Source organism: Absicoccus porci (genome assembly GCF_003725415.1).
Classification (GTDB): domain Bacteria; phylum Bacillota_I; class Bacilli_A; order Erysipelotrichales; family Erysipelotrichaceae; genus Absicoccus; species Absicoccus porci.
The window spans coordinates 172,278-287,620 of record NZ_RJQC01000003.1; the positions used below are offsets into that span (position 1 = coordinate 172,278).

A 115,343-nucleotide genomic window follows, 5' to 3' on the forward strand; every position below is an offset into this window, starting at 1 on the left:
AATATTGAACTGGCAGCTAAGATAAGAGATCTGGAGCTAGAAAACGATATATTAAGACAGACAATAGAAATATTAAAAAAAGATCAGGGCATCGATCTGTTAAGACTGAAAAACGCAGAGAAGACAATGATAATCGATGCCCTAAGGAATAAATATGCATTGTCCCTGCTTCTTGCAAAACTTCAGATATCCAAGAGCAGTTACTTTTATCAGCACAAGATACAACAATCACCTTATAAATATGAGGCAATAAAGGTAAAAATTATTAAATTATTCAAAGAAAACAAGGAAAGATACGGTTATAGAAGGATCCATTCACTACTGAGAAAAGATAATATCATTGTATCTGAAAAAATAGTAAGACAAATCATGAAAGATAATAATCTAGTAGTAAAAGTCAGAAAACACAAGAAGTATAGCTCCTATCAAGGAGAAATAGGTGAAGCGGCAGAGAATATTATCAATAGAGATTTTCATTCAGAAAAACCCAGTGAAAAGGTGCTGACAGATATCACAGAATTCTCAATACCTGCAGGAAAAGTATATCTTTCACCAATAGTAGACTGTTTTGATGGAATGATACCAAGTTGGACAGTAAGTACCAACCCTAATGCAGATTTGGTCAATAGCATGTTGGATGATTATCATTCTAAGCTAAAAGAAGATGAGAAACCAATAGTTCATAGCGATCGGGGGGGTGTCATTACCGATGGCCTGGATGGATTAATAGAATGAATAAGTATGGATATACCAGAAGCATGTCTAAGAAAGGTTGCTCACCGGATAATTCGGCATGTGAAGGATTCTTTGGCAGGATGAAGAATGAGATGTTTTATGGCCGAAATTTTGTTGGTGTAACAATTGAAACGTTTGTAGAGATTATCAATGATTATATCATATGGTACAATACCAAAAGAATAAAGGCATCGTTGGGCTATTTGAGCCCTATGGAGTACAGGCAAAGTCTGGGACTAATTTGAAATAACAAGGTCCAAGAATTTGTCCGCACCCCCAACCCGTTTTAGGAAAAAAAAGATTCTAATTGAATGAAAGAAGGCATTCTGAATCATTGTCAGAATGCTTTTTTTGACAACTGTTTTATGCAGTATTATAATGAATCCATCAATGATGAAAAGGACATGAATAGAAGTCATGCAATTCAGAGAGAAGAATGGTTGGTGTGAATTCTTTGCGCAGATTTTTATTTACTCCCTTGGAGTTGCCCTCGAAAGAGTGTGCCGTAAGTTGGCGTTAACAACACACAAGGTGTACAGATTTTTCTGTAAATTAAGGTGGTACCGCGTTCACAACGTCCTTATTCAGGGCGTTTTTTTATTTAGGAGGAAACAAAATGGAACTTGTGAACTTTACTGAAGATGAACATTTAAAAACATTGAATCATTCTTGTGCGCATTTGATGGCGCAAGCTGTTCGTCATATTTGGCCAGATGCCAAATTCTGGGTTGGACCAGTTGTTGAAGAAGGATTCTATTACGATATGGATCTTGGTGATCATAACATTACCGACGAAGATTTAGATAAGATCACAAAAGAGATGAAGAAATGTGCGAAATCCGATAAGCGCATCGTTCGTCAGGAAATTACTCGAGAAGAAGCTTTAGAACGTTTTAAAGATGATCCATATAAAATTGATTTGATTACTCGTATGCCTGAAGGTACGAACATTTCCATGTATACGCAAGGTGATTTTACCGATTTATGTCGTGGACCTCATGTAGAGAGTACAAAGAAGTGTCGTTATTTTAAGTTGATGAAACATTCTGGTGCTTACTGGAAAGGTGATGTCAACAATAAAATGTTACAACGTATTTATGGTGTATGTTTCGATACAAAAGAAGATCTAGACAAATACCTGGAAGCTTTAGAGGAAGCAAAGAAACGTGATCACAAGAAAATTGGTCGTGAAATGGGCTTATTTATGATGTCTGAATTTGCACCTGGTATGCCATTCTTCCTTCCAGATGGAATGATCCTTCAAAGACAATTGGAAGAATATTGGCATGAAGAACATGTCAAAGAAGGATATCAATTTGTTCGTACTCCAATCATGATGTCAAAAGAATTGTGGGAGACATCCGGTCACTGGGGTCACTACAAACAGAATATGTATACTTCAAAAGTCGAAAATCGTGAATATGCGATCAAACCAATGAACTGTCCAGGTGCTGTCTTGGTTTACAACAACTCTTTGCATTCCTATAAAGATTTACCACTTCGATTAGCTGAAGAAGGACTTGTACATCGAAATGAAGCTTCTGGTGCCTTAAATGGATTGTTCCGTGTTCGTGAATTTACGCAAGATGATTCGCATATCTTTGTGACCGTTGATCAAATTGAAGATGAAGTAGGTCGTATCATTGCGTTGATTGATCGTATTTATAGTGTATTGGGATTAACTTACAATATTGAATTGTCCACTCGTCCAGAAAGCTATATTGGTGAATTAGATGTATGGGAAAAGAGTGAAAAAGCGTTGGCTGAAGCATGTCGTAAAGCAGGAAAAGACTTTGTCGTAAATCCTGGTGATGGTGCTTTCTATGGTCCAAAATTGGATTTCCATATCAAAGATAGTTTGGGACGTATCTGGCAATGTGGTACGGTTCAATTGGATATGAACTTACCTGGACGTTTTGGTGCTGTGTATGTGGATAAAGATGGTTCTCGTAAGACACCTATCATGTTGCATCGTGTTGTCTTTGGTTCATTCGAACGTTTTATTGGAATCTTGACTGAACATTTTGCTGGTCATTTCCCATTGTGGATGGCACCTCATCAATTGGTCGTCATTCCCGTTCATCAGGAAAAACATTTAGCGTATGCGAAGAAAGTACAAGAAGCTTTGAAAACCAAAGGATTACGTGTTGATTTAGATGATCGTAATGAAAAATTAGGTTATCGTGTCCGTGAAGCACAAATCAAACATATCAATTATCAATTGGTTGTTGGTGATGGTGAAATGGAAGCCAATACGGTAACGATTCGAAAGAGTGGTTCTCGTAAATCAGAAACGTTATCTTTGGAAGATGCAATTCAACGATTTGTTGCAGAAGTTGATAATAAAGAATTATTTAAAGCTGAATAGTGAATGATCAGATCCATTTTTATGGATCTGATTTTTTAAGCACTTTAGTGTTGACAGTGCTAAATGTTGTGATATACTACAGTTAGCAATTGAAATAGACAAGTGCTAAAAAGGAGGATGCTAGTATGATTAAACCTTTACATGATTTTGTTTTATTGAAAAAAGAAAAAGAAGAAAAGACTACCGCAAGTGGTATCATCTTGACGAGTGGCAAAGAAAAATCAAAATTTGCTGTCGTTGAAGAAATTGGATCTGGCGTTGAAAAACCAGATTATGCCAAGGGCGATAAAGTCTTATTTAAAGAATATGCCGGAACCAATATCAAAATTGATGACGAAGAATATGTCGTTATTAAAGATGAAGATATTATTGCAGTGAATCGATAGTATATAGGAGGAATAATTATGGCGAAAGAAGTACGTTTTTCAAAAGATGCTCGTGAAGCAATGCTTAATGGCGTAAATACATTAGCGAATGCAGTGCGTGTTACTTTAGGTCCTAAAGGACGTAATGTTGTATTGGAAAGAGAATATGGCAGTCCATTGATTACCAATGATGGTGTAAGTATTGCCAAAGAAATTGAATTGGAAGATCCATTTGAAAATATGGGTGCTAAATTGGTTTATGAAGTAGCCAATAAAACCAATGATACCGCTGGTGATGGTACAACAACAGCAACGATCCTAGCACAAAGCATGATTGAAAATGGTTTGCGTGCTGTAGAACGCGGTGCAAATCCTGTCTTGATGCGTGAAGGTATTGAGAAAGCATCAAAAGCAATTAGTGAATATATTTTGGAACATTCAAAGAAAGTTGAATCTTCAAAAGATATTGAAAGTGTTGCTACGATTTCAAGTGGTAATGAAGAAATTGGTAAGATCATTGCCCAAGCTATGGAAAAAGTAGGCCGTGATGGTGTTATCTCAACCGATGATTCGAATAGTTTTGAAACGACTCTAGAAATCAGTGAAGGTATGGAATATGACAAAGGATATGTTTCTCCATATATGGTTTCGGATCGTGAAAAAATGGAATGTGTCATGGAAAATCCATATGTTTTAGTTACCGATCAAAAGATCAATAATGTGCAAGAAATCTTACCTTTGTTGGAGCAAATCGTTCAATCCAACCGTAGTTTATTGATCATTGCGGATGATTTGGAAAATGAAGTTGTATCTACATTGGCATTGAATAAATTGCGTGGAACATTTAACGTAGTTGCAACGAAGGCGCCTGGATTTGGTGATAATCAAAAAGCACAATTGGAAGATATCGCTATTTTGACGGGTGCAACATTCTATTCAAAAGATTTGGATATGGATTTGAAAGATATGAAATTATCCGATCTTGGTACAGTAAAACGTTTGATCGTTAAGAAAGATAGCACAACGATGATTGGTGGTGCTGGCGATAAAGCAAAAGTTGCAGATCGTGTAAAGGAAATCGAAGCACAAATTGAAAATACCAAGAGTGAATACGATAAGAAACGTATGTCTGAACGTTTAGGTAAGTTATCTAATGGTGTTGCCGTCATCAAAGTTGGTGCTGCTACCGAAACAGAATTAAAAGAAAAGAAATTGCGTATTGAAGATGCATTGAACTCAACGCGTGCCGCTGTCAGTGAAGGTATCGTTGTTGGTGGTGGTGCTTGCCTTGTTAATGCATATGTTGCATTAAAGGATAAAGTACATTCAGATGTTGTAGATGTTCAAAAAGGTGTTAAATTAGTCTTCGATGCTTTGTTAGCTCCATTGGCACAAATTGCTGATAATGCTGGATTTAATAGTGAAGATATTGTTGAAAAACAAAAGACACAAGATACTGGTATTGGTTTTGATGCCAAAGCTGGTCAATGGGTAAACATGTTCGATGCTGGTATCATTGATCCTGCCAAAGTTACTCGTAATGCTTTGATCAATTCTACTAGTATTTCAGCATTGTTCATCACAACGGAAGTCGGCGTCGCAAAGATTCCTGAACCAGAACAACCTGCACCACAAGCTCCAGGAATGTATTAATCGATTCAAGAAGGACTCATTGAAATGAGTTCTTCTTTTTTTTATAATGTTTTCTGGTGATATATATATGAAAACAATTTGGATAGCAACTTCCAATCCACATAAAGTGGAAGAATTTCAAACCATGTTGGGACCCAATGTTGAAGTAAAAAGTATGAAAGATCTTGGACAAGAGGTTTCCATTGTGGAAGATGGAAAGACATTTGAAGAAAATGCATTAATTAAAGCACGAGCATTGTATAAGGTGATTCATCAGCCGGTCATCAGTGATGATTCGGGTTTAGAAGTTGATGCTCTGGATAAAAAACCAGGGGTACATTCAGCTCGTTGGATGGGTGAAGACACGCCGTATACGATTAAAAATCAAGCTATTATTGATGCTTTAAAGGATAAAAAAGATCGTTCGGCACGATTTGTTTGTGTGATTGCTTATATTGATGAAGATGGCAAAGAATATACGTATCGAGGAACGATTGAAGGACAAATCAATGATAAGATCGTTGGTGCAAATGGTTTTGGCTATGATCCTATTTTCTATTATCCTCCTTTTCATACAACAACGGCCAATGTGAGTGAAGAATTAAAGAATAGTGTTTCCCATCGAGGAAATGCCTTAAAGGCTTTCTTAGCTGATTGGGGTGATAAATTATGATTCATGTTGTATTGTATGAACCGGAAATACCAGGTAATACGGGAAATATTATTCGTACTTGTATGGCAACGAATAGTATCCTTCATTTGATTGAGCCTTTGGGATTTTCGTTAGATGAAAAACATCTACGTCGTGCTGGTATGGATTATGCGAAAGATTGTGATATTCGTATTCATAAGAATTGGGATGCTTTTGTGAAAGCCAATCCTGCGGATCATTATTATTATATGACACGTTATGGTAAAAAGGCGCCGAGTGAATTTGACTTTACAAAAGAAACAGGGGATATCTATCTAATATTAGGAAAAGAGAGTACGGGTATTGATCGTCGTATCTTAAAACATCATCAGGATACGTGTATGCGCTTGCCAATGGTGGCTCAAGCTCGTTCTTTAAATTTGTCAAATTGTGCAGCCATCATCGTTTATGAAGTGTTGCGACAATTAAATTATCCGGGATTATCAACGACCGAAGTTCTCAAGGGAGAGGATTTTTTGGACACGATTCCGGAATAATAGGTAGACAAAAGTTAAGAAATGACTAAATGTATATCATTTGTAAACGTTTGTCTATTTTGGGATTTTACTTTAAATATGGATTAAAATCACACATTTTTACATAATTTTTTGAAATCCCCTTTAAATAAAGGGGATATTTCAAAAAATGATTCCCAAAATTGTGTGAAACCTTTCCGGAATGATTCGGTGAAATTTGCGACAACCGGAAACTTATGATAACCTTGGAGATGTTTAAGAGGTGATTTAGATGAAATTTATCGAAAAACATAACAAACTACTTGCTGTAGCGTTATGTGCTGCCAGCATGGGTTCAGTTGCTCAAACCATCAAAGCATTTGAACTAAAACCAGGATGGCATGGCGAAGGTAAAAATCGTTACTATATTCAAGCTTCTGATCGTAAAGAGGCCACTGGATTGACCCAAGTTAACAACGACCTTTACTATTTCGATGAAAAAGGTGATATGCAATTTGGTTGGCAAACCGTTGCTAATAAAACATATTACTTCAAATCGAATGGTACAGCCGCTACAGGAAAGACCGTAGTCTCTGGCGAAACGTACAATTTTGAAAAAACAGGTACTTTACGTCAAGGTTGGTCTAAAGACAAAAAATCTTATTATGATGATAATGGTTTCAAGAAAACCAATGCTCTAGTTACAGATGGAGATTCAACATATTACTTTGATCAAGATGGTCAAGTAAAAACTGGTTGGGTTGAAATCGATGGACAAAAATACTATTTTGATGAAAATGGTAAACGTGTTACAAACACGGAAATGGATATTGATGGAACAACATATGCCTTCAATGAAGATGGTACATTGAAGACAGGTTGGTCGAATGATGGTAATGCTTATTTCCAAGATGGAACAAAGGTTACTGGATATCAACAAATTGATGGTAATGCTTATTTCTTCGGTGATGACGGTAATAAAGTTGTCAACGGTGAAAAAGTTGCCGATGAGTATTACACAGATGAAAATGGTGTAATTGTTGATACACAAACAGCTATTGATGAACGTGCTGCTGCTGAAGCTGCTCAAAAGGCTGCTGAAGAAGCTGCTGCTAAACAAGCTGCCGAAGAAGCTGCTGCACAACAACAAGCTGCCCAAGAACAAGCAGCACAAGAACAAGCTGCTGCACAACAACAGGCCGCTGCACAACAACAAGCTGCAGCGCAGCAACAAGCCACACAACAAGCTTCTACAACAACGAATACAGTATCAAATGCTGATACATCCAATACAGCATCGAATACAACAGTTGTTGATAACACAACAGCAAATACAAGTACAACTACAAATACAAGTACTGCAACGAACACAGCAACCAATACAAGTACTGCAACGAATACAAATACGGCTGCTAATACAAGTTCTACAACAACAAATACATCAACAAGTACAAATTCTTCAAAATCAGCTGCTATTGCTGCAGCCGCACTTTCACAAATCGGTGTTAGTCAAGACTGTACGATGTTAGTTACGAACTCTCTAGCTGCTGCTGGAATTAGTTTCCATGGATGGCCTGAAGATTATTTATCATTAGGTACCGTAACAAGTAACCCAGTGCCAGGTGATATCATTGTTTACCAAGGTCACGTTGCTGTTTATGTTGGTAATGGACAAGCTGTACATGGTGGATGGAATGGATCAACGACTGTTCTTACTTCAGTCAATTGTTCTCAACCATTTATCGCTTACGTTCATATTAACTAGTCGATACAAAGAGGACTTCGGTCCTCTTTTTTTTATCAGAGGAAAAAGTAAATGAAATATATTGAAACAGATAAATTTAATCATGTGAGTGTATCCATTCGCTCTATTTTTGACTTGGATATTCATACGATAACGACCATGAATCTATTATGTATTATGATGAAAAAACAAACGGAGAAATATCCAGATCCATCTTTATTTACGTGTGCTTTAGCCGATACCTACGGTATTCGTATTGGGGTGGGCCTTTCCGCGTATGGCAAACAATTGGTCATGGACATTCGAATGAATGCGATTGAAACACGATGGATACCGGATAAAAGCTATCAAAAGCAAGCACAAGATTTATTGGATCAGGTAATTTACCATCCCTGCTTTACAATGGCTTCGCTTTCTCAGGCAAAAATGCAGTTAAAAAATCGCTTACGTACACAAATGGATGACCCTAACACTATTGCTTTATTAGATGCATTCTCCATGTTGGCACCACATTCCATTTCTATCCCTGTTCAAGGACAAATCAATGATATAGATGCGGTGACACTATCGGACATTCATCAAGCTTATGAGATGTATCAAAAAGCAAAAAAACATGTGTATATTGTTGGAAAACCGGATCAAGAATTATATGACTATCTCGATCAATTGGATTCCCATAGGGCGATTCAATCCAATTTTGAATTATTAACAGATACGCCATTACAGACAAAAAGCCAAACACGAGATATTTCACAAACAAGTCTAACGCAAGTGTATACCAATCACGTTTGTGTCGATGATCCACTTTATTATCCATTGCTGGTCACGAATTCCATTTTAGGACAATCACCAAGTAGTCTTTTATTTACAAACATTCGTGAAAAGCATAGCTACTGTTATTCTATATACAGTACGATCATTCGCTTTGATGGGGCATTGATTATTTCAACAGGTTTTCGCAATCAATATTATGAACAAGTTGTATCGTTGATTAACGAACAGATAGAAATTCTACAAAAGGGACTATTTGATGAAGCATTACTTTCCAGTGCAAAGAAAGATTTGATCGATGGTTTAATCAGTGGCCAAGATAGTTCATTTAGTATCATTGAACAAGCCTACTTGGATGATTTGATGCATCGAAATATGGAATTAAAAGATCGTGTTGCATCCATAAATACGATCACAAAAGAAGGAATCATGGCGGTCAGTACCAATCTGCATTTGGTTGCGCAATCTATTGTGAAGGAGGATAAACATGAAACAGTTTAATATGATTGTAAAAGAAGAAACACTGGACAATGGATTGCATGTCATTTTGGTTAAAAAGCCAGGATACTATCGCTCTTTATTTATGCTTGCTGTCAATGCGGGAGGATTTGATATTGAACAACAGTATAATGACTTACACTTACATCACCGGTCAGGGTGTGCTCATTTTCTCGAACATCAAATGTTTCGACTAGATGGTCAAGATGTCACCAATCAATTTGCGCAAATGCAAGCCAGTACGAATGCATTTACTACCAATAATAAAACAGCTTATTATTTTCAAACTACGGCAGATATCGAAGCACCATTAAACTTATTGTGTGATTTTGTAGAAGAATTAGATATTGATACAAAATCTGTCAACAAGGAAAAAGGGATTATTCTTAGTGAATACGATATGTATCAACAACAACCGGAACAACGATTGTTTAAAGAAACATGGAAAAGTTTATATGTGAATCATCCTCTTCGCTACGATGTATTAGGTACACCGGAAGATATTTCTAATATGCGTGTTGAAGACTTATCCACTTTCTATCATTATAATTATGATCCTTCAAAATTAACTTTGGTCGGAATTACCGGCCAGGATATTGACAAGATCATGGACATTATTAAAGAAAATCAAACACGTCATCCATCCTTATTAAATGGTGAAGTGAAACGAATCATTCATTCGGAACCAGATTCTTGTGCACGTTCCGAATTTTCCTGTGCAATGGACATTTCTACACCTTTTGTATGTGTTGGCTATAAAGAAAAGACAGAAACAGATATCCATTTGGCCATAAAAAAAGATCAATGTATCCAAATGGCTTTAGATGCAGCCATGACCTCATTAAATCCTACCTATCAAACTTGGTTAGATAATGAAATCATGACAAATATCAATGGAGCCGAATGTGATTTCAATGTTGATCACAGTGCTATCCTATATTATGCGCAAACGCATCATCCAGACGCTTATATAAAAATGATCGATGCAATGAGTAAAGAATTTTCCAAAGGAATGGATCCATCCATTTTTAAAGCATTAAAAGCACGTGCTATTGCACAAATGATTCGAGGATTTGATTCCTTTGAAAATTTAGCCGTAGAATTATTAGAGGCCCATATTTCTGGCTATGATTATTGGAAGCAATATGAGATGATCACAAACTTAGAAGTGGAACAAATCAATGCTTATCTTCAAACTTTGGATCTTGAACATCCCACAATAACAACGATTCAACCAAAAAATATGTAAATAAATAAAAAAATTGCAGTTTACAGTATATAAACTGCATTTTTTTATTGTTTTTACGTAATTTATCTTCGTTTGCTTAAAAATTCATTTCTATTTACTATATGGACGAAGGCAGGTGATATGAAATGGTACATTACCATTACCGGATACGTTAGGAGGTAAATTTTATGAATCTTTTTTGTATTGTTGGATGTATTGAAGAATTACCATCATTAAAAGAAACAGCTACAGGTGTTAAAACATGCAGTGTCATGATGAAAGTAGATCGTCCATTCGCTAATTCAGAAGGCATATACGAACAAGATTTGATTCAAGTGGAAGTTTGGCGAGGCTTGGCCGAAACCTTGTGTGCACGTACACATGTTGGTGATTGTCTTGCCATCAAAGGTCGAATTGCTTCACGTCGTTATGATAAAGAAGATAAAACCTACTATAACTACGCGTTCGTGGCAGAAAAAATCGACTTCTTATCCAAAAAATTGGGAACAAACGAAAGGTAGGTAGTTGAACTACCTGCTTTTTTTACGTTATACTTTTCTTGGAGGATTAAGCAATGAGACAGAATCTACATACACACAGTACATATTGTGATGGCAAAGATCAACCAGAAGAAATGATTCAAACAGCCATTGCCGAAAAATTTGATATTTTAGGTTTTTCTGGTCATGGACATTGTATTTATGATGATGCATCCATGTCGCAACAAGGACAAACAAAGTACATCGATGAGATTCGTAGACTCCAAAAACAATATGCCGATGAAATTCAAATTTATTTAGGCATTGAACAAGATATATTAGGAAGAGTGCCCAATCCTAGGGATTTTGATTATATTATTGGTAGTGCTCATTTTGTTGAACATGAAGGTCAGTTTATGAGTGTGGATTATAGTGAAGAAATGATGTGTAAAATCCTGCATGAATGGTTTCATGATGATTTTTTGGAGTATGCCAAAACATACTATCAAAATGTCAGAATGATGAAAGACTGGGATGAAGTAGATATTATTGGACATTTGGATTTATTGACAAAATATAATGAAGGAAACAAATATTTTGATTTTGAAAATCCAAAATATGTTTCCATTGCGTGTGATACAATTGATGCTCTTGCCAATAAGATCTTTGAGGTAAATACCGGAGCGATTGCACGTGGTTATCGAACAAGTCCCTATCCTTATAAAAACTTATTGGCTTATATGCAGGAAAAGAATATTCGTATCTGTTTAAATAGTGATTGTCATGATCGAACAAAATTGGCTTGTAACTTTCAAGAATCTTTAGAAATGATTCGTTCGGTTGGTTATGGTTCGATGGTTATATTGACTTCGGATGGTTTTAAAGATTTATCACTCGAAGCGTTCCAATAAAAAAAGAACGAATTGCTTCGTTCTAATGACGTCCAAATTGTTCATTTAATCCTTCGACAATATCTTTTGGTAATCGCACATTTTCAGTAAATGGGTTCACTACAATGGCGTGGACCTTTTTATTTTGAGCTACTTCATGTAGACATTCAACAAAAGGAAGTTGTTGCCAATCTACATTCACATACTCATCCAATGCTTCTTCTTTGTTAGAAAAGACGGGATAGAATTTATTGCTATCCATATCTGCTAAGATATCGGGTTGTCCATCTTCAAATACAGGAATCCAAACAGAACTAGAAATTAATGTTTCTAGCATGGAGACTAGATTATCTTCGGATTGGTCTTGGCCATAAGCCTGTAGCTTTTCTTTAATTGCATCCATATAAATCTTCTTTCTAAAATAAAAAGAGGCAATGCCTCTTTTTACTAACGGTTGTAGTACTCAACGACTAACAATTCATTAATTGGTTGTGATGTGAATAATTCACTACGTTCTGGATAACGTACGTATGTACCTTTTTTCTTATCTGCGTCTACATTAACAAAATCAACAGTTGATGTAGCAGCTTCTAAAGCTTCGTTGATCGTAGATAAGTTTTTTGAACGTTCACGAACTTCGATTTCTTGTCCTGGTTTTACTTGGAAACTAGGAATATCGACTTTCTTTCCATCAACCAAGATATGTCCATGGTTGACAAGTTGGCGAGCTGCACGACGTGTACGCGCAAATCCCATACGATAAACGATGTTATCTAAACGGCTTTCCAACATAACTAATAAGTTTTCACCAGATGCACCTGGTTTTTTACTTGCTTTCGCGTACGTATTAGCGAATTGTTTTTCACTTAATTGATACGTATGACGAATACGTTGTTTTTCCTGTAACTGAATACCGTAGTTTGTTAATTTGCCACGACGTCCTTGGCCGTGTTGACCTGGAACATAATTACGACGAGTAAGTTCTTCTCCTGTTTCCAAGATTGAGAAACCTAGACGACGAGACTTTTTCCAAGTACTTCCTGTGTTTCTAGACATAAGTTTCCTCCTATTGTTTTTTCACAAAACAATAACAGTACAAATCACTACTAGGCGTGTTATAAAAGATGCTTTCTACTATTCAGCTGTTAGTTACTCGCATCGCTTACGCTTATAACGCGTATCTTGTAGCTTTGTATGCTGCTATCAATTTATGCTCAAATATCATATCAAAGTGCTAGTTCAAAATCAAGAAAATTTAGATTATTCATGGAAAGACATACTAAGTTTTGCTATAATGACAGTAGTTTTTTAAGGAGGAATTTGGATGCAATCTGTAACCGACTTTTTATCATTTATTCAATCACGTATCACGTTGGCTACGTTGATATATATATGTATCATCGTTTTGGTGATTATCTTATTAGTCATTCTTTCCAATCATTTACGCCGTCGTAAAGCGAACGCCCGATTTGAGGAATTAGAGAAAGATGTGAATGCGGTAAGAAATAATTCATTAGATTATAAATTTAATAAAGCTAAAGCATTCGCAAAAGTAAATGCCGATATCATGGAACGTGTCAATGAATTGACACCAAAATATAATGTATGCATTGAAGGTATGGATGAATGTGACACACTTTGTGAAAAAGCACACGATGCTTTAGAAGGACATCATACCAAAAGAGCTATGCGCCGAATGGATGAATTGGAAACATCTTTGAAAGATGCACGGGAACGCATTCGTATCGTTACGAAAGCATTGGATAATATTCTGCAAAAAGAAACAGAAGTTCGTGATTTTGCGAATGCCTTAAAGGAACGTTATCAAAATGTGCGTCAAGTCTATACGACCAATCGTAATTCTTTTTATAAAGCAACGACTTACTTTGATTCTCGCTTCCAAGAAATTGAAAATGATTTCTCTAATTTCGAAGAATGGATGTATGCTTGTGAATTCAATAAAGCCAAAGACGAAGGAAACAAGATTGCTGCCTCCATCGATTCACTTTCAAGCGAAATTGCTTTATGTCCAGATTTGTATGAAAGAACCAAATCGATTATTCCGGCTGCAATGATGGAAATTAATCAAAATGCGACAGAATTATCACAATCGGATATCAATTTGGGATATTTAGAAATCAACAAGAATTTAAATGAAGCAGCTAGCCAATTAAAAGAAGCTGAACATCGCATCGATGTGGGTAATCTCAAAGAAGCACAAATGATGATTAGTCAAATTGGTGATGGTGTTTTAAAACTACAAGATGCGATATCACAAGAAAAGGCAGCCTATGATGAAATTCATGGTGGCTTAGAACAGAACTTAATCACTGTATCCGAGATTCAAGTGGAATTGAACGACATCAAAAAGATGTATTCGAATATTCGAGATCGTTTTGGTTTGGAAGATTGGACACATCGTTTTGCATTAGCCGATGAACAAATGGGCAATGTCCAGGAAGCATCAACGTTGTTGCAAAGAGAAATTAAAGCAGATCAAACACCACTGATTGAAGTTGTACGCTATTATCGTGAATTTGTTGCCGATATCAATGAATTTAAGACACAAATTGATGAAATGAAATCAAAATTGATCAGCGCAAGCAGTGATGAATCACGTGCGCAGAAACAATTGATCAAGTTACAATTGATCTTAAATGAAGTACGCTTAAATGCGGCCACACGTCATTTGCCAAGTATTTCTTCTCAATTTGAAAAAGATATTCAACAAGCAGAAGATTTAATTAGTCGTGTGCAAATTGTATTGTCGCATTCACCACTGGATGTGCCAACTTTGAATGCGGATCTACAAGATGCGATTGATTTTGTTTATAAACTTTACAACAATGCCAATAATTTGATTGGTGTAGCTGTAATGGTTGAAAATGCGATCGTTTTTGGAAATCGTTTCCGTTCTGCACATCCTTCGATGAATACCGATCTGACACGTGCTGAATTGTGTTTCCAAAATGGAGAATATACTCGTGCTTTAAAAATTGCAATCCAAGCTATTGAAAATCTACATCCTGGTACCTATGAAAAATTGATTGCGAAAAAAGATCCCGCTGTCATGAATCAGGTGTAGACCATGATTTATTTTGATAATTCTTCAACGACCTCCCTTGCACCGGAGGTCCTTGCCGTTTATAAGCAGTTGCTCGCCACAACCTATGGAAATCCAGATAGTCTTCATCAAGTGGGACGAAAAGCCAATGGCTTGATGGAAACAGCACGCCAAAAAATTGCACATATGTTAGGGGTCAAGGGCAGTGAAATATTATTTACTGCCAGTGCAAGTGAAGCCAATACTATGGCTATTATTGGATATGCCTTGGCAAATACTTCACGTGGCAAACATGTTTTGATTAGTAATGTCGAACATCCATCGGTTGATCATGCAGCAGATGTTCTTTCTCAGCTAGGATTTGATGTGGAAAAGATGCCAATCAATGAACAGGGAATCATCACTCCAGAATGTGTTCAATCCTATATGCGGAAAGATACAATTCTAGTTTCAACCATGCATGTCAATAATGAAATGGGAGCCATCAATCCCATTCGAGAGATTGAAAAAGTAGTTCATCAAAATCCAACATGCGTTTATCATGTGGACTGTGTACAAAGCTTTTCAAAAATCGATGTGCCATTTGAAATTTTAGATATGGCTACGATTTCAGCTCATAAGATCCATGGATTAAAAGGATCTGGGTTATTGATGAAAAAAGAAAAAGTACAAATGAAGCCGATCATTCAAGGTGGTCAACAAGAACACGGTTTGCGAGGTGGAACCCAAAATGCACCCACAAATATTGTACTCGCAAAAACTATTCGATTGGCTTTATCGGCTCAACAAGAAAGTTACGAAAAAATTAAGAAAATAAATACCTATCTACGACAGGAACTATCTCAAATACCAGGTGCACATATTCATTCACCTGAAAATGCCTTGCCATATATCTTAAATATTGGCTTTGATCAATTGACCAGTGAAGTATTATTAAATGCATTGGATGCCCATGATATTTGTGTATCCGCAAAGAGTACGTGTTCCAGTCATGGAGCTAATGAATCCCATACACTCTTAGCGATGGGAAAATCCAAAAAGGAAGCAACACATATGATTCGGTTATCCTTTTCTGGTTTAAACACAATGGATGAAGCAAAACAATTTATACAAATATGTAAGGAGATCATTAAAGATTATGGACTATCGTTATGATCATATTTTGATTCGATATGGTGAATTATCACTCAAAGGAAAGAATCGAAATTCATTTATCAAACAGTTATATCACAACGTGAAAAAGGCCCTGGCCAATTTTCCAACATTGGAATACGAAAGACAACATGATCGTATGTACATCTATTTACATGATGAAGATCCAGAAAAAGTCAGTGATGTCTTAGCTACTGTATTTGGGATTTCGTCTTTTTCATTGGCAATCCAAGTGCCATCGGATATGGATGTGATCATCCAAGCCGCTAAGAATAGTGTTGATCTTTCAACGAAAAAAACATTTAAAGTAGCAGCTCGACGCTCGGATAAAAACTTTCCATATATTTCCGATACGATCAATCGTCAAGTAGCAGGAGAAATTCTTCGAAATAGTGATTGGAAAGTCGATGTGCATCATCCTGATGTCAAAATCGTAATTGAAGTACATAAAGAATTTACATATATCATGACCAATCGCCGTGCTGGTGCTGGTGGATATCCGGTTGGTGTTGGTGGTAAAGCCATCATGTTATTGAGTGGCGGTATTGACTCACCAGTTGCGAGTTATTTGTTGATGAAACGTGGTGTCCATATTGAAGCCATTCATTTTGCGGCTCCTCCTTATACTTCTCAAAATGCACAAGAGAAAGTGCTTACTTTAGCAAAGATGTTAAGTGGCTATCAAGGTGAAATTTTGGTTCATATAGTGCCATTTACACAACTGCAATTGGCTATCTATCAACATGCAGATGAAAGTTATGCGATTACTTTGATGCGACGTATGATGATGCGTATTGCAGAAGGTATGGCTAAAAAAAGACATGCACAAGCAATTGGAACAGGAGAATCTGTTGGTCAAGTGGCCTCACAAACATTAGAAAGCATGCAAACCATCAATGCCGTTACCAATATGCCTGTGATTCGTCCGGTTGTGTGTATGGATAAAGTAGAAATTATTGATTTAGCACGAAAAATCGGTACGTATGAAACATCGATTCTTCCATATGAAGATTGCTGTACGATCTTTGATCCCAAAGCCCCTGCCACAAAACCACGAATTGATCGTTGTGAGAAATATGAAGCACGTTGGGATTGGGCGTCGATGGTTCAAGATTGTATTGATCAATGTGAAGATATTGTGGTTCGACCAGAAGCTACACAAGAAGATATATTTTAGGTGGTTTATCCACCTTTTTTTAAAAAGGAGCATCTATGTTAATTTGTCCAATTTGTCACACGCCTTTAGAAAGAAAAGAACATACATGGGAGTGTATCCATCATCATAGTTTTGATGTTGCAAAACAAGGGTATGTCAATTTGTCTATGAAACAAAAGAAACAACAAGGGGATAATAAAGAAATGGTCAAAGCACGTACCGCTTTTTTAGAACAGGGTTATTATGATTTCTTGAAAGCACAAGTCGTCATGATCATTCAATCCTATCATCTAAAAACAATTGTGGATACGGGTTGTGGACAAGGATACTATACCTCAGCTGTTTCAAAGGTTTGTGATGTGTGGGGTATTGATTTAAGCAAAGATGCGATTCAATATGCAGCCAAAAAAGATAAATTGGGTCAATATATTGTGGCGAGCATTTTTTCCATGCCGTTACAATCCAATGGCTGCGATGGTGTTCTATCCATTTTTGTTCCCTATGCCACCAATGAAATCCGACGAATTATAAAGACGAATGGTATTTGGATCACGGTTGGTCCGGGGCCGCATCATTGTTGGGAATTGAAAGAAATGCTCTATGAACATGTGAAAGAAAATCCAATGCCCAATCCAAAACAAAAAGGCTTTTCACATGAAGAACAGAAAATTATCACTTCAAAACAATGGGTGGATGATGTATGGGACTTATTGGAAATGACACCGTATCGATATAAAAGTCCAATCGATGGTCTGCAACGTGTAAAAGCTTGTACAGGAAAGGAAATCACATTTGAATTTGTGATCGATGTTTGGAGAAAATTATGAAAACAACAATAAAAAAATGGGGAATCAATGGCGAAGGAATTGCGTATTATCACCGAAAACCCGTCTTTATTCCCTATGCGTTACCGCAAGAAGAAATTGAATATCACATTGTCAAAGAAACAAGAAAATATTGTATCGGTGAGATGGATCGTTTGATCACTCAATCTGCACGACGTCGTTATCCATTATGTTCCAAATGGCAAACTTGCGGTGGTTGTGCTTTGATGCATACGCAATATAAAGAACAATGTAAAATGAAAAGCCAAATGGTCAAAGAAGCATTGCGCAAGTATACGAAATACCAAGGACCAATATTGCCAATTATTAAGAATCCAGATCCATTGGGATATCGGAACATGTGTAAACTTCCACTACAAAAAATCAATGGACATTGGCAAACTGGTATGTATGAGGCCAATACGCATGATTTTGTTGCGATTGATCGATGTTTTATTCATGAGAAACAAATTGAACTGGTTCGAAAAGCCGCTTTGGAAGTATTTGATCAATACCAATTGAAAGATTTAGAAACCTTGGTTTTAAAAGTGTTTGATCAAAAGGTGCAAATGATTTTGGTGACCAAAGAAATTACCGTATCTGATGCATGTATTACAGCTTTATCTGCCATCGATTCAGTTGTTTCTATTTGGCAATCGATCAAAAAAGAGGAAAGCATGGATACCTTTGGTGATACAATGATTCATTTATCAGGAACGGAAACCATGGAACTGACTTTGGGAGCTATTCATTGTCAATTATTGCCAAGATCTTTCTTTCAATTAAATACGAAACAAGCTTTGCGTTTATATCAACTCGTACAAGAATGGACACCAAATTGTCATACCATTATGGAAGCGTATTGTGGCATTGGCGCTATGAGCTTATTTGTTGCCAATAAAGCAGAATCTGTATGGGGCATTGAATACAATAGAGATGCAATCGAAAATGCGAAAATCAATGCGCAATGGAACCATTGTGACAATGTATCTTTTCTTTGTGGAGATGCCAATGAAAAACTGATGGGAACCAACGAATCCATTGATTGTTTGATTGTGGATCCACCACGTAAAGGATTAGAATCCATGGTCAATACAATTTTACAGAAACAAATCCCAACGATTCTTTATGTTTCTTGTAATCCAAGTACGTTAGCCAAAGATCTTGCGGTCTTGACAAAACAATATACCATTCAAAAAGTACAGCCATTGGATATGTTTTCCCAAACACCATTGGTAGAAACAATTGTTTATTTGGAAAGGAAATCAAAATGATTCGACTGTTTGTGAGTGATTTAGATGGAACCCTTTTAAATGAAAACCATCAATTGGATGATCGAATCTTGCAAAGTATAGATTTTGTGTTAGACAATCAATGCGATTTTGCGATTGCGACCGGAAGAGATATGCATCCACTACATAAAAAGACGTTGGATTTTGGGGCTCGACATATCTATACGATATGTATGAATGGGGCCATGGTCTTTGATTGGTATCGAAACATTATTTTTGAACAACCCATTGAATCTTCTTTTGTGTACGAATTGGCACAAACATTTCCGGATTTATCTTTTGATTATAACGGTAAATTAGAAAAATATACGTTAGCTTCTTATCAAGATATTTATGCTCGTTATCATGCACAAAATTTTTTTGGTGGGTTCATGAATATTGAACAAATGGAAAATTGGTTATCGGATTATCGATATGATCAAAGTCCAGAAGACATTGCTTCACAAACGATATACAAGATCAATGGGGAAGTCGATGATCCCAAGCGTAAAGCCGAAGTGCATGATTTTCTTTTACAACATGATCATCAAATTGAAAATGCACCCTTTCGACCGGATTTCTTTGAAATCACGGCCAAAGGTGTCAATAAAGGAATGGCCATCCATCAATTGGCACAATATTTACATGTCAGTGATGATGCAGTTGCCGTGTATGGAGATGGTGGCAATGATATGGATATGATGAAAGCTTTTGATCATGCGTATGCCCCTGCCAATGCTTCACAAACGATTCAAGCGTATGCAAGTGAAATATTAGGTCCAAATAATACATATAGTGTGCCTAAACATATGGAACGAACAATAATAAACAATAAAAATAAATAATAAATAATTGCATAATAGGAAATATATTATATAATATGTCTGAAGAGGTAGAAAGATATGAGAGCAGAACAAATACAACGGATTCAAAATTTAAAAGAAAAAATGTTATCTCAACCACGTTATGTAAGTATTGAACAAGCTTTGATCATCACCAAAACCTATCAAGAAAATGAACAAGATTCCAAACAAGTCAAACGAGCAAAAGCTTTATATAATGCTTTGACCCAAATTGAAATTGGTGTAGAACCCGATGAGTTGATTGTTGGCAATCGTACAAAAGGCGTTCGTTATGGTGTTGTTTTTCCAGAAAGTGGTATTTCTTGGGTGGATCGTGAATTTGAGACCATTCCAACGCGTCCTCAAGATAAATTTTTAGTACACCAAGAAGATATCAAAACTTTCCGTGAACAAATTGTCCCCTATTGGAAAGGCAAAAGTTTAGAAGATATTGTACGAGATCGAGCAGGAGATGAAGTTTCAGCCATTTCATCGGTAGTAAAAATTAATCAAACGGACCATGCACAAGGTCATATTTGTCCCAATGTCAAAGAATGGTTAGAAACGGGACCACAAGGATATATCGATCAGGCAAAGAGCAAACTTGGTAGTTGTACACCTCAACAAAAAGAATTTTATGAATGTGTCATCTTAGTTATGCAAGGTGTACAAAAGTTTATGAGACGATATGAAGATTTGTTGAAAGAAACCGCAAAAGCATATCCAGATCATGCACAAGATTTGATGCAAGTAGCTAGTATTTGTCATAACTTACAAACCCAGCCTACACACATTTTCCATGAAGCTTTACAGTCTTTATGGTTTTTAATGGTTGTACTCCATATGGAATCGAATGCTTCGAGTTTTTCACCTGGACGATTGGATCAAATTTTATATCCATATTATCAAAAGGATATCGATGATTTAACGTTGACCAAAGAAGATGCATTGGAATTGATTGAATGTTTATGGCTAAAATTCAATGAAATTGTATATTTACGCAATAAAAACAGTGCCAAGTATTTTGCTGGATTCCCAATTGGTTTTAATGTAGCCATTGGTGGACAAGATCAAGAGGGAAAAGATTATTGTAACGATTTATCTCATTTGTTTTTAGATGCCCAAGAAGACATTGGCTTGCCACAACCGAATTTATCGGTTCGTTTACATGAACATACCAATGATGCTTTGTTGCGTCATGCTGTTCGTTGTGTTTCAAAAGGAAGTGGTATGCCACAATTCTTTAATGACAAGGCAATCATCCATTCATTAGAAAAATTGGGTATTTCTCATGAAGATGCGATGAACTATGCCATTGTTGGTTGCGTTGAACTCACAACACAAGGAAATAATTTGGGTTGGAGCGATGCGGCCATGTTTAACTTGAATAAAGTATTAGAACTCACCTTAAATCATGGTGTTTGCTTATTAACTGGCAAACAATTAGGACCGGATTATGGTTCTTTGTCAACATATAAAACATTTGAAGAATTAGAAGCCGCTTATAAAAAGATGATTCTATATTTTATGGATAAGATGTTGGTATGTTGCGAAGCGGTGGAAAAAGCGCATATCGATGTATTGCCAACTCCATTCTTGTCGGCTGTGATCGATGATTGTATGGAAAAAGGAATGGATGTTACAGCTGGTGGGGCCCACTATAATTTATCAGGTATCCAAATGATCCAAGTCGCGAATTTAGCCGATTCTTTGGCGGCTATCAAACAAATGGTTTATGATGAAAAACGCATTGCACCAGCTGATTTGGTACATGCTCTACAAACGAATTTTGATGGTGAGGAAGTTATGCGTCAAACTCTCTTACATCGTGTGCCGAAATATGGCAATGATGTGGAATGGGTCGATGAATTAGGAGCAAAATGGGCTCGCTTTTTCCGTCAAGAATTAGGAAAACATACCAATTATCGAAATGGACCCTATCATACAGGCATGTATACGGTCAGCGCACATGTGCCAATGGGCAAGAATGTAGGTGCCAGTGCGGATGGTCGTTTATCACAAGATCCATTAGCTGATGGCGGCTTATCACCGGTCTATGGAAGAGATTTACAAGGTCCAACAGCCGTATTGAAATCGGTATCCAAAATGGATGATGATTGTACGACCAATGGTGGCTTATTAAATATGAAATTCTTACCAGACTTCTTTAAGACGGAAACAGGCATCACAAAATTCTGTCATTTCTTACGAACGTTTGTGGATTTGGAAATTCCGCATATTCAATTTAATGTTGTGAGTCGACAAAATTTGTTGGATGCTCAAAAACATCCAGAACAATATCGTTCTTTAACAGTTCGAGTTGCGGGATATACGGCGTATTTTACGGAATTAGCTGGAGACCTACAAAATGAAATCATTGCCAGAACAACCTATGACAACATCTAAAGGATATATCTTTGATTTCAAACGATTTGCGACGCACGATGGACAAGGTATTCGAACAACTGTTTTTTTAAAAGGTTGTCCGTTACATTGTGTTTGGTGTCAAAATCCAGAAGGATTGTCTCCCAAACCAGAAATCATGTATATGCCAAATAATTGTATTCATTGTCTATGTTGTGTACATGCATCCAAGCATAAAGGAGTAACGTTTACGGGACATCGTATTTGTGTCGATCGAAGTCAGCCAGAAGATTGGCATGCGATCGTGGATGCTTGTCCAACTACTGCGATGCGTTTTGATGCCAAACAATATACAGTGGATCAAGCCATGAAAGAAGTGCGTAAAGATAAAGCGTTCTTCAAATATGGCGGCGGGTTAACAATTAGTGGTGGTGAGCCTTTTTTCCAATTTGATTTTTTGTTGGCTTTACTGCAAGCCGCAAAAAGAGAAGGTATTCATACCGCTATTGAAACGACTTTGTTTACATCATTAGAACATATTCAAAAGGCATTACCTTATCTTGATCAAGTGTATTGTGATTATAAATGTTGGAATGATGATCAACATCGAAGTTATACAGGTGTATCCAATCAAACAATCTTGAAGAATATTCGTTATGTATTGAATCATCACAACCATGTGATCGTACGAACACCACTGATTCCGCAAATGACAGCAACGGATGAAAATATTCGAAAGATTAGTGAATTTTTAGTTTCATGCAATCCGGAAGTGCATTATGAAATCTTAAATTATAATCCTATGGCACAGGCAAAATATGCGTATTTAGATATGGAATATTGTTTTGAAGAGAATCCAAAACTATATTCTGCAGACCAAATGGAACATTTTTATGACATTGCTCGAAAATCGGGTATCAAACATTTGGTGATTGAGTAGTATAATAATATCAAGAGGAAGCGATCTCTTATTGGGATCGCTTTTTACGCAAACTTTACGATAGAGAGAAATAGGGAGGTTTATAATATATAACATGAGAACATATGCGATTATTGATATTGGATCCAATACTGTTCGAATGAATCTTTACCAAGTAAAGGATGAAAATTTTTCTTTATTGGTATCGAAGAAATCAGCAGTTGGTTTGGCTTCGTATGTAAAGAAGAAAGTAATGTCACAAGAAGGAATTGATGCATTGATTGAATGTTTGTTGGATTTTAGACGGACAGCTCAATTGTTGAATATTGATGTGATCGATGCTTTTGCGACCGCTTCGTTAAGAAATATAAAAAATACCGAAGACGTACTCAATCAAGTATCTGCTCATTGTCATATTCAGATTGAAATCTTATCTGGTGCCCAAGAAGGTTTGATTTCATTTGATGGTGCTTTACTAGGTATTCATTATGACGATGGTATGTATATGGATACTGGTGGTGGAAGTAGCGAAATCGTACTTTATGACCAAAAACGAATTGGATTTGTATGTTCTCTTCCGGTTGGTTCGTTAAATCTTTTTAATGAATATGTGGATCGTATCATCCCCACAAAGAGTGAAATTACGGCCATTCAAGATCGAGTGAAACAAGAATTGAAAAGTGCTGAACCAAGTAAAGGTATGTTTCGCGTAAATAATTTAGTGGTAACGGGTGGTAGTATGCGTGCTATTCGTGAATTGATGGTTCATTTAAAGATGGTTGATCCCAATAACTTTGTGATCAAACCAGACGATTTATCCGAACTGATCAAAGTATTATCCAAAGATGAAAAAGAGACCATTCGTTTGTTTTTGAAAGTAAAAGCCGATCGAGTGCATACGATGTTTCCAGGTTTATTACTTATTCAAAGTGTGGCTCAGTATAGTCGTGCCAAAAATATTCAAGTATCAACGAATGGTGTACGGGAAGGCTATATGATAGATAAGGTGTTGAAACATGCGTGAGTATCCATTTACACAGGATCGTGAATTATCATGGTTAAAATTCAATGAACGTGTACTAGAAGAAGCAGCGGATCCAGATGTACCCTTGTTAGAGCGTTTGAAGTTTTTAGCTATTTTTGGCAGTAACTTAGATGAGTTCTATATGGTTCGTTGTGGTAGTTTATATGATATGTCTTTGGTAGACAAAGATCATCATGATAAGCGGAGTGGATTGACACCAACGGAACAATTACATGCGATTTTTCACACAACACATACGTTGTATAAGAAAAAAGATGCAGTGACGAAAGAAATTGAGCATACGATGCGAGATATCCACTTATGTCGTGTCCATAAAAAAGATCTAACCAAAAAGCAATCTAAATTTTTATATGCTTATTTTGAAGAACATGTTTTACCCGTGTTGTCTCCACAAATCATTGATCTACAACATCCATTTCCGCATTTATTGAATAAGCAACAATATATTTTTGTGCGGATGAAAGAAAATGATCAAGTTATTTATGGCATTGTTCCAGTACCAACTGTCATTGATCGAATCATTTATTTTGAAGATGGTTCGGGAAATTATGCATTATTGGAACAATTGATTTACTACATGGTTAAATCGATTTTCCCTAAGAATGAAATCTTATATAAGACGATCATTCGCGTAACACGAAATGCGGATATAAACTTAAACATGAAAGAAATTGATGTGGATGAAGATTATCGTCACTACATGAAAAAAATTTTGAAGAAAAGGGATCGTTTGTCTCCCATTCGTTTGGAACTCTATAAGGAAGCGGATGAAGATTCTATTCAATTTTTGTGTAAAAATCTGCATTTGGAGACGGAACAAGCTTTCCTTTCAAAATCTACATTAGACATGGATTATTTATTTGCGTTAACTGATCATGCAGAAAAAGTACATTTAGGTTATTTATCTTATCCACCATTTAAGGCACAAGAAAGTATTTATGTAGATCGTGATCGTAAAATCATACCGCAAATATTGAATCATGATGTTTTGTTATTGTATCCATATCAAAATATTGATATTTTCCTTGATTTGTTAAAAGAAGCAGCGAATGATCCAGATGTTATTTCAATAAAAATGACGATTTATCGTTTAGCCAAGAATAGTCGTATCATTCATTATCTGATTGAAGCGTTGGAAAATGGCAAAGAAGTCAGTGTTTTAATGGAATTGCGTGCACGATTTGATGAGAAACGAAATATTGAAGCGGCAGAAGTAATCGAAAATGCAGGTGGTCGTGTGCAATATGGTTTTGAGGAATATAAGGTACATTCAAAGGTTTGTATGATTTCGCGTAAGTCGAAGCATGGTATTCAACATATTACGCAAATTGGTACTGGAAACTATAACGAAAAAACAAGTCATCAGTATACAGATTATTCATTTATCACCGCACGTCCGGATATTGGTGAAGATGCTATGCATTTCTTCAATAATATGGCTTTGGGTAACACCAAAGGATCCTATAATCGTTTATTGGTTTCGCCAGTAAGTCTAAAATCCCATGTTTTGGAAATGATGGATAAGGAAATTACTAAAGCGGAAAATAATGAGCCGGCTCAAATTCTATTAAAGATGAATTCCGTCACGGATGTGGATTTGATTAAAAAGATTAGTGATGCATCACAAGCAGGCGTACCTGTAAAGATGGTTGTTCGTGGTATTTGTTGTATTGTTCCAGGATTACCTAATTATACTGAAAAAGTAGAAGTACATAGTATTGTGGGTCGATATTTGGAACATGCTCGTATTTATGCATTTGGTGTTGGTAATGAGCAGAAGGTATATATTTCGAGTGCTGATTTTATGACACGAAATACTGAAAAACGAGTAGAAGTTGCTTGTCCAATCGATGAACCAAAATTAAAACAAGATATCTTAGATTATTTCAAGGATCAATTTAAGGATGATGTGAAAGGTCGAGTTTTACAGAAAGACGGTACGTACACGAAATTAGATACTGAAACTTTATTTGATTCACAAAATTATGCGATGAAAAAAGCCGAGGAATTGGCATTAAATAAAAAGGTCAAAGAGGAGAAAAAGTCGGGTATTTTCAAATTTATTGATCGAATTTTGGGTAGATGATTTCATCTGCCTTTTTCTTTTTGATAAATTATCATAATAAGTGCAACAGCTATAAGAATAAAAAAAGTCCATGGACCCAAGTGATAAGATGTGAGTGACAAAACAAACATTTATCAAGGAGAATCCCATGAACTACAACCATCTTAGCATAAATGAGAGAACAGTCATATCTTTACTTGCTTCTTCTGACGTATCGATTCGTGAAATAGCGAAGCAACTTGGAAGAAGTCCGAGTACGATTTCCAGAGAATTGAAACGAAACCAAACAAATGAACGAGATTCCTGGTATATCCCTTTGAAAGCCCAGGAAATATATCAAAACAGAAAACATCATTGTGGCAGAAAATATATTTCCTGTGAGGATACGCTATCCTACGTAAAATCTAGAATAGAAGATCATTGGTCGCCTGAACAAATCGCAAATAGAAAAACAGCACACAAAGTTCCTTCTACATCAACGATCTATCGAATGATTCACCAGAAAAGGCTTGGTCCTATCACAATGGCACGTCTAAGAAGAAAAGGAAACTTTACAAGACCGGCCGAAACCAGAGGAAAATTCAATGATGGCGGCAGGACAATCAAAAAACGCCCCAAAGATGTCTATAAACGAAAAGAATTAGGACATTGGGAGGGTGATACTGTTGTATTCGGTAAAATTGATCGCAAGTGCAAATCTTCAGCCTGTTTTGTGACATTAGCAGAGCGAAAATCAAGGATGTATATTGCGATAAAGGTTCCAAACAGAACAGCCGAAATTGTCAGCCAAGCTATCATCAAAGCATTAAAAGATTATCCCGAAGACATGGTCAAGACGATAACGTTCGACCGCGGAAAAGAATTCGCCGGTTATGAAGATATAGAAAATGCGCTGCACTGCAGTACCTACTTCTGCGATCCATACTGTGCCTGGCAAAAAGGAACAAATGAAAACGCCAATGGACTGTTAAGAGAATTCTATCCGAAAGGAATGGACCTATCACTTGTCGATGAAGATGAGCTAAAGCATAATCTTGAACTGATGAATAATCGGCCACGAAAGTTCCTTGGCTATAAGACACCAAATGAAGTTATGAACGAAACAGACTCACATACATCGTGTTGCACTTAATTTGGCAATTCATCTTTTTAAAAAAATTTTAAAAAAGTACTTGTCAAAAGGGAAGAAATATGATTAAATTAAAAAGCGCTTGAGAGAGCGACGATCTTTGAAAACTGAACAGGAAACCAAGAAACACGTCAATTTCGAAAAGGAAAAAAAGATGTCAGAGACATCGTAGAGCTAAATCAAATGAAGAGTTTGATCCTGGCTCAGGATGAACGCTGGCGGCATGCCTAATACATGCAAGTCGAACGGAGAAGGAAGGTGCTTGCATCTTCCGGATCAGTGGCGAACGGGTGAGTAACACGTAGGTAACCTGCCCATGTACCCGGGACAACGGTTGGAAACGACTGCTAAAACCGGATAGGCATATGGAAGGCATCTTCGATATGTTAAAGGGGCCACGGCCCTGGACATGGATGGACCTGCGGTGCATTAGCCAGTTGGTGAGGTAACGGCCCACCAAGGCGACGATGCATAGCCGACCTGAGAGGGCGAACGGCCACATTGGGACTGAGACACGGCCCAAACTCCTACGGGAGGCAGCAGTAGGGAATTTTCGTCAATGGGGGGAACCCTGAACGAGCAATGCCGCGTGAGTGAAGACGGTCTTCGGATTGTAAAGCTCTGTTGCGAGAGAAAAAGGACAGGAAGAGGGAATGCTTCCGGTTTGATGGTATCTCGCCAGAAAGTCACGGCTAACTACGTGCCAGCAGCCGCGGTAATACGTAGGTGGCGAGCGTTATCCGGAATGATTGGGCGTAAAGGGTACGTAGGCGGCCAGATAAGTCTGGTGTGAAAGGCTGCAGCTCAACTGCAGCACTGCACTGGAAACTGTCCGGCTGGAGTGCAGAAGAGGGCGATGGAACTCCATGTGTAGCGGTAAAATGCGTAGATATATGGAAGAACACCGGTGGCGAAGGCGGTCGCCTGGTCTGCAACTGACGCTGAAGTACGAAAGCGTGGGGAGCAAATAGGATTAGATACCCTAGTAGTCCACGCCGTAAACGATGAGAACTAGGTGTTGGGGGAATAACTCAGTGCCGCAGTCAACGCAATAAGTTCTCCGCCTGGGGAGTATGCACGCAAGTGTGAAACTCAAAGGAATTGACGGGGGCCCGCACAAGCGGTGGAGTATGTGGTTTAATTCGAAGCAACGCGAAGAACCTTACCAGGCCTTGACATCCCCTGCAAAGATGCAGAGATGTATCGGAGGCTATCAGGGAGACAGGTGGTGCATGGTTGTCGTCAGCTCGTGTCGTGAGATGTTGGGTTAAGTCCCGCAACGAGCGCAACCCTTGTGATATGTTACCAGTATCAAGTTAGGGACTCATATCAGACTGCCGGTGACAAACCGGAGGAAGGTGGGGATGACGTCAAATCATCATGCCCCTTATGGCCTGGGCCACACACGTACTACAATGGCGGATACAGAGGGCAGCGACAGGGCGACCTGGAGCGAATCCCGAAAAGTCCGTCCCAGTTCGGATTGGAGTCTGCAACCCGACTCCATGAAGTTGGAATCGCTAGTAATCGCGAATCAGCATGTCGCGGTGAATACGTTCTCGGGCCTTGTACACACCGCCCGTCAAACCATGGGAGTCAGTAATACCCGAAGCCGGTGGCATAACCTTAGGGAGTGAGCCGTCGAAGGTAGGACCGATGACTGGGGTTAAGTCGTAACAAGGTATCCCTACGGGAACGTGGGGATGGATCACCTCCTTTCTAAGGAGAAAGCAAGTGTACAGAGAGATGTGCGAAAAGGATTCCTGATCAGTTTTGAGAGATCGGAAGATTTCTCAGAGATGATCTTTGAAAATCGAACAACGAAGAAGACAACAGAAGGTCTATAACGTTTAGTGAAGAAGATTTCATAAACAGTAGTAGAACAGTTCTGAAGAATCTCGAAGAAAACACGAAGAGAACCAAGATCAAGCAAGGAAGGGCGTACGGCGAATGCCTGGCCACTCAATACTGAAGAAGGACGTGCCAAACTGCGAAAAGCGACGGGGAGCTGTTAGGGAGCGAAGATCCATCGATATCCGAATGGGGGAACCCGGCCGATAGAAGATCGGTCATCATATTCTGAATCCATAGGGATATGAGAGGTACGCGGGGAACTGAAACATCTAAGTACCCGCAGGAGAAGAAAATAAGAATGATTCCCTGAGTAGCGGCGAGCGAAAGGGGACCAGCCCAAACCGTCCCGAGGGACGGGGTTGAAGGACTGCCAAAGACGAATGGAGCATAGTGGAACGCGATTGGAAGCGCGGCCGAAGAGGGTGCAAGCCCCGTAGACGACATGCGAAAGGAAGCGGGCAGGATCCTGAGTACGGCGAGACACGAGGAATCTTGTCGGAAGCAGGCGGGACCATCCGCCAAGGCTAAATATAGTTGAGTGAGCGATAGTGGACCAGTACCGTGAGGGAAAGGTGAAAAGAACCGCGGGAGCGGAGTGAAAGAGAACCTGAAACCGTATGCCTACAAGAAGTCAGAGCCCGTTGAAGGGTGATGGCGTGCCTTTTGTAGAATGAACCGGCGAGTTGCGATGAGATGCGAGGTTAAGCGGGAAAACGCGGAGCCGCAGCGAAAGCGAGTCTGAATAGGGCGGAAGTAGAACATCGCAGACCCGAAACCGGGTGATCTAGCCATGAGCAGGTTGAAGTTCAGGTGAAACTGAATGGAGGACCGAACCGACCATCGTTGAAAAGCTGGCGGATGACTTGTGGCTAGGGGAGAAATTCCAATCGAACCCGGAGATAGCTGGTTCTCCCCGAAATAGCTTTAGGGCTAGCGTCGTGAAGAACCTGATCGGAGGTAGAGCACTGAATGAGTGATGGCCCCATCCCGGGGTACTGAACTCAATCAAACTCCGAATGCCGAACAGGATGCACGGCAGTCAGACCGTGAGTGATAAAGTCCATGGTCAAGAGGGAAACAGCCCAGATCGCCAGTTAAGGTCCCAAAATTCCGGCCAAGTGGAAAAGGAAGTGGGGATGCACAGACAACTAGGAGGTTGGCTCAGAAGCAGCCATCCTTGAAAGAGTGCGTAACAGCTCACTAGTCGAGTGACCCTGCGCCGAAAATGTACCGGGGCTAAGCCGGATACCGAAACTGCGGATATCGTAAAGATGTGGTAGGGGAGCGTTGCATGCAGGAAGAAGCCGTACCGAGAGGAGCGGTGGACCGCATGGAAGCGAGAATGCCGGTGTGAGTAGCGAGATGAAGGTGAGAATCCTTCACACCGAAAGCCCAAGGATTCCAGGGGAAGGTTCGTCCGCCCTGGGTAAGTCGGGACCTAACGCGAGGCCGAAAGGCGTAGCGGATGGAAAGCAGGCAGATATTCCTGCACCCGGATGTAGAGCGAAGGAGTGACGGAGACGGGAAGCATGACCCTCTTAACGGATTGAGGGCGAAGCGAGGTAGCGGATGACCAGGCAAATCCGGTCATCGGAACGTGAAGACGTGACAGGGAAGCGAAAGAGCGATCGAGTAGCGAAGACATGCGGACCGGCTTCCAGGAAAAGCTTCTAGCAATGTATGTCCGGCCCGTACCAAAACCGACACAGGTGGGCAGGGAGAGTATCCCGAGGTGAGCGAGAGAACTGTTGCCAAGGAACTCGGCAAAATGACTCCGTAAGTTAGCGAGAAGGAGTGCTCGAAAGAGCCGCAGTGAAGAGGCCCAAGCGACTGTTTAACTAAAACACAGCTCTCTGCGAAGCCGCAAGGCGAAGTATAGAGGGTGACACCTGCCCGGTGCTGGAAGGTTAAGAGGATCTGTGAATCGAAAGAGGAAGCAGTGAGTTGAAGCCCCAGTGAACGGCGGCCGTAACTATAACGGTCCTAAGGTAGCGAAATTCCTTGTCAGGTAAGTTCTGACCCGCACGAAAGGTGTAACGATTTGGGCGCTGTCTCGGCAGCAGACTCGGTGAAATCTTAGTACCTGTGAAAATGCAGGTTACCCGCAACTAGACGGAAAGACCCCATGGAGCTTTACTGCAGCTTGATATTGAACTTTGGTCGTAGACGTACAGGATAGGTGGGAGACAGAGAGACGTGTTCGCCAGAATACGAGGAGTCGCCGGTGGGATACCACTCTTGTGCGATCGGAGTTCTAACCCAGGTCCCTGAGCGGGACCGGGGACCGTGTCAGGCAGGCAGTTTGACTGGGGCGGTCGCCTCCCAAAGAGTAACGGAGGCGCCCAAAGGTACGCTCAGATTGGATGGAAACCAATCGTCGAGTGCAAATGCAGAAGCGTGCTTGACTGTGAGACAAACAGGTCGAACAGGGACGAAAGTCGGGATTAGTGATCCGGCGGTGCCGAATGGAAGGGCCGTCGCTCAACGGATAAAAGCTACCCTGGGGATAACAGGCTGATCTCGCCCAAGAGTTCACATCGACGGCGAGGTTTGGCACCTCGATGTCGGCTCATCGCATCCTGGAGCTGGATTCGGTTCCAAGGGTTGGGCTGTCCGCCCATTAAAGCGGTACGCGAGCTGGGTTCAGAACGTCGTGAGACAGTTCGGTCCCTATCTGTTGTGGGCGTTGGAGATCTGAGGAGAGCTGTCCTCAGTACGAGAGGACCGGGATGGACCTGCCGCTGGTGCACCGGTTGTTCCGCCAGGAGCACAGCCGGGTAGCTAAGCAGGGAAAGGATAAGCGCTGAAAGCATCTAAGCACGAAGCCTACTCCAAGATGAGATCTCCCAAGAAGTAAGACCCCTTAAAGACGATAAGGTAGATAGGCCAGGGATGGAAGTACAGCGATGTACGGAGTTGACTGGTACTAATCGGTCGAGGACTTGATCTGAGAAGAGTCGGAAGCGTTGTTCGATTTTGAGAGAGCATCTCTCAAAGGATCCGGTAGCGATAGCGGAGTGGATACACCTGTTGACATCCCGAACACAGAAGTTAAGCACTCCCGCGGCGAAGATAGTTGGGCCTGCCCCTGCGAACATAGCACGCTGCCGGGTCCTTTTTTTAGTTTACTCCACTCTTTTTTTTGAGTATCATAATACATATGAATAAAAATGAATTTCAAAATCAAATTTCACAATTTATAATCCATGATCAATACGATCAAGCTTTTGATTATTTAGAAATATATAAAAGAAAATTTGGAAAAGATACGTTTTATTATTTGTCTTATTCTGATTTATTGATTCAAATTGAAGATTATGACCGAGTTATCCAGTTAATGGAAGAAGCTTTACATCATAATAGAAAAGATCCTTTAATCAATGAACGATTAGCGGATGGCTATTTTGGAAAAAAGCAATATGAAAAAGCACAAATACTTTATCAACAATGTGACATTAATAAAGACAATGTTTCTGCTTTACATATTCGATATATGTTAGGTCTTTGTGATATGAAATTGAAACAATATCCACAAGCCATTTCTTATTTTGAAGATGTATTGCTTGATCAACCAGAAAATAAAAAAGCTTTATACTACTGTGGTATTGTTTATGGATTGGAAAATAAAAAAGTTTTATGCAATGAATATTTAAATCAATATATTCAATTGGAGCACAATGGAATATATGAAATTGTTGAAGAATTTTTATGGCTCAATCAACTTGATTTGGCTTTTACATTCATCAATAAGATCCAAGATCCTTATAAAAAGATGGAATATTTCATTGAATATTATGTAGCTGAAGATGATATGAATCAAGCCATTGAGATTGCCCAAGATTTATGTAATCAATTACCCAATCTTGCACATCTAGATGAATTAGCTGATTTATATGTACGTAACCAACAAGATGAAAAAGCACTTTCCTTATATGAGCGTATCATTCATATGCCGGATGATAATTCAATATCGTTACTACAGTCTATTCAGTATCATTTATCTGCCTACCAGAGAAGTAAGAATCGAACATATAAAAAATATATTCTGATGCATCTGGATGATGCACAGAAAAATATCGATATCTTTTTGTATATGTTCCATTTTGCGCAAGCTATGCAAGATAAAGAATTTTCTGAATGGTTTATTGAGCGAAAACCTTTCTTTCACGATATTCAACAAGAACAAGAATATTACAGCTTAGTCATGCGTTATTATTTACGTACTCATAACTATGAAGACGGATTTAACTATTTACGATCGATTGATCCTGATAGTTTTGATGATTATTATAAACTACGAGTCGTTTTTGAATTTTATTTATGCAAATTTGAACAAGTTTTTCAGCATTATCAAGCGGCCATGCCGAATGGTCTTGTTGCCTATATGGCTTTTGTGTCTATGGGCTTGTTGCATAAAGAAACCGAAGCTACTGATTTTTTAGCTAATTTTATGGATTATGCCAATGATAATCCCGATACAGAAGATCTCGATATCTTTTATGAACTATTGGAAGATATCCAAGATAATCGCAGTCATTCATAAAGGAGGGCCGGATGTCTTTAGTCAGTATTATTGTACCTATATACAATGTAGAAACATATATAGGTAAATGTTTAAAGTCTCTTGTCAATCAAACCTATGAAGATATTGAAATTGTATTGATCGATGATGGATCAGAAGATCATTCTTTTGATATTGCGAAAGAATATGTGCAGAAATATCACAATGTCCATCTATTTTCCTATTCAAATGCGGGTGTATCTATGGCGCGCAATCGTGGCCTGCAGATGGCCAAAGGAAAATACGTAATGTTTATGGATAGTGATGATTATCTCGATAAAAAAGCTATCGAAGTTATGGTACATTACATGGAAGCGAATGATTGCGATTTAGTGACATGTGGTTATGTGATTGATTATCCATTTGGACGTTTCTATCGCAAAGGATGTAAAACCGGAACGATGACATCAATCGAAGCATTGGATTCTTTAGCTCGTGGTACCGGAATAAATAATTATCCATGGGCCAAGTTATATAAGAAAGAATTATTTGATGAGATAGAATTTCCAGTCAATACAAAACGGTTTGAAGATGCTTATACTATTTTTAAAACTATGATCAAGGCGAAAAGAATTGGAAATGTATCTAAACGTTATTATCACTATATGCAACATGCAGGTTCATTGACAAATCACATGAATATAGAAATGGTCTATCAAATGCGAGATTCCGTTGAATACCAAGATATGTATTTAAAGAAAGCCTATCCCAAAGAAACGTTTCATTTTGATCAGCAATATTTTAATGCGGATATGATGATTTTATATACCATGCTTAGACAAAAAAATCATGCCAAATATATGCCCGCAACCATTGATTGGGAACAAATCCATCCAATTTATCATATGGCGTATTTGATTTGGCGTAAATATGTTTTATGGCGATTGGGATATTCCGCTCGTACACAGGAAGATTTTGGTCATTAGTATGGAGTATGATAGAATAGACAAGGAATAATTGAGGAGAAAACAACATGGCATTTGAATCGTTAAGTGATCGTCTATCCAAGGCGATACGAAATATATCTGGACAGGGTAAACTGACAGAAAAAAATATGAATGACATGCTCAAAGAAGTGCGCATGAGCCTTCTGGAAGCGGATGTGAATTATGATGTCGTAAAAAAATTTGTCGCCGATGTCAAAGAAAAAGCATTAGGCCAAGAAGTCATGGAATCATTAAATCCTTCACAAATGGTCGTTAAGATCGTTCATGATGAGATTCAGACTTTATTGGGTGAAGAAGATGCACAGATTCATTTCAAGAAACAAGGCATGACAACCATCATGATGGTTGGTCTGCAAGGTACAGGTAAAACAACGGCATCTGCAAAGATTGCGAAATATTGCAACGAAAAGCTGAAAAAACGAGTTCTGTTGGTTGCTTGTGATGTGGTTCGTCCAGCAGCTATTGAACAGTTACAGACTTTAGGTAAAGAAATCAATGTTGAAGTCTTTTCTTTAGGGCCTGAAGTCAATGCAGTAGAAACAGCTCGAAAAGCCTTAGATTATGCGAAAGACCGCCAAAAAGATTTAGTCATTTTTGATACGGCTGGACGTCTTCATATTGATGAAGCATTAATGCAAGAATTGTCGGATATGAAATCCTTTGTTCAACCGGATGAAATCTTATTGACAGTTGATGCGATGACAGGTCAAGACATTGTAACGGTTGCTAAGGATTTCAATGAACAGTTAGCAATTACAGGATTGGTTGTAACAAAACTAGATGGTGATGCTCGTGGTGGTGGTTTATTGTCAGTTCGCAGCATTACTCAAGTTCCTGTATTGTTTGTATCCAATGGTGAAAAAGTGGATGATCTAGAAGCTTTCCATCCAGATCGTATGGCTGATCGTATCTTAGGCATGGGCGATGTGATGACATTGGTGGAACAAGCACAAGAACGCTTGGATATGGATGTGCAAGAAAAAACAGCCAGACGTATGCAAGAAGGAATTTTCACCTTTAACGATATGCTTGATCAATTTGGACAAGTTAAGAAAATGGGTTCCATCCAAAATATGATGAAGATGGTTCCGGGATTGAATAAATTGGCTCGAAATATGGATACAGATGTAGTGGATAATGAAATGAAACGGTCCGAAGCCATTATCCAATCGATGACGCCATATGAAAGAGATCATCCAGAAGTGTTAAAGGCCAGTCGTAAAAATCGAATTGCGAAAGGTTCTGGTGTCAAAGTGGCAGATGTCAACAAGTTGATCAAACAACTCGAACAAATGCAATCGATGACACGAATGATGTCGAGCGGTCGTATGCCAAATATGTCTGCTTTACAAAATATGCAGCGCGGTGGTGGATTGCCTGGTGGATCCAAACATGCAGGCAGTAAAAAAATGAAAAAGAAAAGAAAAAAGAAAAAAAGATAAAATGGTGTCAAGTAAAAATACTTGACACCATTTTATGAGTTTGGTATAGTGGATAAGCAATCAAGAAAAGGAAGGTAATTCTTATGGTTAAATTACGTTTAAAAAGAATGGGTAAAAAGGGTCATCCTTTCTACCGTATCGTAGCAGCAGATTCTCGTAGTCCTCGTGATGGACGTATTATCGAACAATTGGGTACTTACAATCCATTAAATGCAGAAGCACAAGTTACTTTAGATGAAGAAAAAGTAATGAAGTGGTTACAAAATGGTGCACAACCATCCGATACAGTTCGTTCCATCTTATCAAAACAAGGACTTATGAAGAAATTTCATGAGTCTAAATTGGCTAAATAACTATGGTCGATCTAGAAAAGACGCTTTATGATTTGTGTGCACCATTGGTAGAAGATAAAAATAGTTTATCGGTAAAAACGATGACTTCAACCAATGAGAATGAGATCTTATTGTATGTGTATGCAAATAATGAAGATGTTGCTCGTTTGATTGGCCGTCATGGCTCTATGGCAACGAGTCTTCGTCAAATGATGTCGATTGCTGCACGGGATGAACATAAAAGAATTTCTGTGAAATTCGAAGCATACTAGGATGTGACTTTTCACATCCTTGTTTTTTTAGGAGGCATTTATGGTAAAGGTTGCTAAAATTATCAATACACATGGTCTAAAAGGGGAATGCAAACTTTATTTGATTACCGATGATGTAGATGATCGGTTTCAAATCGGTCGTGAATTGTATTTAGCGGATAATACGAAGATGACCGTTCAATCATTTCGTATGCAAAAGGGATTTGGTTATGCTAAGTTTGAAGGTATCACTACCATTGAACAAGCCGAAGCATTAAAAACTAAAGATCTTTTTATTCCCATTTCTGAGTTACCGCCACTACCTGAAGGTCACTATTATTTTTATGAGTTGATGGACTGTGATGTTTACAATACGGATGGTGAAGCATTGGGCAAAGTTTTAGAAATCTTAGAAACCGGTGCCAATCTTGTGTTACGTATTGGAACCAAGGAAAAGAATTTCTTGTGTGCCTATGTACCAACATTTATTCAATCCGTTGATGTCAATGAAAAAAAGATCATCATCAAAGAAATGGCAGGTTTACGATGAAGATATCTGTCTTAACGCTCTTTCCATCTTATTTTGATGCTTTCTTATCTACCAGCATTATTAAAAGAGCTTATGATAAAGGATTGTTTTCATTTGAAACCATTGATTTTCGTACTTTTACGCATGAAAAGCATGGCCATGTAGACGATACCCCATATGGTGGTGGAGCTGGTATGGTTTTAATGTGTCAACCCATCCTTGATGCATTGGCATCCATTCGTACACCAGAAAGTACAGTTATTTTATTGAGTCCGCAAGGCAAGACATTCAATCAATCCATGGCTATTGATTTGTCAAAGAAATCCCATCTGATTTTTATTTGTGGTCATTACGAAGGATTTGATGAAAGAATTCGTGAATATGTTGATATCCAAATATCACTGGGCGATTTTGTATTGACTGGTGGAGAACCTGCATGTCAGGTGATGTGTGATGCAATCGTACGAATGGTTGATGGTGTGATCAAGAAAGATTCAAGTAGTGATGATTCCTTTAGTCATGGTCTATTAGAATATCCTCAATATACACGTCCGGAAATATATGATGGCAAGAAAGTACCGGATGTATTATTAAGTGGACATCATGCTAATATTGCCAGATGGCGTCATGAACAAGCCTTGAAAAATACGGCTTTGCATCGTCCGGACTTACTAAAAAATCAAAATTTAAGTGTATCTGATCAAGAAATTGTCGATTCTATCTTGCAAAGTCAGAAAAAATAAGATAATATATTTACGCATTTATGCCGATGTGTTCCGCTGGCAGTTTTGTGAATGAACAAGATCATCGAAACGAAATAGGAGGACATAGAAATGAATTTAAATTTAGTGAATGAAATCACAAAATCACAATTAAAGAGTGACATTCCTGCCTTCCGTTCAGGAAGCACAGTGCGTGTACACGTTAAGATCGAAGAAGGTGGCAAATCTCGTATCCAGGTATTCGAAGGTGTAGTCATCGAACGTAGTGGTGGAGGAATCTCTGAAACTTTTACCGTACGTAAAATGTCAAGTGGAATTGGTGTAGAACGTAAATTCCCATTGCATTCACCAATTATCGCAAAAATCGAAGTCGTACGAAATGGTAAAGTTCGTCGTAATAAGCTAGGTTATTTAAGAGGACGTTCTGGAAAATCTGCTCGTTTAAAAGAAATTCGATAAACTGAAGCCGTTTCGACGGCTTTTTTATTAAGAAAATAGGAGGCTTTCCAAGTGAGAAAGATCAAAAAGAAAAAGAAGATCGAATATGATCGAGATGACGAGAGAACGCTCGGTGAAGACATTCTTGACTTTATCAAAGTATTTGCAATCAGTGCACTCGTTATCCTTTTATTCATGCATTTTATCGCCTATCCAGTCACTGTTTCTGGACGTAGTATGGTTCCAACCCTACAAAATGGTGAATACGGATTCACAAACATTATCAATCTTGCTTTCAAAGAACCAGCTCGAGGTGATATTGTCGTTGTGAATATGTATAATGAGGATACCCAACAAAATGAAAAATGGGTCAAACGAATTATTGGTTTACCGGGAGAAACCATTGAATGCAAAAATGAAATCATCTATATCAATGGCAAAGCACTGGATGAATCCAGTTATATCTCTTCTTCCTATCGTCAAAGAATGATTGATGAATATGGCTACTTTAATATGGACTTTTCAGCTGTGAAATTAGGCAAGAATCAATATTTTGTGATGGGGGACAATCGTCCATATTCTAAAGATTCTCGATATAAAGATGTAGGTCCAATTACGAAATCACAAATTTTTGGTGATGGCATTTTTGTGATCTGGCCATTAAGTGTCTTTGGAGGTAAATAATGGCAAAGATTCAATGGTTTCCAGGTCATATGACCAAAGCAAAACGAGAAATGGAACAATATTTGAAATTAGTCGATTTTGTGATTGAAATTCGTGATGCGCGAATTCCCATTTCTTCCAAAAATCCCATGTTGGAACAAATGATCAAAAACAAACCTCATTTGATTGTTTTATCTAAAATTGATAAAGCCAATCCAGAAATGACCAAACAATGGGTCCATCAACTGGAAAATAATCGAGTGCAAGTATTGGCATTGGATTTGTTGCATCAAAATTTTAAGGCACAAATTTCTCATGCCGGAAAGATACTTTGTCAACCTTTGATTGAAAAACAAAAACGAAGAGGCATTCGACCACGTCCCTTGCGTGCTATGGTTTGTGGTATTCCAAATGTGGGAAAGAGTACCTTTATTAATACGGTAGCACATAAAAAAGCAGCACAGACAGCCAATCGTCCGGGTGTCACCAAATCGTTACAATGGATCCGTTTTAATGCGGATATTGAATTGTTGGATACACCAGGTGTATTATGGCCAAAATTTGACGATGAAGAAATTGGTTTAAAATTAGCCTTATTAGGAGCTGTACGTGATGAAGTAGTATCAATCGAAGATATTGCGCTATATGCTTGTGATTGGATGATGAAAAATTGTCCAGAAGCACTCACAAATTATTATCAAATTGAAATTCAATCTACACCCTATGAAACGCTGTTAACCATAGGTCGTAAACGCGGTATGTTACAAGGAAATGAAGTGGATGAAGACCGCTTGATGAAAAGTTTTGTGAAAGATATCCGCGATGCCAAATGTGGACGTATTACTTGGGAGTTTCCCAATGATTGAGCATCCATTAGAAAGGGATCATGATCAAATCCTAGTCGGCATTGATGAGGCCGGACGAGGGCCTATGGCCGGCCCTTTGGTTGTGAGTGGTGTCGTGTTTCCTTATGGATATGAAAATAAAGAATTGGATGATTCCAAGAAATTGACTGAAAAAAAACGAGAAGCATTGTTTTCTATCATTAAAAAAGATGCACTTTGGTATGAAATATGTTTTGTGGATGAGCCAACGATTGATAAGAAAAATATCTATAAAGCAACCCAAGATGCTATGATTGAAATTGCGATGGCTGCACCAGTATCCTTTGTTTTAACGGATGCGATGAAATTACCAGGTGTTGATAAGGATGTATCTGCCATCATTAAAGGTGATCATAAATCCATCTCTATTGCAGCGGCAAGTATTCTCGCAAAAGTTTCTAGAGATCATTATATGCAACATCTGGCTGTTCTGTATCCACAATATGGGTTTGCGAAACATAAAGGATATCCAACCAAAGCTCATAAAGCAGCACTGAAACAATATGGAGTTTTACCTTGTCATCGAAAAAGTTATGGACCGGTGAAAGAAGCACTGGAAATCAAATTATTTTAGACGCCTAGCGTCTTTTTTTCGTATACGAATATATGAATCATCCATTATCACAAGCTATCTTATCGTATGCGATTCAATACGATGGTCAATGGAGTGCCATTGGCCAGGCCATCAAAAATAAACAACCATATCAACCGGTTATTTGCACCACAAAGTATGTCACCATTGTGGATGACAACTATCCACTTTGTTTTCGTCGCTTACGTTATCCGCCTTGGATCTTATTTTATAAAGGAAAATTAGAGTTGTTGGATCAACCAACCATTGGAATCGTAGGTGCTCGTCAATGTTCTAAGCAGGCATTGATCAATACGGAAACAGTTGTGAAGCATCTACGCAATCGCTACTGTATCGTGAGCGGTTTAGCCAAAGGAATTGATGGCCAAGCTCATCGTTTTGCGAAACAAACAATTGGTTTTATTGGTTGTGGCATTGATCGTATCTATCCAAAAGAAAACATGAATCTATATTCTTCTATGTCATTGAATCAATTGATCATGAGCGAATATCCGTTGTATACACCTCCGTATCGTTCTCATTTTCCATGGCGAAATCGTTTGATTGCTGCTAGTATTGATGCTTTGATCGTCATTGAAGCAACGTATAAAAGCGGTACGATGCTCACTGTGAATGAATGCAATACCTTGGGCGTTCCGGTATATTGTTTACCAACGGCTTTTGAGAATGAAGCCTATCCAGGATGTAATCATTTGATCGAATCGGGGGCCTATATGATTTCAAATGCATCGGACTTAGATTCGATATTGTGATTGACAAAAAAGTGATTTTATTGTTTTATGTAACTTGAATTGGGGGGAAGGACCATGAAAAAACATTTAGTGATCGTTGAGTCGCCTTCAAAATCGAAGACGATTGAAAAATATTTAGGAAGCGATTATAAAGTTGTTTCCAGCAAAGGACATGTGTGTGATTTAGCCACACGTGGAAAAGAAGGATTGGGCATTGATGTCGATCATGATTTTGAACCAACCTATACGATTAGTAAAGATAAAAAAGATGTTGTGAAAGAATTAAAAGCCGATGTGAAAAACGCCCAAGACGTTTATTTGGCAAGCGACCCCGATCGCGAAGGGGAAGCGATCGCATGGCACTTGGCTCGAGTCTTGGATCTCGATGTGAATACGACCAATCGGATTGTCTTTCATGAAATTACCAAGCCTGCTGTTTTAGAGGCTTTGGAACATCCAACCCATATTGATATGGATCTGGTTCGTTCACAAGAAACACGACGTATGTTGGATCGTATCATTGGTTTTAAATTGAGCAAATTATTACGAAATAAAATTCAATCGAAATCCGCTGGACGTGTCCAATCGGTTGCTTTGCGTTTGATCGTTGAACGTGAAAATGAGATCAATGCATTTAAGCCAAAAGAATATTGGACCGTTCATGCCAATGTGACCAAGGGAAAAAAGACATTTGAAGCTGTTTTGGATAAAGTAGACGGCAAAAAGGCAAAATTAAGTAAAGAAGACGATGCGAAAGTAGTGGTGGAACGTTGTAATCAAGACTATGTAGTGTCTAAATTGACCAAGCGTTCCAAAAGTAAGAAAGCGCGTTTGCCATTTACGACTTCGACGTTGCAACAGGAAGCTAGTACAAAATTAAATTTTGGTGCTCGAAAGACAATGAGCGTGGCACAACGTTTATATGAAGGTATTGATGTAGGATCTGGACAAGAAGGATTGATTTCCTATATGCGTACGGATTCAACACGATTATCTCCTCTTTTTGTACAAGATGCGGAAAATTATATCGAACAGACATATGGAAAAGAATATATGGGAAAAGCACATCAAAAGAACAGTGCTAATGCACAAGATGCCCATGAAGCCATTCGTCCTACGGATATCACGCGTACACCAGAATCTATCAAAAGCTATTTAAATAATGATGAATATCGTTTGTATTCATTGATTTATGCTCGTACGTTAGCTTCATTGATGCACGATGCCAAATTTGATGTAACGACTGTATTGATTGACAACAACGGCTGTCAATTTAAAGCCAGTGGACAAGTTATGACTTTTGATGGTTATACGAAAGTATATGGTAAATATGAAAAGTCGACGAATGAGCTTCTACCAAAATTAGAAGAAAATGAAGTATTGGAGCATGTAGCGATTGAAAGTAAACAACACTTTACCGAACCACCGGCTCGTTATACCGAAGCAAAACTAATCAAAGATTTGGAAGAAAAATCCATTGGTCGTCCAAGTACCTATGCGACAATCATTGATACGATTCAAAAGCGTGGATATGTTACTTTAGAAAAAACATCCGAAACATCACGTACCAAAGTTTTTAAGCCAACGGAACAAGGTGTTTTAACAGATTCTAAGCTCCAACAATATTTCTCCAGTGTCATCAATGTGGAATATACGGCCAACATGGAAAAAACATTGGATGAAATTGCCGAAGGGCAACAAGACAATATCGCGTATTTACACAAGTTCTATGATTTCTTTGCACCATTGGTTGATGAAGCCTATGAAAAAATGCCAAAGAAAGAATTAGAACGAGTAGGACGCAAATGTCCAGATTGCGGTGGTGAACTGGTTTATCGAAATGGTCGCTATGGCAAGTTTATTTCGTGTATCAATTTTCCAAAATGTAAATACACGGAAACTTTGGACGTGCCAAAAGAAGCACAAGGCGAAGAAAAGATTTGTCCAAATTGTGGTGGCAAGATGGTCATCAAACGAGGACGCTATGGTGAGTTCTGGGCTTGTTCGAATTATCCAAAATGTAAGACCATTGTGCCATTAAAAGAAAAAGCGAAACCGGAACCAACCGGAGAAATGTGTCCAGAATGTGGTCATGAATTGGTACGTCGTCGCTCTCGCTATGGAAAGACATTTATTGGTTGTTCGAATTATCCAAAATGTCACTATATTAAAAAAGAACCGAAAACAAAGAAAAAAGAAACGGAAAAAGAAGAAGGATAATATGCAAGAAGTCACAGTGATTGGTGCCGGACTGGCGGGAAGTGAGGCCGTTTGGCAGTTGATAAAACGAAATATTCCTGTGCATTTGATTGAAATGCGGCCGGTGAAATCGCCGGCTGCTTTTCATACGTCACAATTTGCGGAATTGGTTTGTTCCAATTCTTTACGTTCAAATTCGATGCAAAATGCGGTTGGTATATTGAAAGAAGAATTACGCATCTTAGATTCCTTAGTGATGAAAGCTGCCGATACACATGCTGTTCCTGCAGGTAGTGCTCTCGCTGTGGATCGACAAGGTTTTTCGCAAATGATCACCGATACGATTACACACTCACCTTTGGTTCGCATCACGCATGAGGAAGTCACAACAATTTCGGATGGACCAACAATCATCGCAACCGGTCCATTGACAAGTGATGCATTGGCAGAATCTATTCACTCATTTCTGCAAACAGATGCACTTCATTTTTATGATGCGGCTGCTCCTATTATTGAAAAAGATTCCATAGATTTTTCAAAAGCGTATTATAAATCGCGATATGATCGTGGAGAAGCCAGCTATATCAATTGTCCAATGAATCAAGATGAGTTTGATGTATTTTATGATGCTTTGATTCATGCGCAATGTGCGCAACTGCACGATTTTGAAGAAACGTATTTTGAAGGTTGTATGCCTGTCGAAGAAATGGCAAAACGAGGCAAAAAGACATTATTATTTGGACCACTGAAACCGGTGGGACTCGAAAAAGATGAAAATGCACATCCTGTTGCGGTGGTGCAATTACGACAAGATAATGTAGCCGCGACGATGTATAATATTGTTGGTTTTCAGACCCACTTAACATGGCCAGAACAACGCCGTGTCTTTTCATTGATTCCAGGCTTGGAACATTTAAAAATTACTCGGTATGGAGTGATGCATCGAAATAGTTTTATTTCGAGTCCCCAAGTTTTACGAGAAACCTATCAATCGAAACAACGAGATGATTTATTCTTTGCCGGCCAATTAACGGGCGTTGAAGGTTATGTGGAAAGTTGTGCAAGTGGTATGATTGCTGGCATCAATATGGCTCGTTTGGTATCGGGGCAAGAACCTATTTTGTTTGGCAATACATGTATCATGGGGTCGCAAGCTTACTATATAACGCATTGTGATCCAAAGCATTTTCAGCCGATGAATGCGAATTTTGGAATCTTGCATTTTACGGAAAAATGTAAGAAAAAAGAACGTAAAGAGCGTATGGCTCAACAGGCTATTGATCGTATTCACCAGATCGAGGCGATGCTATGAATGAATGGATCGACCGATTTTTAAAATATGTGTATAATGCCCATTCGCGTTCCGAAGATACACAAGCAGCATATCGGAAAGATCTAGAACAGTTTCGTGATTATCTAACAAGTCAAAGTATTACATCCTTTGCGGATGTGGATCGCATCACCATATTGAATTTTATTGCACAATTTCAACAAAATCACGATGCGAAACCAGCAACGATTGCACGTAAGTTATCGACCTATCGTTCTTTTTATCGATATTTAAATGAATATATGGGAATCGATGCCCAACCGTTAGAATCAATTCGTTCACCAAAGAATCGGCAAAAAATTCCAGAATTTTTATTTGTGAATGAAATTGAAAATTTTTTAGAAACCTATGATTCTCATGATTTAAATCAATTGCGTGATAAAACAATGTTTACGATGTTGTATGCATGTGGATTGCGCGTGAGCGAACTCACCCATTTGGTTTGGCCGGATATTGATTTAGAAGGACGAATCGTTCATATTACTGGAAAAGGAGATAAACAACGAATCGTACCGTTTTTTCAAGGCTTTGATAAAGACTTGTTAAATTATAAATTACGATATTGGCAAACAATTGCTAAGGATGATCATGTGTTTGTGAATGCGCGTGGAAAAGCTTTTACATCGCGAGGCATCCAATATTTAATGCAAAAACATGCTGATGATATTGGCATGCATATGAAAGTGCATCCACATATGTTTCGTCATAGTTTTGCGACGCATCTGTTGGATAATGGAGCCGATATTCGAATTGTACAGGAACTATTAGGACATGCGAGTTTATCCACTACACAGATTTATACGCATGTATCTATATCGAAGATGAAAAGTGCTTATCAGCAAGCGCATCCAATGGCGCATGTAAAAAAAATATAGGAATGAGGGACTATTATGGAATTTTGTCATTTGACCGAAAGTGAATATCAACAATTTCAACAACAACATCCGTATGGGAATTTTATGAGTGCAATGGAATCAATGCATGTCAAAGAAGATGAAGGCTGGAAAGTCGAGCTTGTTGGCGTGAAGGAAAATGGCAAGATCGTATTAGCCACGCCATTGACATCCATTCCAGTTATGAAAGTGTATCGCTATTATTATGCACAACGTGGCTTTTTGATGGATTATCATCGCATGGATGTGTTGAATTTCTTTACGGCAGAAATCAAAAAATACTTAAAAAAACAGAAGGGCTTGTATTTGGAAGTGGATCCAAATGTTTTGTATAAAGAAAGAGATATCGATGGTAACTTGGTACCCGATGGATTTGACAATAGCTATGTTGTTGAAAATATGAAAAAAGCAGGCTACATCCATCAAGGTTTTACGCGTGGCTATGGTTCCGGACAGATGCGTTGGATCTTTTCTTTGTATCTACAAAATCGAGATGCGCAAACGATGTTGAAAAGCTTTCATCAACAAACCCGTTGGTCTATCAATCGAACCAAAAAGGAAGGCGTACAAGTTCGTGAATTGGGATTGGATGAAGTGGACATTTTTTTGGATATGATGAAGGAAACGGCACAACGTCGTGGTTTTGAAGAGCGGGATCGGAATTTCTATATTTCACAAATCAAGGAATTCACAAAAATCAATCATGGAAAATTACTTTTGGCTTATTTAGATCTAGATGCTTTCAAAGACAATTTAGTACAGGAACAAAAACAGTTGGAAGCCGAAAAAGCTGAAGTGGATGCGAAGCTAGAAAAAATTCCAAATTCAAAAAAATTTGTGAAACGAGCCAAAGTATTGACTGAAAATTTAGAGATCAATGCCAAAAAGCAGGATCGTGCTAATCAATTAAAGAAGCAGTATGGTTCGGTTCTAAATATGGCAACGACTTTCTTTATCATATCCAATGGAGAAGTGGTTTATATGCATAGTGCGACCAATGATGCCTTCCGTAAATTCTATGCACCCTATGCCTTGCAGTGGTATATGATCCAGTATGCGATCGAACATCATATTGATCGATATGACTTCTATGGTATTTCTGGTATCTTTGATAAGGATGATCCAAGCTATGGTGTTTATGACTTTAAGCGAGGATTTACCGGTCAAGTCGAAGAGTTGGTTGGTGTCTTTATTTTGCCAATTCATGAACATGCATACAAGATCTATCAGAAATTAAAAGGATAGGTTGCATTAAAATCGTGCTTTGTGTTACTATTAGAAAGCATGAATATGCAAATACACACATCATGGATTCGTTTGCCCGTGCACTTTTATGTGTTGCATTCGTTTGAAATGGTGGAGGAGTAACGGAAAGGAAGGACATTTATGTCAGAAAAAATTGTATCAATGAAAAAATTGTTAGAGAATGGTGTACATTTTGGACATCAGACTCGCCGTTGGAACCCAAAGATGAAACCATACATCTACACAAGTCGTAATGGTGTATATATCATCGATTTGAACACAACGTTGGAAGGAATCGAAGCAGCTTATGCGGAATTAAAAGCAATCAGTGAACGTGGTGGTAAAGTTTTGTTTGTAGGAACAAAGAAAACAGCTGCTGAAACGATTGAAGCACAAGCTTTGCGTTCTGGATCTTTCTATGTCAACAAACGTTGGTTAGGTGGTATGTTAACAAACTTCCGTACGATTCAAAAACGTGTTCGTCGTTTGGTTGAAATCGAAGAAATGGAAGCTAGCGGTAAAATTGAAGTATATACAAAGAAAGAACAAGCTGGTCTTCATAAAGAAAAAGCAAAATTGGAAAACTCTTTAGGTGGAGTTAAAGAAATGAAGAAATTGCCAGATGCAATCTTCGTTGTTGACCCTAAAGAAGAACACAATGCCATTGCTGAAGCCAAGAAATTAGGTATTCCAGTATTCGCTATGTTGGATACGAACTGTGATCCAGATGATGCCGATTATCCAATCGCATCCAATGATGATTCACAACGTTCTATCGAATTGATCACAACATTGATGGCAGATGCCATTGTAGATGCTAAGGGCGGATTACTTGAATTGGCTTACTTAGGTGAAGATGAAGATGACGTAACGATGGATGATGTCATCAAGAATGTAGAAGCTCAAATCGCTGAAAACGAACGTCGTCGTCGTCAAAGAAATGAAGAACGTCGTAGAAGAAATGCAGAACGTCGTAATCGTCGTTTCAATCGTAACCACAACGCAAATGGTTCTCAAGCAAACCGTGCAGATGCGAAACCAGAACAAAAATCTGCAGAATCTGCTGAATAATTCAAAGAAAAGGAGATCAATAAAATATGGCAATCAAAGCATCTCAAGTTAAAGAATTGCGTGAAAAAACCGGCGCAGGAATGATGGATTGTAAAAAAGCATTGACAGAAACTGATGGTGATATTGCTGCTGCTATCGACTGGCTTCGTGAAAAAGGTATTGCGAAGTCACAAAAGAAAGCTGGACGTATTGCTGCTGAAGGATTGACTCGTGTCGCTACAGAAGGTAATACAGGTATCATTTTTGAAGTGAATTCAGAAACCGACTTTGTCGCTAAGAACGAACAATTCTTACATTTATTAGATGTTATTGAAAAAGCTTTATTAGCTGCTAAACCAGCCAATACGGAAGCTGCTTTAGAAGTTGAAACACCAGAAGGAAAAGTCAATGATTTGGTCATCAATGCTACGGCTACCATTGGTGAAAAGATTTCTTTCCGTCGTGTGGCTGTTGTAGAAAAAGCCGATGATGAAACATTTGGAAAATACATGCATATGGGTGGAACCATTTCTAGTTTAGTTGTTACCAAAGGTGGCGACAAAACAGTAGCTAAGAACTTGGCTATGCAAGTGGCTTCAATGAATCCAATTTATGCAACGGAAGCCGATATTCCAGAAACTGCATTCAATCATGAAAAAGAACTTCAAATGCAGATGATGAAGGAAGATCCAAAAATGGCTAATAAACCTGAAAAAGTATTACAAAATATTTTGAAGGGTAAAGTAAAGAAGCACTTTAAAGATCAATGCTTAGCGGATCAAGAGTTCTTCTTGGATTCTAAAAAATCTGTTTCTCAATACTTGAAAGAAGAAAAAGCAGAAGTTGTTTCTTTCGTTCGTTATCAAGTTGGAGAAGGAATTGAAAAGAAAGAAGAAGATTTTGCTGCTGAAGTAGCTGCACAAATGAAGTAAGCATCTTTTATTCGGAGCTATGTGTATTCATAGCTCTTTTTAATTGTTTGTTCTTAGTGTATAATTTGTAGAAGAGACTTAAAGGAGTAAAAACGTATGTATAAACGGGTTTTATTGAAATTAAGTGGTGAAGCTTTGTCTGGAAATGGACAGGCTTTTGATCCAGAAGTGTTGGCTGGATTGGCCAAAGAATTGAAAGAAATTCAACAAAAAGGAGTGGAATTAGCCATTGTTGTTGGTGGTGGTAATTTCATTCGCGGAAAGATGCTAGCCGAAATGGGAATGAATCGTGCACAAGGCGATTACATGGGCATGTTAGGAACGGTCATCAATGCATTGGCCGTACAAAATGCTTTGGAGAATGCCGGTGTTGATACACGTGTACAAACAGCCGTTCATATGCAAGAAGTGGCCGAACCATTCATTTTACGTCGGGCTATTCGTCATCTAGAAAAAGGTCGTGTTGTAATTTTTGGAGCTGGAACCGGTTCTCCATATTTTTCAACAGATACGACAGCTGCTTTACGAGCGTCCGAAATTGGAGCTGATGTGATCTTAATGGCAAAGAATGGCGTGGATGGTGTCTATGACAGTGATCCTAAGAAAAATCCAAATGCCAAAAAATTTAAATCTTTATATTATATGGATGTTTTGAATAAAGGATTACAAGTTATGGATTCAACCGCAATCAGTATGTGTATGGATAATGACATTGATTTGATCGTATTCAACATGAATGAGCGTGGCAATATTTTAAAGGCCATCCAACAAACGGTCGATGGTACTGTGATCACAAAAAAGAAATAGAGGAGAAAAATATAAATGACTGATATTTTAGATAATGCCGAAATGAAAATGATGGCGGCTATTGAAAATTTAGAAGAAAATTTACGTACATTACGTACAGGACGTGCCAATGCGGCTCTTTTGGATCGCGTCGAAGTAGATTATTATGGAAGCCCTACACCAGTCAATCAAATGGCTCGAATTAGTGTTGTTGAGGGTACACAATTGGTCGTTAAACCTTATGATCGAACATTGGTAAAAGCCATCGTTCATGCCGTGCAAGCTGCTAATTTAGGCTTAAACCCACAAGGAGAAGCTGATTGTGTGCGTATTCAAGTTCCCCAATTGACAGGTGAACGTCGACAGGAATTGGCTAAAAAGGCACAAAAATATGGCGAAGAAGCAAAAGTAGCCATTCGTAATATTCGTCGTGAAGCAAATGATGCAATCAAAAAGGATAAAGAATTACGTGAAGACGAAGAGAAGAGTGCTTTGGAAGATTCACAAAAACTGACAGATACATATATTAAAAATATTGAATCGGTTGTTGAAAAGAAAAAAGCAGATATTTTAAATGTATAGACCCAATTCATCATTGGGTCTTTTTCAGAAAGGATAAGTATTATGGAAACAAACATTCCCCAAACGGTTGCCATTATCATGGATGGTAATGGACGCTGGGCCAAAGCACGTGGATTACCCCGGACAGCTGGTCACAAACAAGGGGCGGAAGCCATACGAGTTGTTGCGTTAGCTGCCAATCAAATGGGAATCAAAAAATTGATTTTATATGCGTTTTCAACAGAAAACTGGAAACGACCAGAACAAGAAGTAAGTTATTTGTGTAAGTTGCCAGGTATCTTTTTTAATCGCTATATCAAAGAATTGATGGAAAACAATATTCGAGTTACGTTTGCCGGGGAATTGGAACGATTTCCAAAAAGCACGCAATCTGTGATTCGTAAAGCAGTCGATCAAACAGCAAATAATACAGGATTAAATTTGGACATTGCGATCAACTATGGTTCACGTCGGGAATTGGTCTTAGCGATGCAACAATATGCACAAGATGTTGCCGATGGTAAACGATCCAATGACATCGACGAAGCAGGTGTATCGAATTATTTGATGGTTCCTGAAGATGTGGACTTATTGATACGTACGAGTGGTGAGTTGCGTTTATCAAATTTCTTATTGTGGCAAATTGCGTATGCAGAGTTTATTTTTACACCAATCGCATGGCCTGATTTTGATTCTCAAGCCTTGGCGGACTGCATCAAAGAATTTCAATCACGACATCGTCGTTTTGGAGGATTAGAAGATGAAAAATAGAGTTATTACAGCTATCGTTATTATCTTAATTGTTGCTTTCCCCTTAGCAATGGGTGGCATTCCTCTAGAAATTTTATCTTTATTCATCGTCGCAACAAGTGCCTATGAATGGGCCCATGTTACGCCACGCTTTCCAAAATGGCCTATTATTATCGTTCCAGCAATGATGGCATCGGTTATTTTAGCTCGATATGTGCCCCAACAATATGTATTTATTGTCTATGCTCTGGCAACCATTATCTTCTGGACACTGACGATTTTTGTCGAGGACTTCGAAATTTCCGATGGTTTCTACTGCATTAGTTATTTTGTGATTTTATCACTGATTTATCGCACGATGGGATTCTTGGAAAGCAATCATTTTTATATGTTGACGATCGTATTCGCAACCTATGGCTCGGATACGGGTGCTTGGTTTGTGGGACGTCGCTATGGTAAGCATAAAATGAATCCACGCTTGTCACCTAAGAAAAGTTGGGAAGGATTTGCGGGTGGCATCGTATTTGGTGCAGTTTTAAGCTTAGTTGTTTCTTTCTTGTATTTATCGGAAGTGAATACATTGATGAACGTGATTCTTTGTATCTGTTGTCCATTGGTAGCGGAAATTGGAGATTTATCTTTCTCGGCCATTAAGCGATATTATAAAGTCAAAGATTTCTCGAATTTATTGCCAGGTCATGGTGGTATTTTAGATCGAATTGATTCTCTTTTGATGAATATATTATTTTGTGGTATCCTAATAACCATATTCATGTAAAGGAGGAATCCTGTGCAACTGATTATTGGTATTATTGCTTTTATCTTCATGCTGAGTGTGATCGTGATCATTCATGAATGGGGACATTTCATGGTGGCAAGACATTATGGTGTGTATTGTCATGAATTCTCTATTGGTATGGGTCCTGCACTCTATCAGAAGAAAGGTAAAGAAACAACTTTCTCCATTCGAGCTATCCCTTTTGGTGGGTATGTCATGATGGCTGGAGAAGAAGATGGATCACAAGATGAACAAGAAGATGACTGGTTAAAAAATGTACCAGACGATCGCCGTCTAAACCATAAACCTTGGCCCCAACAAATTTGTATTATGTTGGCCGGTATATTTATGAACCTGGTTTTAGCTTGGGTCATTTTTGTGGGAGTTGCCATGGCTCGTGGGTATGTGGTTGAACCGGCAAAACCGGTTGTTTATAAAATACAAGAGAATTCACCCGCCCAACAAGCTGGCCTTCAAAAAGATGATCGTATTCTAAAAGCAACCAGTGGCACCGAATCCATTAAACCAGAAACGCAATATGATTTGTTAGAATGGATGCAGTATCATCATGATACGATTATATTGACAGTTCGACGTGATCAATCCACGTTTGAAACACAAATTAAACCACAATATGATAAAGAAAATTCAATCTACACCATTGGTTATCAGGCCATTGCTTATGCTAAAAATATACAATGGTATGAAGCATTTGGCGTAGGTACTCAAGATTTTGCGGAATCGAGTACAGCCATTTTTCAGTCTTTGAATATGTTGATTCATGGCCAAGGTTATGAAAACCTTTCCGGTCCGGTCGGTATATTTAGTGTAACGAGTCGAACAACACAAATGGGCGTATTGGCTTATTTGTCTTTATTCGCCATGATTTCATTGAATATTGGTATTTTTAATGCGATTCCGATTCCAGCTTTAGATGGCGGACGTGTATTGATTACATTGATCGAAGCTATCTTTCGTCGCAAGGTCAATCAACAAGTGGTTGAAAAAATCATTATGGTCAGTTTTGCGTTGTTGATGATGCTTTTTGTGTTTGCGACATACAATGATATTGTTCGTATAATCTAACCAGGGAAACCTGGTTTTTTCATTGGCACAAAAAAAAAGAAGACCGCAGTCTTCTAAATCATAAGATACAAAATGGCAATCATGTGACAAATGGAAGCAAACACAATGAATAAATGCCAAATGAAATGAAAATATTTCTTTTCTGGATGACTATAGAATATAGCACCAATGGAGTACATGACACCACCTAATAAGATCATACCAAAAAAAGCAAGAGATGCTTTTTGTAAAAGAGTTGGTAACATGATCACTGCTAGCCATCCCATGACCATATAGATTGTCATGGATAATTTCATATGTGCTTTATTTGAGATGGCCTTTAATAAAATGCCAGCTAATGCCATGACCCATTCAATGATCAATAGGACATAACCAATTGTATTATCAAGCAATACCATACAAACTGGCGTATACGTTCCAGCTATGGCTAACAAGATCATGATGTGATCTAATTTACGAAATACATATTTATAGGTTGTATCATAGGGAGCAATATGATAGAGACTAGACCCTAAAAACATGAGAAATAAACAAATAATGAAAATACTCGTACCGAGTGCATATTTTGGACCACCAATTGTATAAGATCGAATGGCATAATAAGGTAAAGCCCCTAATAATAAGATCCACATGACACCATGACTGATGGCATTGGCCGTTTCTTCACCAAAAGTTAGTTTAAATGGATGCGCCATATCATTACTTTTTTGTTGCATATTATCACCTTCAAGCGTATTTTAAATTATCTAGAAATAAAAGTCAATATATCTAGTATTGAAAACTAGATAATAACGCATTAGTGATTCTATAGCTAACAAACGGGAGATAGTGTATAATGATATCGTTTGGAGTGTATGCCCATGTTTTTAAAACGAATTGAACTACAAGGATTTAAGAGCTTTGCGGATAAAACCGTCATTCAATTTGATCATGACATTACCGGGATCGTCGGACCAAATGGTTGTGGTAAAAGCAATATCAACGATGCTATCCGTTGGGTCTTGGGTGAGCAAAGCATCAAATCACTTCGTTCCGGCAGTAGTATGTCGGATATTATTTTTTCTGGTAGTAAATATCGCAAACCGGTCAATTTAGCCAAAGTTTCTTTGGTTTTTGATAATACACAACATATTTTTGATTCTGATTTTGATGAAATTGAAATCACTCGACAATTAGAAAGAGCCAATAATGAAGCCAGTTATTTCATCAATAAAACTCCTTGTCGATTGAAAGATATCAATGATCTGGTGATGGATACCGGATTGGGACGCGATTCTTTGAGCATTATTACGCAAGGTAATATTTCCGCTTTTGCGGATGCGAAACCCGAGGATCGTCGTTCTTTATTTGAAGAAGCGGCAGGAGTAGCCAAATATAAGAAAAGAAAACAAGTTTCTTTACGAAAGCTTGAAAAAACCAAAGATAATCTAGATCGTGTCCAAGATATCATGGATGAGATTGAGCATCAGTTGGTACCGTTAAAACGACAAGCAGATAAAGCACAGAAATATCTATCATATCGGGATTCCTTATCAAAGATTGAAATCAATGTGTTGGTGCATGAAATTGGTTCTTACCATGAACAACTGCAGGAACTAAAAACACAAATTGATATGAAACGATCCGATCTGATTTCTTATGATACCCAATTAACAAATTTGGATACAGAAATTGAAGCGGCTCGGAAACAAATGTATCAATTGGATGCGACGATCCATACCTTGCAAGGGGAATATACCCAAGCAATGAATCAATCTGTCCAGTTAGAAAAACGTAAGATCGAATTGGATGAAAAAAGAAAGTATGCGTTATCGCAAGCCGATCAAGAAGAACGAAAACACCAATTGGAACAAATTTTAGCGGAAGCCCGTTATGAATATGAAGATCGAAAGTCTCGTTTGGAAGCAATGCAAACACAATATGATTTGTTGCTCAAAAAGCAGGAACAAACAAGACAAGATTTGTATCGTTGTACTTCGCAAAGAGAACAAGCCAATCGTATGTATCAACAATTGGACAATCGCCAACAAATCGTAAGCAATATGTTAGCACAACCGTATCAACATCAAGCAGGTGTTCGAGCCATCGTTGCTGCAAAATCATCTTTGTCGGGTATTGAAGGGGTCATATCGGAGTTATTGGTTGCGAAAGATCAAATGGGACAAGCCATTCAAGCAGCCTTAGGTGGTACACAGTATCAAATCGTTACCGATAATGAGGTGAGTGCTCGTGCAGCCATTGGTTTCTTAAAACGAAATCGTTCCGGAAGAGCTACATTCTTACCCATGACAGTATGTAGACCTCGTCCATTGAATCAGCAACAACAATTTATTGCTACTTCTTGTGAAGGTTTTATTGATTTTGCGAATGGCTGTGTCCAATGTGATCCACGCTATGAAATGGTTCGTGATTCCTTATTGGGTCATGTCATTGTCATGGATACATTGGAGCATGCGAATGAATGTGCGAAACGATTGAATCATCGGGTGAAGATCGTTACTTTAGATGGTGAAATTGTGCATCCAGGTGGATCCATGACTGGTGGACGTGGCAAGAATCAAAGTTCACCGGTTACCTTGAAACAAGAAATGACAACGATTACAAAAAAATTGACCGAAGCGAAGGCCAATCTTGATGCACTTATTCAAAAAGAAAACAAATATAAGCAAGCGGATGATGACTATACAAATTCGATTGTGGATCTAAAAGTTTCAATAGGAAAATTAGAAAATGTATATGAAGTAAAAAAACAAAAATATGCATCCTTGAAAGATGAATATGGTCAACTGGGTGATTTAGAAGAGAATGCGACCAGTGGATTGGAAGATGAATTGGTCATCGAAATGTCTAAAATGCATGCACATATTGATTCTTTAACCGAACAGATGCAGGCACAAAGGCAACGTCGCTATCAAATCGGTCAACAAGTCGAAGAAAAAGAAAATGATGTACGAAAAATTCGTCGATTGATGAATGCATTGCAGAGTGAAATTCATCAATTGGATGTGGACCAAACCAAGAAACAAACACAGATGGATAATGATTTGATGCGATTAAATACGGATTACCAAATGACGTATGAATACGCGAAAAGCCAATATGAAGATCTTTCTATGGATATCGAACAAGCCAAAGACGAAGTGGTTTGTTTACGTCAAAAGATCAAAAGTCTAGGCAATGTGAATTTGGATGCACCACAAGAATATGCGGAACTATCGGAACGATTTACGTTCATGTCCAAACAAAAAGAAGATTTAGAAAATGCCTCGCAACAAATCTTAGATGCGATTGCCGAAATGGATCAGACGGTGATTGAGAAGTTTACGGATATGTTCCATAAAATCAACAATGAATTGGATGATGTTTTTAAGGCGTTATTTGGTGGTGGTCATGCGAAATTGACAATGGTCGATCCGGATGATGTTTTGCATACAGGTATTGATATTGATGTACAACCGCCAGGAAAAATGGTTAAAAATATTCAGACGTTCTCTGGTGGTGAAAAAGCATTGATTGCGATCAGTGTGTTATTTTCCATTCTTAGAGCTAGAACGATGCCGTTGTGCATTTTTGATGAAGTCGAAGCCGCATTGGATCAGGCCAATGTCGAACGATTTGCAAAATATCTCGATCGTTTCCGTGGACAGAGTCAATTTATCGTGGTGACCCATCGTCCAGGAACCATGGAACAATGTGATACTTTATATGGAGTAACCATGCAAAAAGATGGTGTATCGCAATTGTTGAAAGTGGAATTAAGAGATGCTGTGCATATTGTTGAAAAGGAGGAAGAAGAGAATGGCAATCTTTCAATCAATCAAAGATAAATTTAGTAAAAGTGATGATAAGGATAAATACTTGCAGGGATTAGATAAGTCGCGTCGTAGTTTTGGTGATCGCATCCGGGCTTTATCGAATAACTTTCATGGTATCGATGACGATTTGTTGGAAGAATTGATGGTAATCTTACTCGAAGGGGATGTGGGTATTCAAACGGCTCAAAAGATTGTCGACTCCTTTGAAGAACACAGCAATGAATTAAAGAATTTTGATTCGATGGAAGATTACTTTATCTATATTCTTTATGAATTTTATGATGATGTTCCCGAAGAATACATCCATTTTAATCCAGATGGACCTACGGTTATTTTAATGGTAGGTGTCAATGGTTCAGGAAAAACGACAACGAGTGCCAAATTGTTGCAATTGTATCAATCATTAGGGAAAAAAGTAGCTGTAGCTGCTGCTGATACGTTCCGTGCGGGAGCCATTGATCAAATCGATACATGGGCACAACGCATTGGTGTTCCTTGCATCAAGGGGAAACCTGGACAAGATCCAAGCAGTGTGTTGGTGGATGCTTGTCGATATGCGAAAGAAAATGATATCGATATTTTAATTGGTGATACAGCGGGTCGTCTGCAAAACAAGAAGAACTTAATGAAAGAATTAGAAAAAATGACGCGTGTCATTGGTCGTGAAATTGAAGGGGCTCCGCAAGAAGTATGGTTGGTATTGGATGCAACAACAGGTCAAAATGGTATCAGTCAAGCGCAAGTCTTTTTGGATGCCACTCATGTTACCGGAATTGTTTTAACCAAAATGGATGGTACGGCTAAGGGTGGTGTGGTTCTATCCATTCATGATATGTTGCATTTGCCTGTCCGTTTTTTGGGTTTAGGCGAAAAACCAGAAGATTTACGACCATTTGATGTGGCTAGTTACATCATGGGTATGACTAAAGGAATGAATCTTCATGATTGATCATGTACAAGCTAATGAATATTTAGATATTTATGGTCCATTATTGACGGCACGGCAACAGGATATTTTATCGTTGTATTATGGGGAAGATCTTTCTTATACCGAAATCAGTGAAGAATTAGGCATCAGTCGAGCAGGTGTCATGGATACAGTACATCGGGCGAGTGCACAATTAGAAAAATATGAACATGTGATTGGTTATGTGCAAAAAAAACATAAAATCATACAATTATGTCAAGAAAAAAAGTATAATGAAATAACGAATGTATTTTAGGAGGAAAACAATGTCTATAATCGTAATGAGTGTTAATGCTGGCAGCACTTCTTTGAAATTTCAAGTTTTTCAAATGCCAGAAGAAATCGTTTTAGCGTCAGGAAATATTGAACGAATCGGTATGGAAGATTCTATTTTCGGAATCAAATTGAAAGGAAAATCTGAAAAAATTAGTAAAGTTTTACCAATCAAAGATCACAGTGTAGCCGTTGAAGAATTAATGAATGCGTTGATCGAGCATAAAATCGTAAATAGTCTAGCCGATATCAAAGCTGTAGGTCATCGTGTTGTCCATGGTGGTGAATACTTTTCACATTCTGTTCCAGTGGATGAATGGTCGGAAAGTAAAGTGGAAGAATTATGTGAGTTAGCACCACTTCATAATCCGGGTGCATTGGTTGGTTTGCGCTCATTACGAAAAGCATTGCCAAATGCAGAACATTGTTTCTCATTTGATACGGCTTTCTTCCAGACCATGCCGGAAGAAAACTTTATTTATCCAATTCCTTATGAATATTATGAAAAAGACCATATTCGTCGATATGGTGCCCATGGTATTTCGCATGAATATTTAACGAAACGATTGGCCGAAATCGAAGGAAAACCAGTGGATCAAATGAATATCATTACGTGTCACTTAGGTGGTGGTGCAAGTATTGTTGCCGTACGTAATGGAAAAGCATTTAAAGTATCGATGGGATTTACGCCATTAGGCGGTATTATGATGGGTACTCGTTGTGGTGATATCGACCCAGCTATCGTTGTTTATTTGATGCGAAAATATCATTATACGGCCGAAGAATTAGATACGATCTTGAATAAGAAATCTGGTTTATTAGGTGTCAGTGGCATTTCGAGTGATATGCGCGATGTCATCGAGGCCAGTGCACAAGGAAATCCACGTGCTATTTTAACTTTCTCGATTTATGTGTCTCGTGTTGTTGAACAAATTGCTGGTTATTATGGCTTGATGGGTGGAGCTGATGCCATTGTATTTAGTGCAGGTGTTGGTGAAAACAATGATATCATCCGTCAAGAAGTATGTGATCGTTTGAAATGTATGGGAGTAAAAGTACCAGCCGATAATAACTTCTATATTCGTGGGGAAGAAGCTAAATTAAGTTCGGATGATTCGAAAGTGGATGTATGGCTAATTCCAACCAATGAAGAATTAGTCATTGCTCGCGACGCATATAAGATCTATACCAATGGTAAATAAGATTCTTCAAGCGATTGATGCCCACGATAAAATTGCACTTTTTCGACATGAATATCCGGATATGGATGCGATTGGTTCCCAATTGGGATTCAAAACCATTATTGAAACACAATACCCAAAAAAAGATGTACGTGCTTTTGGGGGGATGAGTGAAGCAGCTAGTCATTTTGTCAATGATATGGATCATGCCCAAGATGATTGGTTTGATGGTGCGCTTGCGATCATTTTAGATACGTCCAATGCAGCTCGAGTGGATGATCAACGATATCAATTGGCTTCGGCATCGATTCGTATTGACCATCACGTACCAGTGGAGCATTTTTGTGATATCGAATATATTGATGAAAAAGCAACGGCCACTTGTGAACTATTAGCTTTGGGATTGGATGCTCTACATATTTCGATTCCAAAGTCTGCCGCACAAATGTTGTATAGTGGGTTGATTGCGGATTCTATTCGTTTTACGATTGGAACGGTACGACCAGAAACCATGAAAGCGGCTGGTTATCTGATTGGTCAAGGTGTGGATGTCATTCAATGTGAAGAAGATAATTTTGCGACAAATTATTCCGATTATGCCTATGAAACAAAAGTTCGCGAAAAAGCAACACGTGAAGGAAATGCTTTCGTTGCCATTATGGAACCTGAAGATTATGCACCTTTGACGTTTTCTCAAGCCAAAGAAAAAGTGTATGTCTTATCTGGTATACGAGAAATCACATGTTGGGGATTATTTACCCGAATGGAAGATGGCATACATTATGCTGCTTCTTTACGTTCCAAAAGGAAAGATGTACGTCAAATTGCGACAGCCTTTCATGGCGGTGGTCATGTGTGTGCAGCCGGGATAAAAAATTTAACACGTGAACAAGTAGATGAAATCGTCAAACAATTAAAACAACTCAGTTTAGAATAGGGCACCTTGTGTGCCCCTTTTTTGAAAAGTGCTTGCCAAATAAAGGGAAAGATTGTAAGATTAAATGGCACATTGGGGTATAGCCAAGCGGTAAGGCAGCAGACTCTGAATCTGCCATTTCACTGGTTCGAATCCAGTTACCCCAGCCACAATACAATAAACCGAGTCAGAAGGCTCGGTATTTTTTATAAAGGAGTTCTTATGTTTGAAATCAATACATGGATACAAAAAGGCATTACGATATTGATCATTCTTATTGTTGGATGGATTGTTTCACGTTTTGTAAAATCATTGATCTTGCGTTTGATTGGTAAAAGCCCAGATCAAGGAGCAGTTACTTTTTTAGCTTCGGCAGCCTCTTTATTGATCAAGATCATGGTCATTGTTATGATCTTAGAACAATTAGGGGTCAATTCCAATGTGATCGTTGGTGCTTTTTCAGCTTGTACCTTAGGTATTTCCTTAGCCTTACGATCGAATATGGCCGATGTAGCGGGTGGTATGCAAATCATTTTTACACGTCCTTTTTTAGTTGGTGATTTTGTGAAAGTTTTGGATCATGAAGGAACCATTCAACGCATTGAAATTATGTATACTGTGATGGAAACTGTTAGTCATACCGAAGTTATCATTCCAAATTCCAAATTGGTTGAGAATACGATCACGAATTATTCAAAAGATGGAAAGGTTTTTATTCATATTCCCATGACATTAAGTGCAGGCGTGGATACAGAAAAAGTCCAAGCAACGTTTTATCAAGTGATGCGAGAAGATCCAGATGTGATTCAAAATGAAGAGATGGATGTTCGAATCGATAGCTTAGAATCTGGTTTTCGTTTAGGAATTTATTGTGCCGTGCATAGTGATCGGTATCCAAAAGCAGAAGCCGATTTGAAAAAACGATTACAGGAAGCTCGCATCAAAGCGGAAATTAATTTACCAAGTCAAACTGTTATCGTTCATGGACAAGTGAATTAATTTATTTTACAATACCCTTAATAGGGAGAGCTATATGGAAATCATTGATTTTATTGTCCTAGTGGTTTTGGCAGCCATTGCCGTTGTATTCTGTTTGTTACCTACAACAGTCCAACAATGGTTTGCAGCCCATCTATCGTTTGGACATTTTGGAATTCGTACAATCAAACGACGACATGATCAGACAGATACATTGGGAAATTTTATATTATTTTTATGTCTCGTTTTTTGTTGCTTGTATTGGAAGATTCCCCAGTATTTTCTACTTCTGTATACCATTCTTTTCGGCATAAGTTTTTTGATTTTAATGAGTCAGACTTATCGTATTAGTCAAACATATTCCAAGAAGAAACAAATTTCATTGATTTTAGCCATATTTACAATGTGTGCCATTGCCTATTGTAGTGCGATTGGTCTTTTGAACGGACATCAAATCATGAAAGATTTACCGGTCTTTCTTCAATCTCTTCAAAAAAACGAAACTTCTTCTTTTTTCTATTATGTTCGCCATTATGAATGGGTGTCCGTTATTTTATCGGGCCTAGTGATGTTTTATACATTTTATTTGGTCTGGGCACAATTTAAATATATGCGTTTAGAAAATAGCTTTAAAGCGGATAATATGATCTTTTTTTGGATCAAAGTGATTTTTGTATCTATTCTTTCGATTGGACTCGGTTATGGTGGATATAGAATCATTGCGTTAGCTTATTATTTGTAAGGAAGTGAAAAGATGAATAAAAAATTAGATGCATTGCGTCAGGAAATGAAAAAGGAAAATATACAAGCTTATATTGTTCCAACTAGTGATGATCATGATACCGAGTACGTTTGTTCTCATTTTATGTCGCGTTCCTATCTTTCCGGTTTTACGGGAAGTGCCGGTACTCTTGTGGTTGGTCTTGATCAAGCGGCTCTTTGGACAGATGGTCGTTATTTTATTCAAGCGAAAGATCAATTGGCTGGTTCTGGCATTGATTTGATGAAAATGGGTGTGGAAGGTACGCCTTCCATTTCATCATATATTGTGGATCATTTGTCTTCAGGCAGTGTGGTTGGCTTTGATGGTCGCTTATTTAGCGAAGCAATGGTCGAAATCTATGAAGAAGCGTTTGATAAGAAGGATTTGATCCTGAAAACAGATTTAGATCTAGTGGATCGCATTTGGAAGGATCGTCCTGTTTTACCGCATACATCGACTTTTCATTTTGAGAAGCAATATGCAGGCAAGACAATGGTTGAAAAAATAGCGGCTGTTCGAGATATTCTTTCAGCTGATCATTTAATGATCACCAAAGTGGATCAAGTGGCTTGGCTATTTAATTTACGTGCTCATGATATTCCGTCTTTTCCTGTCGCTATGGCGTATGCGATTGTCAGTCAAGACAAGGCATCGATTTATATTGATGATTCTCGTCTAGATGCAACAAGTCGTGAACTTTTTGCGAAAAACCATGTTACCATTCGACCATATGATGCGATATATACAGATGTTCAAACATTAACTGGAACCGTATCGGTGGATCCATATACAATTAATTCCACTTTATATCGTTTTATTGAGGCCGATATTGAAGAAGAAGAAAATCCAATTGAATTAATGAAGGCTTGCAAAAACGAGGTAGAGATTGAACAAACCAAGCATGCACATTTAAAAGATGCGATTGCGATGACGCAATTTATGTATTGGTTAAAAACAAATGTTGGCAAAATACCAATGAGTGAAATGTCAGCAGCCCAAAAACTGCATGATCTTAGAGCATCACAAGCGGATTTTATCGAAGATAGCTTTGCGACCATTGCTGCTTATAAAGAACATGGTGCCATTGTCCATTATCAATCCAGTCCAGAGACGGATGTACCGTTGCAGCCAGAAGGATTGTTTATGGTTGATAGTGGTGGTCATTATTACCAAGGAACAACCGATATTACACGAACTTTTGTATTAGGTGAGATCACGGAGTATGAAAGAAAGTGTTTTACTTGGGCTTTGCAATGTCATATTCGTTTGGAACAAGCGACATGGCTCTATGGTTGTACGGGGGAACAATTGGATATGATTGCACGTCAACCATTATGGAAGCATTCTTTGGATTTTAAACACGGTACAGGTCATGGAGTGGGTCATGTCTTAAGTGTGCATGAAGGGCCGAATGTGATTCGTTGGCAACAAGCATATACTCCTTTTGAAGCGGGCATGATCACAAGTGATGAGCCGGGTATCTATATTGAAGGACAATTTGGTATTCGTCATGAAAACGAAGTGTTAGCTGTGAATTTAGACAAAAATGCGTATGGTCAATTTATGGGCTTTGAACCATTAACATGGGTTCCTTTCGATGTAGATGGATTGGATGTTGATGAAATGGAACCGGCTGAAGTGGCTTGGTTAAATGCCTATCATGCGAAAGTGTATGAAAAAGTGAGTCCGTATCTGAATGAACAACAACGACAATGGTTGGCGCATGCCTGTCGTCCATTGATTCGATGAAAGAGCGAATGATTCCTTCTTCGTGTCCCTATTGTGGACATACTTTTGAAATCAAACGGGATACCTTTGTGATTGCAGGTATGAATCCACAAATTGATCAAAGACTGGAAGAGGGAACGTATTTTACGCATCAATGTTCCCATTGTCATAAGCTTTACTATTTGGAACAACCTTTTTTGTATCGAGATCCAAAGAAGAAATACATTTTAGTTTTGTCCCAACAAAAACATATTGAGAATCTTCCACCGGATGAGGTAGTCATACATTGTCAGAATGCCTTACAATTTTTGTTTTGTTTTCGGGTGTTATCAAGGAATTTAAATGTACGTTTGGTTCTACAAAAAAAACAACAATTGGAACAGTATACGCATAAAAAAGCAATATTTGATACGTATGATGATCAATCGCATTGTCTTTGGTTTATTGTCGATGATCAGCCGATGGCGATACGATTGAAGAATACGGAAATCTATGATATTGTTAAGAAGTGTTGAAGTAATTTGAGAGGTTGAGAAACATGAAAATTTTGGTTACTGGTGGGGCCGGATATATTGGGTCTCATACGTGTGTAGAATTATTGAATGCGGGTTATGAAGTCGTCATTCTTGATAATTTATATAATTCTAATCGTAAAGCTGTGGATCGAATTGAACAAATCACAAATAAAAGTGTGATTTTTTATGAAATCGATATTACGGACAAAGAGGCTGTTCAAAGATTGTTTGATGAGCAAGATATTGATGGTGTCATTCATTTTGCAGGATTAAAAGCGGTTGGCGAATCGGTGCATAAACCTATTGAATATTATCATACCAATATTGAAGGTACTTTGATTCTTGTTGATCAAATGCAGAAACATCATGTGAAGAATTTAATTTTTTCTTCCAGTGCCACGGTTTATGGAGAACCGAAGGAAATGCCGATTACGGAAAACTGTCCAAAAGGTATGTGTACCAATCCATATGGTTGGACCAAGTGGATGTTGGAACAAGTATTGACAGATTTGCATACGGCCGATGCGGAATGGAATATCTTATTGTTACGTTATTTTAATCCAATTGGTGCTCATGAAAGTGGTTTGATTGGGGAAGATCCAAAAGGTATCCCAAATAACTTGTTGCCTTATGTGGCACAAGTGGCCATTGGAAAATTAAAAGAAGTGGGTGTTTTTGGCAATGATTATGATACACCAGATGGCACAGGCGTACGTGATTATATTCATGTTGTGGATCTAGCTCGCGGACATGTTGCGGCTTTAAATAAATTGTGGGAAAAACCCGGTGTCAAAGTGTATAACTTAGGTACAGGGAAAGGATATAGTGTATTGGATGTGATCCATGCTTTTGAAAAAGCTTGTGGTCATCCGATTCCATATGTTATTAAACCACGTCGTGATGGCGATATTGCCATGTGTTATTCAAATTGTGATTTGGCCAATAAAGAACTTGGTTGGCATGCACAATATGATCTGGATGATATGTGTCGTTCCAGTTGGAATTGGCAAACCAAAAATCCAAATGGATATAATGATTGATCGGGCAACCAATCTTTTTTTGCACAATAAAAAAAACGGCCGAAGCCGTTAAAATTTAACCAAATAAGATCGTGCCAACATAGGCAAGAATAGACATGGCAATTAAGAAAACCAGTCCATAAGGCAGAATCATTGATAATAATTTGGAATCTTGTCCTTTTGCGTTTACGCTGGATAGACCGATAGCCAAAGATTGTGGTGATAACATCTTTCCAGCTGCAACACCAAGGGAGTTTAGAGCAACCATCCAGTATGAATCAACATGAAGATGTTTGGCAGCATCCAGTTGTACAGCTCCAAATAAAACACCGGAATTGGTTCCCGAACCAGTGACAAAGGTTCCTAAAGCACCAATCCATGGGGCAAAGAGTGGATAGAAGCTTCCAGTTGCAGCAATTGCAAAGGATGAGATGGAAGCAATCATACCAGCATATCCCATGACTTTAGCACATCCCAATACACATAACATGGTGATCATTGTTTCCGACATTTGTTTAATGGTTGCTTTTAAAACTTTTCCCATGGTTTTCCAAGAGGCTTTTTGAATCAAACCGCCTAAAATAGCCGATAAGAAGATCCAAACACCAGGTGTATTGATCCACGAGAATGTTAATGTTGCTGCGTCTTTTCCTTGATAAATTTGTACTTGGCTGGAGAATCGAGCCAATGCTTCATGAATAGGCATAACTAGTGCACTTGTCAGCAACAAGAAAATAAAGATGAAAATAAAAGGTGACCAAGCACGAAAAGCTTTTTTTGCATCAATGGGTTCCGCTTTTTCCAATTGAATCTCGTAATCTGGATTTGTTGGTTTTTTAATGGCTAAAGCAATCGTTACAAGCAAGGAACAAACACTACCAACGACAACAGCTAATTCAGCTCCAACGAATTTGGCAACAATCAATTGGGGAATCACAAATGATAAGCCCGAAGCCAGGGTCAATCCAGTGACCCCTTTTAATGCTTTTACACCTTTTCCAGTAACGATGACAATCAAAAATGGACAAATTAACATGAATGGCGATAGCTGCAATGTTGTCATAAAGGATAGTCCGGTATTTTGTAAACCAACTAAATTCGCAAGGGTATTGGTAGGGATACCAATGGATCCGAATGGAGTTGGTGTTCCATTGGCAATTAAACAAACTAAACAAGAGAATAAAGGGCCAAAGCCTAAAGATACAAGCATAGAAGCGGGAATGGCGATGGCTGTTCCAAATCCGGCCATACCTTCCATAAAACCACCAAAGCACCAAGCAATCAACAAGACCAGAATTCGTTTATCATTGGATACGGATGTGATCATTTGTTTGATGATATCCATGCCTTTTGTTTCACAACATAAGTTATATGTAAATACGGCGGCGATGATGACTAAAATGATTGGCCATATAGCCATTAGAATGCCTTCCAGTGCGGCGCTGAATACGTAACCAGTTGGTGAATGCCAAAGAAAGATGGCCAAAACTAGGGAAATGACCAAGGAGCCAAATGCGGCTTTGAAGGTTGGTATTTTTAGTCCCATTAGAGCAACAGTTAACCAAATAATAGGTAATAAAGCTAAGATAAAATAGATAAATGACATAACCTTTCCCTCTCTATCGAATAAAGAATACCTTATTTTAGCGAGGTTGACTATTAAAAATTTAAAAAGTCCTTTGATATTTTCACAAATAATGTTAACTTAATTTTTAGAGAGGTTAACAATATGACAAATAAAGATTGGATACAATGTGCATTGATGGCAGCTATCATGGGATTATTAGCTCCTTTGGCGATTCCTTTAGCTGGTGGTGTACCTATTTCTTTAGCGACTTGTATCGTTATGCTTTGTGGTAGTCTTTTAGGATGGAAAAAAGGGGCATGGAGCGTATTGATTTATTTATTATTAGGATGTATTGGTATTCCCGTATTTGCAGGATATACCGCGGGCATTGGGCATATTTTAGGGCCTTCAGGTGGTTTTTTGATTGGATATTTGATCTTAGTCTTTGTAGTAGGTAAATGCAATCAAACTGTTTCTCGCTTGATTGTGGGGATGATCATTGGCAACGTATGTTTATATGCATTTGGGATTCTATGGTTTTTGATTGTTTCCCAAAGCACAATAATGGCTGCTTTGACATGGTGTGTTTTACCATTTATTCCTGGAGATGTTTGTAAGATGGTCGTCGTTGCCATCCTTAGTCCTATTTTGTGGAAGTCATTACCATTTTTGAATCGAAACTTCACCCGAGTGTAATATTTGAATTTGATCTTTGGTTTGAACGACCAATTGACCATCTTCATTGATATCAATGGCGATACCTGTTCTTGTTTCATTTTGCCATGTATAGGTAATGGTTTTTCCTATCAATAGAGATCTTGAACGATAGGCATCCATTAATTTTTTATCATTTAGATGTTGAATCCATTTCATTAAATGTTGCCAAATCAATGCAGAAAGATGATTACGATCGATTGTATCTACATTTAAGGAGCCGGCAATATGAGTAATTTCTTCGGGAAAGGTCATGGTCTTACAATTGATACCAATGCCTACAATAATGGATTCAATTTGTTGCATCTCAAAATTCGCAGTTGCTTCGGTAAGGATGCCACATACTTTTTGATGACCTACAAATAAATCATTGACCCATTTAATTTGACAAGAAACCGAGCTGATTTCTTCGATGGCTTCACATGTCGCAACTGCTGCGGCCAAGGTGATTTTCAAAACATTTTGAGTCAAAGCATAAGGTCTTAAAATGATTGATAAATAAAGTCCTGTATCGGCTGGAGAATAAAAGGAATGACCTTGTCTTCCTCGTCCAGCGGTTTGTTGGTTCGCAACGATCATCGTTCCTTCTTGTACTTCTTTTTCCATCAATAGACGTTTTGCATAGTTGTTTGTTGAATCGATGGAATCAAATACGATGACTGGTACATCAGGTATATAGTATTGAATACGTGCTGCATCGAGTGCATCTATATCTTTGATGAAATGATACCCAGCATGGGGTGTCGCTTCTATTTCATAGCCATCTTGTTTTAATGATTGAATGGCTTTCCATACGGCCGTTCGGCTAACGGCATATTTTTCACATAGTTGTTGTCCAGATAGGGTTTGTGATGGATTTGCGAGGAAATCCATCAAGATTTTTTGTTTTAATTTCATAGTATCAGGATATCATGTTTCAAAAATGTTTCAATATATTGAAAAATATTACATTTTGAGATAAAATAAACTACATTAAAGGGGATCAAAATATAGATGTAGCTTTTGAAATCTTAGGTGAGATTTGAAAGCAAAGGGGCTTCTCAAATCGGTATACAGATTTTGTATTCTTGAAATAAAAGAAGAGGCCAACAAATATGTTGGCCTTGCGTTTATTTTATCATGAAAATAAAATTAGATTTTTTAGAATTAAGGTGTAGACATGGCTGAAACAATTGAAAAAGATTTACTTTATCATGCCATTCGTTCTTTAACGACTCGGGCATTATTGGATCGATTATCTTGTGATCGTGAACAATTGTTTCAAAAGATGTCTTCTGCTGATTTTATGTTTATGGTTGTGGTGGTCAATCATCCAGGTCGTATGTATATCAATGACCTTGCTCAGCAAATGCAACTGCCAATTCGAAAGATATCGGAGATGGCACAAACATTGGCAGCACAAGATCTGATTCGTTGGGAATTTGAAGGAAATGGCGATCAAGGAACGTATGTTGTTCCTACGAAAATGGGGAAGAAAGCGACCCAGGATCAAATAGATATCTTAGAGGGATATTACACGAAAGTGATCCAACGCTATGGAAAAGATCGATTTAAGGGATTGGTAAAAAATCTCAATGAATTAGAATCGATCATGGCGAAAGGAATACTTGAATTGGAGGAAGAGAAATGAACGATAGCGATATATTAGAATATGCAGCAATGCAAGCACCGCATTGTATTGAAGAAAATTATATTTCGGATACATTGTTTCGGGAATATGGTGTATATCGTGGATTACGTGATGAAAATGGAAAAGGCGTATTAACAGGATTGACGCGTATTTCCGAATTAAATGGTTTTAAAAGTGTGCATGGACAGCGTGTTCCGATTGAAGGTGAGCTGTGGTATCGTGGATACCGTATTGGCAGCATTATTGATTCATTAGGAAAGAATGAATTGGGATTTGAGAAAGTGGCCTATTTATTGTTGTTTGGCCAAATGCCTTCGGATGCGCAATTGACGGAGTTTTCTGCTAAATTGGGAAAAAGTCGTCGCTTGCCAACCAATTTTACGCGTGATGTCTTAATGAAAGCACCAACCCATGACATTATGAATATGATGACTCGATCAATCTTGACATTATCGAGTTATGATGAAAACATTTTGGATGATTCCATTTCAAATAATATTCGTCAATGTATTGAATTGATTGCGGTTTTCCCTATGTTAGCTGTTTATAGTTATCATGCGGATAATCACTACAACAATATGCAGAGTATGTATATTCATCGTCCAAAACCAGAGTTATCAACAGCAGAGAACTTCTTGCGTATGTTACGTCCAGATAGTAAATATACACCATTGGAAGCTAAGGTTTTAGATACTTGTTTGTTGCTTCATATGGACCATGGTGGTGGTAATAACTCGACTTTCACAACGCGTGTGGTAACTTCGACAGGTGCCGATACATATGCAGCGGTGGCTGCGGGTATGTGTTCTTTAAAAGGGCCAAAGCATGGTGGTGCGAATATTCGTGTGATCAAAATGATGGATGATATTCGAGGCCATATATCGGATTGGAATGATCGTGATGAGATTCGTCATTATTTAAATGATATCTTGGATAAGAAAGCTTTTGATAAAAAAGGTTTGATTTATGGTATGGGTCATGCCGTTTATTCCATTAGTGATCCCCGTGAGATCATTTTAAAAGATTATGCCCAAAAATTAGCATCTGCAACAAATCGTGAGCAGGATATGTCCTTGTATCAAATCGTTGAAGAAGAAGCTTGTGATTTGATCAAAGAAAAACGTCATATCAAAACGGGTGTGAGTCCAAATGTCGATTTCTATTCTGGCTTTATCTATGAAATGCTTGGAATTCCAAGAGAATTGTATACACCATTGTTTGCGATTGCTCGTATTGTTGGTTGGTCAGCACATCGTCTGGAAGAAAAAATTGGACAAGGAAAGATCATTCGTCCAGCTTATCGTAGTATAATGGAACGTAAAGAGAAGTAGGTATCCATATGAAAATTTCAAGATTTATCAAAGTGTGTATGGCAGCTTGTTTAAGCATTGCCTTGGTTGCTTGTTCTTCAAGCTCTTCTAGTCGTTCTGTTTCCATTCCGGATACAAAAGACATTCAAAAAATCCAAGATCGTGGTGTTCTACGTGTGGGTGTTAAGAAATCTGTACCTGGTTTTAGTGAAAAGAAAGATGGTAAGTATCAAGGTTTAGAAGTTGATCTAGCTAAAAAGTTAGCTGATGATTTGGGTGTGAAAGTTCAATATACATCGGTTACAACAACGAGCCGTGAAACTTTATTAAAAAGTGGCAAGATTGACTGTGTAATAGCTACCTATACAATTACGAAAGAACGTAAAAAAGAATTTGATTTTTCAACGCCTTATTATATTTCCCATGTTTCTGTTTTAGTTGATGATGACAATATTAAGACTCTCAGTGATTTAAATGGGCGTACCATTGGTGTAGTTACAAATTCAAATAGTGCGAAAGATTTGGTGAAAGCCATGATTGATCAAGGCTTGATTAATGGAACTGGTTTTGATGAAGATAATTTTGATCCAACTACATGGACAACAGGCGTTAGTTTCCATGTGTATGATGACTATACGAAATGTGATGCTGCCTTAACAGCAGGTGATATTGATGGCATGAGTACAGATACGTCCATTTTAAAAGGGTATACAACTGGTTCTCGTCATTTGATTGATGCTGAATTTGCACCGCAAAAATATGGAATTGCGACGAAAAAAGATTCGGGCTTATCTGAATTTGTGAATAATGAAGTCAAGCAATGGAAAAAGGATGGAAGCATCAAGGCTTTAGAGAAATCGTATGACTTATAATACAATGTCCGTTGTTTAACGGACATTTTCTATTGAAAGCTGTTTCGGAATGTGTCATAATACACTTGTGAAGATTTTAACAAAATATGGAGGTAAAAAATGACAAAAAAAGTTGTATTGGCCAGTGCATGTCGTACCGCAATTGGTAAAATGGGTGGCGAATTAAGCTCTGTTCCTGCTGTGGATATGGGTGCTGCCGTTATTAAAGAAGCAGTAAAGCGTGCTGGATTGAAACCAGAAGATATCGAACACGTATATATGGGTAATGTTATTCAGGCTGGTTTGGGACAAAACCCAGCTCGTCAAGCTTCAATTAAAGCGGGTCTTCCTGTAACGACTCCAGCTGTTACAGTCAATGTTGTTTGTGGTTCTGGTTTGAACTGTGTAAATATGGCTGCACAAATGATCATTGCCGGTGATGCAGATGTTGTTGTTGCTGGTGGTATGGAAAACATGTCTCGTGGTCCTTATGTATTAAATCATGGCCGTTATGGTATGCGTATGAATACGCCAAAAGATGGTTTGGTTGATGCGATGGTTCATGATGCATTATGGGATGCATTCAATGATTATCATATGATGATCACGGCTGAAAACGTTGCAGAACAATGGCATTTAACACGTGAAGAATTAGATGAATTCTCTGCTCATTCACAAAATAAAGCTTGTGATGCACGTGATAATGGACGTTTTAAAGAAGAAATCGTACCATTGGAAGTAAATATGGGACGTAAAAAAGGTATCGTTACTATCGATACAGATGAAGGTCCACGTGAAGGACAAACACCAGAAGTTTTGGCTAAATTAAAATGCTGCTCTGGTAAGCCAGGTGGTGTTGTAACAGCTGGTAATGCATCGGGTATCAATGATGGTGCTGCTGCATTGGTTGTTATGAGTGAAGAAAAAGCTAAGGAATTAGGCGTTAAACCAATCGCTACTTGGGTAGCTGGTGCTTTAGGTGGTGTAGATCCATCCATCATGGGTGTTGGTCCTGTTGCCGCTACAAAGAAAGTCTTTGCGAAAACAGGCTTAACAATCGATGATTTCGATTTATATGAAGCCAATGAAGCATTTGCTGCACAATCTTGCGCAGTTGCTAAAGAATTGCACTTTGATCCAGAAAAATTGAATGTCAATGGTGGTGCGATTGCTCTTGGTCACCCAGTTGGAGCTTCTGGTGCACGTATCTTAGTTACATTATTGTATGCAATGAAACAAAGAAAAGCACATCGTGGTTTAGCTACATTGTGTATCGGTGGTGGTATGGGTTGTGCCACTGTTGTTGAAGCATACGAAGACTAATTCTATCATAGAGGAGCTTTTGAGCTCCTTTTTCTTTGGAGAAAAAATGATCAATACAGTAATATTTGATGTTGGCGGGGTCTTAGTTCATTTTGATCGTGACATTTATTTTTCAAAACGTGGGTATGAACCAGCGAAAGCCAAACAATTAACTCAAGCCGTGTTTGATCATCCAGCTTGGTTGGAATATGATTTAGGAAATTTGGATGATGTGACAATACGAAATCGATTTATGCAAGATGCACCAGAATTGGCAGACGATATTGAAAAGTCATTGATTCATCTTCATGGTGTCATATCGAAAAAAACATCCACGATTCCGTGGATACGATCGATTCAACAGATGGGACAGAAAGTCTATATTCTATCAAATATAGGGAAAACATGTGTTGCTGATAATCGGGATGCCCTGGATTTTGTTTCCATGGTCGATGGTTGTTTTTGGTCGTATGAACATCATGTCATCAAACCAGATCTAAAAGCTTTTCAAATGATGATGGATCAATTTCATATTGATCCAAAACAAGCTGTTTTTATTGATGATACAAAAAAGAATGTAGAAGCTGGTAAGCAATTTGGCTTGTATGGCTTATGGTATCAAGATCAAAGACAAGCAGAATCGGACTTAATGGCCATTCTAAAAGGGAATTGAAATAATCAATTCCCTCTTTTCTTTAGACAATGGGTAAACAAAAGAATGAGTAAGCCATCAATTACTAAACAGAAATATAAATTGATACAACGTGTTAATAACATGGCTGATGTTAATATACTGGATGGAAATAATACACGGAATAAGATATAGAATAATCCTTCACTTGCACCAATAGCGCCTGGTAATGGAACAAAGCCAACAGCTACAAATAGCACAGCTTCAATCATTGTAATTTGGAACCAGTGGAATTGATGTAAATGAAATCCTAAATAGACACAGAAAGGAACAGTAAACATAAACAACATTTGGAAAAAAGCGGTCAATACCGTTTTACGAATGATACCTTTATGTGCTTTTAGATCGTCCGCTCCATTTTGATAATCGTCATAGACTTGTTTTAAGGAAGCATCAATTCTTGTGGCTACATTTTTTGAGAATACGCCAGCAATCTTCACAACAATTCGATTGATAATTCGAGCTGTTTTTTTAAAGAAAACTACACAGAACATAAATAAATCAATAAGAACATTAACAACAATCCCAATCAATAACGTATATTTGGCTTGGCCCATAGCTTTTGTCAACAAGCCATTTTGACTAATAAAACCAATGATTGCCAATGTCGTAATAGCTGTTTCATGACCAATCAATTGAATGATCAAGACCAAAGCAGAATGGGATACATTGATGTCATCTTTGTACATATAGTATATTTGCATCGGTTGGCCACCGGTTGCAGATGGTGTAATGTAACTAAAGAAAAAACCTAAGATAGAATATTTAATAGATTGCAGGTAGCTGATGGGATAGCCCAATATATGGAGTGGCCGATAGATATTTAAAGCATCACATAACAAGTAAGCAACCATCATCAACATGCCGAGGATAATAAATGGTTGATCTGTTTGTCGAATCGATTCAATAACTTCATTGAGAGAAACAGAATGAAATACGAATGCAAATAGTATAACAACAAGGATCAAAAAAATGATTCCACTTTTCTTAAAACTTTTCTTTTCTGTATTCATAAAACGTATTTTAACATATTTTTTTTTGACATGCTCTTTTTCCGTCATACAATGAAATAGAAAAGAGGATTTTTATGAAAAAATATAAGATTTTTGTGATCAATCCTGGATCTACATCGACAAAACTGGCTTTATTTGAAAATATGGAGTGTAAATTTTCTACTAATGTCTTTCATGATTCATCGGTTTTGATGAAATTTCCAAAAATCAATGATCAACTTATGTATCGGATGATGGTCATTCAATTATTTTTGGAGCAACATCAAATTGATCTTCATGGGGTAGATGCCATCGTTGGTCGTGGTGGAAGTTGTTACGCCTTAAAGAGTGGTGTCTATGAAGTCGATGATCGTTTGTTGGATGATACAAGAAATGCACGTGGTGGTTTGTATCATGTTTCGATGTTAGGTATTCAGCTAGCCAAAGAACTAGCAAATATTTATGGTGGAAGAATCTTTATGGTCGATCCACCGATTGTGGATGAACTGTGTGATGCGGCACGAATTACGGGTGTTTCTGGTATTTATCGAAAGGCTGTTTCTCATGCGTTGAATCTAAAAGCAACAGCTCGTGTGCATTGTGAAAAATATCATTTAGACTATAAGAAAAGTAATTTTATTATATGTCATATTGATGGTGGTATTTCTATCACGGCACATCAACATGGTCAAATGATCGATGGAAATGATGCCGGAGGCGGAGAAGGACCTTTTACGCCAACACGAATGGGATCCATGGCGGTAACGGATATGCTTCATTATTTATATGATTTACCAAAAGAAAAAATTCAATCACTGTGTTACGAAACAGGTGGACTTTCAAGTTATTTTGGAACAAGTGATGCTGATAAGATCCATGCTTTAGTAGAAAAAGGAAATCCAAAAGCACAACGTGTTTGGGAAGCGATGATCTATCAAATCAATAAATGGATTGGTTCGATGGCAACGGTTCTGCAAGGACATGTAGATGGTATTTTATTGACAGGTGGTTTATTGCGTTTTGATGATATCATTCAGGGCATTAAAGTAGGGTGTGAATGGATTGCTCCGGTCTATGCGTATCCTGGGGAATTTGAACAAGAAGCGATGGCCCAAGGTGCTTATGATGTTTTAACCGGTAAAATAAAACCAGTCCATTACACGGGAAAACCGGTATGGACTGGTTTTGAGGACGATTGATCAAATCGTCTTTTTTTGTAGGATCAATGAAACCAATTGGGAATTGTTCTTAGTATGTGCAAACAAATGAATGATGCGATCGGTAGCTTCTTCACTACGAAGGCCATTTAACGAGCGGTGAATGATACGGGAAACTTCCAGTTCTTCAGGTGTTAGTAGCAAATCTTCACGTCGTGTTCCCGATTTGGCAATGTTGATGGCCGGAAAAACACGTTGTTCTTGTAGTTTCCGTGATAAAATCAGTTCCATATTGCCAGTGCCTTTAAATTCTTCATAGACGACATCATCCATTTTTGAACCTGTTTCAATCAGAGCTGTTGCAAGAATGGTCAAACTACCACCTTGACGCATGTTTCGAGCCGCTCCAAAGAAACGTTTTGGCATGTACAATGAAGCGGGATCCAAACCACCAGAAAGAGTGCGACCACTAGGGGCTACCGTTAAATTATAAGCACGAGCTAAACGAGTAATACTGTCCAGTAAAATGACAACATCTTGACTCGATTCAACAAGACGTTTGGCTCGTTCTATGACCATTTCACTAACACGTTTATGATGTTCGGGCATTTCATCAAAAGTGGAATAAATGACTTCGGTATTTTTTCCATGGACGGTTTCTTTGATGTCTGTGACTTCTTCCGGACGTTCATCAATCAATAAGATAATTAAATGACATTCTGGATGATTTTTTTGCAGTGATAACGCAATGTTTTTCAACAAAGTTGTTTTTCCTGCTTTGGGTGGTGAAACAATCATTCCGCGTTGACCTTTTCCGATAGGTGCTAATAAATCAACGATTCGCATAGATAGAGATTGTTCCATTTCAAGATGGAGCCTTTCGTTTGGAAAAATAGGAATTAAATTTTCAAAGTTGGGGCGTTTCTTAACGATTTCCGGATCGATACCGTTTACGGAATTGATACGAATCAAAGCACTAAATTTGTCATTGGAATTTTTTCGTTTTTTACCAACTAAAATATCACCGGTTTTAAGATGGAAACGTCGAATTTGCGAATGAGAAACATAGATATCGTTTTCTCCGGGTAAATAGTTTTCCGAACGAATAAAGCCAAATCCATCGGGCAAGACTTCTAAGATACCCATGGCTGGTTGATCGGATGCAGTTTTCTTCTCATTGGGTTTGGATGCTTCTTTTTTTTGTTGCTCCAGTAACAATTGAATGACTTCACTCTTTTTTAAGGGAGAGAGGCCTTTCAACCCTTTTTCTTTAGCCATGGCTTTGAGTTCTTTTACCGATAATTGTTCAAATTGTTCTTGTGTCATATATCCTCCTGAAGTTATATAGATTGAAAGCTTGTCAAGCTTGTGGATTCTTAGTAAACTAAATGTTGGAATAGAAAAGGAGACGCAGTATATGGTTAATGTTGCGGTTTTAGGTTACGGTACAGTCGGTGCTGGCGTTGTGAATGTCTTAATGACAAATGCAGATATGATTACCAGAAAAGTGGGTACCGAAGTAAGAGTAAAATATGTTTTAGATTTGAGAGACTTCCCAGGAACACCTGTTGAAGATATTGTTACTCATGACTTTAATGATATCGCAAACGATGCAGATGTCAATGTCGTTGTTGAAACGATGGGTGGATTACATCCTGCGTATGAATTTACAAAGCAGGCGTTAGAAGCAGGAAAAAATGTTTGTACATCCAATAAAGAATTAGTTGCTGAATTCGGTGTGGAATTGTGTGAATTAGCGACAAAACATTCGGTCAATTATATGTTTGAAGCTTCTTGTGGTGGTGGAATTCCAATCATTCGTGCTTTAAATACATCATTGATGGGTGAAAAAATTGAAATGGTTTCCGGAATTTTAAATGGAACCACAAACTATATCATGACAAGCATGTATGAAAAAAGTGTGGATTTTGCGACTTGTTTAAAGGAAGCACAAGATCTTGGTTATGCAGAATTACATCCAGAAGCAGATATTGAAGGTCATGATGCACAACGCAAGATTGCGATTTTATCTTCTTTAGCATATGGTAAACACATAAGCTATAAGGATGTTCCTTGCCAAGGCATTACCCAAATTGATACGACAGACATGGCGTATGCGAAAAAGATGGGTATGAAGATCAAATTACTAGCGACTTCAAAAGTAACTGAAGATGGTGTATGGGCCATGGTTGCTCCAAAATTAGTTGGTCCTGATATGATCTTGTATGCAGTCGATGATGTATTAAATGCCGTATATGTCGAAGGAAATTGTTTAGGTCCAGCCATGTTTTATGGTTCTGGTGCTGGTTCTTTACCAACTGCAAGTGCTGTTGTCAGTGATATTTTAGATTGTGCACAAAATTTACATACAACGGTTAAAAAAGATATTACAGATGAACTGCTTCCTTTATTGCCTTTGGATGATGTAAAGAACACGTTCTTTGTTCGTGCCAATGATGAAGCAAAAGTGAAAGCACAGTTTGGTGAAGTGGAAATGATTCGTGTCAATGACGATGAATTTGGTTTCTGGACAAAGGAAATGACTGAAAAAGAATTCAAAGAAAAAGCAAAAGCGGCTGCAATTATTTCATTCTTGCGTCGTGGATAGTTTTACGAATATTTTACAGTTTATTCAATAAAATTATACATTCATTGTTTATCTTATAATTGTAAAGTGGTGATAAACATGAGTGTATTGATTCTCTTGATTTTAATCGGTTGTATCTATTTTGGAGGCGTCTTATTTCGATTTTTCAAGGATTTAAGAAAGCCAAAAAAAGAAATTGAATACAAATTTGAATTACTTCCTTAACTATTAGCACAGAGCAATCTGTGCTTTTTTTTTGAAATTTCGCATCTTATTTAGCTAGTCAAAGCCATTTTTTTATTTGTTTACAAATTTATGATTTGACGATTATAATAGATGCGAGGTGAATGGAATGGAAACACTCGAAACATTAAAAACACGACGTTCTCATCGAAAATATTCCAATCAGATGGTATCGCGTGAAACGATAGAAAAAATTATAGATGCTGGTTTGTATGCTCCCAGTGGAATGGGACAACAAGCGGTTATTATTCTCGCTATTACGAATAAAGCATTGCGTGATCAATTATCGGAAATGAATCGAAAAATTGGTGGCTGGGATTTTGATCCTTTTTATGAAGCACCTGTTGTTTTGGTTGTTTTAGCGGATACCACACGTCCTACCTATATTTATGATGGTTCGTTAGTTATGGGAAATCTAATGAATGCTGCGCATAGTTTAGGTGTGGATTCATGTTGGATCCATCGCGCAAAAGAAGAATTTGAAAGTGAAGAAGGAAAAGCAATTTTAAAAAAATTAGGAATTAGTGGATCATATGAAGGAATTGGTCATTGTATTCTAGGGTATGCTTTGGATACACCGGATGCTGCACCACGAAAACCAAATCGTGTGGTTTGGGTGGAATAATGAAAGCACAAGAGATGTTTGAAGCCTTAGGATATGAGTTGGATACAAATGATCAATTGTTGATGATTTATAAAAAGAATGTGATTGAAATTGTTTTTCAAAAAGATTATAAGAAATATCATGCATTGTGGAGTGGGGAGCCATTAAGTATTGATGTTTCTTTACATCAAGCCATTCATCAACAATGCATCGAATTGGGTTGGATTGAAAAATAACACTTGAATACTAAGAAAGGGAAGAAATTCATGAGAAGGGGAAGTAAATGGATTCTATTGATACTTTGTTTTGTGTTGTTATGTGAAGGATGTGCGAGTCCGATCAATGTGGTGAAATCAGATGGTTCAAAATCAAATTATGTGAAGGCCAAAAAAATTGAGAGTGCCTTGATCGAGCCGGATAATTATATTGGTAAATGGATCAAAGTATACGGCCAGATTACCAGTGGGCCACAAGTTGATGGAGCCAATGGATATCTAGTTTGTTACAAAGGCCAAGGTACACGGTATTTCTTTGTGTCCACGACCAATGCGAACTTTAAAGTTGGGGATTACATCAAAGTGGATGCCAAAATTAATGATATCGTTACGCGAAAAAATGCGTTTGGCGATGATTTGCCTGTAGCTGAGTTGAGTGATGCCAAAATTACCAAGACAACGTATGATAAAGTGGAGGCACCGGCTTATAAAACCATCAAACCGAAAAAGAGTTCGCAAAAAATAGATGGTGTGCAATTTGAAGTCAAGAAAGTGGAGTATGCAGAATCAGAAACACGAGTATATATAACAGTGACAAATAAGACGGATTATGAATTGTATTGTGCATCGGCTTATACGGTTATTCAACAAGGTGATACAGTGATCAATCCGAATACATCGGAATCAATTATTGAACGAGAGGGATATGATCAAATTGCCTCTTCCATTGATCCGGGTGATTCATCCAGTGGTATTGTATTATTTTCAATAGTCAGTCCGGAAAAGTCGAGTCAAGTTATCACTTCTGTTTTTGATTCATTAGGTCAAGAATATGATTTCACAATTGATGTGAATTAAAGCGAGTAATTGCTCGCTTTTTCATTCGGAAGGAGGAAAGCTATGAATCCGGAAGCCTATTATTATTGTTATCCAATGATGAAGGAATTTGACACCATCGTGCGTTCTTGTCAAAAAATAAAAAAAGGTTATGTATTGACAATGGATCAAACGGCGTTTTATCCAGAAGGTGGAGGGCAACCATGTGATCTAGGAACCATAGATACAGCTTCGGTTCTGGATGTACAAGAAAAAGATAATGTGGTCTATCATTATGTCGATCAACCTTTTACAGTTGGACAAACCATACATGGCATGATTGATTGGAATCGGCGATTTTTAATGATGCAGTCACATTCAGGCGAGCATATTGTGTCTGGATTGGTACATGCACAATTTGGTTATGATAATGTTGGATTCCATTTAGATACACAGGGATTGATGACGATTGATTTTAATGGTGTGTTGACACAAACGGATATCGAATCCATTGAAAAGTTGGCTAATGACGTTGTGTTTCAAGATATACCTATCACGATTGAATGGCCAACCAAAGAACAACGAGAACACATGGCTTATCGTTCGAAAAAAGCATTGGATGGAGATGTTCGCATTGTTAAGATTGGGTCTTATGATACATGTGCTTGTTGTGGAACACATGTAGAAAGAACAGGGCAAATTGGGCCAATTAAGATTCTTTCCATGGAAAAGCATAAACAAGGGGTACGTCTACAATTGATTTGTGGTCGTAAAGCTATTATGGATCATCAATTAAAACATACGATTTGTGCCCAGTTATCACCGATGTTTTCCGTGCCTGTGGAAGGTATTGTTGCCGCTGTAAAAAAAGCACAAGAAGACAGCAATGAAAAATCAAGAACTATTCATAAATGGCAGGAGAAGTATATCGTATTAAAAACGGCGATGCTTCCGACATCGAAAATTCAATTTTTGGAAGAGGATGTGGATCGATATACAATGCGTGATTTTTGTAACTATGTATTGTCACATACGGATTGTCTTGTCGCGATAGTCGTATCAAAAAATCAAGAGCGATATTCGTATGTTATGGCTAGCCAAACGATTGATTTGAAAACCAAGGTCAAAGAATTGAATGCTTTGCTTTGCGGTCGTGGTGGAGGACAGAAAGAAATGGTGCAAGGAACGTTTCAAACAGATATCGAAACCATAAAAAAAGTCATTCAACAATGGAATGACTCGTTATAACCAGGATACCGTATTTTCGGTTCCTTTTTTTATTTTTTCAATGTTTCCAGCATGTCGATTGATGACTAGAAGAGTTAAGCACCAGCTGGCAATAATAATGAAACAAGATTCTACATTCATGATCGATGATGTACCAGTAATGAATAAGCTCGATGTTATGACGGCTGTGATACTTGCCAAAGAGACAAATTTAAAAATATACAGTACAATGAAGAACATTGCCAATGGAATTAAAAAGTTGGTTGCGGAATGAAAAATAAAAATGGAACTCGCTAATAGGAAACCATACGTAGATGCCACGCCTTTGCCGCCTTTGAACTTCGCAAAGATAGGCCAACAATGACCAATGACACAGACTAGGCCTGTCCAAATGGCAATGGCTTCATTGGAAAAGATGCTAGCAATTCCCATGGCTAATACAACTTTTAAGCCATCCAAAAGGATAACAGCTGCACCGACTTTTTTGCCTAATACCCTTCCTGCATTGGTGCCTCCTAAATTACCGGATCCATACTGACGGACGTCGGTATGATAAAAAAGCTTGCCAATAACTAATGCGAAAGGAATGGATCCAAGAAGATATCCACATATTAATATAATGATATTTGTTACCATAGTTCTACCTCTACCTATATTATCTTATCATAATCAACATCAAACATTTGAAGAAAATGTTTGATTCACTTATAATTTGTATTTGTATGAAAGGATGATACCATGCCAAAACAACAATATAATGAAGATAGCATCGTAATTTTAGAAGGTCTGGATGCTGTTCGGAAACGTCCAGGTATGTATATTGGATCAACAGATGCCAAAGGACTCCATTATTTGGTTTGGGAAATATTAGATAATTCTATTGATGAAGCATTGAATGGATATGGAAATGAAATTCATATCACCTTAAATAAAGATCGTTCGGTCACGATTGAAGATCACGGACGTGGTATGCCCGTGGGAAAACATGCCAGCGGGGTATCAACTCTACAAGTTATTTTTACTGTTCTACATGCAGGTGGTAAATTTACTTCACAGGGAGGATATCGTAATTCTGGTGGCTTGCATGGTGTAGGTGCCAGTGTTGTCAATGCGTTAAGTGCTTGGTGTGAAGTCGTTGTTTATGATGGTACTGACAAGTGGTCCATGCGTTTTGAACATGGTGATAAGAAGATTGGACCATTGGTTCATGAAGGAAAAACCAATCGTACCGGTAGTACAGTTACTTTCTTACCTGATTTTTCATTGTTTAAAGCGGATCGTTTTTCGTATTCCAAGATTTGTGAAAGAGCACAAGAAGATGCTTTTCTATTAAATGGATTAAAGATCATTGTAACGGATCTTCGAAAAGAAAAAAGGGAAGAAGTGTATCAATATGAAAATGGTTTACAAGCATTTATTGAAGAAATCAATAAAGATCGTACACCTATGCATGATCCAATTAATTTTAGTGGTGAATATAATTCCATCAAAGTAGAAGGATCGTTTCAATATACGGATCAATACCAAGAAAATATTTTTTCTTTTACGAATATGGTACGTACACATGATGGGGGTTCCCATGAAACGGGTGCAAAACAAGCTTTCACCAAAGCTTTTAATGAATATGCACGTAAGAATGGTTTCTTAAAAGAAAAAGATAAAGGATTTGAAGGTTCAGATGTGCGTGAAGGTTTGACCTTGGTCATTAATTTAACCGTTCCTGAAGAGCTTCTACAATTTGAAGGTCAAACCAAAGAAAAGTTGGGAACGCCAGAAGCACGTCAAGCGACGGATATGGTCGTGAGTGAAAATGTGCGTTATTTCTTAGAAGAAAATAAGGAAGTAGCCGATACATTAGTTCGCAAGATCGTAAAGGCGGCTGGTGCTCGTAAGGCAGCTCGAAAAGCGCGTGATGAAGCACGAAAAGGCAAAGGGAAACAAAGAACCGAGCGTATCTTGTCGGGAAAATTAGCGAATGCGCAATCCAAAGATGCACGTCGAAAAGAGTTATACCTGGTCGAAGGAAATTCGGCTGGTGGTTCGGCTAAACAGGGGCGTGATTCCCGTTATCAGGCTATTTTGCCTTTGCGTGGTAAGGTTTTAAATACGGAAAAAGCCAAATTAGAAGCGGTTGAGAAGAATGAAGAATTGAATACGATCATTCATTGTTTAGGTGCTGGTGTGGGTAAAGACTTTGTAGCAGAGGATTCGAATTACTATAAAGTCATTATCATGACCGATGCGGATGATGATGGTGCACATATTCAAAATTTATTATTGACTTTCTTTTGGCGATATATGCGCGATCTAATTTATAAGGGTATGTTGTATATTGCTCTGCCACCACTTTATCGAATTGCCAAAGGAAAAGAAGAATATTACTTGTATTCAGATGAAGAATTAGCCGAAAAACGAAAAGAATTAAAGAGTGGATATACATTGACTCGCTATAAAGGATTGGGTGAAATGAATGCCAATCAATTATGGGAAACAACGATGAATCCAGAAACGCGGACTTTATTGTGTGTGACAATTGAAAATGCAGCATTAGCTGAACGTCGTGTTTCTGAGTTTATGGGTGATCGTGCCGATCTTCGTCGCGCTTGGATCGAAGATAATGTTGAATTTACTCTTGAAGATGATTATGCCAAGGAGGTGGCTTGATGGCAAAAAAACAAAAGGTCGTAAAGCCAGAACACATTTTACATGATGATCTTGAAGAAATCATGGCGGATCGTTTTGCACGGTATTCGAAATATATCATTCAAGAGCGTGCTTTGCCTGATGCACGAGATGGTTTGAAGCCAGTGCAACGTCGTATTTTGTATGCGATGTATGAAGATGGAAATACAGCGAATCATCCGTATCGAAAATCAGCAAAGACGGTCGGTAATGTGATTGGTAATTATCATCCGCATGGTGATAGTTCAGTGTATGAAGCAATGGTTCGTCTTTCGCAGAACTGGAAAATCACCAATCCTTTGGTTGATATGCAAGGTAATAATGGTTCAATCGATGATGATCCGGCTGCAGCCATGCGTTATACCGAAGCACGTTTAAGTCCTATCGCGAATTATTTATTGGAAGATATTGATAAAGAAACGGTAGAATGGGCACCCAACTTTTCGGATGAAAAACTTGAGCCTACGGTACTACCGGCTCGTTTTCCAAATTTATTGATCAATGGAATTAGTGGTATCGCTTCTGGCTATGCGACCAATATTCCACCACATAATTTAAATGAAGTAATCAATGCTTGTATCTATCGGATTGAACATCCGGAATGTACATTAGATGATTTATTACCAATCGTCAAAGGACCTGATTTTCCAACGGGTGGTATTGCGATGGGAGCCAAAGGTATTCGTCAAGCATTTGAAACCGGACGTGGAAAAGTTATGGTTCGATCAAAGGTCCATATTGAACAAACGCGTACGATCCAGCAATTGATTGTTACCGAAATTCCATATGATGTCGTTAAATCTCAGATGGTTAAAAAAATCGATGAGATTCGTTTGAATAAAACGATTGATGGAATATTGGATGTTCGTGATGAAAGTGATCGTACGGGACTACGTGTCGTGGTGGATGTAAAGAAGGATATCGATGCCCAACAAATCTTAAATTATTTATATAAAAATACAGATTTACAAGTTTCTTATAACTACAATATGATCGCTATCGTAGATAAAGCACCGGTACAGATGTCGTTGATAGCTTGTTTAGACGCTTTTATTGCACATCGTGAAGATGTTGTCAGTAAGCGTTCGAAGTATGAATATGATCGTAAATCAGCACGTGCTCATATTTTAGAAGGTTTGATTCGAGCGGTTTCAATCATGGATGAAATTATTCAAATCATTCGTTCTTCTAAGAATAAATCCGATGCGATCAAAAATTTGATGAATCGATTTGATTTTACCCAAGAACAAGCAGATGCGATTGTTTCTATGCGATTGTATCGTTTGACCAATACCGATGTGAAAGAATTAAAAACGGAATACAATAGCTTGAAAAAAGAGTTGAAGCATCTGCATGAAATATTGACGAAAAAAAGTGTATTACATCAAGTTATCATTGACGAATTGAAGGAAATCAATGAGCAAATTCCAACGCCAAGAAGAACTATGATTGAAGCCAATGTAGAAGAGATTAAGATTGATCGCCAAGCCATGATTGCGGATGAACAAGTTGTTATTCCGATTTCACGTGATGGCTATGTCAAAAAAGTATCTTTACGTTCTTTTAATGCTTCGAATCCAAGAGATTGCGGTCATAAAGAAACCGATGTGGTTTTGGGATATGGTCAATGCAGTACTTTAGATACATTATTGTTCTTTACGGATCGAGGGACATATGGCTATGTTCCTGTGTATGCGTTAGAAGAAGCGAAATGGAAAGATATGGGATCGCATTTGGGAAATTATGTCAAAATGGATTCCAATGAAAAGATCATTCGAGCGTACTTCTTGCGTGAGTTTGATGAACATACATATGTGGTCATGACTTCTTCGGCTGGTATGATCAAGCGGACCAAGCTTTCGGAATTAGCAGTCAATCGAGCAAATAAAACAATGGTATGCATGAAAATTGGATCTTTGGATTCGATGTGTAGTGTGCACTTGAGTTATGAGAATCAAGATCAAATTGTTTTGGCCAGTGTGAATGGGTATGGTCTAATGTATCCAGTCGAGCAGGTGCCAGAAACGTCTACACGTACCAAAGGGGTCAAAGCCATCAATTTATCGAATAATGATCAAGTAGCGAGCATGACGGTCATTTCAAAAGATATTCCACAGGTCTTAGTCATTAGTCAGCATGCACAAATGAAACGTTTGAAAGTGGAAGATATTGCACAATTGCATCGTCCTGCAAAGGGTTTGCGTTTGTGTAAATGGGTCAAGAGCAATCCAATCTGGATTGATCAAATATATGGCGTAGATATGGAAACTTCTTTTGTGTTGATGGGCGATGAATCCATTGATTTTAAGGCCAAAGATATTTCTTTGATGAGTCCGGCTGCTACGTTCTCAACGCCATTTGGCAAGATGAATGATTTTGTGATTGAATGTCCAATCGAAACGATAAAAAAGGGAAATTGGACACAAAAACCAGAAGAATTTGAACAGGCTACTTTGTTTGATTGAGGGAGTAGTAAAATAGTTGATAAACATAGGAAAAGATAGTAAAATAACCAAGTAGATAGCGAGGATGGGTATACATGGGATTACAATCAGTTTTATTTACATTAGTTGGAATTGTGATTGGAGCTATTTTAGGTTTCTATTTCACAAAGAAAAGATTTGAAAAAGAATTAAAAGAAAATCCACCAATCAATGAAAAAATGATCCGTGCAATGTTCCTTCAGATGGGGCGAAAACCTAGTGAAGCGCAAATTCGTCAGATCATGAAATCTATTAACTCGAATCGATAAGTGGAGAAGTGCGAGAGCACTTCTCTTTTTCTAAAAGGAGAGCTATGAAAAAAATTTTACATATATTTTTAGCCATTGTTGTTGTTTTATCCATAAGCTTAGCTTCTTTGGCTTTTTATGGATATGTACAATTTCAACGGTTTTCTGCTCAAACTGGTTCTTTAACTACTTTGGTTGAACAAGTAGAAAATAGTGATTCCTATGTGGAATATCATGATTTACCAAATACATTGATCCGAGCAACCGTATCGATTGAAGATCATCGTTTTTTTGAACATGATGGTGTCGATTATATTGGTTTGGTTCGTGCTATCTTAAGTCAAATCAATGAGAATTTGTTGAAAAGTGGTGGCTCAACCATCACTCAACAATTAGCGAAGAATTTATATGGTCAGTATGATTCGAATCTATCATGGAAGTTGGCAGAGTTCTTTTTTGCCAGAGAATTGGAATCGCATTATTCAAAATCCGAAATATTTGCGTTATATGTGAATGTAATCAATTATGGGAATGGATATGTCGGTATCAAAGAAGCAAGCGATGGATATTTTGGTAAAGAACCAGCCGATTTATCCGATGCACAATGTACGATTTTAGCTGGTATTCCACAAGTACCAAATAAATATGAGTTAACCAGTACAGAAAATGTTCAAGATGCAAAAGAACGACAAAAATTAGTGTTGGATGCGATGGTTGAATATAAATATTTAAATCAAACACAAGCAGATGAAATATATGCCGAATCAATTTGGCAATAAAAAAGCGGAAAGTGATCATTCACTTTCCGTTTTGTGGTGTTGTAACGCTTGTTTGAGTGTTGTTTGACGAATATGACGTTGTTTTGTTTTTACACTGCTTTCAAATAAACGCAGTTGGCCAATAATAAATAATTCCTTTTTTGCACGAGATATTGCCGTATACAGTAAGCGTTGATTGAGCATGCGAGTATTGATCTTATCCACAACACAGATGACCATGGGGTATTCACTACCTTGTGATTTATGAATGCTGATACAATAGGCATGTTTTAGATAATATAGGATATCACTGTCAAAATCGACAACATTTTCACCAAAATCAACACTGACACAATATTCTTTTTTCTTTGTTTCAATGGCAATGATCGTACCAATATCGCCATTGAAGACATTATCATCCGGTAAGTTTTTTAACAACATGACTTTATCATCTTCACGAAAGATGGTAGCACCAACGTGTAGTTCTGCTTTATTTGCAGAGGGTGGATTTTTTAGTTTCTGCATGGCCATATTGATTTGGTCGATACCGGCACCGCCATGATACATAGGTGCTAAAATTTCAAAAGAATTTATATCATAATTTTGTGTAATACTTAGAATTGTGGGTAAGATATTTTCTGTGGGTTGCTCGATAAAAGTTACTCCATCTTCATAGGTACAAGTTTGTTCCGTTCGAATTTGATTGGCAAGAGTGACAATGCCACTGCCATTAGCTTGACGGAATATTTTTTCTAGGTGGATGATTGGAAATAAATGACTATCAATGATATCTTTAAAGACTTTTCCAGGTCCGACACTTTCCAATTGATTTTCATCACCGATAAGAAGAATATGACAGTGTGGTTCCAATGCTTTTAATAACGCTGCAAAAATATGGGTATCTACCATACTGAATTCATCCACAATTAAAAAATCAACTTCGATGGGATCGTCTTCATTCATTCCAAAGGAATTATCTTCCATATTCCATTTTAAAAGGGAATGTATCGTTTTAGCGCTGTAGCAAGATAATCGTGCTAATCGTTTGGCAGCTCGTCCTGTTGGTGCACACAGTTGGATGGTGGCATCTGGATAGAAATCTTGACATAGTTCTAGGATTCCTTTGACAATGGTTGTTTTACCGGTACCCGGACCACCATTGATCAACATGACAGAATTTTGAAAAAAGGTAAAGATAGCTTGCTTCTGCTTGTTTTCGTAGGTGATCGCATTCTCAAATTCAATGGCTTTGATTTTGTTGTTGATCGTATCTACTTCAATCTCATCAATGGGTTGAGAATGAGCCAAAAGAATAGAACTGATCCATTGTTCTTCTTCATAGAGATGGAAGGGATAAATGCGATCTTCTACGAGTCGAATGATTTCTTGTTTGGCCAATCGATGAACGGAATCAATGATCAATTGTTGATCGACTTGGGCTAAATATGCCATCAACCAAGGTAATGTAATATATGTATTGCCAGTTTTTAAAACGGCCTGACAGATGGTTTCATGGATATAGGCGTCTTGACGACGTTGATCCTTGGCTGGAAGTTCCATGCCATTGGCTAGTTTACAAGCACTTTTATATCCAAAGCCATTAATTTCATAGTAAGGACGAAAACAGTCTTCTTGAATCACGTCCATAACATCTTCATAGTGTTCTTGCAACAAAGTGATGCGTGTTTGATCGAGTCCCCATTGCATCAATTGAGCATACGTTTGTGAAAAGCCGTCAAAATCTTGGATACCCTGAATGATAATTTGTTTACGTTTATGATTTAATTTTGTAATGGAATCCAAACAACTAGGATCTTCTTTGATTTGATTCAGGCAATCTTCGCCTAAGTGATTCACAATATCTTCGGCTGTTTTTTTACCAATGGTAGGAAAAACATCACTACTCAGAAAGCGAACGATGGCATCGCTTGTGTTGGGTAGTTTTTTTTGAGCAGAAAGAATCTGAAATTGTTTACCGTAGCGAGGATGTGTCACATATTGTCCATTTAATTCATAAATTTGATCTTCAAGTGGTTCGTTGATCATTCCGGTTGCGGTGAAGACATGATACGTCTTGATTTCCGAAAATTGAGCCACCACATAGTGATTTGTTGGATTTTCAAAGATCACGTATTGAAGTTTTGCTTCCAACGTTTCAGTTGGCATGATTTGACTCCTCATAGCAGTGAATTATAGTTTGGTTAAGATCGTTGCCATCTCGATATACTTCTTCAATGACACCGCCACCTAAACAAATCTTGCCATCATAGAATACGGCTTCTTGACCACAGGTAATGGCTGAAATCTTTTGTGGATAACGGACCATAACGGTTGTTGGATCGATGAACTCTAGGTGTACTTCTTGATCCGGTTGGCGATAGCGGAATTTAGCTGTGCAATCGGAAGGAATCGTATATTGATCATCAACAAGCCAGTTGATATTTTTAACTAAACAAGAATCACTATATAACCAATCTTTATGGGTCGTATGACAAACAAAGAGAATATTCTTTTTCACATTTTTACCGACGACAAACCATGGTCCTTTGATGTGATCAATGTGTAGTCCTTTACGTTGGCCAATGGTGTAGTATAGAACACCAATATGTTCACCAACTGTTTCTAACGTATCAATATCGACGATCTTACCATTTTTACTGGGTAGATAATTGGTTAGAAATTTACGGAAATCACGTTCACCAATGAAACAAATACCAGTACTGTCTTTTTTGGTAGAAACACTATCCAATTCTAATTCTTTGGCAATTTTTCGTACCTCGGGTTTTTCAATCGTTCCCAAAGGGAATAGGGTTTTTTGTATGGCGTCTTTATTGACTTGACAAAGAAAATACGTTTGATCTTTATTCTGATCAGCAGCCCGACTTAGATATTTAAATCCATGTTCTTCGGTGGTTGATGCGTAATGTCCTGTTGCGACTGCATCAAAGCCGTGGTCAATTGCATATTGAAAGAAAGAATCAAATTTAATATATTTGTTGCAAAGAATATCTGGATTGGGTGTTCGTCCTTTGGCATATTCATCCAAGAAAGTCTGGAAAACATGATCCCAGTATTCTTTTATGTAGTCGACACGTTCTAAGGGTAGCTCTAGTTTGTTGGCAACGGCCTTGGCATCCATATAATCTTGTTCTTGGGGACAAGTTGGGTCTTGAATGGTGGGATTACCAGCAATATCATTATTGGCAAAGCTATCCCAATTGCGCATGAAACAACAGGTGACGTCATGTCCTTGCTTCTTTAATAGATAGGCAGCCACGGCTGAGTCAACGCCACCACTTAATCCGAGTAGTACTTTCATTGTCAAATCCTCCTTGCGTATTTAATTATACGCAAATTCATAAAATAAACAAAATTTTTGCTTGCAAGAAGTAGAAACATGATGTATTATAAATGAGCAATGCCCGAGTGGTGAAATTGGTAGACGCAGTGGACTCAAAATCCACCGAGTGATGAGCTCGTGCCGGTTCGAGTCCGGCCTTGGGCACCATGTAATAAAGAAACGAGCGATGCTCGTTTTTTTTATGCCGTTTTCAATATTCCTATGGTAAAATATAAGTCATTAAGAGGATCAAAATGGTGCAGAATAAAAAGGACAGTAAAAAGGAAAGTGCAATTGATCGTTTGCGTGAATCGCAAGAAAAGTTGGATCAATTGGATGTGCCTGACTTTACAACAAAATCAATCTCGTTTGATCAGGGGGATCAATCGTTAATAAATATTCAAAAAGTTATTAATGAAAATAAAGAAAAAGAAGCAACGGTACCTGTCGAATCGACAAGAGTAATCAAAAAGATAAAATCAAAAAAGAAAGATGATAAAGATGAAACCAAGAAAGATTTGTCTTTAACGGATACTCTTGTTCGTATGGGAGCAACCGGACGTGTGAAATTAAAGCGGACGTTGTACCAAGAAAATGAAAAAGAAGAATCAAAGTTAACAGAACATCAAAAGAAATCAAATTCGTTTAAATTTCGATTGATCGTTTTTCTATGTATTGTTTTAGTGATTGCTGGATTATTAGTTGGTTATGCCTATAAGACGATTATTTATGACCCACAGCATTTGGTTACACAATCCATGGAAAAAACATATCGAACGTTGCAAAGCTATGCAGATGAATGGAGCATGTCTTCAGATACAGAAAAGAGTGAATTATTGAATTACCAAAAAAAATACAACAAGTTGACAGATGAACAAAAGACCAATATCAATGCGTATTTCAAAGAACAGACGGGTAAGAAATTAACGACTATTTTCAATGATTTAAAAGAAGAAAAGAAACAACAAGAAGCAGATCGTTTGAATACGTTATCAACTTTTATCACCAATTGGGTAACGTATACGGAAGACCAAAAAGCAACCATTGTTTCTTATGAAGATACATATGATAAATTGAATAAAACCGACAAAGCACAAATTGATACGCTTTGTCAGCAGGTATCCACGAAAACATTCTCGCAGTTGTGTAAATCTTATCGAAATTATTCAACATCAACAACAGATACAACATCTTCGCAACAAACGGATACTTCATCAAGTGATACAACGAATGCATCAAGCTATGATACTACGACAACACAAGATAGCACGTATTATGATGGCAGTTATACAAGTGATGGTTATGACACAAGCTACTAATTTCATCTTGAAATACAATCCGGTTTCATGTATTATTATGGACAGATGCCGGAGTAGCACAGCGGTAGTGCAACGCATTCGTAACGCGTAGGTCGGAAGTTCAAATCTTCTCTTCGGCACCATATGCCATAAAAGCCCTTATTTAAAGGGCTTTTTATTTTTTATATCTTATTTATATCTCATTTATGTTTCGGTTATCCGTTTTCTATAGCGTCCAGTATCTCATCTTCCTGGCGATCCAAAAGGTGCCCATATCTGTCCATAGTGATGGTTATCGAGCTGTGTCCAAGCCGCTTGGATATCTTGTACATGTTGACACCCTTTTCAATCAAATAGGAAGCATGAGAGTGCCGGAAGTCGTGGATACGGATATAAGGAAGTCCGCTCTTTTCGATGGCTTCTTTTTTTACGCGGTCGATACTGGTCAATGATAATGGCTTATATCCACCGAAAAGGAACCAATCTGCACTGTATCCGGGCATGCCCTTATATTTATCTATCTGTTCATTCAATAGCTCTATCGTGGCTTTATCCAGTGCTACAGTACGTTTGGACGTTGGACTTTTGAGGACCGTAAATTCACTGCGTGAGCTTCGCTTCAACTGTCTCCAAATATTGACACGCTTGCCATCATAGTCGTTAAATGTGAGGCTCATGGCCTCATTTTTTCTTAGACCGGTCCAAAAAAGCAAATGAAAGAATATCATATATTCACGCTTGGCCTCCGGAATCGCATCGCAGAACGCTTGAAACTGTTCCGGTGTATAAATGGTCATCTCATGCATACGTTCTTTCTCCGTCATTTTAAATGATGGAATAGAGCGCATTGGATTGCGTGATAGATCATAGAAATTGCATGCGTGCTCAAATACACCTTTAAAGTAGATGTATATCTTATTTTTGCGTGCCGTGGAAAGCCTCTTGATATCATCCGACTCCAGTATCTGCTTGATCATGGCCGGCTTGATCCGGTCGACCTTCACATCGAGCAACGGTTCCAGATACGTATACAGTATGTATTCCTTGTCCTCGATGGTCTCAGGCTTATTGTTTGATTTATGTAGTTCTATGTAGTCCTTTATCACGTTTTTTAATTTTGTACCGCTCGAAGATTTGGCATCCTCGATGAACTGTGCCTCTGCTTTTGTAGCTTCCTTTTTCGTATCGAACCACTTGGAGTTCTTCTGTTTTCGCTTTCCGATATGATCGGTATAGTAACATCTGTATGACCACTGTTTTTTGCCGTTATGCATCCGTGTTGCAATTGACATTGGTACTCATCCTTTCTTTCAATTTTTAAAAATGTTAAAATGAGCACATAAAAAGAAAAATGGTTGACTAGTTATTTTCTTTTTATGCACAAGCTCTCTATGACGGTTTGTTTATTGAAGTTTGTTCACCGCCAGTGAGAGCTTTTTTTTATTTGTTGATAAATCAATCTATTAATTCGAAATAAAAAATAGGTCTATCTCGTTTGCACAAGATAGACCATCAGTGACGCCCGGATATCCGTCGTCAAGATAAAATATCAGTGACTCCCATACGTTGCGTATGTAGCCAAGATTCATTCATATCTTATATCAGCCGTTTTCTTGTGTCAAATCAATTGATGTGTACGATTTTATTATTTCTCGATCGATTCGATTCATTATTTCGTCAGAGACTCTTATATGACCTATAGGATCAAGTTCGTTTAAAGGCTTATTTATTCGGTACTTGCTAACGGTTGTTATGCTATTGATCATACCAAAAGATCCTTTATTCTTTTCTTTGTAGTAACTATTTACTTTGCGAATCTTTGAATTAACAATATGCAGTAGTTCATTAAGTTCCGTAGACGTGTATTCAGCCATGCCATCTTCATTTGCTTTTTTATCTGGAGCAAATTTTTTCAAAAACCAAACTATCCTATGATCTTCGATTGATCTTACTTCTCCCACGTCAGGGACAATGTTGCCTTGCTGTTTAAAGAGTTCTTTATTTAAAAGATCATATACTTCTTGTATTTTTCTTTCCTGCTCCAAAAGGCTATCAAAAATATTCAATATGATCTCAGTTTCCAAGGAAATATGATACTTCTTATACTTGGATGTCAAAGGCAGTACGGTCAGATTGCCATTATATGGCGAATCTTTTTTATTCAGTACGATACCAAAATGATGGCCGGATAGCTCATTGCCTATAGAAGTGCCGAAGTTGACAAAAACCACGGTTCCTCTTTTGTATGACAGATACTTATTACGAGCATTGCTATTTTTATTCTCAATGTAAAATGTCTTAGCTTGGAAGGCTTCCCACGAATCCAAATGGTAGAATTTTTTGTTTCTACAATTCTTGATTATTGCTTGTAAAGTATCAGAACTTTTTTGCAGAGATTTGCACTTTTCTTTTAATTCCTTTTCTGTCATTCCTTCATCCCCAATCTTTCATTCCACATCGCTTTGAAATGCCCTAATGCCAGTGAGGGCGCTTTTTTTATTGTTCAATACTGAATTTAAATTTATATCTTCCAATGATCCGAAAGCAAGCATCGTCATTAGCTATATCTATTATTATCGGATCATATTTTTCGTTAGCTGATTCGAGCAAAATTATTCCATTATTTAATCTTCTGAAAATCTTACAGTAGTTTTTATCATTTAAACAAAAAGAACCAATTTGCCCATTATCTAAAGCATTGGTCTGTTCAAAAACCAATACGTCACCTTCTTTGATACCTTTACCAAGCATCGAATCGCCTTTTGCCATATTAGCAAAATAAGTGTGGCTTTTCGTTAAGTATCTATCCGGTATCGTAATGTAATCTTCAGGAATATCATCAATGAACATTCCAGTGCCACATGAAATATTTTCAAATAACGGTATTTGCACCATTTTAATGTTTGATTTATCCGCTCCCATTAGCCATCCTGGAGTAGTTTTTAAAGCATCAGCAAAAGCAATTATTTTTGATTGTGGCAAATCAATAGAGCCGTTTTCTATTCTTGCGATAGCAGACCTGTTTGAATATCCAATCATGGAAGCTAGATCATCTTGTGTAAGCCCTAATTGTTTTCTTCTTAATTTAATTCGTTCATATAGTATGGCTTTACTCATATTTTCACCTTCATTTCTGCCTAAATAATAACATTTTTACTAAAAAATTAAAATATTTGTTGCATAAGAATAAACATGTGATTATAATGTTACTGTAAGTAAACAGAAATGAGGTGAAACGATGGTAGACAGCTATGAACTTATGGTTCAGATTAAGAAAAAAGGATTCACTCAACAGGATATAGCCGATAAATTAGGTATCAATGTTGTAACGTTAAACCGTAAAATCAAAAATAAAAATGAATTTTTGACTTCTGAACTTTATCGGCTTAGTGAAATTTTAGACATTCCTATTGATAGTCCTATTTTTTTTAGCCATGAAGTTACTAACAGTAACGATTTAAATTGTTAAAAACTATGGAAACAGGAGAAATTATGAACGCAACAAATTTATCGATTATATGCAATATCTGCACGTTGATATGTCAGATCGTGATACTGGTATCACTCATCCGTGCGGAGAACAAATGATTTGCTTTTAGAAAAGATTGAAAGCATACGGTTGGTTTCAACAGTGATGGTTACTTCATTACCTATGTCCTTGAAGTAGTATCGATACTCATCTTCCGAATTTGGAAGCATTGTCGTTTCACCTTCAAGCATCAATGGCTCAGCATCTAAAACAGGATCATAAACGGATTCTTCCGGTCCTTCATAATCATTGATCGGAAATATAGTTCTTCCATCAATAGAAAAGATGATTGATCTTATTACAATCGGTGTGTTTGAAATATTCAGTATTTTGAATTCAATCAATGGATGATCAAAAGCCCCGTCGGAATCAGCATCTTCAATAACGATACGTGGACGATTGAAACGTCTTGTATACCAAACGCTGTATAAAGCAACCAGTAAGGCAAGTACGGAAATGATGTTACTCATTTCATTGCTGGATAAGAAATCATGCATAAAAGTCACCCCACTTATATAAGCATTATATCAAGTGGATGTTGGTAATGAAGAGGAGATTGTAACAGAAAGGAATTTATTATGGATTATCGAATGATGCGTCATATTAATGACATCCAAATTCAAAAAGAGGTGGATGCACGTATAGCACGTGATGCCATCCGACAAAAAAAACTACAAGATTCCAAAGACAAACACGACGCAGTCATCATGATCATCGCCACGATCATCGGCATGTTGGTCGTTGGGTTCCTTGGTGGGTAGAAAAGGAGGTGATGGCCTATGTGTACGGCAAAGGAAAGGCTGGAACTGCTTGAACAGCCGTATCTGACTGGTGCGGAATTCGCAAGAGTTCTAAATCGATCGCCTTCGGTCGTCAATCGAGAAATCAGAAAGTCAAAGGACCGCATCTATTTCGTAGATGGGTGGGGCTATCTGACTGACGACCTTATCAAGGTGTTCCATCTGAAGCCGTTTGTGGCACGGCTAAAAAAAGAACTGACCCACGACACAAAAAAAGCAGCTGATGCTTAGATCAGCCACTGACTAAAATTAACAACATAATTATAGCACGTCCGTCCATAGAAAGCACAGGCAAAGCTCCTTTCCTCTAGTAAATACATCGCTTGCCGGACTTTTTAACCGTTGGTCGGCATAGGCAAAAAAACCCGATTGAAATTTTTTTGTTTCATTTATAGTTTTGCCTGTGCTCTCTGTGGATGGGCAAGAAAAGCATAAAAAAAGGTCGGTGCTACCGACCTACACATGATTATTCATATTGATTCATAAAAATAAAGATGAGGTGAAAACCTTTATATGTTTATTAAATGTTTGCTATTTGAGTATATCACAAATTAATAAATAGAAAGAGTAGGTGAAAAATCCTCCCGAAATTTAAATTCTTGAACAATGCTATAAAACCCCTTTTCATAGCAAAAAAAGATATACGTAAGTAGTTTTTGATCATGTGTAGATTGGTGGCACACGACTAAAAAGGAAACAACAAAATGAAACCATACAACAAAATAAAATTACCGGAAACCCGTGAAGAGTGGCTGGAAAATCGAATGAAAGGGATAGGCGGCAGTGATGCCGGCGCTATCCTGGGCTTCAATCCATACAAGTCGCCATATTACTTATGGTGCGAGAAGACAGGCCGTATCGGCTCACAGCCGGACAGCGAAGCCATGCGACAGGGACGCGACCTGGAGGACTATGTGGCACGCCGATGGATGGAAGCGACTGGAAAGAAGGTCCATAAGAGCGGATTCTCTTACCAGTCAAAAGAGCATCCATACATGCTTGCCAACGTGGATCGATTGGTCGTTGGTGAGAATGCCGGTCTTGAGTGCAAGACGGCCAATGCATTGACACGAACACGATACGACAAAGGCGATATACCAGCGTCATATTACGCGCAGTGCATGCACTATATGGCCGTAACAGGCATGGACAAGTGGTATATTGCCGTACTTGTCCTTGGAAAAGCATTCTATTTCTTTGAGGTCGAGCGTAACGAAGAAGAAATAGAAGCATTGATCCGTGAAGAGCATAGATTCTGGAACTATGTCAAGACGGATCAGGAGCCACCAGTAGACGGGACCGATTCGACCAGTGAAGCACTCAACCAGGTATTTCATCCATCTGATGATGCCGGAAGTGTGATCATAAGTGATGATCTTACATCAATGCTCCTCGAGCTAAAGTCCAAGCAGAAAGAGCTTCAGACGATACAAAAGGAGTATGAAAATCAAATAAAAGACGTGATGGGAGATGCCGTATATGCGTATTCCAATCATGCCAACATCACCTGGAAGGAATCGGTATCGAAAAGATTCGACACGAGCCGATTCAAAAAAGAAAATCCGGATATGTATAACCGGTATCTTAAGAAATCAACGACAAGACGATTCCTTATCAAAGAGATGAAGGAGGAAGAAGAATGACTACTACAAACCAACAGGGAATGATCACAAAAAAGGCCAACAACAGCGTGGCCAAGAAAACCAATCGAACGATGAAGGATTACATCACGATGTATCAAGGCGAGATCGCCAAGGCCCTGCCATCTGTGATGACCCCGGAACGATTCGTAAGGATTGCTACAACGGCCGTGACGAACACACCGAAACTGGCAAGCTGTACACCACAGTCGTTCATTGGTGCGCTTCTCAATGCGGCGCAGTTAGGATTGGAGCCTAACACCCCATTAGGACAGGCCTATCTGATTCCTTACGGAAATCAATGCCAGTTCCAGATCGGATATCTAGGCATGGTAGAACTTGCGCAGAGAGCAGGAACCAACGTGGACGCACATGTTGTTTATGCCAATGACGAATTTGATTACTCGTTAGGTTTGCACCCGGACATCAAGCATGTACCGGCCATGAAAGATCGCGGAGAAGCTATTGCATACTATGCCGTATGGCATAATGGCGAAAACTTCGGCTTCGAGGTCATGAGCCGTGAAGATGTCGAAAAGCACATGAAGAAATACTCAAAGACGTATTCTAACGGTCCATGGAAGACAGAGTTTGATGAGATGGCGAAGAAAACAGTGCTAAAGAGAGCACTGAAATATGCGCCAAAGAAGACTGACCTTGCAAGAGCCGTCATGCAGGATGAGACCATCAAGCAGTTCAATCCAAAGGCCGATAATGATATGGCTGATGCCAAAAACGACTTCTTTGATGTCGAATATGACGAAGTGGATGAAAACACGGATCCAGTTACTGGAGAAGTGAAATAATGGCTGTCTTGTTCACCATACCGGGCGAGCCTGGAGCCAAAGGAAGGCCGCGATTCACACGGTATGGACATGCCTATACCGACAAGAAGACGGTCGAATTTGAGAACCTGGTGCGTGTTGCATTCACACAGCACGTGCCAGGCCATCAGCCTTATGAAGGACCGTGTCGTGTACATATCGATGCGTACTTCAGTATCCCCAAAAGCGCATCAAAAAAGCGCAAAAAGCTGATGATTGATAAACAGGTCAGACCTACAAAAAAGCCCGACTGCGACAACATCGAGAAAGCGATACTGGATGCACTGAACCATATCGCTTACGACGATGATAAGCAAATAGTCGAAACATCGGTATGCAAATACTATTCCGATGTGCCTAGAACGATAGTGATGATAGAGGAGGTGTGAGCCATGGACGAAATAAAAAAGATATCATTTTTTGCTTCGTATGGTGAAGCATTGCAATCTTTGGATGATCGCTCAGCCGGGCAGCTAATCAAGGCCATGTGCTCTTATGCCTTCGACGGGAAAGAACCGGATAAACTAAGCAGCAAGGTAAAACCGATGTGGCTGCTTGTAAAACCAAACTTGGATACGAGCCTAAAAAAAATAAAAAGTGGTCGAAAAGGTGGTAAGCAAAATGCAAGCTAGCTTCGAGTTTGCTTCGAGTTTGCTTCAAGTTTGCTTGATAAAAAATGTAACGAAAATGTGTAAGCAAAATGCAAGCTAGCCCTTTCCTTATAGGAATAAGGAATAAGGAGTAAGGAATAAGGAGTAAGGAGTATATAGTCAGTCTAGTCTAAGTATTTAAATAACAGAGGAAAGGATACTTCAAAATGACAAGACAAGAAACAATCAAACTTTTAAACAGTTTCAAAGCATACAAACCGAAATACTGGATGAATTTTTCAAACTCTGAAAAGCAAGGACTGGTTGACGACTGGACAAATGAATTCCTAGATGTCCCGGTTGATGAAGTTGCTAAATTGGTTGATCAGTACATCAAGAGCAAAAACCGGATACCGTATCCGAAACAAATACGAGAGCTAATGCCGGACGTTGACCGGACTTTGAAAAACTCATTTGCTCAAAAATGGTATTCTCACTTTCCACAGAAAGGCGAGATTGTCTATAACGACAAAGACGTCGAATGGGCAACGTTTGAGGACTGGAACCATATACCGGAAGAGCTTGCAAGGCGGATGAAATTTGAACCAGATCCATCCGACCCAGAGAGATTGGAATTGCTAAAAGAAATACAAGAATTGCAATTAGAAACATTTGGCGAGTCCAGTGTAGATGATGCAATTAAAGAAGCGGAGGCGAAACAAAATGTACGGAATAATCACAGATGCGGAGCTTGACCGCATAGAAGAACAGCGTGAATCAATGGATTCACTGGACTGGAGAAGCCCGAATTATGAGCCTGAAGATGGCGACAGATATGAAGATTGTGACGCATATGAGACGGAAAGAGACGGAATGTGACGATGAAAAAGATAGTTGAAGAGCAAATGAAATACCAACTGTACACTCACAAAGTAATCACGAATGCTCTAAAAGAATCGCAACAAAGCTTTGCGATGTCGAAACAATTTAGCGAATTGCTATTAGACCTAATGGAAATTAATTTTGGTTCGATGGCAACGGCAAGGATTGCAGAAAAAGCAATCAAGATTATAAAAAGACTGATAGAAGACAAAGGAGAAAACAATGATCAAAACAGATAATTTAAATGAATATGTACTGCTTTCTGTGCTAAAAAACGTTTGCGAAGCAACAATCAACGATAGCGATTGTTCGGAATGCAAGATGAATGCGGTTTGTGATTATGGCCTTGGATCAAAGCCCATGAAAAAATTGGATATCAAATATGAACCCGAACAGGAAGAACAGATTAAGGAAAATGAAAATGCGGAGGAAAAACAATGACTGAACTAGAAAAAACAAAAAGTGAATTAAATTTTTTTATAAATCTTCTTTCAAGGTTTTGTGAGCTTTTGGAAAAAGATCTAGGTACAGAAAAAGTAATAGCTTTGCTGTTTTTGGCTCAAGAAAAAGCAATTAAGAGAGACATGGAATCGAACGAGGATAAAGTATTATGATCAATCGAATCGTATTGACCGGTCGCTTGACAAGAGATCTGGAATTGCGAAGAACGCAAAGCGGAACTTCGGTTGTATCGTTTACGTTGGCTGTTGATCGTAATTTTCGTCGAGAAGGTCAACCGGAAGCCGATTTCATCAACTGTGTTGCATGGAACCGCCAGGCGGAAGCCATGGCACAATACTTGCATCGCGGATCATTGATCGGTGTGGATGGACGTCTGCAAACACGTAATTATGAAAATCAGCAAGGGCAGCGTGTATACATCACGGAAGTGCTTGTTGAAAGCTTTACGTTCCTTGAATCGCGTGCACAATCACATCCAACACCGCCTAAAGCATCACCGAACACATCGGATGGATACTACAGGACAGATACGAGCGATGTTGACACGATCGGAATCGAAGGCGATGATCTGCCGTTCTAAAGGAGAGATGGAATGGAGTACAAAGCAAAATCAATTTCAACAGGAAAGGAAGTCAAAGGCGAGCTTGCCTATGATGGGCTTAGTTGCTTCATCATAGAAAAATGGCCTTACGGTACATCGACCGTAAGGGTTGACCCCAATACGATTGAGAAGGTTGAAGATGCAGATTCAAAAATTCGACCACATTGACTGTGCATATTGCGGAAATAGCAAGATAATATCGAGTATTAAACGGGACTGGCTGTATAAGACGCATGATCATGGAAGAATCATCTATTTATGCTCATACACATGCTACAGGCGATGGATGAGGAAATACAAAGCACCAAAAAAGGAGGATTAATATGGCCATGAAAAAAGGCACTGTTATCGTCGCTGATAGCAGTGAGACAGCGGATATGCTGTACAAGTTTACCGAGAAGTATCCTGGCTTGCGATCATACCAGATCGCCAATTATGCGGGCATCTCCGAGGCCACCTTGTCAAAGATCAAGGCGCGCAAACCGGTAAGCCAATCAATCCAGGACAAGGTGATTAAAGCCGTCAAGGATCTAGACACCATTGGATCGTTCGAAGAGATCTATAAAGAGCTGAGATTAAAAGGCTGTCTCGGGTCAGTAGGCAGCAGTAGTTTGGCGGCTTTTAAAGCACAGGAGGATAATCGCAAGCTCCAGATGGAACTGGGCGGACTGTGTATCCAGTACGGTCTGTCAAAGCGTGACCTGATGAAGCTTGACCAGATAAAAAAGTACGAAAAAGAAAACGTACTTGATTATGTTATCGATCATCACATGACCATGAGGTCGTGTGAAAAGATATATAACGCATCGGCCGCATTTGATGCAGTATCTGCTCTTAGAAGTATGAAAGGAGAATAGTATGACCAGGCAACAGGAATTTGAAAAAGTAAATGAGCTCATGGAAGAAAACTTCTGGCGTGCCGATTGTGGACTGTTCGACGATCCGAATATCGTTAATGATGAAATGTTCACACTGTTCAAAGGCGAATACTTTGAATTGCTGATATGCTGTGATTATGGATACTTTGAAGTTTTCGGTACGACCGAAGAAGAGTTTGCGGAGCTTGAAAAACGCTATAAAAGATGGCAAGATTCGCGGCTGGTTTCTTTGGTGGAGGGCTTCGCGTGAACGCGAAAGTCTCTCAGGTGCTCAATGATATGAAATCATTGGACTATTGTTGCCACAGAATCATTGAGCTCAACGAGGAAATCGAAGTCATCAACAATCGAAAGCTTGGCCTTTCTCACAATGGCCCTAGTCTAACGGATGAGCAGTCAAGGTCTATGCTTCCGATGCCGTCGTATCAGCACCAGTATCAGAGCCCGGTCGCACTGATGGAGGTTGCTACACAGATGGAATCGGAGATCAATTATTATCGAAGACGCATCAATGAGTGCCGATTGATAGAGCTTCTAGATATACGTGACCAGAATATCTTGTTTGACTTGTACATCTTTAGGATGAACCAGTGGGATGTGGCTGAGAAGTACGGATACAGTCGCAAAGGGCTGTGGAAACATATAAGAACGGAAATAGGAAAATTATTAAAATAAATGATGATATCGTATTTTGATTAATGTATGATAGTAAAAAAGAGGAAGAATGATTATTATGTCAGGAGAAGCTAAATACAGTGCTCTTCAAATTGCAGAGTGGTTCTTAAACTACAATAGGAAGCAAATGAATGAAGCAGATGCTGAATATATTACCAATCTTAAATTGCAAAAACTGCTTTACTATGCTCAAGGCTGCTATCTTGCTTTAACAGATACTCCATTGTTTAAAGAAAATCTTTTAGCATGGGAACACGGTCCAGTTGTTAATGAAATTTATCAAAAGTACAAAGGTAATGGAGCAAATGGTATTAAATATGAGGATACTTTCAGTGAACATATCGATGACCAAACACAAAATATACTGAAACAAGTGTATGAAGTGTTTGGTTCATATTCTGCATGGGCTTTGCGTAATAAAACGCACCAGGAAGCGCCCTGGCTGAATACAGATAGGAATGAAATTATTAGTTTGGAGCTAATTAAAAGTTATTTTAAAGAGCATTATGTCAAATAAGAACTTGATATATAATACTCGTAAAGATAATGTTATAACCATATCAAATAATTATGAATTTAATTGTGGAGTACCAAAATCGGCAATATTCATTGGATTTCAATATATTACATCTGATAAGAAATATAATTTCAATCATTTTAAAAAGTCCAATGATAGAGCGAAAGCATATGATGAGTTCATTAAATGCATGCAATATTTATCTGAATTTAGTTGGGAAGAACTTGGTAATTTAGGAAAAAAACAAGGTGGTTTCGAAACAATTGAATATAACAATTTTAAAAGTAGCATTACAAATAACTTGCCATCAAGTAAAAATATATCAAAAGATACAAAATTATATGTTTTCAGATTTGGTCATGGGAAATACAGGATGATTTGCTATAAATCAAATTCATGTTATGCAGCAATGCATCTTCTTGGTTTTGATTTTGATTATAGCTTGTATGATCATGGAAGTTGACATTATAAAAAGAGTACCCATTGTGTACCAAATTACGTGATATATTAGTATCATCAGAAATGTAAAACAAGGAGTTATCTAGATTGGTGACTCCTTTTTGCGTAGAAAGGTGGTGGCTTGATGGACGTTCGGGAACGTCTTTTTGTAAAAGAATACATAATCAATAAAGGCAACGCTTATCAGGCTGCACTGAAGGCTGGATATGCGAAACGAACCGCTGAGCAGGCCTATAATTGGCTAGAAGAAACTCCAATAAACTCCACCAAAAAACGACATCTTCCATATAAACCCTATCTTCGCGAAGCCATTGAAGATGAACTGAAAAAGATTGATGATGCAAAGATTGCGGATGAGAAGGAAGTACTTCAGTATCTGACATCGGTCATGCGAAAGGAATCCAAGGCTCAGGTCGTTGTTGTCGAAGGCACTGGAGAAGGGCGTTCTAAGGCTCGGCTAATTGAAAAGACGCCAGATGAAAAAGAAGCTACAAAGGCCGCTGAATTAATTGGGAAAGTACATGGAATTTTTACTGATAAAGTGGATTTTGATGTTACTGTACCAGTCTTTGAAGGTGAAGATGATCTAGATGATTAAACGAAAAAAGATATATCTGCCCGATATAGTCGGTAAAGGGTATGCTAGCTTCTGGAAATATCGAGGACGTTATTTGGTTTGCAAGGGTTCACGTGCTTCCAAGAAATCAAAGACAACCGCTTTGCGATATATCTATAACCTTATGAAATATGACAAGTCCAATCTGCTTGTCGTCAGAAAGACATACCGAACCTTGAAGGATTCATGCTGGACTGATTTGAAATGGGCGGCACAGCGTTTGGAAGTGGCGGACAAATGGGATTTTAAGTTAAGCCCACTGGAAGCGACATACCTGCCAACCGGACAAAAGATTCTGTTCCGCGGACTTGATGATCCACTCAAGGTCACGTCCATTACGGTTGAATATGGCTATCTTTGTTGGGCGTGGTTAGAGGAAGCCTATGAAGTCATGGATGAATCGGACTTCGACGTGATCGATGAATCCATCCGTGGTGAAATGCCATCAAATTTATGGAAGCAATGGACGATCACGTTCAATCCATGGAATGATCATCATTGGTTGAAACATCGTTTCTTTGATGCGCATGATGATCCGGATATATTGGCGTTGACCACAAATTACAAATGCAATGAGTGGTTGGATAAGTCAGACCTTGAATTGTTTGAGCGAATGAAAAAGAATAATCCGCGGCGTTATCAGGTGGCCGGACTTGGCAACTGGGGCGTTGTTGATGGGCTTGTGTATGAAAATTTTGAAGAAAAAGAATTTATGTTAAAAGATATACGGAACTGTCAAACAGTATGCGGTTTGGACTTTGGATATACCAATGATCCTACCGCTTTTTTCATGGGATTTTACGATAAAAAAAGCATGAAGCTGTATGTATGGGATGAGTTCTATAAACGAGGATTATCGAATCGAGAGATATATCAAACGATTGAAACGATGGGATACTCAAAAGAAAAGATCATAGCCGATAGTGCAGAGCCGAAATCAATAGATGAATTAAAACATTTTGGATTGCGTGTCCGAGGCGCTAAAAAAGGCAAGGATTCTATCAACAACGGTATCCAATTTATACAGGATTTGAAGATAATCATACATCCTAGATGTGTGAACTTCATCACAGAAATAAACAACTATGCATGGGATAAAGATCGATTCGGAAAGACGTTGAATCGACCGATTGACGACTTCAACCACTTGATGGATGCCATGCGATATGCAGTCGAACCACTGCACAGAAACACGTTGAAATACAACAGACTTGGAGGTGGCTTGTAATGGCACAGAATGTTAGATCAGACATCAAACCGGATGAGCTGATATGCATCAACACAGATGAAGCCATGGACGTGACCAAGCTCGGCGAGCTGATTGCCAAGCATAAGGGATTGATCACGGACCGGTATACGAAGCTGAAAGATGCATACATGAATATCTACCCTAATTTAGGGTGGACCGAAAAAGAAAAGTGGAAACCGGATAACCGCGTGACTGTCAACTTTGCAAAATACCTGGTGGATACTTTCAACGGCTACTTCATCGGTATCCCGATCAAGGTCCAGTCTGATGACAAAAAAGTAACGGACTATCTGGACATGCTTGATAGTTACAACGATATCGAGGATAACAATGCAGAATTATCACGTATCTGCTCCATCTATGGCAAAGGCTATGAGCTCTACGCCAATGATGAGAGCGGAGATGTATCCATCGTATATCTTGATCCAACGGAAGGTTTCATGGTATATGACAATACGTATGAACAGCATCCGCTGTACTTCGTGACGTACTATCTTGACTCGAAAAAAGTCATGCATGGCGAGGTGCTTACACCGTCAGAGATATGGCCGTTCACGGACAAAGGCGGACTGCATTACATCGAAGACGAGTTCAGACCGCACAACTTTGCGGACATTCCGGCAACGGAATATTTAGAGAATGAGTCACGTATCGCGGTATTCGAGTCGGTGTACTCGCTTATCGTTGGATATAACAAGGCTCTGTCCGAGAAGCTCAACGATGTGGATGCATTCGCGGATGCCTACCTGAAGATATTAGGGCCTAAGCTTAATGACTCCATGCTTGCCAACATGCGTGACAAACGTGTCATCAGCTTCGAGGGCGATATGAGTGAAAACCCGGTCGATGTCGGCTTCCTGGAAAAGCCGAATGCGGACGGAACGCAGGAAAACGCTTTGAACCGGATGGAACGTCTGATCTACCAGGTGTCCATGATTGCCAATATCAATGACGAGAACTTCGGTAACAGTTCCGGAATCGCTATGGCGTACAAACTGCAGTCCATGTCTAACCTTGCCAAGACCAAGGAACGGAAGTTCACATCCGGTCTTAACCGAAGATACCGCATCATCTTCTCCAACCCGGTCAACTCGATGAACGAGAAAGACTGGATCGGATTGACTTACCACTATACACGCAATTTGCCACAAAACATTTTGGAAGAGACACAGATTGCACAGAACCTGTCCGGTATCGTGTCACAGCCAACGCAATTATCAGTCTTGTCAATTGTTGACGATCCGCAAAAAGAGATCGAGCGAATCGAGGAAGAACAGGTGGAAAAAGCATACAGCATTGATGATCGTCTTTTTTCTTCTATAAACGGTGAACAAAATGGCGAAAACAAAGACAAGAGATGATGCGGAAAATTACTGGGTAAGACGTGAAGCAAAGGCTAGAGAGAAATCACAGTCAGATGATTCAGAAAAATCAGATGTGGTTAAACGCATATTCGAGTATATGTTCCATAACGTAACGGAACAAATTAATGCATGGTACAGCAAATACGCATCAAAAGAAGGAATATCAATGTCTGAAGCCAAGAAACGAGCTGACAAGCTAGACATCAAAGCGTATGAAGAAAAGGCGAAAAAGTATGTAAAAGAAAAAGACTTCTCACAACAGGCAAATGATGAAATGAAGATATATAACCTGACGATGAAAGCAAATCGTCTTGAATTATTAAAGTCTGAAGTGGCGCTTGAGCTTGCCGCCGGAAATGATGAGTATGAAAAATACGTTGAAGACTGTTTGAAGGACAAAACCATTGATGAAATGGAAAGACAGGCCGGTATCCTGGGCAAAACTATCAAAAATAACGGAGATATGATCAAATCAATCGTAAATGCATCGTTTTATAATGCGACATTTTCTGAACGTATTTGGGCCAATCAAGACATGTTAAGGTCGGAATTAGAGGGATACATGACTAAGGCCATCATTCAAGGGAAAAGCACAAATAGCCTTATTTCTGATATGCGTAAAAGATTTGATGTTAGCTATTATGCAGCTGATCGTTTGCTGCGAACAGAAGAAAGACGCATACAAACCGATGTTGCCAAACGGTCATATGAAGAAAATGGATTCGGCCAATACAAATATGTCATCATGAATACAAAAGCTTGCGATGAATGCAGAAAGCTTGACGGTAATATTTACGACACGAAAGATATGACTCCGGGCGTTAATGCGCCACCAATGCATCCGATTTGTCATTGCTCCACGGTTCCATATATTGATCGTAAATTATTCGATGAATATTTGGATGATCCTGATTCAGGTGATATGACATTTGAGGAGTGGCAGAAACAAAGGAATGGTTTAAACAAAAGATTGAGCCTTAACAAATCAAAAAGAATAAACAATAAAGAGGATTTAATGTCAATCACTAAGAGTGATATAATAAGTATGGAAGATATCGATCAAATCAAAAAGTATTTTTCAACAGCCCATAATATCACTATTGATGGCTTTGACAATAAAGATTTGTTTGCTGTTAAAGCCACATTAGCTGGTGTCGATGATTTTATAAACGAATTTTCCAAGGCTAAAGATGGAATAAAGACCATCAAATATAATTCGCATTCTAAAGTTTATGGGCGAATGTCTGAAAATAAAATTATGACAATAGGACCTCAAGGGTTGCAGAGCTACGGTACTGGTGTTCATGAATCTGCGCACGCATTAGACTTTGTTATGTCAACTATTGGTACTAATGATTTTTCAGAAAGAATTGTTGAACAATCACGAAAGCAATGTGGTCTTAGAAAAAACAGCAAGAAATTAGAACGAATATTATTTGACATTACTAATCAATTCGAAGATTTAGATAATTTGATTGAAATTTATGCCTATTCAATGGAGTCGGAATTTGGAGGAAATTCAAACATTTTGACCAAATCAATATTTGAATTAACTCAAGGGGAGCTTTCAGATGTATAAACCAGCATGGTATAAAAAAGAAGAAATAAAATTAGCTGAAGAATATTTCAACAATGATAAATACCAAAATCTTGATGATTTTATCGAAAAGCATGCGTCAGAAAAATGGAAAAAATATAAAAGCAAAATCGAGAGCGAATATAAAAAAAATCTAAAGAAAGGGATTATTGTAGAATAATTATTCAATATCGAAAGGAGCTTTGGTATGGCAAGCAATGATATGCAAGTATTGATGTATAAAATTCTCAAGTATCTATATGAGTGTATGAAAAATGGTATAGAACCTAAATTGGAGGACTTTTCGTGGGATTCAAAATTAATGGATGTACCACAATCATATTGGGTTGAAATAATAGCAATTCTAGTTGAGGATGGATATATCGATGGGTTTTCAGTAATGAGAAATAAAGTGAAGGACGTTAAACTTCATATACAGACCAATCGGCCTTATAGAATCACATATAAAGGTGTTTGTTTTTTAGATGAAAATAGTGGGATGAAAAAAGCAAAAGAATTTTTATCTAGTACATTCCCTGTAATCCTATCATCTGTGCTTGGCGTTATCATTCAACCATAATTGATGAGAGTCACCAATGGTGGCTTTTTTAGTGCAAGAAAGGAATTGAACATGATACATATCACGATAAGATATGACGAATGGTTTGATATTCAAATCGAAGGGCACGCTGGATATGCGGAAAAGGGGAAAGATATCGTATGCGCATCCATATCCACACTGTATCAGACACTGATGATGTCGTTTGAAAATGATGGATACGGTACACTTGATCATATCCGAAGCAATGACGGATTTGAGCATGTACGCATCCATGATGTGGCAAGAGAAGGACTTGGCGTCATTACTGCTTTTGTGATTGGATGTGAAGCAGTATCCAAAGCATATCCAGTATACGTAACAGTACATAACGAATTGACCTAGGAGGCACACGGCATGTGCAGACATGTTTATACGGAAGCAGTCAAGAAATCGTATTACGATAATAATTTACAATGCAGGGCGGAAATAAGAGTACGCACCTGCATTTTTTGTGGCAAAAAGGAAAAGGAGACGGTTTATATGAAAGACCCGCCAAAGCGTAAGTTACCAAAGTTCATAAAGCACGATCTAAGCGATTAGGTTGTGCTTTTTTCTATGTCCGAGCATTGACGACACAAAAAGCCATGGGTCCAGGCATGGAAGACATAAAAAGCTATGGAAGCCGAGCATTGAGGCTCTAAACCATGGAGGAAATACACATATGAAAAAACATTTATTTGATTTGCAACTTTTCGCGGACGACAACAACGGCCAGTCAAACCAACAGATTGAACCGAAGAATGACGATAACGGACAGCAGAATAACGAACCGAACGAAGGCAATAAGCCTCAGCCAAAGTACACGGATGAGGACCTGGATCGAATCATCCAGGAAAAGAAAGCCAAGTGGGACAAGCAGGCAAAGGAAGCGGAAGAAGAAGCCAAGAAGCTTGCCAAGATGAACGCACAGCAAAAGGCCGAACATGAGCGTGACAAATTGCAAAAACAGCTTGATGAATTGCTCAATGAAAAAGCACGCGCAGATATGGCCAAAGAAGCACGCAAGATGTGTGCAGAAGCCAACATCAGCGTAAGCGACGAGCTCTTATCCAGCATCATCACACCGGATGCCGACACCACGAAAGAAGCGGTCGAGTCCTTTATTGACATTTACAAAGCCGACGTCGAAAAGGCAGTCAAAGAAGCGCTGAAAGGAAACTCATACAAGCGCGGAAGTTCGAACGGAGGGATCACGAAAGAAGACATCATGAAGGTCAGTGATCCAATCGAACGACAGAAACTCATCAGAGAACACATGGACCTATTCAAATAGCAGGAGGAAACATGAACAAACTAATTGATTTGCAATTATTTGCAGCAGAAACGAATATTACTACGACTTCGGACTTGGAACCAGCCATCTCCGTGGACTTTACGTCACAGATCGCAGAAAACATCGATGAATTACGAAAAGTGTTAGGCATCAGCACATTGGAACCAATGGCCACCGGCACCTTGATCAAGTCATACAAAATGACCAAAGAAAACACTCCAGATCAAGTTGGTGAAGGTGAAACCATCGGCTTGACCAAAATTACTCGCAAATTGGCATGGCAAAAAGAGATCACATTGAAAAAATTCCGCAAGGTTGCTACTGCCGAAGCCATCCAAAAGATTGGCAAACAGAAAGCCATCAACGACACAGACTCCAAGATGGTAAGCGAATTGCAAAAAGACATCAAAAAGGACTTCTTTGCATCTTTGGCAACCGGTACCGGAACTGCAAAAGGTACTGGATTGCAGGCTGCATTGGCAAATGGTTGGGGTGCAATGGAAGTGCGTTTTGAAGATTTGACATTTGATCCAGTCTTCTTCATTTCGCCATTGGATGTAGCTACTTATTTAGGTAGCGCACAAATCACGACACAAAATGCTTTTGGCTTCCAATACATCGAAGGCTTCCTAGGCTTAGGAACTGCCATCTTATCGCCACAATTGGCACAAGGAACTGCTTATGGTACGGCCAAGCAAAACTTGCGTGGAGCTTACATCCCTAACGGTGGTGATGTGGCATCTAGCTTCGGATTGACATTCGATACGACCGGATTGATTGGTATGACCCATTCTCCAATTACATCCAACGCAACGATTGAGACCTTGTTGATGTCCGGCGTGCAATTCTGGCCTGAATACGCAGACGGAGTATTCAAGATTACAATCAACGCAGCATCTGCATCTACAGGAGCCTAGTAGATCATGGCGGTACTCGATGATGTCAAGGCGCTACTCGGTATCGATGATGAAGACAACAAATTAAACACCATCATAACCTTGACCGAGAGCCGCCTTAAAACACTGCTCGGAGCATCGGAAGTTCCAAGCACGCTTGAATATATCGTCACAGAAGTAGCAATTGCACGGTTCAACCGCATCGGCTCGGAAGGATTGAGCGGACACACGGTAGAAGGAGAAGCATTGACCTTTCGGGACAATGACTTCGAGGCCTATGCCGATGATATCCAGGCATGGCGTGATGCACAGGAAAGTGGACAGGATATCGGAAGGATACGGTTCCTATGAGATACGACACACCAATCCTATTCAGACGCCTTGTGATTGGTGCATATGATGCGGATACAGGTAACTATGCCGATGATACATATGTCGATACCAAGGTATATGGGTCTGTGATGGACACCAATACACAGACCATGAACCTTGTGTATGGCGGCATCAAGCAAGGAAGCCTAACAATTCATGTGCAGAATCATGTCGATATAGCGTTTGACCAGTTGATCATCAACGGGAAGAAATATCGTGTTGATTACACAAGGCGGCTTAGAACGAAGCAATCATTTATCGTATCGGAGGTGCAATAGTTATGGGTGCAGTAGAGATATCCGGGCTGAATGAGCTCATTTATAAAATTAATGACTGTAAGAATCTAACCAAGATCAAAGAAGTTGTAAGAGCCAATGGCGCAGATATGAATGACAAGATGAAAGGCATAGCAAAAAAAGGTGTTGCCTTCAAAAAAGGGTATTCAAAAGGCGGACTGGGCGGAAGTATCAACACGACCATATCTGAAGGTGGAATGAAAGCAACGGTTGGCCCAACTAAAGAGTATGCGCCTTACGTTGAACATGGTACTCGTTTCATGGAAGCGGAGCCATTTTGCAAGCCGGCCTTCAATGAACAGAAAGAGCAGTTCATATCCGATATGAAGAAAGTCGTAGGTGACTGATATGGATGCGCAACAGGAACTATATAGTGCTTTACTGATAGCACTTAAAACTAAATACAAGGATACGGGAATCGGCGTGTATGATACCTTCCTGCCGCCGGATGGGACACCGTATCCTTTTGTGTATCTTGGCGACAGTCAGACCGTAGACGATTATGGAAATAAGTCATTTATCGGCGGTCATGTGTATCAGACAGTGCATGTATGGCATGACGACCCTAAAAAGAGAGGTACACAGTCCAAAATCATGGCGGAAATCAAGGATATTGCCAGACATATCCGAGATACGAAGTCATATCACTGGTCGGTCCGCAACATCAATCAGCAAGTGATACCGGACACGACCACCAGTCAACCGCTATTGCATGGCGTGCTTGACCTGGAATTTGAAATAACAGGAGGAAAACAATAATGATCAATTTGCAATTATTTGCAACCGATGTAGAAAAGGTAAAAGGAACACAGATCATTTACTTATATCGTTTGCTAAGTGAAAAATCAAAAGAAGACGCAACACATATTGCTTTTTCTGAAGAGAACGAATTATCCATGAAGCGTGATGCGGATACGACACAGACAAAAGACGGTCCTATCCGTACACCAGGTACGCCGGAATTGGAAATCACGGCAAAATCTATCCTTGCCAAAGGCGATACCATGATCAAGAAGTTGAAAAATGCCTTGCTTTCCGGAGAGATCGTGGAAGTATGGCGTGTCAACTTGGCCGAAGAAGGTACAGACACGAATGCAGGCAAGTATGAGGCTACATACTACCAGGCCAACGTGACTGAATTGACAGAAACATCCAATGCCGAAGATGCATGTGAAGTAGAAATCACTTTCGGTGTCCAAGGCAACGGTGCAGACGGATATGCAACCGTATCCGATGCACAGAAAGAAGCTGCTTCCTACGTCTTCAAAGACACTTCCAAGGAAGCAGCCTAACTTATAGCAACTGGGACGTGATCAACACGTCCTTTTTTTGACTGTAGAAACGAAATAAGAAAGAGGTAGATACATATGAATACTATGCAACTTGAAATCAATGGCAAAGAGTACACATTCAAGGCGTCCATCGCATTTATGCGAGACCTTAATAAAAAGGTAAAAGAAAAAGCAAACGATCGTGATGTAGATGTAGGTATGATCTACTCATTGGCCGGTGTCATTGACCGAGATATCGAGGCTCTGATTGACGTATTGTACGCCATGAATATCAACTTCACGCCACGCATCAAAAAGGAAACTCTGGAATCATATATTGAAGATTGTGAGGACATCGACGGATTGTTCGATGAGGTGACCGATTTTTTATCGAAAGCGAATGTCTCAAAAGCCAAGATGAAACAGCTGATGGATGCAATCAAGAAGAATCAGAAAGGAACGAAATAACATTTTCTGATTTTTATGAATCTGTTGCTCTGAACTGCTTCCGCTATCTCGATTTCAAGTCATTTGACGAAGTAGACCGCTTAAACATCAAGGAATATCAGCTATTGATGAAAGCTCATAACCTTCGATTTGTTGATGAAATGTATATGCTTCATATGCAAGCTTTCAAAAACTTCCAGGTAAGAGCCCGAAAGAAGAGCGGACGACCGGTATATCGGAGCTTTGACAAATTCTATAACTATAAACGAGAAGTGGATCGTGTCATGAACGGAAACAGAACCGCAGAAGACGACAGGTTCGCAGACCTCAGACGTTTCGTTTCACAGCAAGCAAAGAAAAAGGAGGGCAAAGAAAATGGCTGAAACGTATTCAGTAGCAGCCTCCCTTGAAGCGAGAGATTCGAATTTCACGAGCACATTTGAGGCGGCGCTCGATGTGCTTCGTTCACTGGACAGAGCAGTCAATCAGATTGCAACGGTCGTTCTGAAAGCACAGGACAATGCCACACCAGTGATTGATGATGCCATCAAGGCTTGTCAACAGGCAGACCAAGCGGCATCCGACATTGCAGAGGCAAAGCTTGATGCCAACGATAACATGACACCAACGGTCGAAGGTGCCGTCGGTACGCTCGAAAAAGCCAAGTCCGAGGCATCGGAAGGCGTCGAAGCAGAACTGGAAGCAACCGACAACATGAGCGGACCGGCCGAGGATGCAGTATCCGCAGTACTGAAGGTACAAGATGCAGTCGGTTCGGAACTGAAAGCTCAATTTGAAGCAGTAGACAATATTTCGCCAAAGGCAACCAAAACAGAGAGCGTTATCTCCAAATTAAAAGGGTTCATCAAGTCTATACCGGAAATGGTGTTAAAAGGTCGTGATGAATCGCTTGGAAAAACGGCAGACGAAGCTATCACCAAGATGGATACACTGTCGTCCAAAATCAAGAGCGGTATCGGTTTTGGCGCACTGATGGCCATCGGTAATCGTGCGGTCAATGCCTTATCCAATGGTGTACAGGGACTTGGCGAGTCATTCAATACATCAAGTCTTGCATGGAAATCCTTTAACGGAAACATGCAGATACTCGGTGCATCCGGTGACCAGATAAAATCCGTACAGAAAGACCTGGAAAATTATGCACAAGCCACTGTTTATAATGCCAGTGATATGGCATCCACCTATGCACAGTTGGCCGCAGTTGGCACGAAAAACACGACCAAACTGGTCGAAGGCTTTGGCGGTCTTGCAGCTGCGGCGGAAAATCCGCAACAGGCCATGAAAACATTGAGCCAACAGGCAACACAGATGGCCGGACGTCCAACGGTCGCATGGCAGGACTTCAAACTGATGCTTGAACAGACTCCATCCGGTATTGCCGCAGTTGCAAA

General features: G+C 38.6%; 121 protein-coding genes, 3 tRNA genes, 3 rRNA genes and 1 other annotated feature (2 of these 128 cut by a window edge). Of the genes, 113 read left to right on the forward strand and 14 right to left on the reverse strand.

The genetic code is table 11. From position 1 onward, the window contains the following. The 12 genes from EDX97_RS08925 to EDX97_RS08975 all read left to right on the forward strand — a co-directional run. Nucleotides 1-735 carry the 3' portion of an IS3 family transposase gene (locus tag EDX97_RS08925; RefSeq protein ID WP_221175928.1) on the forward strand. It extends 408 nt beyond the left edge of the window, so only the last 735 of its 1,143 coding nucleotides appear in the window; its start codon lies off the left edge, out of view; it ends in the stop codon at nucleotides 733-735. After that, nucleotides 732-980 (forward strand): IS3 family transposase, encoded by a 249-nt coding sequence (locus EDX97_RS11910; protein WP_221175929.1) that lies wholly within the window; start codon nucleotides 732-734, stop codon nucleotides 978-980. The genes EDX97_RS08925 and EDX97_RS11910 overlap by 4 nt, the downstream gene beginning before the upstream one ends. A 139-nt stretch (nucleotides 981-1,119) precedes the next feature. Further along, nucleotides 1,120-1,320: a binding site (T-box leader), on the forward strand. A 31-nt stretch (nucleotides 1,321-1,351) separates the two neighbouring features. Beyond that, the gene (thrS, locus tag EDX97_RS08930; protein WP_128520817.1) at nucleotides 1,352-3,103 is read left to right on the forward strand and encodes a threonine--tRNA ligase; all 1,752 of its coding nucleotides are present in this window, start codon (nucleotides 1,352-1,354) and stop codon (nucleotides 3,101-3,103) included. A gap of 125 nt (nucleotides 3,104-3,228) precedes the next feature. Beyond that, a complete protein-coding gene (locus EDX97_RS08935) occupies nucleotides 3,229-3,489 on the forward strand; it encodes a co-chaperone GroES (protein WP_128520818.1) in 261 nt (86 codons plus the stop codon). Between the two features lie 18 nt (nucleotides 3,490-3,507). Continuing rightward, nucleotides 3,508-5,121, forward strand: a complete 1,614-nt coding sequence (gene groL, locus EDX97_RS08940; RefSeq protein WP_128520819.1) for a chaperonin GroEL — start codon at nucleotides 3,508-3,510, stop codon at nucleotides 5,119-5,121. A 67-nt stretch (nucleotides 5,122-5,188) separates the two neighbouring features. Continuing rightward, the gene (gene rdgB, locus EDX97_RS08945) at nucleotides 5,189-5,773 is read left to right on the forward strand and encodes an RdgB/HAM1 family non-canonical purine NTP pyrophosphatase (RefSeq protein ID WP_128520820.1); all 585 of its coding nucleotides are present in this window, start codon (nucleotides 5,189-5,191) and stop codon (nucleotides 5,771-5,773) included. After that, complete coding sequence (locus tag EDX97_RS08950; protein WP_128520821.1) at nucleotides 5,770-6,288, forward strand: tRNA (cytidine(34)-2'-O)-methyltransferase; 519 nt, start codon at nucleotides 5,770-5,772, stop codon at nucleotides 6,286-6,288. The genes rdgB and EDX97_RS08950 overlap by 4 nt, the downstream gene beginning before the upstream one ends. 250 nt (nucleotides 6,289-6,538) lie before the next feature. Further along, nucleotides 6,539-8,011, forward strand: coding sequence for an NlpC/P60 family protein (locus EDX97_RS08955; protein WP_221175930.1), 1,473 nt, complete (start codon nucleotides 6,539-6,541; stop codon nucleotides 8,009-8,011). 51 nt (nucleotides 8,012-8,062) lie between these two features. Beyond that, a complete protein-coding gene (locus EDX97_RS08960; protein WP_128520822.1) occupies nucleotides 8,063-9,262 on the forward strand; it encodes a M16 family metallopeptidase in 1,200 nt (399 codons plus the stop codon). Next, nucleotides 9,249-10,508, forward strand: coding sequence for an EF-P 5-aminopentanol modification-associated protein YfmH (gene yfmH, locus EDX97_RS08965; protein ID WP_128520823.1), 1,260 nt, complete (start codon nucleotides 9,249-9,251; stop codon nucleotides 10,506-10,508). The genes EDX97_RS08960 and yfmH overlap by 14 nt, the downstream gene beginning before the upstream one ends. Nucleotides 10,509-10,675: 167 nt before the next feature. Beyond that, nucleotides 10,676-11,008: a single-stranded DNA-binding protein gene (locus tag EDX97_RS08970; RefSeq protein ID WP_128520824.1), complete on the forward strand. Its 333-nt coding sequence runs from the start codon at nucleotides 10,676-10,678 to the stop codon at nucleotides 11,006-11,008. Nucleotides 11,009-11,061: 53 nt separating this feature from the next. Beyond that, entirely contained in the window at nucleotides 11,062-11,877 is an 816-nt protein-coding gene (locus EDX97_RS08975) for a histidinol-phosphatase (RefSeq protein ID WP_128520825.1), read from the forward strand. Nucleotides 11,878-11,899: 22 nt separating this feature from the next. On the opposite strand, the gene EDX97_RS08980 is transcribed toward EDX97_RS08975, so the two are convergent. Next, nucleotides 11,900-12,259: an SseB family protein gene (locus tag EDX97_RS08980; RefSeq protein WP_128520826.1), complete on the reverse strand. Its 360-nt coding sequence runs from the start codon at nucleotides 12,257-12,259 to the stop codon at nucleotides 11,900-11,902. Nucleotides 12,260-12,303: 44 nt separating this feature from the next. Beyond that, entirely contained in the window at nucleotides 12,304-12,912 is a 609-nt protein-coding gene (rpsD, locus tag EDX97_RS08985; protein WP_128520827.1) for a 30S ribosomal protein S4, read from the reverse strand. A 268-nt stretch (nucleotides 12,913-13,180) separates the two neighbouring features. Between rpsD and EDX97_RS08990 the strand changes: the two genes are divergently transcribed. The 37 genes from EDX97_RS08990 (at nucleotide 13,181) to rseP (ending at nucleotide 53,243) form a co-directional block, all read left to right on the forward strand. Continuing rightward, on the forward strand, nucleotides 13,181-14,941 hold the full coding sequence (locus EDX97_RS08990; protein ID WP_128520828.1) for a septation ring formation regulator EzrA: 1,761 nt from the start codon (nucleotides 13,181-13,183) through the stop codon (nucleotides 14,939-14,941). A gap of 3 nt (nucleotides 14,942-14,944) precedes the next feature. Next, entirely contained in the window at nucleotides 14,945-16,075 is a 1,131-nt protein-coding gene (locus tag EDX97_RS08995) for a cysteine desulfurase family protein (RefSeq protein WP_128520829.1), read from the forward strand. Further along, on the forward strand, nucleotides 16,059-17,249 hold the full coding sequence (gene thiI / locus EDX97_RS09000) for a tRNA uracil 4-sulfurtransferase ThiI (protein ID WP_128520830.1): 1,191 nt from the start codon (nucleotides 16,059-16,061) through the stop codon (nucleotides 17,247-17,249). The genes EDX97_RS08995 and thiI overlap by 17 nt, the downstream gene beginning before the upstream one ends. Before the next feature lie 35 nt (nucleotides 17,250-17,284). Continuing rightward, nucleotides 17,285-18,055: a putative RNA methyltransferase gene (locus EDX97_RS09005; protein ID WP_128520831.1), complete on the forward strand. Its 771-nt coding sequence runs from the start codon at nucleotides 17,285-17,287 to the stop codon at nucleotides 18,053-18,055. After that, on the forward strand, nucleotides 18,052-19,326 hold the full coding sequence (gene rlmD / locus EDX97_RS09010; RefSeq protein WP_128520832.1) for a 23S rRNA (uracil(1939)-C(5))-methyltransferase RlmD: 1,275 nt from the start codon (nucleotides 18,052-18,054) through the stop codon (nucleotides 19,324-19,326). Before EDX97_RS09005 ends, rlmD begins: the two co-directional genes overlap by 4 nt. After that, nucleotides 19,323-20,168, forward strand: a complete 846-nt coding sequence (locus EDX97_RS09015; RefSeq protein WP_128520833.1) for a Cof-type HAD-IIB family hydrolase — start codon at nucleotides 19,323-19,325, stop codon at nucleotides 20,166-20,168. Before rlmD ends, EDX97_RS09015 begins: the two co-directional genes overlap by 4 nt. A gap of 57 nt (nucleotides 20,169-20,225) precedes the next feature. Then, the gene (locus EDX97_RS09020) at nucleotides 20,226-22,571 is read left to right on the forward strand and encodes a glycyl radical protein (protein WP_128520834.1); all 2,346 of its coding nucleotides are present in this window, start codon (nucleotides 20,226-20,228) and stop codon (nucleotides 22,569-22,571) included. Next, complete coding sequence (locus EDX97_RS09025) at nucleotides 22,534-23,469, forward strand: glycyl-radical enzyme activating protein (protein ID WP_128520835.1); 936 nt, start codon at nucleotides 22,534-22,536, stop codon at nucleotides 23,467-23,469. The genes EDX97_RS09020 and EDX97_RS09025 overlap by 38 nt, the downstream gene beginning before the upstream one ends. Nucleotides 23,470-23,563: 94 nt before the next feature. Then, nucleotides 23,564-24,472 (forward strand): Ppx/GppA phosphatase family protein, encoded by a 909-nt coding sequence (locus tag EDX97_RS09030; protein ID WP_128520836.1) that lies wholly within the window; start codon nucleotides 23,564-23,566, stop codon nucleotides 24,470-24,472. Beyond that, the gene (ppk1, locus tag EDX97_RS09035; protein ID WP_128520837.1) at nucleotides 24,465-26,579 is read left to right on the forward strand and encodes a polyphosphate kinase 1; all 2,115 of its coding nucleotides are present in this window, start codon (nucleotides 24,465-24,467) and stop codon (nucleotides 26,577-26,579) included. The genes EDX97_RS09030 and ppk1 overlap by 8 nt, the downstream gene beginning before the upstream one ends. A gap of 127 nt (nucleotides 26,580-26,706) precedes the next feature. Then, a complete protein-coding gene (locus EDX97_RS09040) occupies nucleotides 26,707-27,690 on the forward strand; it encodes an IS30 family transposase (protein WP_128520838.1) in 984 nt (327 codons plus the stop codon). Nucleotides 27,691-27,867: 177 nt separating this feature from the next. Beyond that, nucleotides 27,868-29,406: ribosomal RNA gene (locus EDX97_RS09045) — 16S ribosomal RNA — on the forward strand. 204 nt (nucleotides 29,407-29,610) lie between these two features. Beyond that, a 23S ribosomal RNA gene (locus tag EDX97_RS09050) occupies nucleotides 29,611-32,491 on the forward strand. Nucleotides 32,492-32,540: 49 nt separating this feature from the next. After that, nucleotides 32,541-32,654: ribosomal RNA gene (gene rrf / locus EDX97_RS09055) — 5S ribosomal RNA — on the forward strand. Together the 16S, 23S and 5S rRNA genes form the textbook arrangement of a ribosomal RNA operon. A 47-nt stretch (nucleotides 32,655-32,701) precedes the next feature. Continuing rightward, a complete protein-coding gene (locus EDX97_RS09060) occupies nucleotides 32,702-34,084 on the forward strand; it encodes a tetratricopeptide repeat protein (RefSeq protein ID WP_128520839.1) in 1,383 nt (460 codons plus the stop codon). Between the two features lie 11 nt (nucleotides 34,085-34,095). Continuing rightward, on the forward strand, nucleotides 34,096-35,028 hold the full coding sequence (locus tag EDX97_RS09065) for a glycosyltransferase family 2 protein (protein WP_128520840.1): 933 nt from the start codon (nucleotides 34,096-34,098) through the stop codon (nucleotides 35,026-35,028). 47 nt (nucleotides 35,029-35,075) lie between these two features. Beyond that, nucleotides 35,076-36,491, forward strand: coding sequence for a signal recognition particle protein (gene ffh / locus EDX97_RS09070; protein ID WP_128520841.1), 1,416 nt, complete (start codon nucleotides 35,076-35,078; stop codon nucleotides 36,489-36,491). Between the two features lie 83 nt (nucleotides 36,492-36,574). Beyond that, nucleotides 36,575-36,844, forward strand: coding sequence for a 30S ribosomal protein S16 (gene rpsP / locus EDX97_RS09075; protein WP_128520842.1), 270 nt, complete (start codon nucleotides 36,575-36,577; stop codon nucleotides 36,842-36,844). Between the two features lie 2 nt (nucleotides 36,845-36,846). Then, nucleotides 36,847-37,095 carry a KH domain-containing protein gene (locus EDX97_RS09080; protein WP_128520843.1) on the forward strand — a complete coding sequence of 83 codons (249 nt, stop codon included), beginning with the start codon at nucleotides 36,847-36,849 and terminating at the stop codon, nucleotides 37,093-37,095. A 40-nt stretch (nucleotides 37,096-37,135) separates the two neighbouring features. Then, nucleotides 37,136-37,624, forward strand: a complete 489-nt coding sequence (gene rimM / locus EDX97_RS09085; RefSeq protein ID WP_128520844.1) for a ribosome maturation factor RimM — start codon at nucleotides 37,136-37,138, stop codon at nucleotides 37,622-37,624. Beyond that, a complete protein-coding gene (trmD, locus tag EDX97_RS09090; RefSeq protein ID WP_128520845.1) occupies nucleotides 37,621-38,346 on the forward strand; it encodes a tRNA (guanosine(37)-N1)-methyltransferase TrmD in 726 nt (241 codons plus the stop codon). Before rimM ends, trmD begins: the two co-directional genes overlap by 4 nt. A 90-nt stretch (nucleotides 38,347-38,436) precedes the next feature. Next, nucleotides 38,437-38,784, forward strand: coding sequence for a 50S ribosomal protein L19 (gene rplS, locus EDX97_RS09095; protein WP_128520846.1), 348 nt, complete (start codon nucleotides 38,437-38,439; stop codon nucleotides 38,782-38,784). 51 nt (nucleotides 38,785-38,835) lie between these two features. Beyond that, nucleotides 38,836-39,447 carry a signal peptidase I gene (gene lepB, locus EDX97_RS09100; RefSeq protein WP_128520847.1) on the forward strand — a complete coding sequence of 204 codons (612 nt, stop codon included), beginning with the start codon at nucleotides 38,836-38,838 and terminating at the stop codon, nucleotides 39,445-39,447. Next, nucleotides 39,447-40,292, forward strand: coding sequence for a ribosome biogenesis GTPase YlqF (gene ylqF, locus EDX97_RS09105; RefSeq protein WP_128520848.1), 846 nt, complete (start codon nucleotides 39,447-39,449; stop codon nucleotides 40,290-40,292). The genes lepB and ylqF overlap by 1 nt, the downstream gene beginning before the upstream one ends. Further along, nucleotides 40,285-40,884: a ribonuclease HII gene (locus EDX97_RS09110; RefSeq protein WP_128520849.1), complete on the forward strand. Its 600-nt coding sequence runs from the start codon at nucleotides 40,285-40,287 to the stop codon at nucleotides 40,882-40,884. Before ylqF ends, EDX97_RS09110 begins: the two co-directional genes overlap by 8 nt. A gap of 32 nt (nucleotides 40,885-40,916) precedes the next feature. Then, nucleotides 40,917-41,654, forward strand: a complete 738-nt coding sequence (locus tag EDX97_RS09115; protein ID WP_128520850.1) for a DNA-processing protein DprA — start codon at nucleotides 40,917-40,919, stop codon at nucleotides 41,652-41,654. A 54-nt stretch (nucleotides 41,655-41,708) separates the two neighbouring features. Continuing rightward, nucleotides 41,709-43,853 (forward strand): type I DNA topoisomerase, encoded by a 2,145-nt coding sequence (gene topA / locus EDX97_RS09120; RefSeq protein ID WP_128520851.1) that lies wholly within the window; start codon nucleotides 41,709-41,711, stop codon nucleotides 43,851-43,853. Between the two features lies 1 nt (nucleotide 43,854). Next, entirely contained in the window at nucleotides 43,855-45,144 is a 1,290-nt protein-coding gene (gene trmFO, locus EDX97_RS09125; protein ID WP_128520852.1) for a methylenetetrahydrofolate--tRNA-(uracil(54)-C(5))-methyltransferase (FADH(2)-oxidizing) TrmFO, read from the forward strand. Continuing rightward, the gene (xerA, locus tag EDX97_RS09130; RefSeq protein WP_128520853.1) at nucleotides 45,141-46,037 is read left to right on the forward strand and encodes a site-specific tyrosine recombinase/integron integrase; all 897 of its coding nucleotides are present in this window, start codon (nucleotides 45,141-45,143) and stop codon (nucleotides 46,035-46,037) included. The genes trmFO and xerA overlap by 4 nt, the downstream gene beginning before the upstream one ends. A 15-nt stretch (nucleotides 46,038-46,052) precedes the next feature. Beyond that, nucleotides 46,053-47,300, forward strand: a complete 1,248-nt coding sequence (locus EDX97_RS09135; RefSeq protein ID WP_128520854.1) for a peptidoglycan bridge formation glycyltransferase FemA/FemB family protein — start codon at nucleotides 46,053-46,055, stop codon at nucleotides 47,298-47,300. A gap of 141 nt (nucleotides 47,301-47,441) precedes the next feature. Next, nucleotides 47,442-48,371: a 30S ribosomal protein S2 gene (rpsB, locus tag EDX97_RS09140; protein ID WP_245978044.1), complete on the forward strand. Its 930-nt coding sequence runs from the start codon at nucleotides 47,442-47,444 to the stop codon at nucleotides 48,369-48,371. A 26-nt stretch (nucleotides 48,372-48,397) separates the two neighbouring features. After that, complete coding sequence (gene tsf, locus EDX97_RS09145) at nucleotides 48,398-49,282, forward strand: translation elongation factor Ts (RefSeq protein WP_128520855.1); 885 nt, start codon at nucleotides 48,398-48,400, stop codon at nucleotides 49,280-49,282. A 96-nt stretch (nucleotides 49,283-49,378) separates the two neighbouring features. Further along, a complete protein-coding gene (gene pyrH / locus EDX97_RS09150) occupies nucleotides 49,379-50,089 on the forward strand; it encodes a UMP kinase (protein ID WP_128520856.1) in 711 nt (236 codons plus the stop codon). A gap of 15 nt (nucleotides 50,090-50,104) precedes the next feature. After that, nucleotides 50,105-50,650, forward strand: a complete 546-nt coding sequence (gene frr / locus EDX97_RS09155; RefSeq protein ID WP_128520857.1) for a ribosome recycling factor — start codon at nucleotides 50,105-50,107, stop codon at nucleotides 50,648-50,650. Between the two features lie 42 nt (nucleotides 50,651-50,692). After that, nucleotides 50,693-51,400, forward strand: coding sequence for an isoprenyl transferase (locus EDX97_RS09160; protein ID WP_128520858.1), 708 nt, complete (start codon nucleotides 50,693-50,695; stop codon nucleotides 51,398-51,400). Further along, a complete protein-coding gene (locus EDX97_RS09165) occupies nucleotides 51,390-52,157 on the forward strand; it encodes a phosphatidate cytidylyltransferase (RefSeq protein WP_128520859.1) in 768 nt (255 codons plus the stop codon). Before EDX97_RS09160 ends, EDX97_RS09165 begins: the two co-directional genes overlap by 11 nt. A 12-nt stretch (nucleotides 52,158-52,169) precedes the next feature. Next, nucleotides 52,170-53,243, forward strand: a complete 1,074-nt coding sequence (rseP, locus tag EDX97_RS09170) for an RIP metalloprotease RseP (protein WP_128520860.1) — start codon at nucleotides 52,170-52,172, stop codon at nucleotides 53,241-53,243. A gap of 53 nt (nucleotides 53,244-53,296) precedes the next feature. Here the strand turns inward: rseP and trhA are convergent, their stop codons facing one another. After that, nucleotides 53,297-53,959: a PAQR family membrane homeostasis protein TrhA gene (gene trhA, locus EDX97_RS09175; protein ID WP_128520861.1), complete on the reverse strand. Its 663-nt coding sequence runs from the start codon at nucleotides 53,957-53,959 to the stop codon at nucleotides 53,297-53,299. A 144-nt stretch (nucleotides 53,960-54,103) separates the two neighbouring features. On the opposite strand from trhA, the gene EDX97_RS09180 reads away from it, so the two are divergent. The 11 genes from EDX97_RS09180 (at nucleotide 54,104) to galE (ending at nucleotide 65,419) form a co-directional block, all read left to right on the forward strand. Further along, entirely contained in the window at nucleotides 54,104-57,070 is a 2,967-nt protein-coding gene (locus EDX97_RS09180; RefSeq protein ID WP_128520862.1) for a chromosome segregation protein SMC, read from the forward strand. Next, nucleotides 57,042-58,007, forward strand: coding sequence for a signal recognition particle-docking protein FtsY (ftsY, locus tag EDX97_RS09185; protein WP_128520863.1), 966 nt, complete (start codon nucleotides 57,042-57,044; stop codon nucleotides 58,005-58,007). The genes EDX97_RS09180 and ftsY overlap by 29 nt, the downstream gene beginning before the upstream one ends. Continuing rightward, on the forward strand, nucleotides 58,000-58,281 hold the full coding sequence (locus EDX97_RS09190) for a sigma factor-like helix-turn-helix DNA-binding protein (RefSeq protein WP_128520864.1): 282 nt from the start codon (nucleotides 58,000-58,002) through the stop codon (nucleotides 58,279-58,281). The genes ftsY and EDX97_RS09190 overlap by 8 nt, the downstream gene beginning before the upstream one ends. 10 nt (nucleotides 58,282-58,291) lie before the next feature. Further along, complete coding sequence (locus tag EDX97_RS09195; RefSeq protein WP_128520865.1) at nucleotides 58,292-59,500, forward strand: acetate/propionate family kinase; 1,209 nt, start codon at nucleotides 58,292-58,294, stop codon at nucleotides 59,498-59,500. Further along, a complete protein-coding gene (locus EDX97_RS09200; RefSeq protein ID WP_128520866.1) occupies nucleotides 59,490-60,416 on the forward strand; it encodes a DHH family phosphoesterase in 927 nt (308 codons plus the stop codon). The genes EDX97_RS09195 and EDX97_RS09200 overlap by 11 nt, the downstream gene beginning before the upstream one ends. A 73-nt stretch (nucleotides 60,417-60,489) precedes the next feature. Beyond that, a tRNA-Gln gene (locus EDX97_RS09205) sits at nucleotides 60,490-60,565 on the forward strand. A gap of 52 nt (nucleotides 60,566-60,617) precedes the next feature. Next, nucleotides 60,618-61,394 carry a mechanosensitive ion channel family protein gene (locus EDX97_RS09210; protein ID WP_128520867.1) on the forward strand — a complete coding sequence of 259 codons (777 nt, stop codon included), beginning with the start codon at nucleotides 60,618-60,620 and terminating at the stop codon, nucleotides 61,392-61,394. Between the two features lie 34 nt (nucleotides 61,395-61,428). Continuing rightward, the gene (locus tag EDX97_RS09215) at nucleotides 61,429-62,115 is read left to right on the forward strand and encodes a hypothetical protein (RefSeq protein WP_128520868.1); all 687 of its coding nucleotides are present in this window, start codon (nucleotides 61,429-61,431) and stop codon (nucleotides 62,113-62,115) included. Between the two features lie 12 nt (nucleotides 62,116-62,127). Next, a complete protein-coding gene (locus tag EDX97_RS09220) occupies nucleotides 62,128-63,885 on the forward strand; it encodes an aminopeptidase P family protein (protein ID WP_128520869.1) in 1,758 nt (585 codons plus the stop codon). Further along, nucleotides 63,882-64,379 (forward strand): CpXC domain-containing protein, encoded by a 498-nt coding sequence (locus EDX97_RS09225; RefSeq protein WP_183164331.1) that lies wholly within the window; start codon nucleotides 63,882-63,884, stop codon nucleotides 64,377-64,379. The genes EDX97_RS09220 and EDX97_RS09225 overlap by 4 nt, the downstream gene beginning before the upstream one ends. A 23-nt stretch (nucleotides 64,380-64,402) precedes the next feature. Beyond that, the gene (galE, locus tag EDX97_RS09230) at nucleotides 64,403-65,419 is read left to right on the forward strand and encodes a UDP-glucose 4-epimerase GalE (protein WP_128520871.1); all 1,017 of its coding nucleotides are present in this window, start codon (nucleotides 64,403-64,405) and stop codon (nucleotides 65,417-65,419) included. A 55-nt stretch (nucleotides 65,420-65,474) separates the two neighbouring features. Here the strand turns inward: galE and EDX97_RS09235 are convergent, their stop codons facing one another. Next, nucleotides 65,475-67,004: an L-lactate permease gene (locus EDX97_RS09235; protein ID WP_128520872.1), complete on the reverse strand. Its 1,530-nt coding sequence runs from the start codon at nucleotides 67,002-67,004 to the stop codon at nucleotides 65,475-65,477. Nucleotides 67,005-67,127: 123 nt separating this feature from the next. Here EDX97_RS09235 and EDX97_RS09240 point away from each other — a divergent pair, with 123 nt between their 5' ends. Continuing rightward, nucleotides 67,128-67,661, forward strand: coding sequence for a biotin transporter BioY (locus tag EDX97_RS09240; RefSeq protein ID WP_128520873.1), 534 nt, complete (start codon nucleotides 67,128-67,130; stop codon nucleotides 67,659-67,661). On the opposite strand, the gene EDX97_RS09245 is transcribed toward EDX97_RS09240, so the two are convergent. Next, entirely contained in the window at nucleotides 67,626-68,576 is a 951-nt protein-coding gene (locus tag EDX97_RS09245; protein ID WP_128520874.1) for a biotin--[acetyl-CoA-carboxylase] ligase, read from the reverse strand. The genes EDX97_RS09240 and EDX97_RS09245 overlap by 36 nt on opposite strands. A 262-nt stretch (nucleotides 68,577-68,838) precedes the next feature. Here EDX97_RS09245 and EDX97_RS09250 point away from each other — a divergent pair, with 262 nt between their 5' ends. From EDX97_RS09250 to EDX97_RS09270, 5 genes are all read left to right on the forward strand, one after another. After that, complete coding sequence (locus EDX97_RS09250) at nucleotides 68,839-69,309, forward strand: hypothetical protein (protein WP_128520875.1); 471 nt, start codon at nucleotides 68,839-68,841, stop codon at nucleotides 69,307-69,309. Further along, complete coding sequence (locus EDX97_RS09255; protein ID WP_128520876.1) at nucleotides 69,306-70,640, forward strand: citrate synthase; 1,335 nt, start codon at nucleotides 69,306-69,308, stop codon at nucleotides 70,638-70,640. Before EDX97_RS09250 ends, EDX97_RS09255 begins: the two co-directional genes overlap by 4 nt. A gap of 8 nt (nucleotides 70,641-70,648) precedes the next feature. After that, on the forward strand, nucleotides 70,649-71,491 hold the full coding sequence (locus tag EDX97_RS09260) for a transporter substrate-binding domain-containing protein (protein WP_128520877.1): 843 nt from the start codon (nucleotides 70,649-70,651) through the stop codon (nucleotides 71,489-71,491). Nucleotides 71,492-71,590: 99 nt separating this feature from the next. Then, nucleotides 71,591-72,793: an acetyl-CoA C-acetyltransferase gene (locus EDX97_RS09265; RefSeq protein WP_128520878.1), complete on the forward strand. Its 1,203-nt coding sequence runs from the start codon at nucleotides 71,591-71,593 to the stop codon at nucleotides 72,791-72,793. A 46-nt stretch (nucleotides 72,794-72,839) separates the two neighbouring features. Next, nucleotides 72,840-73,445 carry an HAD family hydrolase gene (locus tag EDX97_RS09270; RefSeq protein WP_128520879.1) on the forward strand — a complete coding sequence of 202 codons (606 nt, stop codon included), beginning with the start codon at nucleotides 72,840-72,842 and terminating at the stop codon, nucleotides 73,443-73,445. Nucleotides 73,446-73,450: 5 nt separating this feature from the next. Here EDX97_RS09270 and EDX97_RS09275 read toward each other — a convergent pair whose 3' ends face one another. Then, nucleotides 73,451-74,476, reverse strand: coding sequence for a lysylphosphatidylglycerol synthase transmembrane domain-containing protein (locus tag EDX97_RS09275; RefSeq protein ID WP_183164332.1), 1,026 nt, complete (start codon nucleotides 74,474-74,476; stop codon nucleotides 73,451-73,453). A gap of 74 nt (nucleotides 74,477-74,550) precedes the next feature. Here EDX97_RS09275 and buk point away from each other — a divergent pair, with 74 nt between their 5' ends. Further along, a complete protein-coding gene (gene buk / locus EDX97_RS09280; protein ID WP_128520881.1) occupies nucleotides 74,551-75,654 on the forward strand; it encodes a butyrate kinase in 1,104 nt (367 codons plus the stop codon). Here buk and rho read toward each other — a convergent pair whose 3' ends face one another. Next, nucleotides 75,655-76,938: a transcription termination factor Rho gene (gene rho, locus EDX97_RS09285; RefSeq protein ID WP_128520882.1), complete on the reverse strand. Its 1,284-nt coding sequence runs from the start codon at nucleotides 76,936-76,938 to the stop codon at nucleotides 75,655-75,657. A gap of 91 nt (nucleotides 76,939-77,029) precedes the next feature. Between rho and EDX97_RS09290 the strand changes: the two genes are divergently transcribed. The 5 genes from EDX97_RS09290 to EDX97_RS09310 all read left to right on the forward strand — a co-directional run bounded on the left by EDX97_RS09290 (nucleotide 77,030) and on the right by EDX97_RS09310 (nucleotide 81,325). Then, the gene (locus tag EDX97_RS09290; RefSeq protein WP_128520883.1) at nucleotides 77,030-78,220 is read left to right on the forward strand and encodes a homoserine dehydrogenase; all 1,191 of its coding nucleotides are present in this window, start codon (nucleotides 77,030-77,032) and stop codon (nucleotides 78,218-78,220) included. Nucleotides 78,221-78,551: 331 nt separating this feature from the next. Continuing rightward, entirely contained in the window at nucleotides 78,552-79,067 is a 516-nt protein-coding gene (locus EDX97_RS09295; RefSeq protein WP_128520884.1) for a nitroreductase family protein, read from the forward strand. Further along, nucleotides 79,067-79,282 carry a hypothetical protein gene (locus EDX97_RS09300; RefSeq protein WP_128520885.1) on the forward strand — a complete coding sequence of 72 codons (216 nt, stop codon included), beginning with the start codon at nucleotides 79,067-79,069 and terminating at the stop codon, nucleotides 79,280-79,282. The genes EDX97_RS09295 and EDX97_RS09300 overlap by 1 nt, the downstream gene beginning before the upstream one ends. Nucleotides 79,283-79,312: 30 nt before the next feature. Further along, complete coding sequence (locus EDX97_RS09305; RefSeq protein ID WP_128520886.1) at nucleotides 79,313-80,119, forward strand: hypothetical protein; 807 nt, start codon at nucleotides 79,313-79,315, stop codon at nucleotides 80,117-80,119. A 42-nt stretch (nucleotides 80,120-80,161) separates the two neighbouring features. Then, entirely contained in the window at nucleotides 80,162-81,325 is a 1,164-nt protein-coding gene (locus EDX97_RS09310; protein WP_128520887.1) for an alanyl-tRNA editing protein, read from the forward strand. On the opposite strand, the gene plsY is transcribed toward EDX97_RS09310, so the two are convergent. Next, nucleotides 81,320-81,940, reverse strand: coding sequence for a glycerol-3-phosphate 1-O-acyltransferase PlsY (gene plsY / locus EDX97_RS09315; RefSeq protein WP_128520888.1), 621 nt, complete (start codon nucleotides 81,938-81,940; stop codon nucleotides 81,320-81,322). The two genes, EDX97_RS09310 and plsY, sit on opposite strands and share 6 nt — an antisense overlap. A gap of 102 nt (nucleotides 81,941-82,042) precedes the next feature. Between plsY and parE the strand changes: the two genes are divergently transcribed. From parE to EDX97_RS09335, 4 genes are all read left to right on the forward strand, one after another. Next, complete coding sequence (gene parE / locus EDX97_RS09320; protein WP_128520889.1) at nucleotides 82,043-83,968, forward strand: DNA topoisomerase IV subunit B; 1,926 nt, start codon at nucleotides 82,043-82,045, stop codon at nucleotides 83,966-83,968. Continuing rightward, entirely contained in the window at nucleotides 83,968-86,451 is a 2,484-nt protein-coding gene (parC, locus tag EDX97_RS09325; protein WP_128520890.1) for a DNA topoisomerase IV subunit A, read from the forward strand. Before parE ends, parC begins: the two co-directional genes overlap by 1 nt. Nucleotides 86,452-86,525: 74 nt before the next feature. Next, nucleotides 86,526-86,738, forward strand: coding sequence for a YneF family protein (locus tag EDX97_RS09330; protein WP_128520891.1), 213 nt, complete (start codon nucleotides 86,526-86,528; stop codon nucleotides 86,736-86,738). Between the two features lie 44 nt (nucleotides 86,739-86,782). Beyond that, on the forward strand, nucleotides 86,783-87,496 hold the full coding sequence (locus EDX97_RS09335; protein ID WP_128520892.1) for a biosynthetic peptidoglycan transglycosylase: 714 nt from the start codon (nucleotides 86,783-86,785) through the stop codon (nucleotides 87,494-87,496). 15 nt (nucleotides 87,497-87,511) lie between these two features. On the opposite strand, the gene recD2 is transcribed toward EDX97_RS09335, so the two are convergent. Further along, a complete protein-coding gene (gene recD2 / locus EDX97_RS09340; protein WP_183164333.1) occupies nucleotides 87,512-89,641 on the reverse strand; it encodes an SF1B family DNA helicase RecD2 in 2,130 nt (709 codons plus the stop codon). Next, nucleotides 89,631-90,794, reverse strand: coding sequence for a tRNA 2-thiouridine(34) synthase MnmA (gene mnmA, locus EDX97_RS09345; protein WP_173446312.1), 1,164 nt, complete (start codon nucleotides 90,792-90,794; stop codon nucleotides 89,631-89,633). The genes recD2 and mnmA overlap by 11 nt, the downstream gene beginning before the upstream one ends. Before the next feature lie 101 nt (nucleotides 90,795-90,895). Here mnmA and EDX97_RS09350 point away from each other — a divergent pair. The 3 genes from EDX97_RS09350 (at nucleotide 90,896) to EDX97_RS09360 (ending at nucleotide 92,256) form a co-directional block, all read left to right on the forward strand. Continuing rightward, nucleotides 90,896-90,983, forward strand: a tRNA-Leu gene (locus EDX97_RS09350). An 86-nt stretch (nucleotides 90,984-91,069) separates the two neighbouring features. Next, entirely contained in the window at nucleotides 91,070-92,134 is a 1,065-nt protein-coding gene (locus tag EDX97_RS09355; protein WP_128520895.1) for a hypothetical protein, read from the forward strand. Nucleotides 92,135-92,181: 47 nt separating this feature from the next. Beyond that, nucleotides 92,182-92,256, forward strand: a tRNA-Thr gene (locus tag EDX97_RS09360). Between the two features lie 72 nt (nucleotides 92,257-92,328). Here the strand turns inward: EDX97_RS09360 and EDX97_RS09365 are convergent. The 3 genes from EDX97_RS09365 to EDX97_RS09375 form a co-directional block, all read right to left on the reverse strand. Then, nucleotides 92,329-93,405, reverse strand: a complete 1,077-nt coding sequence (locus EDX97_RS09365) for a site-specific integrase (protein ID WP_128520896.1) — start codon at nucleotides 93,403-93,405, stop codon at nucleotides 92,329-92,331. Between the two features lie 309 nt (nucleotides 93,406-93,714). Continuing rightward, a complete protein-coding gene (locus tag EDX97_RS09370) occupies nucleotides 93,715-94,542 on the reverse strand; it encodes a type II toxin-antitoxin system PemK/MazF family toxin (RefSeq protein ID WP_128520897.1) in 828 nt (275 codons plus the stop codon). A gap of 67 nt (nucleotides 94,543-94,609) precedes the next feature. Beyond that, nucleotides 94,610-95,230 carry a LexA family protein gene (locus EDX97_RS09375; protein ID WP_128520898.1) on the reverse strand — a complete coding sequence of 207 codons (621 nt, stop codon included), beginning with the start codon at nucleotides 95,228-95,230 and terminating at the stop codon, nucleotides 94,610-94,612. A 121-nt stretch (nucleotides 95,231-95,351) separates the two neighbouring features. Between EDX97_RS09375 and EDX97_RS09380 the strand changes: the two genes are divergently transcribed. Then, a complete protein-coding gene (locus EDX97_RS09380; protein WP_128520899.1) occupies nucleotides 95,352-95,582 on the forward strand; it encodes a helix-turn-helix transcriptional regulator in 231 nt (76 codons plus the stop codon). Nucleotides 95,583-95,674: 92 nt separating this feature from the next. On the opposite strand, the gene EDX97_RS09385 is transcribed toward EDX97_RS09380, so the two are convergent. Continuing rightward, the gene (locus EDX97_RS09385) at nucleotides 95,675-96,139 is read right to left on the reverse strand and encodes a hypothetical protein (protein WP_128520900.1); all 465 of its coding nucleotides are present in this window, start codon (nucleotides 96,137-96,139) and stop codon (nucleotides 95,675-95,677) included. Between the two features lie 81 nt (nucleotides 96,140-96,220). On the opposite strand from EDX97_RS09385, the gene EDX97_RS09390 reads away from it, so the two are divergent. From EDX97_RS09390 to EDX97_RS09545, 33 genes are all read left to right on the forward strand, one after another. Next, nucleotides 96,221-96,403: a hypothetical protein gene (locus tag EDX97_RS09390; RefSeq protein ID WP_128520901.1), complete on the forward strand. Its 183-nt coding sequence runs from the start codon at nucleotides 96,221-96,223 to the stop codon at nucleotides 96,401-96,403. Between the two features lie 18 nt (nucleotides 96,404-96,421). Next, complete coding sequence (locus tag EDX97_RS09395; RefSeq protein ID WP_128520902.1) at nucleotides 96,422-96,673, forward strand: hypothetical protein; 252 nt, start codon at nucleotides 96,422-96,424, stop codon at nucleotides 96,671-96,673. A gap of 473 nt (nucleotides 96,674-97,146) precedes the next feature. Beyond that, nucleotides 97,147-98,085 carry a YqaJ viral recombinase family nuclease gene (locus tag EDX97_RS09400; protein WP_128520903.1) on the forward strand — a complete coding sequence of 313 codons (939 nt, stop codon included), beginning with the start codon at nucleotides 97,147-97,149 and terminating at the stop codon, nucleotides 98,083-98,085. After that, complete coding sequence (locus tag EDX97_RS09405) at nucleotides 98,082-98,888, forward strand: recombinase RecT (protein ID WP_128520904.1); 807 nt, start codon at nucleotides 98,082-98,084, stop codon at nucleotides 98,886-98,888. Before EDX97_RS09400 ends, EDX97_RS09405 begins: the two co-directional genes overlap by 4 nt. Beyond that, nucleotides 98,888-99,295 (forward strand): RusA family crossover junction endodeoxyribonuclease, encoded by a 408-nt coding sequence (locus tag EDX97_RS09410; protein ID WP_128520905.1) that lies wholly within the window; start codon nucleotides 98,888-98,890, stop codon nucleotides 99,293-99,295. Before EDX97_RS09405 ends, EDX97_RS09410 begins: the two co-directional genes overlap by 1 nt. Before the next feature lie 3 nt (nucleotides 99,296-99,298). Continuing rightward, nucleotides 99,299-99,538 (forward strand): DUF6291 domain-containing protein, encoded by a 240-nt coding sequence (locus EDX97_RS09415; protein ID WP_128520906.1) that lies wholly within the window; start codon nucleotides 99,299-99,301, stop codon nucleotides 99,536-99,538. Between the two features lie 185 nt (nucleotides 99,539-99,723). Beyond that, the gene (locus EDX97_RS09420) at nucleotides 99,724-100,251 is read left to right on the forward strand and encodes a replicative helicase loader/inhibitor (RefSeq protein ID WP_128520907.1); all 528 of its coding nucleotides are present in this window, start codon (nucleotides 99,724-99,726) and stop codon (nucleotides 100,249-100,251) included. A gap of 126 nt (nucleotides 100,252-100,377) precedes the next feature. Beyond that, nucleotides 100,378-100,617 (forward strand): hypothetical protein, encoded by a 240-nt coding sequence (locus EDX97_RS09425; RefSeq protein ID WP_148039809.1) that lies wholly within the window; start codon nucleotides 100,378-100,380, stop codon nucleotides 100,615-100,617. Beyond that, the gene (locus tag EDX97_RS09430) at nucleotides 100,601-100,819 is read left to right on the forward strand and encodes a hypothetical protein (protein ID WP_128520909.1); all 219 of its coding nucleotides are present in this window, start codon (nucleotides 100,601-100,603) and stop codon (nucleotides 100,817-100,819) included. Before EDX97_RS09425 ends, EDX97_RS09430 begins: the two co-directional genes overlap by 17 nt. Next, nucleotides 100,816-100,992 (forward strand): hypothetical protein, encoded by a 177-nt coding sequence (locus EDX97_RS11755; protein WP_183164334.1) that lies wholly within the window; start codon nucleotides 100,816-100,818, stop codon nucleotides 100,990-100,992. The genes EDX97_RS09430 and EDX97_RS11755 overlap by 4 nt, the downstream gene beginning before the upstream one ends. After that, nucleotides 100,989-101,420: a single-stranded DNA-binding protein gene (gene ssb / locus EDX97_RS09435; protein ID WP_128520910.1), complete on the forward strand. Its 432-nt coding sequence runs from the start codon at nucleotides 100,989-100,991 to the stop codon at nucleotides 101,418-101,420. Before EDX97_RS11755 ends, ssb begins: the two co-directional genes overlap by 4 nt. A 12-nt stretch (nucleotides 101,421-101,432) precedes the next feature. Continuing rightward, nucleotides 101,433-101,609 carry a hypothetical protein gene (locus EDX97_RS11760; RefSeq protein ID WP_183164335.1) on the forward strand — a complete coding sequence of 59 codons (177 nt, stop codon included), beginning with the start codon at nucleotides 101,433-101,435 and terminating at the stop codon, nucleotides 101,607-101,609. A gap of 155 nt (nucleotides 101,610-101,764) precedes the next feature. Continuing rightward, complete coding sequence (locus tag EDX97_RS09440; protein WP_128520911.1) at nucleotides 101,765-102,298, forward strand: hypothetical protein; 534 nt, start codon at nucleotides 101,765-101,767, stop codon at nucleotides 102,296-102,298. A gap of 1 nt (nucleotide 102,299) precedes the next feature. After that, the gene (locus tag EDX97_RS09445) at nucleotides 102,300-102,569 is read left to right on the forward strand and encodes a hypothetical protein (RefSeq protein ID WP_128520912.1); all 270 of its coding nucleotides are present in this window, start codon (nucleotides 102,300-102,302) and stop codon (nucleotides 102,567-102,569) included. After that, nucleotides 102,566-102,994 (forward strand): hypothetical protein, encoded by a 429-nt coding sequence (locus EDX97_RS09450; RefSeq protein WP_128520913.1) that lies wholly within the window; start codon nucleotides 102,566-102,568, stop codon nucleotides 102,992-102,994. The genes EDX97_RS09445 and EDX97_RS09450 overlap by 4 nt, the downstream gene beginning before the upstream one ends. Before the next feature lie 58 nt (nucleotides 102,995-103,052). After that, nucleotides 103,053-103,511, forward strand: a complete 459-nt coding sequence (locus EDX97_RS09455) for a Panacea domain-containing protein (protein ID WP_221175931.1) — start codon at nucleotides 103,053-103,055, stop codon at nucleotides 103,509-103,511. After that, on the forward strand, nucleotides 103,501-103,974 hold the full coding sequence (locus tag EDX97_RS09460; RefSeq protein WP_128520914.1) for a hypothetical protein: 474 nt from the start codon (nucleotides 103,501-103,503) through the stop codon (nucleotides 103,972-103,974). The genes EDX97_RS09455 and EDX97_RS09460 overlap by 11 nt, the downstream gene beginning before the upstream one ends. 120 nt (nucleotides 103,975-104,094) lie before the next feature. Beyond that, complete coding sequence (locus EDX97_RS09465) at nucleotides 104,095-104,568, forward strand: terminase small subunit (protein WP_128520915.1); 474 nt, start codon at nucleotides 104,095-104,097, stop codon at nucleotides 104,566-104,568. Beyond that, entirely contained in the window at nucleotides 104,561-105,814 is a 1,254-nt protein-coding gene (locus tag EDX97_RS09470; protein ID WP_128520916.1) for a PBSX family phage terminase large subunit, read from the forward strand. Before EDX97_RS09465 ends, EDX97_RS09470 begins: the two co-directional genes overlap by 8 nt. Next, nucleotides 105,814-107,196, forward strand: coding sequence for a phage portal protein (locus EDX97_RS09475; protein WP_128520917.1), 1,383 nt, complete (start codon nucleotides 105,814-105,816; stop codon nucleotides 107,194-107,196). The genes EDX97_RS09470 and EDX97_RS09475 overlap by 1 nt, the downstream gene beginning before the upstream one ends. Then, nucleotides 107,171-108,778, forward strand: coding sequence for a minor capsid protein (locus EDX97_RS09480; protein WP_128520918.1), 1,608 nt, complete (start codon nucleotides 107,171-107,173; stop codon nucleotides 108,776-108,778). The genes EDX97_RS09475 and EDX97_RS09480 overlap by 26 nt, the downstream gene beginning before the upstream one ends. Further along, nucleotides 108,771-108,956: a hypothetical protein gene (locus EDX97_RS09485; RefSeq protein ID WP_128520919.1), complete on the forward strand. Its 186-nt coding sequence runs from the start codon at nucleotides 108,771-108,773 to the stop codon at nucleotides 108,954-108,956. The genes EDX97_RS09480 and EDX97_RS09485 overlap by 8 nt, the downstream gene beginning before the upstream one ends. A gap of 27 nt (nucleotides 108,957-108,983) precedes the next feature. Further along, a complete protein-coding gene (locus EDX97_RS09490) occupies nucleotides 108,984-109,355 on the forward strand; it encodes a YjcQ family protein (protein ID WP_128520920.1) in 372 nt (123 codons plus the stop codon). A 3-nt stretch (nucleotides 109,356-109,358) separates the two neighbouring features. Next, nucleotides 109,359-109,718, forward strand: a complete 360-nt coding sequence (locus EDX97_RS09495) for a ribosomal-processing cysteine protease Prp (RefSeq protein WP_128520921.1) — start codon at nucleotides 109,359-109,361, stop codon at nucleotides 109,716-109,718. 319 nt (nucleotides 109,719-110,037) lie between these two features. Then, nucleotides 110,038-110,649: a DUF4355 domain-containing protein gene (locus EDX97_RS09505; RefSeq protein WP_128520923.1), complete on the forward strand. Its 612-nt coding sequence runs from the start codon at nucleotides 110,038-110,040 to the stop codon at nucleotides 110,647-110,649. Nucleotides 110,650-110,660: 11 nt separating this feature from the next. Next, entirely contained in the window at nucleotides 110,661-111,566 is a 906-nt protein-coding gene (locus tag EDX97_RS09510) for a hypothetical protein (protein WP_128520924.1), read from the forward strand. Nucleotides 111,567-111,572: 6 nt separating this feature from the next. Then, complete coding sequence (locus EDX97_RS09515; RefSeq protein ID WP_128520925.1) at nucleotides 111,573-111,896, forward strand: phage head-tail connector protein; 324 nt, start codon at nucleotides 111,573-111,575, stop codon at nucleotides 111,894-111,896. Further along, on the forward strand, nucleotides 111,893-112,195 hold the full coding sequence (locus EDX97_RS09520) for a hypothetical protein (protein WP_128520926.1): 303 nt from the start codon (nucleotides 111,893-111,895) through the stop codon (nucleotides 112,193-112,195). Before EDX97_RS09515 ends, EDX97_RS09520 begins: the two co-directional genes overlap by 4 nt. 2 nt (nucleotides 112,196-112,197) lie before the next feature. Then, a complete protein-coding gene (locus tag EDX97_RS09525; protein ID WP_128520927.1) occupies nucleotides 112,198-112,560 on the forward strand; it encodes an HK97-gp10 family putative phage morphogenesis protein in 363 nt (120 codons plus the stop codon). A gap of 1 nt (nucleotide 112,561) precedes the next feature. Further along, entirely contained in the window at nucleotides 112,562-112,972 is a 411-nt protein-coding gene (locus tag EDX97_RS09530) for a DUF3168 domain-containing protein (RefSeq protein ID WP_128520928.1), read from the forward strand. Next, entirely contained in the window at nucleotides 112,972-113,505 is a 534-nt protein-coding gene (locus EDX97_RS09535) for a phage major tail protein, TP901-1 family (RefSeq protein WP_128520929.1), read from the forward strand. Before EDX97_RS09530 ends, EDX97_RS09535 begins: the two co-directional genes overlap by 1 nt. Before the next feature lie 75 nt (nucleotides 113,506-113,580). Next, complete coding sequence (locus EDX97_RS09540; protein WP_128520930.1) at nucleotides 113,581-113,952, forward strand: tail assembly chaperone; 372 nt, start codon at nucleotides 113,581-113,583, stop codon at nucleotides 113,950-113,952. Between the two features lie 354 nt (nucleotides 113,953-114,306). Then, a protein-coding gene (locus tag EDX97_RS09545; protein WP_128520931.1) for a tape measure protein crosses the window boundary here: on the forward strand, nucleotides 114,307-115,343 show its beginning. Its footprint extends 2,854 nt past the window's final position; 1,037 of the gene's 3,891 nt are visible here — the first part of the coding sequence; it begins with the start codon at nucleotides 114,307-114,309; the stop codon falls past the right edge of the window.

Coding starts and splice junctions, on each gene's coding strand:
- EDX97_RS09235 (WP_128520872.1), bottom strand. CDS start 67,004: ATGTCATTTATCTATTTTATCTTAGCTTTATTACCTATTATTTGGTTA.
- EDX97_RS09270 (WP_128520879.1), top strand. CDS start 72,840: ATGATCAATACAGTAATATTTGATGTTGGCGGGGTCTTAGTTCATTTT.
- EDX97_RS08950 (WP_128520821.1), top strand. CDS start 5,770: ATGATTCATGTTGTATTGTATGAACCGGAAATACCAGGTAATACGGGA.
- EDX97_RS09250 (WP_128520875.1), top strand. CDS start 68,839: ATGGCTGAAACAATTGAAAAAGATTTACTTTATCATGCCATTCGTTCT.
- EDX97_RS09260 (WP_128520877.1), top strand. CDS start 70,649: ATGAAAATTTCAAGATTTATCAAAGTGTGTATGGCAGCTTGTTTAAGC.
- EDX97_RS09060 (WP_128520839.1), top strand. CDS start 32,702: ATGAATAAAAATGAATTTCAAAATCAAATTTCACAATTTATAATCCAT.
- thiI (WP_128520830.1), top strand. CDS start 16,059: ATGGACTATCGTTATGATCATATTTTGATTCGATATGGTGAATTATCA.
- EDX97_RS09520 (WP_128520926.1), top strand. CDS start 111,893: ATGAGATACGACACACCAATCCTATTCAGACGCCTTGTGATTGGTGCA.
- EDX97_RS09410 (WP_128520905.1), top strand. CDS start 98,888: ATGGCTGTCTTGTTCACCATACCGGGCGAGCCTGGAGCCAAAGGAAGG.
- EDX97_RS09195 (WP_128520865.1), top strand. CDS start 58,292: ATGTCTATAATCGTAATGAGTGTTAATGCTGGCAGCACTTCTTTGAAA.
- EDX97_RS09515 (WP_128520925.1), top strand. CDS start 111,573: ATGGCGGTACTCGATGATGTCAAGGCGCTACTCGGTATCGATGATGAA.
- EDX97_RS11760 (WP_183164335.1), top strand. CDS start 101,433: ATGGAGTACAAAGCAAAATCAATTTCAACAGGAAAGGAAGTCAAAGGC.
- parE (WP_128520889.1), top strand. CDS start 82,043: ATGCCAAAACAACAATATAATGAAGATAGCATCGTAATTTTAGAAGGT.
- EDX97_RS09355 (WP_128520895.1), top strand. CDS start 91,070: ATGGTGCAGAATAAAAAGGACAGTAAAAAGGAAAGTGCAATTGATCGT.
- EDX97_RS09465 (WP_128520915.1), top strand. CDS start 104,095: ATGGACGTTCGGGAACGTCTTTTTGTAAAAGAATACATAATCAATAAA.
- trhA (WP_128520861.1), bottom strand. CDS start 53,959: ATGCAACAAAAAAGTAATGATATGGCGCATCCATTTAAACTAACTTTT.
- EDX97_RS09295 (WP_128520884.1), top strand. CDS start 78,552: ATGGAAACACTCGAAACATTAAAAACACGACGTTCTCATCGAAAATAT.
- EDX97_RS09160 (WP_128520858.1), top strand. CDS start 50,693: ATGGAAACAAACATTCCCCAAACGGTTGCCATTATCATGGATGGTAAT.
- plsY (WP_128520888.1), bottom strand. CDS start 81,940: ATGGTAACAAATATCATTATATTAATATGTGGATATCTTCTTGGATCC.
- EDX97_RS09305 (WP_128520886.1), top strand. CDS start 79,313: ATGAGAAGGGGAAGTAAATGGATTCTATTGATACTTTGTTTTGTGTTG.
- topA (WP_128520851.1), top strand. CDS start 41,709: ATGAAAAAACATTTAGTGATCGTTGAGTCGCCTTCAAAATCGAAGACG.
- EDX97_RS09380 (WP_128520899.1), top strand. CDS start 95,352: ATGGTAGACAGCTATGAACTTATGGTTCAGATTAAGAAAAAAGGATTC.
- EDX97_RS09225 (WP_183164331.1), top strand. CDS start 63,882: ATGAAAGAGCGAATGATTCCTTCTTCGTGTCCCTATTGTGGACATACT.
- EDX97_RS09200 (WP_128520866.1), top strand. CDS start 59,490: ATGGTAAATAAGATTCTTCAAGCGATTGATGCCCACGATAAAATTGCA.
- rimM (WP_128520844.1), top strand. CDS start 37,136: ATGGTAAAGGTTGCTAAAATTATCAATACACATGGTCTAAAAGGGGAA.
- recD2 (WP_183164333.1), bottom strand. CDS start 89,641: ATGCCAACTGAAACGTTGGAAGCAAAACTTCAATACGTGATCTTTGAA.
- EDX97_RS09365 (WP_128520896.1), bottom strand. CDS start 93,405: ATGTCAATTGCAACACGGATGCATAACGGCAAAAAACAGTGGTCATAC.
- EDX97_RS09300 (WP_128520885.1), top strand. CDS start 79,067: ATGAAAGCACAAGAGATGTTTGAAGCCTTAGGATATGAGTTGGATACA.
- EDX97_RS08970 (WP_128520824.1), top strand. CDS start 10,676: ATGAATCTTTTTTGTATTGTTGGATGTATTGAAGAATTACCATCATTA.
- EDX97_RS09385 (WP_128520900.1), bottom strand. CDS start 96,139: ATGCATGATTTCTTATCCAGCAATGAAATGAGTAACATCATTTCCGTA.
- EDX97_RS11755 (WP_183164334.1), top strand. CDS start 100,816: ATGACTGAACTAGAAAAAACAAAAAGTGAATTAAATTTTTTTATAAAT.
- EDX97_RS09405 (WP_128520904.1), top strand. CDS start 98,082: ATGACTACTACAAACCAACAGGGAATGATCACAAAAAAGGCCAACAAC.
- galE (WP_128520871.1), top strand. CDS start 64,403: ATGAAAATTTTGGTTACTGGTGGGGCCGGATATATTGGGTCTCATACG.
- ylqF (WP_128520848.1), top strand. CDS start 39,447: ATGGCAAAGATTCAATGGTTTCCAGGTCATATGACCAAAGCAAAACGA.
- EDX97_RS09065 (WP_128520840.1), top strand. CDS start 34,096: ATGTCTTTAGTCAGTATTATTGTACCTATATACAATGTAGAAACATAT.
- mnmA (WP_173446312.1), bottom strand. CDS start 90,794: ATGAAAGTACTACTCGGATTAAGTGGTGGCGTTGACTCAGCCGTGGCT.
- rplS (WP_128520846.1), top strand. CDS start 38,437: ATGAATTTAAATTTAGTGAATGAAATCACAAAATCACAATTAAAGAGT.
- ppk1 (WP_128520837.1), top strand. CDS start 24,465: ATGCGTGAGTATCCATTTACACAGGATCGTGAATTATCATGGTTAAAA.
- trmFO (WP_128520852.1), top strand. CDS start 43,855: ATGCAAGAAGTCACAGTGATTGGTGCCGGACTGGCGGGAAGTGAGGCC.
- EDX97_RS09210 (WP_128520867.1), top strand. CDS start 60,618: ATGTTTGAAATCAATACATGGATACAAAAAGGCATTACGATATTGATC.
- EDX97_RS09455 (WP_221175931.1), top strand. CDS start 103,053: ATGTCAGGAGAAGCTAAATACAGTGCTCTTCAAATTGCAGAGTGGTTC.
- rpsP (WP_128520842.1), top strand. CDS start 36,575: ATGGTTAAATTACGTTTAAAAAGAATGGGTAAAAAGGGTCATCCTTTC.
- EDX97_RS09180 (WP_128520862.1), top strand. CDS start 54,104: ATGTTTTTAAAACGAATTGAACTACAAGGATTTAAGAGCTTTGCGGAT.
- parC (WP_128520890.1), top strand. CDS start 83,968: ATGGCAAAAAAACAAAAGGTCGTAAAGCCAGAACACATTTTACATGAT.
- EDX97_RS09290 (WP_128520883.1), top strand. CDS start 77,030: ATGGTTAATGTTGCGGTTTTAGGTTACGGTACAGTCGGTGCTGGCGTT.
- rpsD (WP_128520827.1), bottom strand. CDS start 12,912: ATGTCTAGAAACACAGGAAGTACTTGGAAAAAGTCTCGTCGTCTAGGT.
- groL (WP_128520819.1), top strand. CDS start 3,508: ATGGCGAAAGAAGTACGTTTTTCAAAAGATGCTCGTGAAGCAATGCTT.
- EDX97_RS08955 (WP_221175930.1), top strand. CDS start 6,539: ATGAAATTTATCGAAAAACATAACAAACTACTTGCTGTAGCGTTATGT.
- yfmH (WP_128520823.1), top strand. CDS start 9,249: ATGAAACAGTTTAATATGATTGTAAAAGAAGAAACACTGGACAATGGA.
- buk (WP_128520881.1), top strand. CDS start 74,551: ATGAAAAAATATAAGATTTTTGTGATCAATCCTGGATCTACATCGACA.
- EDX97_RS09265 (WP_128520878.1), top strand. CDS start 71,591: ATGACAAAAAAAGTTGTATTGGCCAGTGCATGTCGTACCGCAATTGGT.
- EDX97_RS09395 (WP_128520902.1), top strand. CDS start 96,422: ATGTGTACGGCAAAGGAAAGGCTGGAACTGCTTGAACAGCCGTATCTG.
- EDX97_RS09525 (WP_128520927.1), top strand. CDS start 112,198: ATGGGTGCAGTAGAGATATCCGGGCTGAATGAGCTCATTTATAAAATT.
- rdgB (WP_128520820.1), top strand. CDS start 5,189: ATGAAAACAATTTGGATAGCAACTTCCAATCCACATAAAGTGGAAGAA.
- EDX97_RS09115 (WP_128520850.1), top strand. CDS start 40,917: ATGAATCATCCATTATCACAAGCTATCTTATCGTATGCGATTCAATAC.
- thrS (WP_128520817.1), top strand. CDS start 1,352: ATGGAACTTGTGAACTTTACTGAAGATGAACATTTAAAAACATTGAAT.
- EDX97_RS09190 (WP_128520864.1), top strand. CDS start 58,000: ATGATTGATCATGTACAAGCTAATGAATATTTAGATATTTATGGTCCA.
- EDX97_RS09005 (WP_128520831.1), top strand. CDS start 17,285: ATGTTAATTTGTCCAATTTGTCACACGCCTTTAGAAAGAAAAGAACAT.
- EDX97_RS09245 (WP_128520874.1), bottom strand. CDS start 68,576: ATGAAATTAAAACAAAAAATCTTGATGGATTTCCTCGCAAATCCATCA.
- EDX97_RS09485 (WP_128520919.1), top strand. CDS start 108,771: ATGTATAAACCAGCATGGTATAAAAAAGAAGAAATAAAATTAGCTGAA.
- ssb (WP_128520910.1), top strand. CDS start 100,989: ATGATCAATCGAATCGTATTGACCGGTCGCTTGACAAGAGATCTGGAA.
- EDX97_RS09025 (WP_128520835.1), top strand. CDS start 22,534: ATGAAATCATTGCCAGAACAACCTATGACAACATCTAAAGGATATATC.
- EDX97_RS08980 (WP_128520826.1), bottom strand. CDS start 12,259: ATGGATGCAATTAAAGAAAAGCTACAGGCTTATGGCCAAGACCAATCC.
- EDX97_RS09505 (WP_128520923.1), top strand. CDS start 110,038: ATGAAAAAACATTTATTTGATTTGCAACTTTTCGCGGACGACAACAAC.
- EDX97_RS09470 (WP_128520916.1), top strand. CDS start 104,561: ATGATTAAACGAAAAAAGATATATCTGCCCGATATAGTCGGTAAAGGG.
- rpsB (WP_245978044.1), top strand. CDS start 47,442: ATGTCAGAAAAAATTGTATCAATGAAAAAATTGTTAGAGAATGGTGTA.
- EDX97_RS09335 (WP_128520892.1), top strand. CDS start 86,783: ATGAAAAAAATTTTACATATATTTTTAGCCATTGTTGTTGTTTTATCC.
- EDX97_RS09275 (WP_183164332.1), bottom strand. CDS start 74,476: ATGAATACAGAAAAGAAAAGTTTTAAGAAAAGTGGAATCATTTTTTTG.
- EDX97_RS09535 (WP_128520929.1), top strand. CDS start 112,972: ATGATCAATTTGCAATTATTTGCAACCGATGTAGAAAAGGTAAAAGGA.
- EDX97_RS09415 (WP_128520906.1), top strand. CDS start 99,299: ATGGACGAAATAAAAAAGATATCATTTTTTGCTTCGTATGGTGAAGCA.
- xerA (WP_128520853.1), top strand. CDS start 45,141: ATGAATGAATGGATCGACCGATTTTTAAAATATGTGTATAATGCCCAT.
- EDX97_RS09375 (WP_128520898.1), bottom strand. CDS start 95,230: ATGAGTAAAGCCATACTATATGAACGAATTAAATTAAGAAGAAAACAA.
- EDX97_RS09400 (WP_128520903.1), top strand. CDS start 97,147: ATGAAACCATACAACAAAATAAAATTACCGGAAACCCGTGAAGAGTGG.
- EDX97_RS09040 (WP_128520838.1), top strand. CDS start 26,707: ATGAACTACAACCATCTTAGCATAAATGAGAGAACAGTCATATCTTTA.
- EDX97_RS09460 (WP_128520914.1), top strand. CDS start 103,501: ATGTCAAATAAGAACTTGATATATAATACTCGTAAAGATAATGTTATA.
- EDX97_RS09240 (WP_128520873.1), top strand. CDS start 67,128: ATGACAAATAAAGATTGGATACAATGTGCATTGATGGCAGCTATCATG.
- EDX97_RS09390 (WP_128520901.1), top strand. CDS start 96,221: ATGGATTATCGAATGATGCGTCATATTAATGACATCCAAATTCAAAAA.
- tsf (WP_128520855.1), top strand. CDS start 48,398: ATGGCAATCAAAGCATCTCAAGTTAAAGAATTGCGTGAAAAAACCGGC.
- ffh (WP_128520841.1), top strand. CDS start 35,076: ATGGCATTTGAATCGTTAAGTGATCGTCTATCCAAGGCGATACGAAAT.
- EDX97_RS09475 (WP_128520917.1), top strand. CDS start 105,814: ATGGCACAGAATGTTAGATCAGACATCAAACCGGATGAGCTGATATGC.
- EDX97_RS09165 (WP_128520859.1), top strand. CDS start 51,390: ATGAAAAATAGAGTTATTACAGCTATCGTTATTATCTTAATTGTTGCT.
- rho (WP_128520882.1), bottom strand. CDS start 76,938: ATGACACAAGAACAATTTGAACAATTATCGGTAAAAGAACTCAAAGCC.
- EDX97_RS09215 (WP_128520868.1), top strand. CDS start 61,429: ATGGAAATCATTGATTTTATTGTCCTAGTGGTTTTGGCAGCCATTGCC.
- EDX97_RS09495 (WP_128520921.1), top strand. CDS start 109,359: ATGAGAGTCACCAATGGTGGCTTTTTTAGTGCAAGAAAGGAATTGAAC.
- EDX97_RS09110 (WP_128520849.1), top strand. CDS start 40,285: ATGATTGAGCATCCATTAGAAAGGGATCATGATCAAATCCTAGTCGGC.
- EDX97_RS09445 (WP_128520912.1), top strand. CDS start 102,300: ATGACCAGGCAACAGGAATTTGAAAAAGTAAATGAGCTCATGGAAGAA.
- EDX97_RS09510 (WP_128520924.1), top strand. CDS start 110,661: ATGAACAAACTAATTGATTTGCAATTATTTGCAGCAGAAACGAATATT.
- EDX97_RS11910 (WP_221175929.1), top strand. CDS start 732: ATGAATAAGTATGGATATACCAGAAGCATGTCTAAGAAAGGTTGCTCA.
- EDX97_RS08935 (WP_128520818.1), top strand. CDS start 3,229: ATGATTAAACCTTTACATGATTTTGTTTTATTGAAAAAAGAAAAAGAA.
- EDX97_RS09255 (WP_128520876.1), top strand. CDS start 69,306: ATGAACGATAGCGATATATTAGAATATGCAGCAATGCAAGCACCGCAT.
- EDX97_RS09370 (WP_128520897.1), bottom strand. CDS start 94,542: ATGACAGAAAAGGAATTAAAAGAAAAGTGCAAATCTCTGCAAAAAAGT.
- EDX97_RS09480 (WP_128520918.1), top strand. CDS start 107,171: ATGGCGAAAACAAAGACAAGAGATGATGCGGAAAATTACTGGGTAAGA.
- EDX97_RS09490 (WP_128520920.1), top strand. CDS start 108,984: ATGGCAAGCAATGATATGCAAGTATTGATGTATAAAATTCTCAAGTAT.
- EDX97_RS08990 (WP_128520828.1), top strand. CDS start 13,181: ATGCAATCTGTAACCGACTTTTTATCATTTATTCAATCACGTATCACG.
- EDX97_RS09030 (WP_128520836.1), top strand. CDS start 23,564: ATGAGAACATATGCGATTATTGATATTGGATCCAATACTGTTCGAATG.
- ftsY (WP_128520863.1), top strand. CDS start 57,042: ATGGCAATCTTTCAATCAATCAAAGATAAATTTAGTAAAAGTGATGAT.
- EDX97_RS09020 (WP_128520834.1), top strand. CDS start 20,226: ATGAGAGCAGAACAAATACAACGGATTCAAAATTTAAAAGAAAAAATG.
- EDX97_RS09080 (WP_128520843.1), top strand. CDS start 36,847: ATGGTCGATCTAGAAAAGACGCTTTATGATTTGTGTGCACCATTGGTA.
- EDX97_RS08960 (WP_128520822.1), top strand. CDS start 8,063: ATGAAATATATTGAAACAGATAAATTTAATCATGTGAGTGTATCCATT.
- frr (WP_128520857.1), top strand. CDS start 50,105: ATGACTGATATTTTAGATAATGCCGAAATGAAAATGATGGCGGCTATT.
- EDX97_RS09530 (WP_128520928.1), top strand. CDS start 112,562: ATGGATGCGCAACAGGAACTATATAGTGCTTTACTGATAGCACTTAAA.
- EDX97_RS09425 (WP_148039809.1), top strand. CDS start 100,378: ATGAAAAAGATAGTTGAAGAGCAAATGAAATACCAACTGTACACTCAC.
- EDX97_RS09220 (WP_128520869.1), top strand. CDS start 62,128: ATGAATAAAAAATTAGATGCATTGCGTCAGGAAATGAAAAAGGAAAAT.
- pyrH (WP_128520856.1), top strand. CDS start 49,379: ATGTATAAACGGGTTTTATTGAAATTAAGTGGTGAAGCTTTGTCTGGA.
- EDX97_RS09430 (WP_128520909.1), top strand. CDS start 100,601: ATGATCAAAACAGATAATTTAAATGAATATGTACTGCTTTCTGTGCTA.
- EDX97_RS09015 (WP_128520833.1), top strand. CDS start 19,323: ATGATTCGACTGTTTGTGAGTGATTTAGATGGAACCCTTTTAAATGAA.
- EDX97_RS09540 (WP_128520930.1), top strand. CDS start 113,581: ATGAATACTATGCAACTTGAAATCAATGGCAAAGAGTACACATTCAAG.
- EDX97_RS09440 (WP_128520911.1), top strand. CDS start 101,765: ATGGCCATGAAAAAAGGCACTGTTATCGTCGCTGATAGCAGTGAGACA.
- trmD (WP_128520845.1), top strand. CDS start 37,621: ATGAAGATATCTGTCTTAACGCTCTTTCCATCTTATTTTGATGCTTTC.
- EDX97_RS09135 (WP_128520854.1), top strand. CDS start 46,053: ATGGAATTTTGTCATTTGACCGAAAGTGAATATCAACAATTTCAACAA.
- EDX97_RS08975 (WP_128520825.1), top strand. CDS start 11,062: ATGAGACAGAATCTACATACACACAGTACATATTGTGATGGCAAAGAT.
- EDX97_RS09310 (WP_128520887.1), top strand. CDS start 80,162: ATGAATCCGGAAGCCTATTATTATTGTTATCCAATGATGAAGGAATTT.
- EDX97_RS08995 (WP_128520829.1), top strand. CDS start 14,945: ATGATTTATTTTGATAATTCTTCAACGACCTCCCTTGCACCGGAGGTC.
- EDX97_RS09420 (WP_128520907.1), top strand. CDS start 99,724: ATGACAAGACAAGAAACAATCAAACTTTTAAACAGTTTCAAAGCATAC.
- EDX97_RS09330 (WP_128520891.1), top strand. CDS start 86,526: ATGGGATTACAATCAGTTTTATTTACATTAGTTGGAATTGTGATTGGA.
- rlmD (WP_128520832.1), top strand. CDS start 18,052: ATGAAAACAACAATAAAAAAATGGGGAATCAATGGCGAAGGAATTGCG.